Source organism: Oceanobacillus sp. FSL K6-3682 (assembly GCF_037976165.1).
In the GTDB taxonomy this organism is placed as follows: Bacteria; Bacillota; Bacilli; order Bacillales; family Amphibacillaceae; genus Oceanobacillus; species Oceanobacillus sojae.
In genome coordinates, this window is sequence record NZ_CP150263.1 from 4,149,882 (window position 1) to 4,265,224 (window position 115,343).

Sequence of the window (115,343 nt, forward strand, 5' to 3'; positions counted from 1 at the left end):
TTATTTCAATGCCCTGTCTCCTTAAAACTTCTGTTGTCTGTCTGCTTGCAGGGGCTCCGGGCATGGCTGTAATCCCACAGGATTTCACATGCATTTCTGCCGGTGCACGCTGCTTTAATAATGCTTCTGCCATAGGACTGCGACATGTATTCCCTGTACATACGAAGAGTACATTCATAGGTAAATCCTCCTATCTATTATCATAATTGTTATATAAATAGTAGTTTTCTTTATCATACCATGATTAATTGAAAAAAGCAGAGCACCCTTTTTTACATCCATTGGGCAGAACAGCGTGTTTAAAATAAATTCATTAAGATAACCAACTAAACAAGATTACAAATTTTTTGTAACATTTCTCCTTTCATATCGTCTAATATAAAAATAAGACAAACGATGTCAGAATCCCCGGGGAGGTTTTAGTATGGATAAGGAATTGATTTCGGACTGGTTTGATTATTATGCGGATGACGTTTACCGTTTTTTAATTTATTATATGTCCACGCCAGATGTAGAAGACCTCGTCCAGGAAGTGTTTATGCGGGCGATTGACCGGTATCCATCCTTTAAGGGTGAGTCCAGTCCGAAAACCTGGCTTATCTCTATCGCACGTCATCTGGCAATAGATGAAACGCGCAGGCAAAATCGAAAAGACTGGCGTAAGCTGATTAAGACGCATTCATTTCATACAGAAATATCTCCAGAAGATCAACAAATATCAGAAGAAAGAAAAATTGTTCTGCATCAGGCAATCGAAAAATTAAAAGATGATTACCGATCTGTTGTTATTTTAAGAGGAATTGAGGAATTATCCGTCACAGAAACGGCTCAGGTATTAAAATGGACGGAGTCAAAAGTACGAGTAACGTTTCACAGAGCTTTAAAGGTGCTGAAGTCGGAAGTCAAGGAGGTTCGTTATGAATCATCATGATAAAGATTTTACAAAGGAGTTAACTAAATTGAAAATAAACCGTTCTTTAGATACGGAGAAAAAGGAGAGCATGAAAATGGCTTTAAACAAACACGCTGAGAAAAAGCGGGCACAGCAGCAGCGCAAGTCCAAGGTAAAGCACGCATTCATCTGGTTATCCACAGCAGCCGTTATCGTCCTTTGCGGCGTATTTATTTTCCAGATTATTAATAATGATTCTGTTACCGCTCCTGATAAAGAACAGGAGGATATGTATTCAGATCCCGATATACAACATGATATCGCCCCCGTAGAGCCGAAAGATACGGGAATCGTGGAATCAGAAAAAAGATCGGATAAGGAAGATAGTACTTCCGTTTTTTCTATTAAAGAGAACGGAACGGAAACAGATACTATTCTGCTTGAAGGTATGGAGGAAGAGGTAACTGTTTATAACTTCACTATTGAACCATATAATATCCAGTTTCAAATGGAGGAATTTCTTTCTAACTATGAAACAACAGAAGAGGAAGTTCGCTTTTACAGCGGCGCAGAAAATGCAGAAGTTCGTATCCAAGTAGCAGAATCCACTACGATAGAGGATACAATTGCCGATGTACAGGAATCTTACGATCATAAATTTAACAATGCGGAGGACCCCCAGGCATTACCAGCAGACGATAATGCTTATGAAGGAGTTACCCAGCATGTTTCTGATCCGCCTGAAGGATATTACTTGTATCAAATAGATGATAATGTACTTATCATTCAATACGAGTATGATATAGAAGCAGCAGATGGCGTACCGCCGCGCTTGGAATTGCTGCGGAAGTCCATACAATAATAAAGAGCAGCTGACTAAGCCTGTTTCCATTAAAAGGGAACAGGCTCTTTATATTAGAACTCCAAAATACATATAAATACGGAGTATAAGCCTACTTGTACTATTTACCAGTTATCGCTCCGTCCCTCTTTTTATTTATTTCAAAAATAATAGGTTTGGTTTTCATAAATAAAGTGAATCTACATCTTAGTGGCAAAAATAAATCCGAGAAGAATTACATCCGCTATAAATAGACACTTTTCAATATGCACACTATTCGATGAGGCAGAACCAGGATTTACTTCTCATCAAAGGAAGCAATACATTAAAAATATTGCAGAATGCGATTAAATACGGCATCTGCTCATTAAACAAGGAGACATAATATGAAACGAAATCATACGATGATTCAATTTTTTGAGTGGCATGTAGAGGCTGATGGACTCCACTGGAATCGCCTGAAGGAAGCAGCTCCTGAATTAAAAAACAGAGGGATTGATGCGGTTTGGATCCCGCCTGCTACAAAAGGGATGTCTGCTGAAGATACAGGATACGCCCCTTATGATTTATACGACTTGGGAGAATTTGAACAAAAAGGCAGTGCCGCTACAAAATATGGCACTAAAAAGGAATTACTGGATGCAATAAAGGTATGTCATGATCACGACATTCACGTTTATGCCGATGTCGTTATGAATCATAAAGCTGGAGCAGATGATACGGAAATTTTTCAAGTAATTGAAGTCGATCCAAATGACAGAACAAAAGAAGTTTCCGAGTCTTTTGATATTGAGGGGTGGACAAAATTTACATTCCCGAATCGGAATGATAAGTATTCTTCTTTTAAATGGGGATTCGAATATTTTAACGGGACGGATTTTGATGCAATGGAGGATAGAACCGGTGTCTTTCGAATTATCGGTGATAATAAAACCTGGAGTGATGAGGTAGACGATGAATTTAGTAATTATGATTATTTAATGTTTGCTAATATCGATTACAACCATCCGAAAGTGCGGGAAGAAATGATTCACTGGGGCAAATGGCTTGCAGATACGTTACATTGCAATGGTTTCCGTTTGGATGCAATCAAACACATTAATCATGATTTTATTAAAATATTCACAGAACAGATTGCCCAGCATTGTGGAGATGATTTTTATTTCGTTGGTGAGTTCTGGAAGCACGACTTAGAAGCATGTCAGCAATTTTTGGAACAGATTGATTACAAGATCGATTTATTTGATGTAGCTCTGCATGATAAGCTGCATGCAGCTTCTAAATCTGGTAATGATTTTGATCTTACTACGATTTTGATGATACATTGGTTCAATCATATCCGCTTCAAGCTGTAACCTTTGTCGATAATCATGATACACAGCCTGGTGAGGCGCTTGAATCCTGGGTGGAGGATTGGTTTAAACAAAGTGCGTATGCCCTTATTTTACTGCGTAAAGACGGCTATCCCTGCCTTTTTTACGGCGATTATTTTGGCATCGGCGGAGAAAATCCAATTGATCCGAAACAAGAAGCCATCAATCCTATTCTCTATGCCCGTTACCATAAAGCATATGGTGAACAAGAGGACTATTTTGATCATCCTAATACGATTGGCTGGGTCCGTCTCGGCATACTGGAAATAGAGCGCTCGGGCTGCGCCATCGTCATTTCCAATGGAGATGATGGTGAAAAAAGAATGCGTGTAGGAGATAATCGCACAGGGGAAATTTGGGTTGACTTGACCGGCACAAGAGACGAGCATATTTATATTGAGGAAGATGGATTTGCTACTTTTCCTGTCAATGGAGGCAGTGTCTCAGTATGGGCACTTCCACAGGAGGACGTTGAATCATAAGTAACGCAGACCAATATGTAAGTCAGGTAAAAGCTTACACCTGAATAAATGCTGTTTCTCAGCTGAACAGCATATAAATCCCAAAGCTGCAAAGTATGATACCTCCAAAAATTTCGCTATATGTTCCCAGAAAGCCTTGCAGCCGTCTGCCTAGGAACAGACCAAGCCATGTTAGAATACAGCTTACTATTCCAAAAATCACAAGGGTGATAATGATAGTTACCCCGGAGATACCCAAGCTGAATCCTACTGTAAAGCTGTCGAGGCTGACACTGAATGCGAGCATCCATAATCCCAGGCCAACTGGCTGCCATCTATATTCATCTGATGTATGGAAAGCGGAGAAAAACATATGTGCACCGATAAAGAATAATAGTATTCCCGATGCCACTGCTGTCCATTGTCCAACCTGTTCTGATAAAGCATGTCCAAGCAGCATCCCTACCATCGGAAAAATCATATGAAAGCTGCCAATTACCAGTCCAATAACAGCAATCCGCTTTAACCGCATTTTATTCATCCCTAAGCCTAAGCTGATGGAGAATGCATCCATGCTTAAACCAATTGCAAGTAAAGCCAGTGAAAGTAATTCGGTAGAAAAAAACATCCATACATCCCCCTTTGAAGCATGCTTGTACAATTTATGCTTCACTTGTAGAGAATATGAATGTTTTAGATATATAAGTTGAATTGCAGCTTAGATAATTCACTTTTTATATTACACTGGCTTTTTATTCCTTTATTACACTATCTGCTGCTTTTCGCAAGCGGTTCATTACTGCCTCACCAATTCCTTTTTCCGTAAAAGTTTCACAAATAATTTTATCCACATTCGCCTGCTTAAAGAATCTTAATCCATCATATAAAGAAGAAGCAATTTCCTCTATTGTTCCTCCAAGTCTGTGAATATGCGTATCCTTTGTGAATATTTCAGCTGTTTGATCAGATAAGAGAACGCCGACTCTGCTGCCTGCCTGCTTTTCTTTATCTACGAAATCTTTGAGTTCCTGACCTGAGCCTGGAAATAGATAGAGCGGGACCTCTGGTGCATAATGCTTGTATTTCATTCCTGGAGCTTTCGGGCGGTCCACAGATGATGATGCAAGACCTGGATCTATCATGACAGCACCGGCCTCCAGCTCTAATTGTTCTTTAGTAACTCCTCCGGGGCGTAAAATAATCGGTATTTCCCCTGTACAGTCAATAACAGTCGATTCTAGGCCGACACCAGTTTGTCCGCCATCAATCAGACCGCCAATCCGTCCATTTAAATCATCATACACATGACTTGCATCTGTTGGGCTCGGTTTTCCAGATACATTTGCACTTGGGGCCGCAACCGGTTTTCCTGCTGCCTGGAGTAATGCAAGTGCAACAGGGTGACTGGGAATCCGGACACCAATTGTTGATAAACCCGCTTTTACATTTTGTGCACAGTACTCGTTCGCCGGTAAAATATATGTTAAAGGACCAGGTGAAAAAGCATCAATTAATTTATACACGTAGTCCGGAATAAATGTGACAAGCTCTTTTAATTGCTCTACAGAGGCAACATGAGCGATCAGTGGATTATCCTGCGGCCGCCCTTTCGCTTCAAATATTTTACGGACAGCTGATTCATTGGTAGCATCTGCTCCAAGTCCATATACCGTCTCTGTAGGAAAGGCAACAACATCTCCTGCTCTCAGCATCTCAGCCGCCTCATGGATATCCTTGTCTAATATATTTGTTGAATTTATTTTCCATACTTTCGTGTGCATAACGCTCCCTCTTTTCTACGTATCTATTTTAGTCGATTCATGACTGAAACGCAAAGGAGGGAATATTTCATCATACTTATACACATTATTCACAGTTTTTATCCACAGAATAATCTTTGTTCACATATTGCTACTATTTATACACAACCACCTGTGAATAGTGTGTATAATTTTCTCTTGACAAATAGAAAAGTAGTTCATTGTAGTTATATCAAGCATTTTTTATTTTTACTATACTAGGAAACTTGATATGCCCACCAATTCCCTGTTTTTTCTGAATTTATATTCTTAATTCTGACATCGCTTTCTCTTTTGAACTGTAAAGACTCTAAAAGGATATCCACAACTGGGCTTTGATTATGCACATATACACATTTTATGCCGTTTTTTCGGGAAATTACGAGAACGGACTCGAAAACAATGAATAATTTCTGCACATGCTCCTTATTTAAATATAATTGCTTAAGCCAATAAGTTGATTCATCTACCATCTCCAGATTAAAACAGCCTTCAATACTCCCATCTACTTCTACAACATAGCTTTCTTCCGTTAATTTTTTGCCAAAAAGCCTTTCATTCTTATGAATAAATTCCTCAATCAACTCTATTTTTGCTTCTTTGACTTGGTAGATTTGCATTTTTCCCATCCTCCATTCTTTTAATGTTGAAGAATTAATAGCGATTTACTTACTATATGAATATGCCTCTATCAAATAAACTATGACAACCCCAGCCATTTAAATAAAAAGAATTCTACTTTTACTTCTTCGTCCTCTTCTACCTCTGCTGCATCTTCACTTGCTACAGATGTGCCGTTAAAGAAATCCAGAAAGCATAACGGGGGGAATAATACACACCACCAGTTAGCACCGGAGCCTTCCCCAAGAGTTACTAAAATTGCTTCATATTCGCCTGCCGGATAAAGATAGTTTCCATATAATTTCGCCGGAAAAGATACATTCTCCCCATATTCCAATTCAAAATCCTGATCACTATTTTCTTGTTCCAGTGTATCTCTGACTACTTCTTCCAGTTCCGGAAGCCGATTGTTGATTAATTCTCTGGCTTCTTCAATATCTTCAATATTCTCCACCCATTCCGTAATAACTTTATTCACCTCATCACGGACTTTATGTTTTATATCCTGATCTTTCTCGCTGTCACTATTTGCAAGAATACGTAATCTGATTGCTTCATCCGGGATGACCTGATAGTCGAGCTCTTTACTCTGCAGCTCTTTTGCTGCACTAATTACAGGAATAATCGATAATAATATAAATAAAAGTCCTACTGCCGCCCATAATTTCTTCATTTAAAAAATCTCCCTTCCGCCTATCTATGAGATAGTGTGGACAAGGAGATTTATGCTTATACAAGTTTTATAGAAATATATATTTAAAATCAGGGTATATTTTTATGTCATTTTGGATATGAAAACATCAGTTTAAATGGGTTGCCAATACAATCCTGTCTTTTCCGTTAATGTCCTGTCTGATTTTCACATGACTGTCAGGGAATACCTGCTGAATGTATTCTTTAACAAGCTCGCCTTGTGTATAACCAATTTCAAATGCCAGTAATGTATCTTCTTTTAAAGGCATCTGCTTCACTTGTTCAATTATTCTGTAGTATGCTTCCATTCCATCCTCTTCAGCAAAAAGAGCTAGTTCCGGGTCAAAATTCCGGACTGTATCACTAAGCTCAGAGGCTTCTGATTTTGCAATATAAGGAGGGTTGGAAACAATCACATCAAATGATGTTGTTTCCTTCATAAGCGGAGATAAGAAATTCCCCTGCCAGAAAGAAATTTTAGCATGCAATTGAGCAGCATTCTGCTCAGCAACCTTTAATGCTCTCTCTGAAATATCCGTGGCAAACACCTCTGCATTATCTAATTCCAATGCCAGTGTAACAGCAATAATTCCGCTGCCGGTTCCTATATCAACAATCCGCACAGGCTCTCCCCGCTTAGAAGCAAGATATTCCTTTACTGCCAGGACCAGTTCCTCTGTTTCCGGTCTTGGAATTAATACATCCCTGTTCACTTGAAAGGAGCGGCCGTAAAATTCTTCATATCCAGTCAGATGCTGTACAGGAATTCCTGTTTCCGCATGTTTTTTTATATCTGTTTTAATCTGTATAAGTTTATCTTCCGGAATCGGCTCACGTAAAGAAAGCAGCCATTCCTGTCTGGATAATCCTAAATGGTGCCTGATTAAAATCTCGGCAACCTTTGATTCTCTATTCGCTTCTTCTAAAAAAAGAGAAGCCCAGTTAAGGACTTCATAAATTTTCATTTGGGTCATAGGTTATTCACCAATCTGTTCCAGTTTTTTCGCCTGCTCTTCCATAACAAGCGCATCGATAAATTCATCCAGCTTGCCCTGCATAATCTGGTCCAGCTTTTGAATAGTTAAGCCGATACGATGATCAGTAACACGGTTTTGCGGGTAGTTGTACGTACGGATACGCTCCGAACGGTCTCCTGTCCCAACCGCTGATTTACGGTTTTCATCATATTCTGCCTGCGCCTCCTGCTGGAATTTATCATAAATACGGGCGCGTAAGACCTTCATCGCTTTTTCTTTATTTTTAATCTGTGATTTTTCATCTTGAATCGATACGACAATCCCGGTAGGTTCATGCGTTAAACGCACCGCTGACATGGTTGTATTTACACTTTGACCACCTGGTCCGCTGGAAGCAAATGTATCCACACGGATATCCTTATCATGAACGTCTATCTCCACTTCTTCCGCTTCAGGCAGCACAGCAACCGTTGCAGTGGAGGTATGAATACGTCCGCCAGATTCTGTTTCGGGAACACGCTGGACACGATGTGCACCATTCTCATATTTAAGCTTAGAGAAAACATCTGAACCATTAATCATAAAGATAACCTCTTTATAACCGCCCACACCGGTTGAGCTTGCTTCCATCACGTCAATTTTCCAGCCTTGATTCTCTGCATAACGGGAATACATCCGGTATAAATCACCGGCAAATAAAGCAGCTTCATCTCCACCTGCAGCGCCGCGAATCTCCATAATAACGTTCTTATCATCGTTTGGATCCTTGGGAAGGAGAAGAATCTTCATTTTATCTTCTAATTCTTCTTTTCTGGATGATAATTCAGATACTTCCATTTTTGCCATTTCCAGCATTTCATCATCTGAATCGTCTTCCAGCATTTCTTTCGCGTCTATCAGCTGTGATGTTACTTCTTTATACTCACGGTAAGCCTGGACAACGTCTTCCAGTCCAGACTGCTCTTTCGAATATTCACGTAATTTTTTTGTATCACTGATTACTTCCGGGTCACTTAACATTTCATTTAATTTATTATACCGATCTTCCAGTGTCTGTAAACGATCTAACACAAGAATACACCTCTTTCTCTATAACAGTCTTATTATATTATAAGGGAGCACCCGGGTCAATTGCACGTCTGATTGAATGAGATTATATTACTGCCGGTGAAAGCAAAAATACCTATAGACTCAGGGACCCGTATTATAGGTGGCATGTCTATAGGTATTCTATCTTCGTTTCTTCTCTATTTGATATGTCATACAGCATAAACATAAATTCCTTTCCAGTTCAATATCTTTCTAAAAACGAGGAGCCGCTTTTTACCGTCATTTGAGACTATCCATTATTTCTCAATAATGTTAGGCTCTTTCCGACTGGTATGGAGAACATATAGCTCCCTGCTGAGGTCGTATCGATGAATTTCTTGATATACCTTCATCGCCTCTGGAGAATTAGTAAATTTTTTCAAAGGGGTAATATCAACTAAAATACGTTCACGATGATCATTTGTATGTGCATCAATTGCTTCAATCAAAACCCACTGTTCCGGAAACGCCTGGCACACATCTTCCCACTTCAATTGAGTCACCTCCAGGGTATTTATATTATACCATGAGAAAGCAATGTTATAATATACATCGATTTTAAGTAAATTTGCCGTAAATTTAGTTTTACGGTATTTTTTTGATATTCAATAAAAAAACTGCCGAAACATATAAATTCGGCAGTTTTTGTCTTAAATATTTGTTTGTGTTACTGTCTTGTTTTTTAAATTTACTTCCGGTCGGTTAGGTACTTCATGATGATGACGGCAGCGAGGTTCATAAGATTCGGATGCCCCCACCAAAATAACAGGGTCATCATAGGACGCCGGTTTGCCATCAATCAGCCGCTGCGTTCTGCTTGCGGGTGAACCGCAGATCGGACAGATTGCGTTTAATTTTGTAACGGATTCAGATAAAGCCATTAGCTGTGGTACAGGCTCAAAAGGTACTCCCCTGAAATCCATATCCAGTCCTGCTACAATAACGCGAATATCTCTGTGGACGAGCTCCTCAATCACATCAATGACATTACTATCAAAAAATTGCACCTCATCAATAGCTACAATATCTGCATCGGGCTCTATTTCCTCTAAAATTTCTGCTGCATCCTGGATAGATTTGGCAATTGTCGTTCTCCCATCATGAGAAACAACTGCTGTTTCATCATAACGATTATCTATCGCCGGTTTAAATACACATACATTTAAATGCGCATACGTTGCTCTTCTGACACGTCGTATTAATTCTTCTGATTTTCCGGAAAACATACTTCCGCAAATTAGCTCTACCCAGCCGTTTCTCTTCATCACATGCATTTGGAGAAGCTCCTCTCGCGAATAAATAGGATATATAAGTATATTCAGATTGAAACGCTTTTTAATAAACAGCATCAAAGCAGCTCATTAAAAAGGATATAAATATGTTTTACTCTGTTACTTTATCAAAAATGAAAAATCTTATTTTTCATACTATACCTCAATAAAAAGTAAAAAAACAGGCAAAATTAGACATTTTGCCTGTCCTTTAACATTCAATTCCTTACAAAATCTGCGTTACCCGGCGTATTTCCGGCCAATCAGATAATTAGTTAAGGTTATATTTTTTCTTAAAGCGATCCACACGGCCGCCGACTTTGTCAGCTTTTTGCTTACCAGTGTAGAATGGATGCGAATCAGAGCTGATTTCAACTTTTAGTAGAGGGTATGTGTTACCATCTTCCCACTCAATTGTTTCATCTGATCCTTTAGTTGATCCGCTTAAGAACTTGTAATTCGTGCTAGTATCTAGAAAAACTACTTTTCTGTACTCTGGATGAATATCCTTTTTCATGTTCTTCCACTCCTTTTTGCCCTGAATCCCTTGGAAACAGAGTTATTCTAAGAGCCGTCAGAGATGCAGGTGCATCTTATCTAAACTCACATAGAAAGATTATAACAGTCTGTAGGATGAAATGCAATAGCAGTTAGTAACAAAAGATAAATAAGTCGAGCTAAATAACTTTCTTATCAAATTGACTTTTATTGACGATTCATACCTTTTCGCTTCATTTCCTCGTCCATCAGCTGTAAGAATTCCTCGTTATTCTTAGAATGCTTCAGACGTTTTAAGAAGCGGTCTAAGAAATCATTGGAATCCTGCATTGTTTTACGCAGGAGCCACATCTTATCGAGATGTGCTTTGTCTACCAGAAGCTCTTCCTTCCGGGTTCCTGAACGCAGGATATCGATCGCAGGGAAAATCCGGCGGTCTGCAAGATGACGATTTAAATGCAGCTCCATATTTCCCGTCCCTTTAAATTCTTCATAAATCACATCATCCATACGTGAGCCTGTATCTACTAAGGCCGTAGCTAAGATGGTAAAGCTGCCACCCTCTTCAATATTTCTCGCCGCTCCAAAAAAGCGCTTCGGACGGTGGAAGGCTGCCGGATCAATACCCCCGGATAATGTACGGCCGCTTGGAGGAATAACCAAGTTATACGCACGGGCTAAACGTGTAATACTATCCATTAAAACGATGACATCACGTTTATGTTCTACCAGACGCATCGCGCGCTCCAAAACAAGCTCAGACACTTTAATATGACTTTCAGGAACTTCATCAAATGTAGAAGAAACGACATCTACATCCGGGCCTACAGAACGTTCAATATCCGTTACTTCCTCCGGCCGTTCATCCACCAGTAAAATAATCAGCTTAGCATGCGGATGGTTTTGAGAAATGCTGTTTGCGATTTCTTTAATTAACATCGTCTTACCGGCTTTTGGCGGCGCAACAATTAAACCACGCTGACCGAAGCCGACTGGTGTCATTAAATCCATAATACGTGTCGATAATTGATTTGTTTCTGTTTCTAATTTAATCGGTCTGTTTGGATAAAGTGCAGTCAACGCAGGAAAATGCACGCGTTCTTTGGATGAATCCGGATCTGCATCATTCACCGCATCTACATGTAACAGACCATAATAGCGTTCATTTTCTTTCGGTGGACGCACTTTTCCGGAAACCTTATCTCCATTTCTTAAATCAAAACGCCGGATTTGCGAAGCAGAGATATAGATATCCTCTGCACTTGGAGAATAATTAATCGGGCGCAGGAATCCAAATCCCTCAGAAGGAATAATCTCTAAAATTCCATCCATAAATAAAAATCCATCTTTTTCTGCTTGTGCTTTCAATATTGCAAATATTAACTCTTTCTTTGTCAATTTTGCGTAATAAGAAATCTTATAATCTTTTGCAAGTGTGTAAATCTCTTTTAACGTCATTGTCTCTAAACTAGAGATTGTCAGTGTTGCCATTAAATCACCACGCCTGTTCTAGGTTCTTTTAAATATTTCTAATGGGACAAACAGCCCCTTGTCCGACTGCTCTTGTATTTCTGTAAAACTTTTTGATTTTTTTCTGAAGTCATGTCTTATTCGGCAGAATGCGGACGGATACTATTAAACTCAGTCCTGTTTCACGGGATATAATAATCCTCTCACGAAACAGTCTTCTATTTTAAAAAAATAAATAGTTTGTTTACATATCACTATCATACCCTAACTGCAGTAATCATTATATTTTGTATACGCTTCATTAAATTCAACCTCTAAAGGATTTAGTTAAAGAAAATAATTCACATTATCTATCTCTATTTGGGAAATGATATGTACCTGGTTTCAAAATCTTGCTGACTTCTTTAATTACATCTACCAAATCCTTAAATTTAGAAGCACTATTTTTTATAACTGTATTCAGAACTGATTGCCTTGTATACGGAAGGAAATACTAAGAAGAGTCACCTTGTTCAACAGAAGCAATTTAGAAGCTGTTAACTTTATTTATACAACTGACAACGTATTTTATATCATGAAGACTTGAAGCTCCTTTTTATAACTTGCTGTCAGCCGTCTGATCAAATCGCTTATCTTTATTAAACATCTATTATCATACTCTTTTACGAAAAAAGATTCAATAGACTTTTTTGTCAAAAACAGAGGAATTTTATCTCATGTTGTAAAAATCTTTTAAACATCGTCTGAGGCTTTAAAAATTTTATTAAAATATAAAATTTCCCGGGAATTATTTGAAGTTACTTGAGGATATGTTTTATTTTAGTAAGAGGTTTTAAAAAGATGCAGGAAAATGATACACCTATATCAAAGAATCTGCCAAGCCATCCATATACCCTCAAGAATGCTATATAATAAAAGAGAAGGAGTAATCTTCTCTTTTATTATATACATGTACTCTTAAGAGGATGCTTAAAAAGTACAACAAAAGTATATTCTGATCTTTTGCCTGTCTTTTTAAACATGCTCTTTAAGTATGCTGGTCCTGATAAATTTCTGATTCAGACATTTCTTCTCTCCAGATAGTAGCTCCCAGAGAGGAAAGCTTATCCGTTAAATTTTCATAACCGCGGTCAATATGATCCAAACCAGTAATTTCGGTTACTCCATTTGCAAGTAAACCGGCTATTACAAGTGCTGCACCGGCACGGAGATCACTTGCTTTCACTTTTGCGCCTTCTAAATGTACCGGTCCAGAAACTATCACAGAGCCGCCCTCAACTTTAATTTCAGCATTCATCCGGCGGAGTTCATCGATATGCTTTAGACGTGCAGAATAAATGGTATCGATAATAACACCAGAATGGTTTGCCTGTGTTAATAATGTCGTTAGCGGCTGCTGTAAATCTGTCGGAAAGCCGGGATAAACCAGTGTCTTAATATCCACACTATTTAAAGATTTTGTTTTGGCAACATACAATTGATCATTGTGAGATTCAATATTAACATTCATTTCCCGTAATTTTGCAATTAAAGACTCCATATGCTGCGGAATAACATTGTCAATGACAATTTCTTTCCCCACTGCAGCTGCTGCAATAGCATAGGTGCCTGCTTCAATACGGTCAGGAATAATGGTATGCGTACAGCCGTGTAAAGAAGGAACACCATCAATGCGGATGACATCAGTTCCGACACCTTTAATCTTTGCACCCATATTTGTTAATAATGTTGCAACATCAATAATCTCAGGTTCTTTTGCAGCATTTTCAATAATTGTTTGTCCTTTTGCTTTTACCGCTGCAAGCATAATATTGATGGTAGCACCAACACTGACAACATCCAGATAAATACGTGCACCGCGAAGCTCCTTCGCACGCAAATAGATAGCTCCCTGCTCATTTGTTACTTCTGCACCAAGCGCTTCAAAGCCTTTAATATGCTGGTCGATTGGACGCGGGCCTAAATAACATCCTCCAGGTAAACCAATGACTGCTTTATTAAATTTTCCAAGCATGGCACCCATGAAATAATAGGATGCACGTAACTTTTTGACTCTTCCGTTTGGTAACGGCATGGCAATCATCTTTTCTGGATGAATCGTCATATTCTGACCATCCCGGTATACTGTTCCACCAATTTCTTCTAATAGAGCACCTAATGTGTCTACATCAGAAATATCCGGCAATCCTTCAATTGTCACCGTGGAATCTGCAAGAATAGCTGCAGGCAATAAAGCCACTGCGCTATTTTTCGCACCGCTGATGTGAACTTCTCCAGACAGTTCATGCCCACCCTCAATTAATAACTTTTGCATGTAAAAACCTCGTTCCTATGGAAGTATACTCCACAAACTGTTTTGTTCAGCTGCATGTTCTTTCTCTAAACCTTGTCTTATTGTCTGCCGTTTTTCCTGCTCTATACAATTATTTTTGTTTATTCCAATCTGCCAAGAATTTTTCAATTCCCTGATCAGTTAATGGATGTTTTACCAGTGATGATAGAACGTTAAATGGAATTGTTGCAATATGCGCACCATTCAATGCAGCGTCCGTTACATGAACTGGATGGCGGATAGAAGCAGCAATAATCTCCGTCTGGATAGAATGACGGTCAAAGATTGCAGCTACATTTGCGATTAGTTCCATGCCATCTTGTCCAATGTCATCTAGTCTTCCTAAGAATGGAGATACGTATGTCGCTCCAGCTCTTGCTGCCAGTAGAGCCTGATTAGCATTAAAAATTAATGTTACGTTTGTTTTAATGTTTAAATCACTAAATGCCTTAACCGCTTTCAAACCCTCAAGGGTCATAGGAACCTTTACAGTAATATTCGGTGCAATTGCTGCAAGCTCTTTCCCTTCTTCAATCATACCTTCTGCGTCTTCAGAAATAACCTCTGCACTAACAGACCCGGAAACTTCTTCTGTGATTTCACGGAGGCGGTCATGGAAAGAAACGCCTTCTTTAGCCACCAGACTTGGATTGGTTGTAACACCTGCCAAAATTCCCAGCTTATTAGCTTCTTTAATATCTTCAATATTAGCTGTATCGATAAAAAATTTCATTAAGATTACCTCCCCGAGATTTTGTAGCAAAAGCTGTACCAATGGTACAGCTTTTGCTGAATATATCTTTTTTAGATGAAGTTAAAAAGTTCTTCTCTTCAGCCCTTTTTAACATACATTTTTAATAAAATCAATTACGCATTGTTGGAAGAACCAAATTCACGCATTTTACCAATTACTGTTTCTTTAATAGCTGCAGTTCCTGGTCCTAAATATTTACGTGGATCATATAAATCAGGTTTTGCTGCCAATGTTTCACGAATCGCTTTTGTTTGTGAAATTTGATTTTCTGTATTTACGTTGATTTTAGCAGTTCCTAAAGAGATTGCTTTTTGAATATCTTTTGTAGGAATACCAGTTCCGCCGTGAAGCACTAATGGTACATTTACTAAATCTAAGATTTCTTTCATTTCAGTGAACCCTAAGTTCGGCTCTCCCTGATATGGACCGTGAACAGAACCTAAAGCCGGAGCTAAACAATCAACTTCTGCTTCTTTAACAAGACGTGCACATTCTTCTTTGTCTGCATAGTTGATGCCGCCGATAACACCATCTTCTTCTCCACCTACAGTACCAACTTCTGCTTCAACAGATACACCATGAATATGAGCAAGTTCAACCACTTTCTGTGTTACAGCGATATTCTCTTCAATCGGTGAATGAGATCCGTCAATCATAACAGAAGTAAATCCTGCATGGATTGCTTCTGCACAGCTTTTAAAGCTTGACCCGTGATCCAAGTGGATTGCGACAGGAACAGTTGTCCCATAAGAATCCATTAAAGATTTAACCATAGCAACTACAACATTATAGCCGCCCATATATTTTCCAGCACCTTCAGAAACACCAAGAATTACTGGTGATTTTTCTTCTTGAGCTGCTTGGAGAATAGCTTGGATATATTCAAGGTTGTTAATATTAAACTGACCTACTGCATATCCATTCTCTTTTCCTTTTTCAAGCATTTCCTTCATTGATACTAAAGGCATACCAAGTTCCTCCTTCAAATTCATCCGCATGATGAATCACTGACAATATTCATTACACTATAAGAATACCAATTTCATGACTTTATCGCAACAAAGTAGCAGCGATTCATTCTTTTTTCTTCAAAATTTCTTCTACAATGTGACGTAATTTTGCAACATTAAAAGGTTTAGAAATAATTTTTTCAGGTAACTCTTCTCCTATTTCCTGTTTTGCAACTTCCGGCAAACCGCTAATGACGACAATTTTTGTTTTTATCTTCATCTGTTTGATTTTTTGTATAACAATATTTCCGTTATAAACAGGAATATGATAATCCAGAATTACTAAATCGCAAGGAGATTTTGATAAATATTCTATCGCTTCTTTTCCGTTCTCTGCAAGAGAAGTACAATATCCGGCTGACTGAAAAACTTCCTGAAGCAACATACGAATTCCTATTTGGTCATCCACAATAAGGATTGATTGGCTCATACTTACCCTCCTCCGATATATTTAATTTTTTGTTTAATTTTAAATTTCGATAGTATTAATTTAAATTCCTGCTTATTCATTTGGAATCGTTATTTTTGCCTTCATTTCAGCTTGAAGCTCTTACGACTAAAGTCGCAAGATTCTAAGGTTTTATTCTTACTTCACTCCTGAAAATTTTGAAGGCTGACCACTCTCAGATTTCCCAGACTTTTGCAGGCAGGGCAGCTGAATTCACTATTATTCTCCCGTCTTTTCACTGCTTCCCTCTTTCTTTTTCAACAGATTCAACAGAGCAGGCCCAGTTCCGCAAGTATTTGTTAAAAGTTTTGATTTTAATCTGTGCCGATGAAACTGCTGTTTTCCTGATACACCTCAACCATAACTTTAGCATATGTGGCATGCATTGTTCATCTATTTTTGGGTTTGGTAATTTTTCAAGAACCCTTTATTCATTTCCAAAAACAATAGATACCGCTCTCCTATCAAACATTGCTTCTTTTGCATGTTTCTAATCAGCTGACGACATAAAGCATCCATGCTGTAAATTGTTGAATGTCCACCAATATATTCAAATTATTACCCTAATATGGGCATTCATAGTTCCAACCCTGTGACGGCTTCTTCTTCATACACTCCTCACTCATTCAAAATTCTATTGTGTCTGCCCTTTAAAATCACAAAAAGAGACAGCTTGTTTTCCACTGCCTCTTCAAGTATTTCCTTATATTAAATTTATCTGGAATATTCCCGAAGTCCTTCTATTCCCCTCCTCCACGCATATATTTTATCCCATACTATTTTGATAAGAAGCATACGTCTTATTCAGCAGCTCTGTGCTGATTTGTTTCATCTCGGTTCCAGAAAGCTGGTTGTCGCTGATCCAGATTTTATGATTTTGAATTAGCTTCTCACTAAAATTACGTGCCCATCTGGCATTAGCTTTTTCTGCTTCCGGAAGATGGCGATAAATGTCACTTACCACCGAACGAAGATAAGCTGAATCTACCTGCCAATGCTTCGTAATATTTTTTTCAACGACAGTAGCAATATCATCCGGATGGTAATCTGGGAAAATAATTTTCTCTGGTATCCGTGAGCGCAGTCCCGGGTTCATATCCAGGAATTTTTCCATTTCCTTTGTATAACCTGCTAAAATTACTACAAATTTATCTCTGTAATTTTCTAAATAAGTAAGTAAGGTTTCCACAGCCTGCTTTCCAAAGTCATTTTCGCTGTTATTAGTCAGTTGATAAGCTTCATCAATAAACAGAACACCGCCCATTGCCTGATTAATAATTCTTTTTGTATTTTTTTCTGTATGGCCGATATAGGAGCCGACTAAATCAGCACGGTCAACAACCTTTACATTTTTACTCGGAAGGATATCTAAGTAGTAGAATAAAGAAGCAAGTATATTTGCTACCGTTGTTTTTCCGGTACCGGGATTGCCTTCAAAAATCATATGATATGTCGGGTTAAAGGACAGTTGCCCTTGTTCCGCAAGCATTTTATCAATTTTTACCTGCTTCACTAAGCGCTGTACATAGTCTTTTATTTCTTCCAGCCCAATTAGGTCATTTAATTGGGACAATAATTCGGTTATTTTCTCTTCTTTATTTTCACCGCTATTTCCTATTAAAGCATCTATATCCTCACTTAATATAGTCTGTGTATCCTCGGAACCCATTTCAATAACGCGGTTCGCCATGGTAATGATTAATTTCTGATTGAAATTACGGACCCATCTTGCATTACTTTCATCAACACTGCGGCCATATTGATTCATCACCACTTCTTTATACTTTTCTTCATTCACTATATAGTCCTGATCCAGTATATCCAAATAACCAATTTCAGCAATTTCAAAGCTGGAATAGTCATCAAAAACAAATTCATTCGGAATCCGTGAAGCTAAACCGCTGTTCATCGTCAGGAAATTTTGCATATCGTCAAAATATCCGGCAAAGATAATCATAATTTCATCACGATTATCCTCCATGAATTTTAAAATGGTCTCTACAGCCTCTGCTCCAAAATCATTATCTGAAGCGCTGTGCAATGCGTATGCTTCATCAATAAATAAAATGCCGCCACGGGCACGGTCTAACACAGCCTGCGTTTTTGGAGCTGTCTCACCAATATGGAGACCGACCAGGTCCTTTCGCGTAACCTCTACAAAATTATCTGCTGGAATTACTCCTTCTTGATACAATACTTTACCCAGCAGTCTGGCGACGGTTGTTTTCCCTGTTCCTGGATTTCCAAGAAATATGGAATGTAAATTTAACGGCGCTGCTTTGAGTCCCTTCTGTTTTCTAGATTGATTAAACTTAATTGTATTAATAAATTGCTTAATCTGCTTCTTTAATTCTGTTAAACCATACATTTCGTTTAATTGCTCTAGAGCAGATTTTTCTTCTTCCTGTAAAGGCTCCTTCTTCTCCAAGGTCTGTTCATCTATTTCTTCGTCCAACTGATCTGCTTCTCCGTTACCAGATTCTGTTTCTTCGGCAAACTGTTCCTCTGAATTTGTTTCTTGAAGAACAGCATTTTGACTGGCGCTCCCCTCAGCAGTCTGTTCATCTATATTCTGAACAAATACACGTTCACCACTTGCTTCCACGGTTGACTGGTCATTATGATAAATATCAAAAATATTGCTTTCTCCGAGTTCTATTGTATTAATAATTAATAAACCGTTATCTACATTTGCTTCAATATGGTCTTCATCTCCATTGACAAGTGCTAAATTAGCACGGGAGCCTGAATAAACTGTAAGCACATATTTATTTGGATTTTGCCGTGGAAAGTCCAGAACTCCGGCAGACTCAGCATTCGATTCATTTTCTAAGTATAGGATTACCTGCATTTGTACATTATTCAAGTATACCTTGGATTGGCTTGCATAAATGGAATCAGCCACCGTAGAGGTGATTTCAAGCTTCGAGCTCTCTTGTATATAGATTCCATACGGCGAATCCTGATTAAAATAGATTTCTGATGCAGAGATATTCAGATATGAATTCACACACCAGATGGTGGGATATCGCCCGGTTTCTTCACCGTTTACAATAACATTTTTTAAAAACAAGCTTGAGTTGCCGCTGATATGAAGTGCATTCATCTCCCGTGGTGCAGACAGCATCAGATTGGACAAATTCAGCTTCGCATTATTCTGCAATGAAAAGAAACCGTTGAGTACTACATCATTTGGCTGATTTCCTGCTCCTTTAATCTCCAATTCATTTATATTATAACCTTTCGGAAAATGATATGTACCCGGTTCAATAAGAAGCGTATCTCCTTTAGAAGAACTTTTGATAGCATCCTCAAAGCTTTTCTTCCCAAACCCTTTGCCAACCTTCCATATATGTCTCATTCCTTACACCTACTTTTCTATTTTTCTAGCATTTAGTGCTGCTAATAATATTCCGAGAACTCCCCATAAAAATGAAGTAGTCCAAATAAAATAATAGAACATCACTTTCACCACGTACCAAATCAGCAAAAATAACATGGAATTTATATTAGGGCTCTTCCTGTATGTCGGGTAGAGCCAATAATATACTCCAGGCATAAAATTTCTAAAACGTATTGCTATGCTCCCCATAACAATTACCGAAAAGGGAAAGAGAATGGCATTGATTAAATGAAATATAGATGGAAAATTAAAATTGGATAAGCTCCCATTACTTAAAATTAAAAAGATAATCGCCAAAAGATAAGAGTTAACCCAAAATAATTTATTTTGAAGCGAAAATACCATTTTTATATTTGCCAATTTCCCCTGCTTATTTTCATCAGCTGCTGTGTGCTGCGCACCAAAAGCAGCCTTTTTTTCTCTTACAGCTTCTTCCTGTACATGACTGCCAAACGCATTTTCTTTCTTGTTGGCCGGCTTGAACGGCTGCTGATTCAATTCTGTATTACTTTCCTCCAGTTCGCTGCCTACCCCAAAAAGCTTCTTTTTATCACTCACTGTCCGTCACCTGCTTTACTTAAAATTCCTATCAAAAATTTTTAAAGAGTTCGACAATAAAATCATAGTTATTCTGTTATTTTATTTTTCCAAATACCTGCTTATGTACTTTCCAAAATACGTCGCTAAAGTATAACAAGCTTATACTCTTTTCGACTTTTAAAAACATTCTTTTTATTTCCATATTTGTATGTTATATTAGCATAATTATTTATATAAGTGAACGGAGAGACTTATAAAAGTGGATGTTTAATCGAGTGAACAGATGAAAAATCTTCTAATATGGTTCCCTTGTTTCCCTAGTATGTCCCTTGCATATATGAAAAACCAAGAAAATCACTTGGTCTTTAAAATACTGGTGTTCTTGCCAAGGAGATGTCCACTGCGACGGTTTTCGATGGGACGAGTAATCGCAAGTCCCAGGAAGTCGCTTTTCGCGGGCTGCGTTCAGCATTTTTTGCTCTCTTATTCTAAAAAAATGGAGATACGCATCAATTACAGATGAATATCTCCATTTTACTTTCATTTATTATTTTTGATTTTCCACGGCTGCACCGATAAATCCTTTAAATAATCCTTGCGATCTTGTTGGACGAGATGTGAACTCAGGATGGAATTGACATGCAATAAACCAAGGATGATCTTCCAGCTCAATGGTTTCGACAAGACGTCCATCCGGGCTTGTACCTGAGAAGATAAGCCCTTTTTCTGCCATTTGCTCACGATACACATTATTGAATTCATAACGATGGCGATGTCTTTCTTCTACTACATCTGCTCCATCATAAGCTTCTTTTGTTTTCGTTCCTTCTGTTAAATGACATGGATACAGTCCAAGACGCAATGTACCGCCCAGGTCTTCAATATCCTTTTGTTCTGGCAGTAAATCAATAATTGGATATGGTGTTCCTGGATTAATTTCTGCAGAGTGTGCACCCTCTAAGCCTACTACATTCCTTGCAAATTCAACAGTAGCTAATTGCATCCCTAAGCAAATACCAAAGAATGGAATCTTGTTCTCACGTGCGTAACGGATAGCACTTATTTTCCCGTCAATGCCCCGATTCCCAAATCCGCCGGGAACAATAATTCCGTCTACTTTGGATAATTCAGCCTCAATTTCTTCTTCTGATAGCAGTTCAGAATTAATCCAATGAATGTTTACATTGGCATCATAATCATAGCCGGCATGTTTTAAAGATTCTACAACTGAAAGGTAAGCATCCGGAAGTTCTACGTATTTACCAACTAATCCGATTTCTACTTTTTTAGATAAGTTACGAACTTTATTGATCAGCTTTGTCCAGTCCTCCATATCAGCATCTTGGCAATCTAATCCAAAATGATCACAAACAATTTGGTCCATATTTTGCTCCTGTAGAGCAATTGGAACCTGGTAAAGTGTGTCTGCATCCATCATTTCAATAACTGATTTTTCGTTAATGTCACAGAATAAAGCAATCTTTTCTTTCATTTCTTTTGTAATTGCCATTTCAGTACGTAAAACAATCACATCCGGTTGGATTCCCAAAGAACGTAATTCTTTTACACTGTGTTGTGTCGGCTTTGTTTTCACTTCTCCTGCAGCTTTAATGTAAGGAACAAGTGTACAATGTACGTACATTACGCTATCGCGGCCAACATCACTTTTAATTTGACGAATAGCTTCCAGGAATGGTAATGATTCAATATCACCGACAGTTCCGCCAATTTCTGTAATTACAACATCTGCGCCAGTAGCTTCTCCTGCGCGGAAGACCTGATCTTTAATTTCGTTTGTGATGTGCGGGATGACCTGTACAGTTCCGCCAAGATAATCTCCGTGACGTTCTTTGCGGATAACGCTGGAATATACTTTCCCTGTCGTAATATTGCTGTATTTATTCAAGTTAATATCGATAAAGCGTTCGTAGTGTCCCAGGTCTAAATCCGTTTCTGCACCGTCTTCTGTCACAAATACTTCACCGTGCTGATAAGGACTCATTGTTCCTGGGTCTACGTTGATATATGGATCAAATTTTTGAATGGTTACTTTTAATCCGCGATTTTTTAATAAACGTCCTAATGATGCTGCTGTAATCCCTTTTCCGAGCGATGATACTACGCCACCAGTTACAAAAATATACTTTGTCACTTGTCCTCATCCTTCTTTCTTTATTTTTATGCTGTGTGCTGAACAATATATTTGGTCGTTCTTTGGAATGATTGTCCTGTCACTATCTTTTACATAGTCAGTAAAAGTTATCATGTCAGAACGGTTTTGCTTTTATTTCTCTATCTAACAAGAAAAGCGTTTCCCCCTCTCATCTCTCAGGGGAAACGCTTTGTAATTATATTCAAAGAGCCCAATAAAGATTCTACTGTTAGTCCATGTAAATGTCAAGCACTGAATTTAATCTGTTGTATTTCAACAATTGGACACCTTTAGCGGGTGGAAAAGCCTTCCCGCAAGCTGTTCAGCTTCTGTCTTACTTCCCTGTTCAAAAGCAATAAGAAAGCATGTTGAAGGACCTGCAGATGCTTGTAAATCAAGTACTGATTCAAGCTCCGTCCTCAGGCCTGTCCATTGTTGAAAGGTCGCTGCAATTCCTTTGGAGCCTACTGGCATGATTGATTTAATTCCTGCTGTATCAGCAATTTTTTTTAATAGAGCAGCACTTGGAATTTTCCCGCCGTTCTCAAGAACAGCCTGACCCGTAAAAGGAGCTCCGATAACCGCAAAGCTCTCCCTGCCTGTCCATTGATACCTGTTTCTTTTTCCCCTTTTCCCAATCAGGGTTAAGCCAAGTCCGGACTGGAGAGTTTGAAAATTACTTTCCGTGCTTCCAGTAATGGGCAGCCCGGCAAACCCAGCTCCATTAAGTTCTTCGTACACCCCTGCTTTATAAGCCTGCCAGGCTTCTTCATTCGTAAAGTTTTGCATAATAACAGCAGCAGGCTCTGCATATTCTGCCAGACACTCCATTAACACTACACGGCAGGCAAATTTCCCGACTATCTGATTAGAGGTTTTCACCAGATCGGCTTCCTTTTCACCGATAGCCCCGCTGTTATCTGTCGCAATCACCAATTCCTTATCTGTTTCCAACGGTAAAATAATAGCATTTGTCATCCGTCTTATTTATTTTTCTTGTGGCTGCCGCGAAATACTCTGGCGCTCCGCTCATATTCTACATCAGCAACTTCAAGTCGTGCATTTACAACACGGGCAGCAGCAAAAAAGTAATCGGAAAGACGATTGATATATTTTAATGGAATTGGATTGAGTTCTTCGGCTTCGTGATAAAGTGTTACCATTTGTCTCTCTGCTCTTCTTGTTACTGTTCTCGCAACATGAAGTGCAGAAGCTGCCTGAGAGCCGCCCGGCAAAATAAATTTCTCAAGCTCCGGTGCTTCCTCAATTAAACTGTCCATGCGTTCTTCTAAATAGGTAACTATATCCTCCGTCAGCTCATAAGGTCTTTCCTTCTTAGAAACGTTCGAAAGCTCCGTACCACAATCGAATAATTCATGCTGGATTTTCACCAGGTCCTGAATAATATCCTCAAATATATTCTGATTCAGATACGCAATTGCCAATCCGGTAAAAGAATTTATTTCATCGATCGAACCATATGCCTCCACACGCACATCATCCTTGCTTGCTTTTCCGCCAATTAACGCTGTCTGTCCTTTATCCCCTGTTCTTGTGTAAAGTCTCATTTAAATCTCTCCCTTCCTTTTTAATGTTTGTGAAATTCCGTACCAAACCAGATCAACTCGTTCTGCACGTGCAGCTAATCTTTGGTAGAGCCAGCCGGTAATATCACGATGCAGCCGATTTTCTTTTTCCATTGGTACAATTCCCTTTGAAATATCCGTTCCAATCAATACAAGCCTTTGGTTTTCCTCATTTTGTTCCCATCCCATCCATTTTTCAATCTTTTTGATATTCTTATCTAAGATTAAATCAGGAGATAATTCCACATTTATTTCTTTTTTCACCCATAATTCCAAACCTTCTAAAATCACAACGGAACGCAAATTTCCATTTGGAATGGGCCAGTCAGGATATGTTGATGCTGAAAACCATGTTGTATCTTCAGGGTAATGCTGCTTCACCCATTTCCCTTTGCCGTTAAAAGCACCTCCTGTAACGAAATGCATTTTCGCGCCTCCTTCCAATCATCTATTTTCCAAGTTAAGCGGACTCCTGCGTCATGTGATACTTTCCAATTAAAAAAAGATTTCTCTTCTTCCGATAATTTCATTAATAAGTAACGAATGACTCCTCCATGTGCAACAAGTAATATATTTTTACTTTGCCGCCTGCATACCTCCTGTCTTAATTGCTGAAAGCCTGCATTAATACGCTGTTGCATCTCCTGAAAACTCTCCCCGCCTGGCGGTACAGTGCTCTCTGGGGCATCAATCCAGGAGCGGTAGCCTACATTTCTTTTTAAATCCTCGTAGGTTTTCATTTCCCATGCACCAAAATGCATTTCCCTAAATTCTTTTATTTCTATTCGTTCCAGCTTCGGGCAAAGCAGACCAGCCGTTTGACAGGATCGTAATAAATCGCTTGTTATACAAAGATCAAACTGTTCTCCAAAGCCTTGAGCAGCACTTAATCTTTCCACTTCTTCCGGCACAAGCGGCACATCTGTCCAGCCAAGGTATCTTTTATCCTGATTCGCCTTTGTTATACCATGGCGAAGTAATGTAAGAGTAATAAGGTCAGCCATAGTAATAATTCCATCCCTTCTGAGCTTGCACCTAATGTATCCCCCGTAATTCCATTGAAATTCTTCATGATACTTCTGGCGATGAATAAACCTGCAATAATAGTCACTGTAATAAAAAGCAAATAAGCAAATAACAGGTCCATCTGAAGCCAGGCAATAAAGCTACCGATAATCACGAGGTAAATAGCATACATTCCGAAGAGGCTGCTGCTTTTTCCGCGCTGAAAAAAGCTTGCCATTCCATCTTTTCTGGCCGAAGGCAGTATTTGCAGAAATACACCAAGCAGCATTTTACCAAGGAACGGAATAAGTATAATAAAAAGAAGGGCAGCAGTATGTTCAGCCTGGATTAATTCATAAAGGACAATAAATCTTGTAAATAAAAGAACAATTACCGACAACACACCAAATGCGCCTGTTCTCGGGTCCTTCATAACCTCTAATCTCTTTTCAGGCTCTTTATAAGAGAAATAAGCATCGCTGGCATCTATCCAGCCGTCCAGATGAATACCGCCCGAGAGAATAATTAGCAAAAGCCAAAGAAATAGCGTCATCAGTAAATTTGTAAACGGCGTAAAGCTTTGCAGGATATAGATAAAAGCTGCGTAGATGCTGCCTTGAAGCAGCCCCAATACCGGAAACGTCCGGAGCATATATTTTAACTGATGTTGATCAAGGGAAAATCGGGATTTTATCGGGATACTTGTAAAAAACTGCAGGTTTATAAGTATCCCTGTAAAAAATAAGCGGGTCTTGTATAGCATCAGGATGCTCCTTCCATCATTTCCATCAATTTCTCTAAATTTATGTTTGCCTCCAAATGGTCTGCAAGCCTTTCATAATCCGCTTCTTTACTTGTGAAATTGGGCTGGAAAGAGGATACTGTTCCATGCAGGCTATCCTCTTCGTCAAGCTGATGCTGAATATAAGGAATGATACCGAGTACAGGAAGATTTGTATAGTTTTCCAGCCACTCTACACCATCTGTAAAAAGAGATGGATTACCGGAAAATTTATTAATAATGATTCCTTTTACACGTGAGCGTTCTTTTTCCGTAAGTAAGGCAAGTGTACCGGCAATACTTGCAAAAACACCGCCTCTTTCAATATCAGCTACTAAAAGAACAGGAACCTCTGCAAGCTCGGCAATTGCCATATTTGCCAAATCACGTTCCTTTAAATTCATTTCTACAGGACTTCCAGCTCCTTCAATAATTACAAAATCACTGCTGTTGTCAGCTTGTGCCAGACCTTCTTTAATTGCTAGAAGCGCTCTTTGGTAATAAAGGTCCTTAAAGCTTGCACCTGTAATCACACCCTGTGATTCCCCTGTTAAAAATACTTCCGTATGCATTCTTTTCAAAGGCTTCAGCAGAATCGGATTCATCCAGGGCTCCGCTCTGCGCCCTGCAGCTTCTGCCTGCTCATATTGTGAAATGGCAATCTCTCTTCCAGTTTCAAGTGCAACACTATGACTCGACATATTCTGTGCTTTGAAAGGGGAAATTTGAAATCCGTGTCTTGTCAGCATCCGGCAAATTGCTGTCGTAAGAATACTTTTTCCAACATGAGAAGCAGTTCCCTGCAGCATAACTCCCTTCATTTCCATTCCCCTTTCTTCACAAGCGGTATTCCGCTCTCTACTAAAATTGCCAAGTCCGCATTCTCTACTATCTGCTGGTGCACATTTCCTAATAATGCCTGATAATTCCTTGTGAGCTCATTCTTATAAGGGATATCCTGCAGCACTTCATTGGAAACAATAATGACCTTGCCCGCATGATTACAAAGCTCTGTAATATCCTCTCTTACATACTCTAAAACTGTATTTGTATCATCTACTCCTTCATGAAACAGATAGTTATTTAAAAGCGTAGTCATACAGTCTAATAAAATCACATCTTGCCCTGTAAACTGGTTGGCGATATGTGATAAATGAATCGGCTGTTCCCAGGTTCTCCACGTAAAATCAGATTGCCTCCGGTCTTGTTGATGGCGTTTAATGCGCTCCTGCATTTCCACATCGGTGGGAATACCGCATGCAATATAATGAAGATTGTTTTCTGTTTTCAGAGCATGCTTTATAGCTAAGCGTTCAGCAAAAGCACTTTTACCGCTGCGTACTCCTCCAGTAATAAATATCAATTTCTCTGTTTCCATGCAGCTAACGCCTCCAGCAGTATTTTATTAGCACCAGGCTGTTTCACGGCAACACGAAGCCATTTCCCCTCTATTCCCGGAAAGTTTTCTGTATGCCGCAGTACAAGCCCTTGTTTCAGCAGGTAATGAAACAGCTGCTCCTGTGTTGATAAGGAAGGATCCCTTAATAAATAGAAATTCAGCTGTGATGAGCTATGTTCAAATCCAAGCATCTTCAGCTCCTGAAAAATTGCTGTTCGTTCAGCTGCAATAAATCTTCTTGTTTCCACAGTATGAGATTCATCCTGTAAACAGGCAACACCTGCCTTCATTGCCAAGACGTTCACACTCCAATGCGGCTTTGTCCTGCCAATCTTTTGAAGCAATTCAGGATCACCGGCAAGGAAGCCGAGCCGCAGGCCGGCGATACTATACATTTTTGTCAGCGAACGGATAATGAGCACATGCTGCTGGTGCAGAACTTTTTCTATATAAGTAACTGGCTCTGCTAAAAAATCATAAAAAGCTTCATCGATAATACAAAGTGTATCTGTGCTTTTACATACTTCTATCAGTGCTTCTACCGTCTCTCTGCTGTAATGAATACCTGTAGGATTATTGGGATTACACAGAAATACTGCCTTTACTCCGTGAAGTTTATCTGCTAGTGCAGACACTTCTAAATTCCATCCCGGTGCAGCAAGTACAATTTCCACAACCTCACAACCTTCATTCCTGCAGGCAGCTGCATATTCCGAAAAAGCTGGATGAACTACAGCCACCTTACTTCCAGCTAAATATCTGGCAACCAAAGTGATTATCTCGGCAGCCCCATTTCCTGCAAGTAAATGTTCAGCAGAAATATTCTCCTGCTCTGCAAGCTCCTCCATAAGCGTTTTGGCATAGGGATCTGGATAATCATTAATCGCCGTGAACCACTCTCCCCATTTTTCCTGTAATACTTTCGGTGCGCCTAATGGATTAATATTCACACTGAAATCAATCACCTTTTCAGGCTGTTTCATCTTTAGTGAGTCATAGACATATTTTGTGTTAGAACCATGCTCCGGCAGCTGCAATGACGCCACCTCCAATCCATAAGATAATAACAAAAGCAAAAACGGCGCGCTGCATTATTTTAATGGTATGTAAAATATCTCTTTTTTCTAATTCCCGTCTGTTGATACCCATATGAGCCCGCTCTGATTTGATACCCTTATAATAATTCACTCCGCCAAGCTGAACACCGAGGAATAACGCAACAGCTGCTTCAAAAAAACCACTGTTCGGGCTCGGATGCTTTTTGGCATCTGTATACCACCTTTTAAAGGCTTCTTTTCTGTTAAGATACGGAGTACGATTTGTTAACATCATCAAAAAGGTCGTTATTCTGCCGGGAATCCAGTTTAAAACATCGTCAAGCTTAGCTGCTGCCCAGCCGAAATCCCGGTAACGTTCATTTTTATGACCAATCATGGAATCGCATGTATTTACTGCACGATACACAATTGCCAGCGGGGCACCACCAATAAACGCCCAAAAAAGTGGAGAAGTAATTCCATCACCAATACTTTCAGCAACTGTTTCGACAGCAGCACGTGTTACTTCTTTTTCATCCAGATTTTCCGTATCTCTGCCGACGATCATTGATACCTGATAACGGGCGCTCTCTATATCACCGGCAGCCAGCGGCTCATAAACACGCAAGGCAGCAGCTCCTAAATCCTTTTGTGCAATCGTTACTGCAATCAGGCCTGCCTCTACAATAATTCCTGCAACAGGATGAAGCTGATATGCACCCCAGCTTATCAGTAAGCTAATGAATAAAACTGTTATTGTTACCAGTAAAAGGAGGACGATGCCTTTCCTTTTTTTATGTTTCCCATGATTCAAACGCCTGTCAAGCAGGGAAATAAAATTCCCCATCCAGCGTACCGGATGCGGCCAATGCGGCGGATCACCGATGGCACGATCGATGATTAATGCGAGCGTGATACTAATTAAACGATAGATGATCATGCATTTTTTTCCTCTTAAAATAATGTTGGATGGACTGCTTCATTTCCTGATAAACACCACGTCCAATTATAGCTCCGAGTTCAGTAGCTGTCCCCGCATAATCTATTTCTTTGCCCTGCTGTGTTGCAGCAACTAGTATACTGTCTGTCGAGGTACCGGTAGCCTGCTTTTTTGTATGGGCGTCAAGAATATGACAATCACGGAGTATCTGTGCCTTCGCTTCTGTTGCAGTAATAATTGACTGAATATAGGCTTCATCCGTTAATTTCCCATTTACAAAAACCCACGTGTTAATGGTACCTGGTTTCACAGGACCAGCTACAGGGGAATTCTCACGGGTACTGTCTACAGCATTTCCTACACCGGCAGTCACAACAATCATGACAGAGAATCCATCTCCTTCATATACACGATAACTGTTATCCTCTAAGGCAACAGCCGTCATCATCCCGACTGTTTGAGAAACTGGAAAACCATGATTGGTTAAATATTCACGCATTTCTTCCCGATGGTTCGTACAATTATAAGTCGCATCTACATGTCTGTTCACGAAATTACTGTACCAGCCGGCTCCGGCTCCGACAACACCAGAAGACACTGTTTTCAAGGGCTGCTTTGACTGTAATACAATCCGCTCCGGACTAATTGACAGCATATTTTCATCAATTTTCACCTGTTCTCCCTCTCTCTCGCTCTTTTTACCCGGCAATAAATGCAGCTGCGGTTTTGCAATTTTGGAATGCGGTTGTTTGACGACTTCTGTTTGATAGACATGATTAATCAGCTCTTCTGAAAACACATCATCGGGATCCGCAACCGCCCTCGTCTCTCCGTTATCCATTAATAAAATTTTGTCACAATAAAGGCTTGCCAGGTTTAAATCATGTAAAATAGCAATGACCGTCAGACCTTCTTCCCTGGCACGCGTTCTCAAAAGATCAAGTAGCTCCTTTTGATAGGCCAAATCTAAATGGTTTGTTGGTTCGTCCAGTAATAAAATATCCGGCTGCTGGACCAGTGCCTGTGCCAGGAATATCCTTTGCTGCTCTCCGCCAGAATGCTCCATCACCGAATTATCTTGAAAGTGGCTGATATTTGTCTGTTTCATTACCTTTTGCACAATGTTCTCATCTTCATCCGTCCACGTCTGGAAAAAGCCGCGATGATGTGCATACCTGCCAAGAGAAACGGTTTCCTTCACTGTATACGGAAAAACCTGCGGTGATAGTTGGGGCAAGACAGCCATCTTTTTCGCGAGCTGTTTTTTAGTTAAATTAGAGATGCTTCTATCGTCGATTTTGACCTCTCCCTGCTCAAGCTCTAATAAACCGCTCATCATCTTGAGCAATGTGGTTTTTCCGCTGCCATTCGGACCCAGAATACCGAAGAACTCCCCTTTGCCAACAGAAAAATGAATATCCTTTACGATTGTTTCACCATCATAACCGCCCGATACGTTTTCTACTTTGAGCATCTTTTTTTACCTTCCTTTTGCTTTTTTCTGTTTCATTAGAATCATCGCGAATACTGGTGCACCTACTAACGCTGTGATGACTCCCACAGGCAGAACCTGGGGCGATATAATCGTCCTTGACAATAAGTCCGTTAAGATAAGAAATCCTGCCCCAGTAATAATAGATAATGGCAGAAGATGAATATGATCCGGTCCCCACAGCTTTCTCGTTAAATGAGGGATAACCAGGCCGACAAAGCCGATTGTACCTGAAACAGCTACTGCTGCACCTGTTAAAATAGAGCCCGCAGCCAGAATAAGCATTTTGCGTTTTTCTACATCTACTCCTAAATGCTGTGCCCGATCTTCTCCAAATGACATAGCATTTAATTCCCTTGTGTTCATCAGCAATAATAAACCGCCGATAATTAAAAACGGTAAAATAATTCCGACGTATTTCCAGCCGCGCATTGATACACTTCCCAAGAGCCAGCCGATTATTTGCTGCAGCTCTTGTCCTGTTAATGCAATAATCAAAGAAATAATGGATCCTAAAAAGGAGCTGAAAATAATCCCCGTCAGAATAATTGATTCGACACGCATTGTTTTATCAATTTTTTTCGCAAAAAAGAGCACAGTCATAATGGTCGCCAGTGCAGAAAGGATACTTAAGAATGGCAACGTATACATTCCCAAAAACGGGATGGAGATATTAAAAAATAAGGTTGATACCGCCCCGACAGATGCACCCGATGAAACACCGAGAATGTAGGGGTCAGCTAAAGGATTCCGCAATAAACCTTGAAAAGCCGCTCCTGCAATCGCAAGAGAGGCCCCCACAAGTCCCGCCAGGATAACCCGTGGCAAGCGTATATCATATACAATGCTGATGGACTTTGGATCGACATCATTACCTATAGGAAGATGAAATACCTCTGAACCGATAATTTTAACAATTTCAGGTATCGGGACAGAGACACTGCCAACCGAAATTGCTATCAGCATGGTACTGATTAAAAACGCTAATGAAAGCGTATATTTCAATAAATTACTCTTCATCAAAAAGCTCCGGATACACTGACTCAGCGATTTCTCTTGCTCCATCAACGAGACGAGGCCCCGGTCGGGACACTGTATCCGAATCAACATCATAAATTCTTTCATTTACCACGGCATCTACAGCATCAAAACCATCTCTTGAAGTCACTTCACCGATTGGATCTTCTACATAAGAACCATATGTTGAAATAATCACCTCTGGATTCAGCTCTATAATTGCTTCCGGGTCCATCTCAACCCAGCCTTCCTGATCACCGGCGGCATTATCTGCATGGATAATCTGCAGCAGCTCATCAAGGAATGTGTTCTGTCCGGCTGTATAGATATCTGGTGATGGAGAAATCTCAAAGAACACAGATTGACGATCTTCCTCTGCTACTTCTGAGGTTATTTCCTCTAATTCTGCAAAGTCAGCCTGCATATCTGTAACTAATTGTTCTGCCTCTTCTTCAGCACCGACAACCTGTCCAATATTGTCAATTGTCTCATAGGTGGTATCAACATCTGTTGCGTCTGCAACGGTGAACACTTCAATATCAGCGCCTTCCAGTTGATCTAATGCTTCCTGTGATGAAGCCACTAAAGATTCATGTGCTAAAACAACATCCGGGTCCAGGCTGATAATCACTTCAACATTAAATTCCATGCCGCCAACCTTATCAATATCAAAAACCTCTTCCGGGTATGTATCGTTATCAGAAACACCGACCACCTTATCTCCTTGTCCTAAAGCAAATGTAATTTCTGTGTTACTCGGCATCAATGAGACAATTCGCTCTGGTTCTTCCTCCAGTGTCACTTCATTATCTATTGCATCTGTTATCGTTAACGGATAAGCAGAATCATCTCCATCTGTTTCCTCTGCAGCTGATTCTTCATTTGTCGTATTTTCATCCGGTGCAGCTTCATTTCCGCTGTCATTATTACTGCATCCGATTAAGAAACCCGCTAATAAAGCCAGCAGCAGAACCTGTAAAAACTTTTTCATTTTAACTTCCCCCTTGATTTTAATGTATTTTTACATGTTCAGCCGTTTTTTATCATTGAGGAAGCACAGATGTGAAATGGCTTTCAAAAATTATTCTTTCTGCTAAGTATCCTGAATCAAATAGCTTGTATAGTTAGCAGATATCCAATTTTCACACTGGATTAAAATGAGCTATGCTACGCTAAAAAACATCTCCACGGCAAATGAAGATGTTAGAAAGATTCAGAAAAACGCTTCACCTTACTATCCTCGTAGAATTGGCTGGAACTAAAAATAGGCAGGTATCCTGGCTCTTGGTCATCACTCCCAGACTCCTTCCCATACATGTTTGTACAGTGGCTCGTTCTGTTCGCTCGCAATTACAGTGGCGGGACCGCGTTGGAATTGCACCAACTTCCCTTTATGATTTTAAAAATCACCTATTTTTATTTTATGTAATTGTTTTCTAAGTCTATTTTACAATGTTTTACTATGAAAGACTATAGAAAGAAGTGAGAGTTTATAAAAAGTTCACTTATAAGATATTATTCCTGCTAAAATAGAGTTTCATCAAAGCTTCCTTCCGCTATAAAAAAAGCTGGAACAAACTGAGTTCTAACTCAACTTGTTCCAGCTTTTTTATTCATTCCTTTTATATGAAACAGATTAGCGGTCGTCCTCATCATCATAATCTAATTCATCCAAATCGTCTTTACCGATGACATCATCTACTTCATCTTCAATTTCCTCCAGGTCTTCATCTTCCTCTACATCATCGAAATCATCCAGCATATCATCGATGTCTTCATCTGTTACATCTAAATCATCATCAATTTCTTCTGTTTCTACTACTGCTGCTGCTTTTTTCTTCTTTTTCTTACGTTTTTTCGTCGGCTCATCTGTAATTTCTTCTTCTGCCTGCTCTACTGGATACCAGCTTTTTAATCCCCACATACCAGATCCTAATGTTAAGTAGCGTCCGTCAACATTCATATCTGTGTAGAATTGTGCAATCATATTTTCCTTATCTTCTTCTGAAAAGTTTTTTAAATCTGCTATTTTAGAGAATAAATTTTGAAATGAGACTGCTTTATTTTCTTCCTTTAAAATAATGGAACCTAATTCAATCATGGACAAATTGCTGATTTCTTCTTGTGTCAATTCTTTCACGCTCACGTTCATGCACTCCTTTAAATATATAATTAAGGCTAAAGATAGCTATCTATGCTGCAAATAATTATTATATATGCGATTTTGTCACAATAAATCTATTTTACATTATAAACATATTTGAATGCAATTATCCAGTGAAAGTTTACGGTTCTGTATTCTTAAATAAGCTGAATAGTGATCACTCCGGAAAAACACTGCGCTTTCCCGCAGGAGTCTCCGTGTTTTTCCTACGTTAGATAGTTTCATGTCCATCTATCTTAAATTTTTACTAACCCGACAATATTGCTGCAGTTACTCGTTTCTATCGAAAACCATCGCTAGTCACTACTCTACATAATCATCTTTATTATGATAAACTCAAATTTCGCACTTTAAAAAGTAACTTCCTATCCATAGGAACAGGGGGTTGATCATTTCCTCCATATATCTGTTGACAAATATAGAAGGTAAAGTGTATAGCAACCGCTACGGCGGACCGTTTTGCTTTCCTAGGGGCACGCTCTTCAGCTAACTTTTGCCAAGAAGATCACTTGGCAAAAGTGGATCTTCAGATGGTGCTTAATCCCTCAGGAGTCAAAACGGTCCGCCTCCGCTAACAGGGTATTCTATACTAAAATAACTGAACAAATAAAAGGCGGATCTGACGGAACAAATTTTTCATGTTTTATGGTAAAGATGCTCAGTAATCCTTATTTTTGGTGCATGAAAGCTATTCTCGATATGATTTATTCATGTTGTCATGATTTGAACTGCTAAAAACCGTTTAAAACATCAGCATGATTGTTTATTTAGGCTAAAAAACGATGATTTCAGCTAACTTCATCAGGATATTATTTCTTCCATGCGCTGTAGAATCCTATTAGAGCGCAGGCCAACCACGTAGACTCCTGTGGGAACAGGGCGAGCTGAAGATCCACTTGAAAAGCGGGTTTCTTTTCAAGTTAGCTGAAGCCGTCCCCATGGAAAGCGGAGTGGTTGGCCGGAGCGGAAGTTATACACAATAACCTGTTCAAAAAATAAAAAGATGAGTTAACTAAAAGCAAGCATGATAATTGAGACCATGTACATCCTGGAACAACAAGGTTTATATGTTTATTCTTAGGTGCGAAAGTTGAGTGATAAACAAGAGCATGCAAGTTCCTATTTCAACTTATACAGTAAGGGAAATTAATCATAAACTATTCATTTTTATTATAAAAAGAACGTGAGCGTGGGTTTCATAGTTCATTATACTTTCAACGAGTTTACATATTACGCCGGTATTGTCCGCCGACCTCGTAGAGTGCTTTTGTGATTTGGCCCAGACTTGCGTAGCGGACTGTGTACAGTAATTCTGCAAAGATATTTCCATCTGTTACTGCTGTCTGTTTTAATCGTTTTAAAGCTTCTTCTACATTATCTTGATGCTCTGTCTGAAAACGGCGCAGTTCTTTGATTTGATGCATTTTTTCCTCTTCTGTTGCCCGGGCAAGCTCCATTGAGTCAATATCTTCTTCAGATGGAGGATTGGGATTTAAATACGTATTTACGCCTACAATCGGCAGTTCTCCAGAGTGCTTCTTCCCTTCATAATAAAGTGATTCCTCCTGAATTTTCCCGCGCTGATACTGACGTTCCATTGCTCCCAGTACACCGCCGCGGTCATTCATCTGCTCAAATTCCTTTAAAACCGCTTCCTGTACAAGGTCAGTTAACTCTTCAACAATAAAAGCTCCCTGTAAGGAATTTTCATTTTTTGCTAATCCAAATTCTTTATTAATAATCATTTGAATTGCCATTGCCCGGCGGACAGATTCTTCTGTCGGTGTCGTAATCGCTTCATCATAAGCGTTCGTGTGCAGTGAATTTGTATTGTCCTGGATAGCCAGTAATGCCTGCAATGTTGTACGGATATCATTAAAATCTATTTCCTGGGCATGCAGGGACCGCCCTGAAGTCTGTACATGGTACTTCAGCTTTTGACTGCGCTCATTTGCATTGTACTTTTCCTTCATGGTAATTGCCCAAATCCTTCTTGCCACTCTTCCAATCACTGTATACTCGGGATCTAAACCATTAGAGAAGAAGAAAGAAAGATTTGGTGCAAATTTATCAATATCCATTCCCCGGCTCAAATAATATTCTACATAGGTAAATCCATTTGCTAATGTGAATGCAAGCTGGGTAATCGGATTTGCACCTGCTTCCGCAATATGATAGCCGGATATAGAAACTGAATAATAATTCCGTACCTTATTATCTATGAAATATGCTTGAATATCTCCCATCATCCGGAGAGCGAATTCTGTCGAAAAGATACAAGTATTCTGGCCCTGATCCTCTTTTAGAATATCAGCCTGCACTGTACCCCGGATTACAGAAACAGTATCTGCCTGAATTCGACCAAATTCTTCCGCCGTCGGCGGGCGTCCGTTTTTTTCTGTAAACTTATCTACCTGCTGATCAATAGCAGTATTAAAATACATTGCCAAAATAATTGGCGCCGGTCCATTAATCGTCATGGAAACAGATGTTAACGGATCTGTTAAATCAAAGCCGCTATAGAGCTTTTTCATATCATCTAATGTACAAATATTTACACCGCTGTTGCCGACCTTCCCGTAAATATCCGGTCGTTCTGCAGGATCTTCTCCATATAAAGTTACTGAATCAAATGCAGTAGAAAGACGTTTCGCTTCTTCTCCCTTAGAAAGATAATGGAAGCGGCGATTAGTCCGCTCAGGAGTTCCTTCGCCGGCAAATTGTCTCGTCGGGTCTTCTCCTTTTCGTTTAAACGGAAACACACCGGCTGTATAAGGAAAAGAGCCTGGAACATTCTCCCTCATTAACCAATACAGACGATCTCCCCAATCCCGGTATTTGGGCAGCACAACTTTTGGAATCTTTAAGCCTGATAAAGACTCTGTTGTTAAGTCCATCGTGATTTCTTTCTCTCTTACTTTAAAGGTAAATGTGTCACCCAGATAACTTTCTTTTAATGTTTCCCAATTATCCAGCAGCTGTTTCGCATCCCCGTCCAATTGCTGTTCATATATTGTAATTGCCCGGTCTAATGAAGCTCCTGCTTCCTCGCCCAAGTCCCCTCTTACTCCTTTTAACTGATAGAGTTTCGTGGCAATCCCCCGCTGTTTCCCAGCACGCTTATCATAATTCCGGACATAGGAAGCGATCTCCCTCAAATAATGCCTGCGCTCATTGGTAATGATTTGATTTTGCTTTTCTGAAATAACATGACGTTGAAATGGAATTTCTGCTTCCCACTGATAATCTTCATTCATCCGATCAATCAATGAAGCAAATAAAGCGTTTGTTCCTTCATCATTAAATTGACTCGCTATTGTACCAAAGACAGGGAATTTGGTTTTATCCTGATGAAATAGCATATGGCTGCGCTCATATTGCTTTCGCACTTGATTAAGCGCATCCTCTGATCCTTTTTGTTCAAATTTATTAATGACGATAAAATCAGCATAATCAATCATATCGATTTTCTCCAGCTGTGTAGGTGCACCAAACTCTGCAGTCATAACATACATAGATAAATCCGTAATATCTGTAATTGCTGCATCGCCCTGCCCTATTCCACTTGTCTCCACAATGATGAGATCATAGTCTGAGGCACGTACCACTTCTATCGCATCCTGAATTGAATCAGAAAGCTCTGTGCCTGAATTTCTGGTAGCAAGAGAGCGCATATAAATCCGGTCGGAAAAAATAGCATTCATTCGGATACGGTCTCCAAGTAAAGCACCGCCTGTTTTTCGCTTGGAAGGATCGATAGATAAAATCGCTACCTTCCGCTCCTGAATTTCATTCAAAAATCGGCGGATAAGTTCATCGGTCAGAGAGCTCTTTCCTGCTCCACCTGTTCCCGTGATTCCAAGTACAGGAATTTTCTTTTTGGAATGAGCAGAGAACTTTTCTAAAACCTGTTTCTTAGTTTCTTGTTCCCCATTCTCCATTAAGGTGATGAATTTACCGATTGCCAGCCGGTCCCCTTCTTTTAATCGCAAGAAGTCTTTCTCTATATCTATCGGCGGGATAAAATCACATTTTTCCAGCATACGGTCAATCATCCCTTGCAGGCCATATTTTCTTCCATCATCAGGAGAAAACAGCCAGGCAACTCCATATTCATGAAGCTCTTTGATCTCTCGCGGAAGAATGGTTCCTCCGCCACCACCTAAAACTTGAATATGCGCCGCATCCAGCTCTTTCAACAAATCAATCATATATTTAAAATATTCGACATGTCCGCCTTGATAAGATGAGATTGCAATCCCCTGTGCATCCTCTTGAATGGCTGCATAGACTACTTCTTCTACCGAACGGTTATGCCCAAGGTGAATAACCTCAGCACCGCTGGCCTGCAGAATACGCCGCATAATATTTATGGAAGCATCATGCCCATCGAACAAGCTGGATGCCGTCACAAAACGAATGGGATGCTTTGGCGAATAACGCTCTTCTGTCATGCTTCATCCTCCCCTTTAACTAGATTCCAAGATTTCTGGACTTTCATATGTTTACAGCCAACAATTCACTTGTTTCATCTGTAATTCTACGTATTCATCGATAGTAAATTCTTTTTGAATCATCCAGCGGCGGAAGCACCACATATGTCCACTGACGACAATATTATTTGCCAAAAAATAAATTTCTTTAGAGCTCAGCTTTTCTTTTAAGGAAACAGTCAAGAGCTCCTCCATCATTCCAACAACCTTACGCTCCTGCTCCAGCACAAACTTGCGCTTTTCTTTATTTAATGATTTCGTTTCCTGATACAGCATTAAAATTTCAGGCTGTATGGTATCCATAAAATAAAGATATTGCCGGATGGCCTGACGCAGACTTTCGTCTGATGGATTATCTACAGAAATCGTTGCTGTAAGCTGATCACGCACTTGATCATGTACAAATTCGCAAACAAGAAAAAGCACATCCTCTTTTGTTCTAATGTATTCATATAATGTGCCAATGCTGAATCCAGATTCTTTGGCAATTTCTCTTGTCGTAGTCCGGTGAAAGCCTTTTTCCTTAAACAGCCGCATGGCCCCTTCAATAATTTGTTTTCTGCGCCGCATTACGAGCTCCTGGTCTTTGACAGAGGAGCGGATCTGATCTTCACTCATCACTCAACCTCCTTTTTGTAAATGAGATTTCATTAAATGGGCGGTTCTCTATGATAAAATCAGTGTTTATTCCTCCATAGCATTCACAAATATTATGTTCAGCTTCAATTACTGAAAGAGAATATATTTATTTTGTCAGCATCCGTCCGATAACAAGCCGCTGGATTTCATTTGTACCCTCGTAAATTTGCGTAATCTTAGCATCACGCATATAGCGCTCCACTGGATAGTCTTTTGTGTATCCATAGCCGCCAAAAATTTGCACTGCTTCTACGGTAATACGCATCGCCGCATCACCTGCGAATAATTTCGACATGGCAGATGCTTTTCCATAGGCTTTTCCAGCTGATTCTAGCCATGCAGCCTGGTAGGTTAACAGACGGGCTGCTTCGATATCTGTTGCCATATCTGCCAGTTTGAAGGATATGCCTTGGTTGGCTGCAATCGGCTTGCCGAATTGCTCTCTTCCCTTCGCATAAGCTGCAGCTGCATCCAGTGCTCCTTGCGCAATTCCCAGAGCCTGTGCAGCAATGCCGTTTCTGCCTCCATCTAATGTGGTCATTGCAATTTTAAAACCGTCTCCTTCTTCCCCCAATACATTTTCTGCAGGTATTCTGCAATTCTCGAAGATTAACTCTGTAGTAGGAGATGAACGAATGCCAAGCTTCTTTTCTTTTTTGCCGAATGTGAAGCCATCTGTTCCTTTTTCAACAATAAATGCAGTAATGCCTTTATGTTTTTTATCCGCATCTGTTTTTGCAAAAACAATATAGAGATCTGCCACGCCGCCATTTGTGATCCACACTTTGCTGCCATTCAATATATAATCCGTACCGTCTCTTTTAGCTGTTGTTTTCATCGACACTACATCGCTGCCGGCCCCAGGCTCTGATAAGGCATAAGCCCCCAGCGCTTCTCCAGTTGCAAGCCGTTGTAAAAAGTTCTGCTTCTGTTCTTCATTGCCATATTTATAAATTGGCCAGCTCGCCAAAGATAAATGAGCCGAAAGCGTTACTCCCGTGGAAGCACAGACACGCGATAGTTCCTCTACTGCAATCACATAGCTCACATAATCGGAACCTATCCCTCCATATTCCTCCGGCCAGGGGATACCTGTTAATCCAAGCTCTGCCATCTGATTGAAAATCTCCCTGTCAAATCGCTCTTCTTCATCCCTCTCCGCCGCTGTCGGCTCCACTTCATTTTCAGCAAAATCTCTGACCATTTTCCGCAGCATTTCTTGTTCTTCGGTTAATTGAAAATTCATTTCTATCTCCCCTTCAATAGCTCTTTAGATATCACGATATGCTGTATTTCATTCGTTCCTTCATAAATCTCCGTTACCTTCGCATCACGAAACAGCCTTTCAACAGGATATTCTTTGGTATAGCCATAGCCGCCATAAATCTGAACAGCCTCAATTGCATTTTGCATTGCTGCTTTTGTTGCTGTCAGCTTCGCCATAGACGTTTCCTTTATACAGGCTTGATTCATTTCAATCCGTTTTGCTGCTTGATAGGTTAATAGCTTTGCCGCTTCCACCTTCGTCGCCATCTCTGCCAGCTTAAAGGAAATCCCCTGATTTGCTGCAATCGGTTTGCCAAACTGCTCCCTTTCCTTTGCATAAGCAACGGAATAATCCAGCGCTGCCTCCGCAATACCGAGACCCTGGGCCGCAATGCCAATTCTCCCGATATTTAAGTTAGCCATCGCTATTTTAAAGCCCTGCCCTTCCTTACCAAGTAGATTCTCCTTAGGAATCCGGCATTGCTCAAAGGTTAGTTCAACCGTACTTGAACCCTTCAATCCCATTTTCTTTTCATTCTTTCCAATCACCAGACCCGGACTATCTCTTTCAACAATAAAAGCACTGATCCCGTCCTTATCACCACTTGTTCTGGCAAATGTAATAAATGTATCGGCATATTCCCCGTTAGTAATAAATACTTTTGAACCGTTCAATACGTACATATCATCGACCAGCTTAGCCGTTGTTTTTAAACCGCTTGCATCTGAGCCGGAATTTGCCTCTGTTAAAGCAAAAGCACCTAAGTATTCTCCGGAAGCAAGCTTGGGAATATATTTCTTTTTCTGTTCCTCCGTTCCAAAATAAAGAATCGGATTTGTGCCGACAGAGGTGTGTACCGACAAAATAACACCAATTGTTGCACTTGCCTTTGACAGCTCGTGAATCACACGGATATAGGAACTGAAATCCATACCGGCACCCCCATACTTCTCCGGTATAGGAATACCCATTAATCCAAGCTCTCCCATCTTCGCAATAATTTCTTTCGGAAAACGGTCTTCCTCCTCCATCCGCCCGACTTCCTTGGCAATCTCATCGCGGGCAAAGTCTTGAACCATTTTGATTAACATTTTTTGTTCCTCTGTTTGTGTAATAATCAATATGCATACCCCTTCCACGTTCAATACGTGTTCTCTTTTTTAATCACTATATGTGTAAAAGCCTCTGCCTGCCTTCTTGCCGAGTCTTCCTGCCTGCACGTACTGTCTCAGGAGCGGGCATGGACGATATTTACTGTCTCCGAAGCCTTCGTGAAGAATCTCCATAATGGATAAGCATGTATCCAGACCAATGAAATCTGCCAACTGCAGCGGCCCCATTGGATGATTCATCCCCAGTTTCATTACCTGGTCCACATCTTCTATACTCGCAATCCCTTCAAAAATGGTATAAACTGCTTCATTAATCATCGGCATCAGAATGCGATTGGAAACAAAGCCCGGAAAATCTTTCACCTCTACATCCTGTTTATCTAAGGCCTCCGACAATTCTTTAACTGTCTGGTAAGTTGCTTCACTCGTTTCCAGTCCCCGAATAATTTCAACCAGCTTCATCACGGGAACAGGGTTCATAAAATGCATGCCGATAAATTGCTCAGCTCTATTGGTGACAGAAGCAATTTCAGTAATCGGCAAGGAGGATGTATTGGTCGCAAAAATGGTATGCTTCGGTGCAAGCTCATCAAGCCGTTGGAATACTTCTTTTTTCACTTCCACTTTTTCAACAACCGCTTCAATAATAAAATCAGCTGTAATCGGATCTGCATCCAGATCAACAACAAGCTGCAGACAATTTAACGCCTCTTTCTTTGTATCCGCTTCCATTTTTCCTTTAGCAATATCCTTATCAAATATCTTCTCAATATACTGCTTTCCCCTTTTCAGCGCCTCTATGTTTGTATCATACATTTTCACCTGATAGCCGGAACGGGCAAAAACGAGCGCAATTCCTGCACCCATTTGCCCTGCTCCAATAACCATTACTTCTTTTACAGTCATGATAACACGCTCCTTTTAGAAGTTTTTTTAACGCACACAATTAATCTGCCGGTACTTCAATTAAAACAGCATCTCCCTGGCCGCCTCCGCTGCAGATCGCCGCAATGCCTTTTCCACCGCCGCGGCGTTTTAACTCGTGGATTAATGTTAGGATAATCCGATTACCGCTTGCGCCAATCGGATGTCCCAGCGCGACTGCTCCACCATTGACATTTATTTTTTCCTCATCAATATCTGCAATTTGTCCGCTTGCCAGTGCAACAACTGCAAATGCTTCATTAATTTCGTAGAGATCGATTTCTTCCTGGGATACACCTGTTTTTTCTAACAGACGATTAATTACTAAGCCTGGAGTCTGCGGAAAGTTTTTTGCTTCCACTGCTACTTCCGCATGGCCTAAAATTGTTGCCAGCGGCTTTTTATTTAATTCCTTTGCTTTTTCATCTGACATGACAACTACAGCACTCGCTCCATCGTTCACACCAGGTGCGTTGCCTGCTGTAATGGTGCCGTCTTTATCGAATGCAGGCCGTAGCGCAGCTAATTTCTCAACAGTTGTTCCTTTTCTCGGTGTTTCGTCTTCACTGACAACAATCGGCTCACCTTTACGGACAGGGATTTCTACAGGAACAATTTCATCTGCAAACTTCCCTGATTCGATCGCATTTACTGCCAGCTGCTGACTCCTCGCTGCCCATTCATCCTGGCGTTCACGTGACACTTTAAAGGATGCAGCTGTGTCGTTGCCATAGCTTCCCATATGGTTTCCTGTAAAAGTGCAGGTAAGACCATCATGAATCATTAAATCCTTTACCGATTTATCACCCATGCGGTTTCCCCATCTGGCATCAGGTAAAAAATATGGTGCATTGCTCATGCTTTCCATTCCGCCGGCAACAATTATATTTTCTTCGCCTAACCGGATTAATTGATCTGCCAATGTAACACTGCGCAGCCCGGAAGCACAGACCTTATTAATTGTTTCTGTTTTTACCTCCCATGGAATGCCTGCCTCCACTGCAGCCTGCCTTGACGGAATTTGTCCCTGTCCACCTTGCAGAACGGTTCCCATAATCACTTCATCTACATCTGCACCATCAAGTTCAGCTCTTTCTAATGCTGCTTTAATTGCTGCTGCTCCCAGATTTACTGCTGTTAACGGTGTTAATGCTCCCCCAAATTTCCCAAAAGGGGTGCGCGCCCCCGCAACAATAACCGATTTTCTCATAATATATAGCCTCCCTTTATACTTCGAACGAACGCTCGTTCAATGAACAGTAGAAAGTATAGAGAGGACACCCGCCCTCTCTATACCTTTATGCTGTTTTTTCTTCATTTTGTTCAAAAACAGATAGTGCCAAAATCTCAGCAACATCCATTGTACCAATATCCTCTTCTACTTCTTTTGCTTTTGTGCCATCACTCAGCATTGTTAAACAATATGGACATGCACTTGAAATCATTGACGGCTGTACTTGTAATGCCTGCTCTGTACGCGCAACGTTAATCCGGTTTCCAGTCGTTTCTTCTGTCCACATTAAGCCGCCGCCCGCGCCACAGCACATTCCATTTTCACGGCTACGGTTCATTTCCACCAGCTCCAGGCCTGGAATAGCCTTCAGTATTTCCCGAGGTGGATCGTATACGCCATTATATCTTCCTAAATAACAGGAATCATGATAAGTTAATCTTTCATTTATTGCTTTTTGCGGCTTCAATTTTCCTGACATAATCAGGTCATAGAGCAGCTGTGTATGATGATATACCTCTGCCTCAAATCCAAAGTCAGGGTATTCATTCTTAAATATATTGTACGCGTGCGGGTCTATCGTGACAATTTTCGTGACGTCATTCTTTGTAAATTGCTTGATATTTTTCTCCGCAATTTCCTGGAATAAAAACTCATTACCAATCCGTCTTGCTGTATCACCAGAGTTTGCCTCTGTATTTCCCAGGATAGCAAAGCTGACATCGGCCTGGTTCATTAATTTTGCAAAGCTGAGTGCAATTTTTTGGCTGCGGCTGTCAAAGGAGCCCATCGAGCTGACCCAGAATAAATACTCGAATGTTTTATCTTCCTTCTTCAATTCCTTCACTGTCGGAATATAAACGGATTCATCTTCATCACGCCATTTAATCCGATCCTTCTTGGATAATCCCCAGGGATTGCCCTGACGTTCAATATTCATGACAGCACGCTGAATATCAGAATCCATTTTTCCTTCTGTCATGACTAAATAACGACGCATATCAATAATCGTACCAACATGCTCATTATTTACAGGGCAGGCATCCTCACAGTTCCGGCAGGTCGTACATCCAGACAGCTCCTCCTCTGTGATTACATCACCAATCAAGCTCATACTTTGAACGGATGCAGCAGCTTCCTTGCTTGCAGAAGCCTGGTTGCCTGCAGCTCCTGAAAAGGCGTAGGAAGGAACCCAGGCTGATTTGCCGGTAACTGCCGCTCCTTTTTCCGTTAAATGGTCCCGGACCTTAATCATAATATCCATCGGCGAAAGCATTTTTCCTGTGCCAGAAGCCGGACACACATCCGTACAACGGCCGCATTCCACACAGGCATAGAAATCTATCATCTGATGCTGCTTGAAGTCTTCTACCTTCCCGACTCCAAAAGCAATCTCCTCTTCACTTTCTTCATCCATATCCTCTAAATCAAAATCAAGCTTTTCTAATTTCCCGGGTACCTGCTTGCTCAGGAATACATTGATTGGTGCAGCAATTAAGTGTGCATGCTTGGACTGCGGCACATACACCAAGAATGTAAGCAATGTTACCGTATGTACCCACCAGGCAATATAAAATAGCACCATCGCTGTACCTGCTGAAACACCGCCAAATAAGCTGGCAAAGATACTGGCAACCGGCTCTGCCCATGTTACTTCATGTCCGTGCCAAATCATAGCCATTCCATTTCCAAACAGTACGGAAACCATTAATGTACCGATAAAAATAAGAACAAGCCCTGCTTTAAATCCCCTTTTCAAACGGACCAGTTTCTCCATATAACGGCGGTAAAATGCCCATACAACTGCAACTAAAATCATCAGCGTCACGAGCTCCTGGAAAAAGATAAATCCCGGGTAGAGCACGCCGAACGGCAAATGGTTTCCAGGGGAGAGCCCTTTGATAAACATATCAATAGCTCCGAACTGAACCAGGATAAAGCCATAAAACATCATGACATGAATCGTACCGGATTTTTTATCCTTTAATAGCTTCGACTGCCCAAATACATTTTTTATAATGCGCTGGATTCTCAACTTTATCTCGCCATCAAACTCTGATTTTTGTCCAAGTCTGATATAAGTAACCCGTGTTGCAATGACTTTGGCAAATAAGAATAGTGCATAGCCCGTCACAGCTAAAAATGCTATCCAATTAATCATCAGAAATGTATCCAATATCATTTCCCCCTCTATATATTATAATATAAATTGTTAGCGTTTTCATATTTTAATAAAAAATAATTCTATCTCTACTTTAAAACATGAATGAACATTCAGTCAACCTATTTCAAGGGAAATAACGATATTTTTTAGATTGATATATCAAATTGAACGTAAATAAATATCCTTTAACAGGAATTAAGTTTATGAATAACCTGCATAAGGAATTCCTTTCAATTACGTGTCTTTAATGTAATCAAAAAATCCCACAAAGAAATCAACCATTTCTCTGCGGGATTTTTTTGATCATCTTCAAATTACATTTTCTCCGGAGCAGTTACTCCCAAAATACCTAATCCATTTGCCAATGTTTGACGCACAGCTTTCATTAAAGCAATACGTGCGCCCGTACGCTCGGGATTATCTGCATCTAATACTTTCTCTGCATTATAGAAGCTATGCAGCGTCGATGCCAAATCAAATACATATTGGGTTACTTTATGCGGTGTTTGTTTATCTGCTGCATCTGCAATCACTTGCGGTAGCTCCCCTACTTTTTTAAGCAGATCCAGTTCCTTTTCCGCTGTTAATAGGGACGCATCGAACGCTTCCTCTGTTGCAAAGCCTTTATTTTTTGCCTGTTCAAGCATTGTACAGATACGTGCATGTGCATATTGAACATAGTAAACCGGGTTATCATTGGATTGTGATTTTGCCAAATCCATATCGAAATCCAATTGCGAGTCATTTGAGCGCGCAACAAAATAATAACGTACCGCATCAATTCCTACTTCATCCATAAGCTCTCTTAACGATACAGCTTTACCTGTACGCTTACTCATTTTAACTTTTTCTCCGCCTTCAAACAGGTTTACCATTTGAATAATTTTCACGGAGAATTTATCGACTGGATAACCCATAGCCTCAAGAGCTGCACGCATTCTTGGTATATAACCATGGTGATCTGCGCCCCATACGTTAATAATCTGATCAAAGCCGCGGTCTAATTTATTTTTATGATAAGCAATATCCGGAGTTAAATAGGTGTAAGCTCCATCCTGCTTGATAAGTACACGGTCTTTATCGTCCCCGAATGCTGTCGTCTTAAACCATAATGCCCCATCTTTTTCATAGGTATAGCCGCCATCTTCCAGCACTTTTAAAGCATCATCAATCTGATTATCCTTAAAGAGTGAACGCTCGGAGAACCAGCTGTCAAATTCAACACGGAAATCTTTTAAATCATTTTCAATATTACGCAAGGAGGCTTTAAGTCCATATTCTTTAAAATAATCCAGACGCTCTTCATGTGATCTCTCCGCCCAGATATCTCCTTCTTCTTTCACAAGCGTTTTCGCAATATCAATGATTGCCTGCCCATGATAGCCATCTTCCGGCATATCAACAGACTGTCCTAATTCCTGCAAATAACGAGCTTCTACCGATAAACCTAAATTATTAATTTGGTTTCCTGCATCATTAATATAATATTCTCTCTCTACTTCATAGCCGGCAGCTGCAAAAAGATTACACAAAACATCTCCAAACGCCGCATTTCTTGCATGACCTAAATGGAGATCTCCGGTCGGATTAACGGATACAAATTCGACTTGCACCTTCTCGCCATTGCCGTCCTTCGAAGTTCCATAAGCATCTCCAGCCTCAAGCACCGTTTCAATCACTTCACCTAAGAAATCCTGCTTCATATAGAAATTAATAAATCCTGGTCCGGCAATATCTACCTTTTCAATGGATGCTTTCTGCTTATCTAATTTCGCTACAATATCATCTGCGATTTGACGTGGTGCTTTTTTTGCAATCCGTGCCAGCTGCATCGCAATATTGGTAGCAAAATCGCCATGCGCTTTATCTTTTGGTTTTTCCAGAATAATATTGGGAATGGTGTCCTCTGTTGCAAGCTCTGCAGCAATGACGGCTGTATGAATTTGTTCCTTTAATGTTTCTTCTGCTTGTGCTAATACGTTCATTTCCTGTTTCCTCCTTGTTTCATCCCCCGCAGGCAGTTTAAGGAACACGCCCGTACCGGTGGATTGCTCTTACGCCAGAAAGGGATTCCACTAACGTTCCGCCCCTCCTGTCATGGCTTTACTTTTGGCAATTCCTCCCCCGCTTACTCTCTTTGCATTTCTTGAAGGCAAGGGGAATTCTTACTTATTTTGTTGAAAATTGCAGCTCGAGCTGATGCTTACGTTCTATTTGGCCATTCAGCTTCATTGTATAATTCATATCAAGCACCCGCGGCATTGTATCCTCTCTAAATGTGATGGATTCCACAAAAGTTTCCATATGAATATTGCCATGCATATGCTGATAAATATTTTCTGTTTTTTGACCTAACTGAAATTGCTGATTCATTTGGATGGCACCTGTGCGCTTTATAGAAACACGCTCTGGACGAATCATAATCATATTCTGGATGGTTCCGGCTTCTTCAACCTCTTCCTTGTATCTCAGCACATCGATGTCGCCTTTTTTTGTCCATTCCCCAGTAAAAGTCTGCTCCTGGGTTTCCTGATCGCCTGAATCCAAATCAAAAATCAGTGTCTTCAACGTAATATTGACATGTTCGGAATTTTGTTGCATAGGTACTCCTTCTATCATTTTTCTTAATTTAATGTATTTGTTTATTATATCTATAAAACACTATGATAAGCAATACTCTTGCTGATGAAAAACTTTACCACGGCATAAGAGCCCATAATCCCCCTTACTTTTATAGAAATATCTATTTTAATCTGGATGTCGAAAATCTCCCGCTAAATCAAGTTTCACTTTACAGGTTTATAAAATCATTTCTTTTTCCATAATGAAGAGAGAGGATATACAAACTCCAGTATCACCATTTTAGTGAAGACACATTATTTTTGGAGACGATGAAGGATGAAATCATTAAAAGAACTGCGCCTAATCTACAAGCTGATTGGCGGTATCATTTTACTGATGATTGCTGGAATATTAGCGATCTACTTATTAGCTTATTTAATGGGACCGCCAAATCTCAGTAATCAATCTCCCGCTATTTTTTATGATCAGGAAGGAGAAATCATTGAAGATAGCTTTGGAGATTCTTATGAATGGGTTTCTTTAGACAATATAGATCCTTCTGCTATTCAGGCAACCCTGGTTATAGAAGATAATCGCTTCTTTGATCATAACGGTCTTGATTTCTTTCGTATTGCGAAATCATTGTGGAATAATTTTGTTTCCGGCTCGTTGAAGGAAGGAGCCAGCACCATCACACAGCAATATGCAAGAAATCTCTATCTATCTCCAAAGAAAACCTGGTCCCGGAAGCTGCAGGAAGCTTTCTATGCCATTCGCTTAGAAATGTTTTATTCTAAGGAAGAAATCTTAGAAGGCTATATGAATACTATCTATTATGGACACGGCGCTCATGGGATTGAAGCTGCAAGTAATTATTTTTTTGGAAAGCCTGCTGATCAGCTGTCCCTGGCAGAAGCAAGTATGCTGGCTGGAGTTCCAAAGGGACCTACCTATTATTCTCCATTAAATAATTTAGAAAATGCCACTAACAGGCAGCAGCTTATTCTTAAAAGGATGCTTGATAATGAGCTTATTTCTGAGGCGGACTATACTGCAGCAATAAATGAAAAATTAAATTATCAAAAACAGGCTCCTGTTGAAGAAGCGGCATCTTTTTTTAAGGATCAGGCATTAAAAGAAGCTGCGCAGATTTTAAATAAGGACGTAGAAGAGGTAAAGCTTGGTGGTTACCGGCTCCACACAACTTTAAACAGTGATTATCAGCAGGAAATGGAAGCAGCAGCTGCCCAAACCATCGATGAAAAGAGCGACTTGGAAGCTGCCGGCATTTCTATTGTCCCGCAAACGGGTGAAGTAGTAGCAATGGTGGGTGGAATCGATTATCATACAAGCAGCTACAACCGGGCAGTCGATGCCAAAAGGATGCCAGGCTCTACCTTTAAGCCAATTTTATATTATGCTGCATTGGAAAACGGTTATACAGCCAGTACGACTTTAACCAGTGAAGCTACTTCCTTCCAGCTTTCTGATGGTTCTACGTATCAGCCGAGTAATTTTAACGGGTATTATGCAGATGCGCCAATCACGCTTGCTCAGGCAATTGCTTTATCAGATAACATTTATGCTGTGAAAACAGCACTTTATATAGGCGGAGACCGATTTATAGAAGCAGCGAAAAAATTTGGGATTAAAAGCGATTTAAATTCAGTCCCTTCCTTAGCCCTCGGCACTTCTTCTGTTTCTGTGATTGAGTTGACAAATGCTTATGCCCGTCTTGCAAATGGAGGGAAGGCAGTCACTCCTTATCTGATTGAAGAAATTACAGATGCTGATGGAAAATCCCTTTACTCACATAAACCAGAGGAGGGAAAGGCGGTACTGGATGAGAAAAAAGCTTTTATTCTGACACAGCTTCTTACAGGAATGTTTGACGAGACGTTAAACGGCTATACGAGTGTCACCGGGGCAAATGTCAATAATCAGCTGACTGATATTTATGCCGGCAAATCCGGTACGACAGACTTTGACAGCTGGATGGTCGGATACAGCCCCGTTATTTCTACCGGTATTTGGGTCGGGTATGATGACCATAGAGAAATGACTAATGTAGCAGAAACAGCTTTTTCAAAAGAGATATGGGCAAATTACATGGAGAAAATTGATCAGGATGGAAAAAATGTCTTTTCCATGCCCTCTGGTGTTGTTGGCCTCCCAGTTGATCCTGTCAGCGGATTACGGGCAGATGTAAGCTGTGAAAAAAGCAGAATTATGTTTTATGAAAAGGGTACTGAACCGCTTGGATACTGTCATAATGATGAAGCAGAGCAGCAGGATGAAGAAATAGATAAGCCGGACAGAGGGGTTTTGGAAAAGTGGTTTGAAATGTTATTCTAATATCATGTAAACTCTACTCATATCAGAATAGAAAAACCCTCTAAACGAGGGCAAATTATCAAGTATTCATTTTTAATATATTTAAAGCTGATCTTACCGCAGCATCCTGAAGGTCAAATCCCGGATGCTGTGATTTTTTTATGTCAAACCAGCTCCTGACTTTTTAATTGCTCTAAAAAATAGTCTAATTGCTTTTGCGTCCTATTCAGCATGGCATCATCTAAAATTGGGTTTTCTCTCGTTTTATCAATTTCGCTATCTTGAAAATATAAACCTTTTAAGTTTTGGCTTTTCAGTGTAGCAAGTAATGGTTTTAGAGCATAATCCAGCGCCAATAAATGAGAGAGGCTTCCCCCTGTCATAACCGGCAGTGAAACAGTTCCCCGTAAAACATCCTGAGGCATAAGATCAAATAATGCTTTCAGCACTCCTGCGTAAGAAGCTTTATATACAGGGGATCCGACAATAATTCCCTCTGCTTTTTCCAAATCAGCTGCTATCTCTTTTATTTTTGAACTTTGAAAGTTGGCAAATAATAAATCTTCAGCATCCACATCTCTGACAGATATATATTTCACAGAAAAGCCTTTCTGCTCCGCCCGGTTACCCAAATAATAAAGAATGCGTTCTGATCTGGACAGTGGCGAAGGGCTTCCTGATATAATAACAATTGCACTCACATTCATTCTCCTTTCCTTCTTTAAAGAGGATATTCAAACAGCCCAATAAAATAATCCTGTGAATTTCTCTGTTCTCTTTGAACACGTACTTTTAAAACTAAACTCTATCCGGCAGGTGTTCCTAGTTTTTAAAACGATTTTCAGGAACCGATAATCCGAGATTCCCCCGTAAAGTATCGCTTTTACCATCACTTTGAAAGGAACCTTTCCTCTCCAGCAGCGGAAGTACATGCTTCAGAAAATCATCATATTGCTTCCCTAATACATACATACTAATTACAAACCCATCTGCAGCTTCATTCTCTACCCATTCAATCATTTTGTCAGCAACCTGCTCATAGGTGCCGAAAAATTCATTTCTTGGTGTAGCAACACTTAAAGCAACCTCTCTTAATGTTAAATTCTCTTCTTTTGCCCGCTTTTTGATATCATCCGTCGTGGATTGAAAGCTGTTTTTCCCGACATCGCCAATATCCGGGAATGGCTCATCTAATGGAAACTGACTAAAATCAAAATGGTCAAAGAAACGTCCTAAATAGTTGAGTGCTTCCTCGATACTGATTAAATTTTTAATTTCATTATATTTTTCTTCTGCTTCTTCCTCTGTCGCGCCAATAATCGGAGATAGAGCAGGTAAAATTGCAATATCCTCCGGTTTTCTTCCATTTTCTGCAGCCAGCTTTTTCAATGCACGATAATATTCCTGAGAGCTTTCTAAAGTGGATTTATTCGTAAAAATTGCTTCCCCGTGTTTTGCCGCAAATCGTATTCCGGTTTTAGACGATCCAGCTTGAAAAATAACCGGCTGTCCCTGCCTGGAACGGTTAATATTTAATGGACCTTCTGCTTTAAAAAATTCTCCTGAATGATTTAAACGGTGCATCTTCTCCGCATTAAAAAACTGACCTGTTTCCCTATTTCTGACAAAGGCATCGTCTTCCCAGGAATCCCATAATCCTTTGACAACGTCTAAATATTCATCTGCCATTTGATAACGCACCTTATGCTCTGGATGATTTCCTTTATTAAAATTGGATGCTGTTCCTTCCAATGGGGAGGTAACGACATTCCATCCAGCTCTACCTCCTGATAATTTGTCTAAAGAGGCAAATTGACGTGCAATATTAAATGGTTCACTATACGTTGTTGAAACAGTTCCCGCTAAGCCGATTTTTTCTGTGACTGCTGCCAAAGCCGATAATAATGTTAACGGTTCAAAACGGTTGAGAAAATGCGGAATGGATTTTTCATTAATGTGCAGCCCATCTGCAATAAATACAAAATCCATTCCGGCTGCTTCTGCTTTTTTGGTGACAGATATATAATGGTTCAAATTAACGCTGGCATCATCAGGTACTTCCTCTGACTTCCAGGAGTTCATATGTCCACCCGGTCCTTGTATCATTACTCCAAGTTTCATTTATTTTCTTCCTCTCTATTGTTCTTCTGCTAAAAAGTCGACATCAAACCATTTTAAAGATATTTCAGAAAATGTTCCGTCTTCCTTCAATTTTTCAATGGATTGATTAATTTCCGCGATTAATTCCTGATTTTCTTCTGTCTTTTGGAATGGCAGTGCTACCGGCTGATCCCCAAACGGTTCATCAACAATCTCAAGTGGAATATCCCGCTGACTAATCTGTGCCATCAGCTGCTCTCTGCCATAAATAAATCCGTCTACTTTTCCTGTATTAATATCGGTATAAGCTACATCCGTAGATTCATAAATAACTAATTCATAATCTTCTTCCGGGAAATTTTCTTTTAAGACATTTTCAAAATTGGTTCCTAAAATACTGACTAATTCTTTTCCAGCAAGATCATCTAATGATTCTATCTTCGGGTCTTTATTGGAGGTAGCAACAACTGCTTTTGAACTATAGTACGGATCCGTGAAATCATACGCTTCTCCCCGCTCAGGAGTTGCTGCAAAATTAATTGCTGTATCTACCTTTCCAGACTGCAAATTTGCCAGAACACCATCCCATTCTGTTAAAACCCACTCCACTTCATAGCCTATATCATCGAAAATGGCATTAAATATATCTACATTAAATCCAACAAGCTCTCCATCTTCCTGAAAGGTATGCGGAAATCCATCTGGTACTGCCCCGACCTTAATCACCTTCTCTTCCGATGAATCGCTTCCTTCTCCCTGACCGCAAGCCGCGGCAAGAAGTAAGAATGCAGCAGATACAAATAAAAGTAATTTTTTCATTTATTTCCCCCTTCGATTCATTTAAGAACCATTCGTATTTGACACAGGTTCAAGCCTTTGTCATTGTATATTCACCAATCAATTCCAGTCCAGCACTGGGGCTGTTAACTGTCCTAACAGCTCAAATGACTTGAAACGTTTCTTTCTGCTTTGAATCGGTGTATGCAGAATAAACTCATTAATTTGAAAGATATCTGCCAAACGGTCCAGCTCTTCCTTGATACTATCCGTACTTCCTGCAAGCAGCTCCACTTCCTGTTCCTTCACTTCAAAAGATTCATCTGTCTGGCTCCGGAACAATTCTATTTGCTCAGGAGACTGAACAGAAATAGAACGGCCGCTTTCTAATTGCAGCTTATAAATTTTATAATTACTTGTTTCTTTTTCTGCTTCTGCTTGTGTTTCTGCCGCAAAAGAAGCAATGGCAAGTGCAAATACACCTTTTGGATATATGCTTCGATATTCGCTTACTGCCTCTTGCAGAACTTCATCATTACCATTTAAAAATCGTGCAAATACAAAATTAGCTCTCTGCTCTGCCGCAAGTCTGGCACTATCTTTACTGGCCCCCAAAAGATAAATCGACGGGTTCTTCTTCGTTTCCGGTAAAGCTTTTGCGCCGTATAAAGAATGATCTTCCGGCAATTGATCAGAAATAAATTGCTGCAGCGTCTTGAATCTTTCATCAAACAAAATTTCCGGTCCTGCCCCGCCATATTGCAGTGCATTCGTTGATAATGAAAAACCGCCGGGAGCTTTCCCTACACCAAGCTCCACCCGCTCTGGTGCCAATGCAGACAGCACTTTAAAGTTCTCTGCTACCTTATAAGGACTGTAATGCTGAAGCATTACACCTCCTGAACCGATTTTAATAGAGGATGTTTTTGCTAATAAATAAGGAATAAGCACTTCTGGCGAACTCCCGGCTAAATCAAGTGATTGATGATGCTCTGACACCCAAAAACGGTTATATCCCCATTCCTCTGCTTTTTGTGCTAATTGCACTGTTGCTTCTAATGCCTCTTCTGTTGTCTCTTCTGAAAAGATAGGACTTTGATCAAGTATTCCCAGCTTATACCCCATTCCTTTCTCCTCCCATGTTCCAAAATTCTATTACCAGTCAACTAAAATTGCTTGATTGATTTCCATTTTCAATATCAAAAATTATTTTGAGTATACCAAGCGTTTTACAATGATTTATAAATTTAATATAGTATAGCATCCTATCAAATTCCCCACAATAGGCGCTGTTATAAATTATTATTAACCTGCTTATAGACAAAACCTATATGGCTTCGTCCAGGTATTCTCTGTTCACATTTTCTTATGTCATCTTCATATCTGATTACTATACTATGATTTGAGCAGCACCATGTTAACAATATACACAGTAACAGAGAAGCTTTTTTTAATTTTGTATGGCGGGATAATTTCATTTATTATAAATTCCCTCTCTTGTTTTGCTGGATGGCTCAAAACCGCAGAAGTGATATAACTCTCCTGATCATTTGAATATGAATCATAGTGACATTTTCCAACCCAATGTATATAATATTGATAAAATTACTTCGAATTAGGAGGGTTTTCGTTTATGAATATTGAAAACATCGAGGCCTTTGTACTGGTAAATCATTTTGGAAGTATCAATAAAGCTTCCCGTGCACTTTTCTTATCGCAGCCATCTGTCACCGCAAGAATCCAGTCTTTAGAACGGGAATTAGATACTCAGCTCTTTGAACGTGCAGGCAGACAACTCATCATTACAGAAAAAGCAAAAGAATTCCTTCCTTATGCAGAACAGATTATTGAGTTTTATAAAACTGGGAAAAAACAGTTGAAAACACATGAACTATCCGAACAAATAACTATTGGATGCACGCAGCTCATTTCCAATTATCTGCTTACCAGAATCATTCCGGCATTCTCCAGGAGATATCCGCAGGTTCAGGTAAAAGTAATTACTGGCTCAAGCGAAGCAATTCAGCATAAAGTATTAAATCAAGAAATAGACCTTGGTTTTGTCAAAAAAGGAGCCCATCCTCTCCTCACTTCTGAAATCGTGCTTGAAAGTCCTATTAATCTATTCGTTGAGCCGAATCATCCTTTTGCGGATGCCAGTTTGATTGATATAAATGATTTGGAAAAAGAGACCATCATCTTTTTTGAGTGCGGCTCCCTGGACTGGTCCATGGTGCGCAACCTCTTTCAGAATCTCAGCTTACAGCCAACCATCCAATATGAAGTAGATAATATGGAGCTGGCGAAGGGATTGATTATGAGCGGGAATGGGATTGGTTTCTTACCGGAAATCAGTGTACGAAAAGAACTTCAGTGTCAAAAATTAGTCCATATTCATTTAGATGTCCTATCCAATCTGTCTTTAAAAACAAACATGATTTCCTATACAAATGAAAAACCTGCTTATTATAATGCTTTGCTGGAAATTGCTCAAGAAGAGGGAAAAACATATAATCTTTTAGAACCTGAAGCAAGTGTTCAACAAAGAAGAGTTCCGGATTTTGAAGATTGAGAAGACATGTTTTAGTAAATAAAAGGAACTCTTCTCACATTATACCCCCGCTGCAAGACACAGCCGATTTATGCAGAAGCAATTATGCCCCCATTCAATACATTTGGTGACTTTTGAACATCCTCTTATAGAAAACCTCTATAAGAACTTCTTTAAATTCCTATAAGAAGAGTTATTGTTAGACGCAAATGCGCGTGATATACTAACCGATAATCTTAAAACCGATTAAATAACTAGGAATAGTTCACTTAATAAAAGAAAGGATGAATTACTCATGATAAAGGTTTCAAACTTACAGAAAAGCTATAAAAGCAATCAAGTTTTAAAAGGTATCAGCTTTCATGTGGATGAAGGCGAGGTTGTAGCAATTATCGGTCCCTCTGGTTCTGGGAAATCAACATTACTGCGATGCCTTAATTTTCTAGAAAAACCCAATGAAGGACATATTGAAATTGGCGGAATTTTCGTCGATACCGCCAAAGCTACTAAAAAAGAGATTCATCAATTACGGTTACAAACATCAATGGTTTTTCAACACTATAACCTTTTTAAAAACATTACTGCTTTAAAAAATGTCGCCCATCCTTTGAGGGTAACTAAAAAATTAGATAAGAAAAAAGCAGAAGAAATCGGCCGCCATTTATTGGAACAAGTAGGATTATCAAATAAAGCAGACCACTACCCCATTTCTCTGTCGGGCGGGCAGCAGCAGCGTGTAGGTATTGCCCGTGCGCTGGCGGTTAATCCAAATGCTATTTTATTCGATGAACCTACATCTTCTCTTGATCCGGAATGGGTAGGAGAAGTGCTCCGCGTCATATCAAGAATCGCAGACAAGGAAAAAACAATGATTATTGTCACACATGAAATGAATTTCGCACGGGAGGTTGCCGACAGGGTCATTTTTATGGATGATGGCTTCATTGTTGAACAGGGTACACCAGAAGAAGTTTTTGATTATCCTGCAAATGACAGAACGAAAAAATTCTTACGGGATTATCAAAGACAAATCACAGGGAAGACAGACAATAAAATGGAGAAATTCGCTATTGTCTAACACTTAAATTAGAAAAGATGGCGGTGTCCAAATATGAATTTCGATTTTAAATATATGTTTGAAATTATTCCTGAGCTTTTAACCTATGTGCCAGTTACGCTGTATATAGCGATTGCTTCCATGATTATAGCTGTCATTATTGCTATTTTTCTTTCTTTAATCCTGGTCAACCGAACTCCGGTTTTACATCAATTGGCGCTGATTTATATTTCTTTTTTCCGGGGGACTCCGCCGCTGGTACAGCTCTTAATGATTTATTTCGGGCTGCCTCAGCTGCTGCCTTCATTCAATTCTATTACTGCAATGACCGCTGCTATTCTTGCGTTTAGCTTAAATGTTTCCGCATACCTTGCAGAAATTTTCCGTGCAGGATTGGAATCGGTAGACAAAGGGCAGGCTGAAGCAGCACTGACAACCGGGATGACCTATCCGCAGGCATTAAAATCAATTATTCTGCCACAGGCTGCGCGAAATGCTATTCCAGCTACTGGAAACACCTTTCTTGGATTGCTGAAGAACACCTCCTTAGCATTTACAGTCGGAGTTACTGAATTACTTGCCCAAGGAAAATTATTGGCTACAGCCACGCTTCATTTCTTTGAAGCCTATATGGCAGTTGCACTGATTTATTGGGGATTAACTGCTTTATACAGCTGGCTGCAATCCTGGTATGAAAAGAAAATCAGCAAAGCATATGTCAGAGAAGTTTAAACATCGTTGTCTGGTCAAAGCTGGGGTGCAGTTATCGTGGAGAAGATAAAATTAAAATTCCAGGGCAAAAAAAGCAGTCCGTATCGACAAATTCGATACGGACTGCTTTTTGTCCTAGTAAACATGAGTTAGCCCATGTACTCATAGTTTACAAAGTATTTAAGAAAAGTACAAGAATTTCTAAATTTGTTCATAATTCATTCACAATTTTGTCAAAGATCAGCTTTCCATTCCTAATTGATCTTTCAGTTCTGAAGACGAATTTTCCCACATTTCAGGCTTGAATTCTTTCAGGAAGTTTCCTAATAATTTTTTTGAAGGCTCGTCCATATGTTCAACAATAATATGGCCTTTCAATGATTTCTCCATATGCTTCACATGCTCTGCCATGGATTTATAAGCTCGTTTGATTTCCCGATTAACGCGGATTTCACTGCCGGCAACTCCAGCATAATACGGACCATTTTCTCCTTTTTCCACTGTGACCCAGACAATCCAATAAAGCTTCCCGCCTTGTACTTCTTCACGGTCTCTAATCCATTTCACACGGCGCTCTACAGAACTTCTTGCATGCATCGCATCCATATCAACATATGCTTTACCTTCATTCGGATCTACAATAATCGATGACATATTTTCAAGGCTGACTGTTCCAGCTCCATAACCGCCATGACCATCTGTAGAATCGTCTTTTATAATTGTAAATGTATTTTTTTTCTTCTTTCCGTCTGTCAATGTTATTCCCTCCTGCTTCATTCTGACCTTTTTCCCATTCTACCACGTTCTAACAGGCTTTTTTAGTGAGAAGACTTATCCTGTAATTCATCAATAAATTGGAAGGCTTCATTCATTTCTTCATCTGTATATTTCAGCTTTGGCTTTACCTTATGTACTTTATCAATTATTTCCTCCCGCGGTAAATAAGAAAAATACAGCACCGTAGAGACAAGCTCCAAAAAGCGGGCACTGCAATCCTGCAGCACACTGATTCTGTCTTCTATTTCAGGAATATTCACTTTAAATTGATTTAAAAAAGTAGCTCCATCCTCTGTTATTGAATAGTGATATTGATGGTAATTACTTTTTTCTTCCTTTTCTTCATTTAAAAAGTTTAAATTACAGAGTTCCTCCACCCGCAATGTCAGTTCTTCTGAATAAGGTCCATAAAAATGGAATTGATATTTTTCTTCAAAGGGGACCCGGCATTGCTGCAAGATATAAATCATTTTCTGTAATTTCTTTCTTCCAGTTACTTGCTTGGCTTTAGAGAAAAAATAGAGCAGTTTCGCATGATTGTCTAACACAAATGGTCATTCCTTCCCGTACAATATATCTAGAATTCTTTTCTTCAAATCAGTATCTTCTATCGCTTGAATCCTATCCTTAGGAAAATACAGCTTATGGTCTGTCCTTTTTTTACCTGAAATCGCCTCGACAATATCAGAATGACGGGATAATTCCTTCAAACCGCCATCCGGCATCAAAAGGTGTATCGGCAGACGTTCCTCTTCTTCACCTGGACGATAAAAATCATACGGTAAATCAGAAGATGAATCCACCACTAAATAATATTTTGGATTAATACCCGCTTTTTTAAACAGCTGATAAAGCTCCATTCCTGCATTAATCTGAGGATCTGGGTTGTATTCCACATACTTAAATAAATGACGGTTAATAAACCGGTAGCATAAATCAGCTAAAATATCATCTTTTTCTTCCTGCCACTGCTGGAAATAGTAATATACAATCATATCATCCAGCTTTAAATAGTCTGACAGCTTCACTTTTTCTTCAAAAAATGAAATAAAGTGTGTCGGCTCCAGCTGAAATTGATAGGAATCATCTTCATAAAGCACCTTTGCACGTTGAAAGATTTTTGACAGGATAACCTCTGCACTTCTGGTTACAGGATGGAAATAAACCTGCCAGTACATTTGATAACGGCTCATAATATAATCTTCCACCGCATGCATCCCTGTTGATTTAATCACTACCTGATCATCCATCGGCCGCATAACACGCAAAATACGCTCCATATCAAAATGGCCGTAGCTCACTCCGGTAAAATAAGCATCGCGCTGCAGATAATCCATTCGATCCGCATCAATTTGACTGGATATCAGACTCACCACAAGCTTGTCTGAATACGTCTTGGCAATAACATCGGCTACCTTCTCAGGAAAATCAGCAGAAACTTTCTTCAATATCTGATTTACCTTCGTATCTCCCAGGATAATTTTTTGTGTAAACTGCTCATGATCCAGCTTGAATACTTTCTCAAATGAATGCGAGAATGGTCCGTGCCCTAAATCATGCAATAACGCTGCACAAAGGCATAGCAGCCGCTGTTCTCTATTCCATCTTTCACGATCTGCAAAATTATTGGTAATCCTTCTTACAATTTCATAGACTCCCAGGGAATGGTTAAAACGGCTATGCTCTGCACCATGAAAAGTCAGATTGGTGGTTCCCAGCTGTTTTATCCGGCGCAGCCTTTGAAATTCTGGTGTGGCAATCAAATCCCAGACAGCCCGGTCCCGGACATGAATATACCGGTGGACTGGATCTTTAAATACCTTCTCTTCTATTAATTGTTCATCTTTATATGCCATATATTTGTCCCCATCCGTATTTTCCGAAAAATTTTTCGCATACCTTTTTCAGAAAAGGTCCAGCGTATTTGTTTTCATATTTTTGATGAAGTGCTTTTTACTTCTTTTCCACATATGCTTTTATTATATTATAATATAGTTAATTAGCTGACGAAAGGTTTAGGATAAACTTATGAAAAATTGGAAAGAAATTATTCGACATAAAATATTTCGATACGTAGACCACACCACAGAGAATATGGTTGCAGGAAAGCCTAACACAGCCCTGACATCATTCGCCATTGATGACGCACTGGCAATTTCAGTCAGTGAGGAAGCTTCTCCTCCTGTGCTTCGTTTATGGATACACCCGGATACGATTGTTTTAGGTATTCCAGATTCACGCCTCCCTTATATCAATGATGGGATGGCGTTTCTAAAAGAAAAGCATTACCAGGGGATTGTCCGTAATTCAGGAGGGCTGGCTGTTGCTCTGGATGGAGGCGTACTTAATATTTCTCTCATTATTCCCGGGGCAGATAACTTATCCATATACGATTGTTATGAAGCGATGGTCCGTTTTGTTCAAGCAATGTTTGCAGATATAACAGAAGCTATTGAAGCATACGAAATTGTCGGTTCCTACTGCCCTGGGGATTATGATTTAAGTATTAACGGAAAAAAGTTTGCAGGGATTTCGCAGCGCCGGGTGAAAAGCGGCATTTCCGTTCAGATTTATTTAGATATTGAAGGAAACAGCAAAAAACGTGCTTCGTTAATACGGAAATTTTATCATATTGCGAAACGCGGTGAAGATACAGCCTTTACCTATCCTGAGGTAAACCCTGAAGTCATGGCTTCCCTCTCTGATTTATTGGGGGTTTCATTGACTGTTGAAGAGGTCAAGCGGCGTGTAAAGGACACATTAAAAGAATTCTCCGACGAAATAGTTATAATTCCGATACAGGATAAGGAACAGGAAAATTTTGATAAACGTTATCAGCAAATGATAAAACGGAATGAAAATATATAAGTGAATTTAACGAAGTATGAAAAAACAGCCCAACCGAATTCAGTTGGGCTGTTTTTTATTTATAAATTATTCAGCTGCTGCCTGCGCTGCAGTAATAAGTGCAAGGTTGTACACATCTTCTGTGCTACAGCCTCTGGATAAATCATTTACCGGTTTATTAAGACCTTGAAGAATCGGACCGACCGCTTCAAAACCGCCTAAACGCTGAGCAATCTTATAGCCGATATTACCAGCTTCCAGACTTGGGAATACAAATACATTTGCGTCCCCTTTAATCACAGAGTCAGGCGCTTTTTTCTCTGCAACACTTGGAACAAATGCAGCATCAAATTGGAATTCACCGTCAATTACGAGAGAAGGATCTTTTTCTTTTGCAATTGTCAATGCATCTGTAACCTTTTCTGTCTCTGGTGATTTCGCAGAACCGGCAGTGGAAAAGCTAAGCATCGCAACACGTGGATCCACATCAAATAATGCACCTGTTTTTGCGCTTTCTACAGCAATTTCTGCCAAGTCATTGCTGTCTGGAGCAATATTAATTGCGCAATCAGCAAATACATATTTTTCTTCATCTCTTACCATAATGAATACGCCGGAAGTTTTCTTCACGCCTTCTTTTGTTTTAATAATTTGTAATGCCGGACGCACTGTGTCTGCAGTGGAATGCGCCGCACCACTTACAAGACCATCTGCTTTATGCAAATAAATCAGCATTGTACCGAAATAGTTTTCGTCTAAAAGAATTTTCTTCGCATCTTCTTCCGTTGCTTTCCCTTTTCTTCTTTCAACAAAGGCATCAACCATTTCCTGAAAGCCTTCATAGTTTGCAGGATCAATAATCTCAAGTCCAGATACTTTTACATTAAGATCTGCTGCCTTTTGTTCCACCTCTTGCTTATTGCCAATGACAACGGGTGTAAGCACACCCTCTTCAGCCAGACGGCCTGCTGCCGTTAATACACGTTCATCTAATCCTTCAGGGAATACGATACGTTTGCCTTTTCCTTTTACTTTCTCTGTTAATTGTTCAAATAAACCCATGTTGAAACCTCCTATGATTGTTAACATATTAAAATGATAGTTACGGACTTTTTGCTTGGAAAAACCGATTCATTTTACCTTCAAATTCTCTTTAATGATATACCATTTAACCGCACAAATAAAGCCTTGAACCCTGAAAAATCAATGAAAAGGATTACAACTTCCTTTTATCTCCAACTGGTGATTTCTCCTCTATTTTGCAGATCAGGAAAGTACAAATTTTTCAGCAAAGCGGTCTTCAATACTTCTTAATTTTGACAAAGCCTTGACAATACAAAAAATAACATGATTTTGTACTTTTTTTATATGATTCGCACCCTATGGTTATGCTATAGTTAATATTGAATCAGTATTTAACTAAGAGTGCGTGTTCAAAAAGTAGCCAAATTAGAAGCAAGAAGATCAAGGCAACGTGACTTTTACGAACGCAGCGTATGTTTTTAAATACGTGAGTGTCGGAAAAGTCACGTTAACGCAGAGATTCGCCGCTTATCATTTGGAGACTTTTTGAATATCCTCTAATGTGAAGGAGTGTATATACAATGGCAGAAGCAGTAGTAACTGTAGACGGCTGGTCCGCATTACATGATACTCGTCATTTTGATTGGACATCTTGGAAATCAATCTCTGAGGACGAACGAAATAAAGCAATAAAAGAGTTTGAGGAGCTTATCAAACAGTGGGAAACAGTAGAAGAAAATAAAGAAGGTAGTCATAGTATATTCAAAGTTGTCGGAAATAAAGCAGATCTTATGTTTATTTTCTTACGCGAAACAATGGATGAGCTGGAAGAAATTAAAACAGCAATCAATAAATCTGTATTAGGTGATTTCTTAATTCCTGCCTATTCTTATGTATCCATAATTGAAATGACGATGCACGATCCAATGAAGGCTGGTAACGACCGGGAACTTTCTCCATACGTAAAAGAACGCTTAAGACCAATCATGCCAAAATGGGAGCATGCCTGCTTCTATCCAATGGCCAGACGTCGTGAGCCTGAAGCAAACTGGTTTGCAATTGATAAAGAAGAACGTACAAAATTACTTTACGAACATGGTATGACAGGACGTAAATATGCTGGTAAAGTCAAAGAAATCATTACTGGATCGATTGGACTTGACGAATGGGAATGGGGCGTAACGTTATTTGCTCATGACCCATTACAATTCAAGAAAATTGTTTATGAAATGCGCTTCGATGAAGTTACAACAAAATATGCAGAGTTCGGTGATTTCATCATGGGTAATTACTTAGCAACAGATGAACTAGCCGGTTACCTTGCATTATCTTAATGTTTATTTAAGAAGAGACTCAAAAGGGTCTCTTTTTTTGTGCAGAAAATAATCATGAAAAAACACTTACTTACATACATATCATTAATGAGCTTGCACCGAAGTTTTTCAGAAATGAGGTTGGTTTATGGCAGTTGTTGCTCATAACGAAGCGGAGGTTGATTTACTCGCCCGCTTAATGCGTGCAGAAGCAGAGGGAGATGGTGACCTCGGCATGCTGATGGTCGGTAATACAGGTATCAATCGTGTACTTGCCGATTGTTTAGACTTTACGGATATTCGAACGATAACGAATATGGTTTTTCAAAGTCCAGGCGGGTTTGAGGCAACGCAAAAGGGCTATTTTTATCAAAGGGCCAGAGAATCAGAGAAACGCCTTGCAAGAAGAGTCATCCAAGGTGAGATGCAGCATCCAGCTTCCAATTCACTTTGGTTCTTTATGCCTGAAGGGGCATGTCCTGCTCAATGGTATGGCCAATGGAATACCGGCCGATTCCTATCGCACTGCTTTTATGCTCCAGCTGAAAGTGAATGTCCTGCTGTGTACCGGTAGAAAATTTCATTTAAAGTATAGCTCAATTTTTTATAACGGGGGAGAGTGAAATCATGAGTGATCAAGCAAATCCAAATCAGCCAGTGAATAATAATCAGGCATACTATCCCAATCCATACTATTATTATCCACAAGCAACCGGGAACTTTTATCCATCCTATTCATTCAGGCAATATGCACAGCCGCCAAGCGGAAGTGGAAGTGGAGGCGGACAATTAACAAATCAACAATCCTTTATTGAGAATATCTTACGCTTAAACCGTGGGAAATTAGGCACTTTTTATCTGACATTTGAAGGTCAGCAGCCGACCTCATTCCGCGGCTATATTGAAGAGGCTGGACGGGATCATATTTTGATTCGTGAGGAAGACTCTGAACGGCGTTTCTTACTATTAATGGTGTATTTAGATTATGTACTATTTGACGAACAAATCAATTATTCCTATCCATATGGGAATCCTGGTAATCAGGATCAGTTATCCAACTACAACCCCAGGTAAAGTATTTGAAACAATAAATAAAGCGTAGACACAAACGACGTCTACGCTTTATTTTCTTAAACTGATAACTGTATTGTGAGGAGATAAAAATGCGACATCCTCTGGAAAAGTTCATACGAATTGAAGCTATTGCTATCATGGGCGGTCTATTCATTGGCATACTAGCCTGGATAACAGGTTGGATGCTCTTTTTATTCTTTGCCTGTTATCTTTTTGTGCTTAGCATGCTTGCGGATGCTTTGATTTTGATGCATACGCACAGGAGCTCTGATGCTGTCAAACAGATTATTCGGGCAGTGCTGCTGTTTTTATTTATCACTTCTTTATATTTTTATTAAGTGTTTTCAGTTGCTTATTTTTTTCAGAGGTCTCAGAAATACATTAACTTCTTATTCTTATACTAATCATTATAGGAATTCCAAAGATTCCTCTATCTTGTTTACCAGCAATATAAGTCATATCCATACTTATTTTTCTTCAACGCAGGAAGAATAAAAAAGCTCTATTCTCATCTATTAACAAAGATAAAAACAGAACTTCCTCATGTTATATATTTATTTTTTCTGCTACAACCATTTCACAGCACCAATCCCTAATAACACCCATCCTACTAAAAAGGATAAGCCTCCAATTGGTGTAATCATCGCAAGTGTTTTGACACCTGTTAAAGAATAAAGATATAAGCTCCCTGAAAATAAGACAATACCAGCTAAGAAAAGCCAGCCACTTGATGCAAAAAGATTATTTCCTTCAAATTTCCCTAAGAGAATTGCCACAGCAACAATAGCCATTGTGTGGAACATTTGATAATCTACTGCTTTGCCCCAATTTGTTAAAGCTTTTTCAGATAATCTTCCTTCCAGCCCGTGTGCACCAAATGCTCCCAGTGCAACCGCTAAAAAGCCAAGGACAGTTCCAATTATTAAAAATAGTTTCATCTTTTCCAACTCCAATCCTTACCATTAATAAAAATACATTCTCAATAGAATTAAAATCTCTCTAATTCTATATGTCCTTAAAAATCAAAAATTGAGTCTCCATTCGCATCTTCGTCATTTAGTTTTTTCTGCTCAGAATTGACTACTTTGACACTGGATTGTTTACCAAGCATTGCTTTCATTTCTGCTTCCGAAATATGCTCCTCTGTATCTTCTATATTTACCTGTACCTTATTCGCAGTATTTTGATCTTGCTTTCCTGAGAGAAACAGCTCACTTAATAAATGGATATTCTCCATATGTTTTTTTACTTGGTCCTGTTGATGGGCTTTTCTGTTGGCTTCTTCTAATTCATGCATCATTTTATTAATTATTATTTCATTGCTCACAGCCATATAACCCCTCCTTTTACCGTCACTGCCTTCCATTATGAATTATAGCACAGAAATCGTTCAGAAAAAGCTTTCATGTCTGCAAATAAAAAAGAGCTTGAGACGTTTCCCGTCTTTCTGCTCTTTATCGTAATATACGTTTTTCACTTAGCTTCTGCCTTGTTATTTCCTCCACCGTATAGCGCTCATACATCCATTTCAAAAATGTAACCTCTGTGTCTTTAAGTTCTCTTCCTAATTGTGTTGAAGTTTGCCGATATAGATGAAAAAAGTTTTTCATACTTGAAAACTCCCCCTATACTGATGCAGTAAAATATAAAAATATTATAGCATTGTCTATTTTTATCTTCAATAGGAGAATATTACAAGTAATTTCATAATAAAGAAAAATTCCACCTCAAGAACAGGAATTAAGTTTTAGTAAGTTCAAGTCATACATTATATTAGTCCTGATAGCGCAAATATTTTTGGTATATAATGTGTATTAATGCTCCTTTTCTTTTCCATAAGGAGGAGAGTATCTTTTTAATATGACTTTTTTTATTTTCCTTCTATTTTTGATTGTAATGTGTAGAGCTTCTCATTCATTATTTCCATCATCTCGTCCATTGCTTCTCTACGTGGAACATCTTTAGACAAGTAGATTGGATCACCAAAAATTATTTTTGGTTTTTTAAACTTGATAAGTTCTTTAAAATTATTCGGACCTGTATAAGCCGCCGGAATAATTGGCACGTTACTATATGCAGCAATGGTAACAGCGCCTCTTTTTAATGGAACCTGATTTGTTGTCCTTGTACCGCTCGGGAAAATACCGATGACTTTTTCTTCTTTTAAAAGCTTGCGGGGCACTTTGATCGTGCTTGGACCTGGATTTTCCCTGTCTACAGGAAATGCATTCAGTTTTTTCATAAGCCATTTCAAAGGACCGGATTGGAATAATTCCTTCTTCGCCATATAATGAATTTTTGTGGGTAAGAGGCTGACACCTAACCATAAGATATCTACCCAGCCTGAATGTGTACATGCGATAATATATCCGCCGGATTCCGGCAGTTTTTCTTTTTGAAATACTTTTACACGTCCAAATAAACTTAATATTACCTTTAAGGCATATGCGGCAAAATAATACATGCTTTTTCTCTTCCTTTTTCTTATATTTAGTACCTGGTGCTTACATAAGATACTAATAGAAATAACGATAAATTACAAGATGTTTCTATGAAATTGGTTGGGTCATGAGCAGGTTTGAATCATTTCATTTATACACCATTACCTTTTGCAGCTTACTTCATAATCAAAATATAAATGATAATGTTTTTGACAGCCTTCATTAAATGGAGATTCACAATACAGACACTGATTCGTATTTAAATACTGATTAATCGTATGTTCTTTTTTACAAACGCCGCATAGAATTGCTAATTCATCAAATTCTTCTTTTTCCCAGACAGAGGCTTTGTGATCTTCACATTCCTCGTGACACTGATAACATGGATAATACTTATGACAGCATTTAAATTTAATTGCAATAATATCCTTTTGACTATAATAATGCTTACATCTTGTCTGGTTATCAATAGTTCGTCCATAGACTGTCACCATTTTATCCCCCTTGCTTTACAAATAAATGCTTTCTGCAAAAAAAGAGGGCAATATACTTTCATCAGACCTGAAAGCATCTTGCCCTTAAACATTAATCCTGCTTTTCTTCTACTGCTTCCTCTTTAGCTTCTTCCGCCAAGGAAACACCTAATTTTTCTTCTAATACATTAACTCTGGCACGCAGTTCATCAATTTCATCAGTTGTTGCAAGCCCGGACTCTCTTGCCAGGGTTTTCTTCTTCTCTTTGCTTTTTTCGTCCCACTCATCTTTTTTGCTGCTGCCTTTTTCAATAAAATTATCTAAAACAGTTTTTGCCTGCTCCTGTGTTAACTCATTTTTTTCCACTAATTCTTTTACTTTTTGTTCAAATTTCTCTTTTCCGCTTACTGCAGCACCCAGCCCCAGTAAAAATCCTTTACGTAAATATTCACTCATCATTTATACCTCCTATAGTATGTCTGTATGATGGTTCGTTTAAAATTGGATGAACCGCGTCCTTTGAACCCGTCATCCTTACAATACGTGAAACAGGATTATTCTATACATTTTTTGGGTACAAAGAATAAAATAAAGTTTCTTACAATATTATTATATAAAAAATTCTGCTGTCACGTAAATAATTTTGGCGCTAATTTTAGCTGCTATATTTTATGTTCCCGTTTCATACTATAAATAATCATTATCTGATCATCTACCATTGAATAAATTTACGTTTAATTGTATAATCATACAGTCGCATTTTTTAGTATTATTTAGGAGGAAAATAAATGACGTCCTATTCCTTTAGCAATATTATCAAATTTATTATCCCGTCTTTATTAGGGTTGTTCCTTTTCTTATATCCCTTACCAACAGAAGAAGGCTTCACAATTCCCATTGCCTATTTAGCAGGCATGCTGGAGGGAGCTATCGAAAATTATTTATCACTTATTATGATGATTGTTATTATATTGACTGCCATCTTCACCATCTCGGCAAGACTTGGCGGTAAATCATCTTTTAAAAGGTTCCCTTTTCTACAACAGTTATTCTATACAACCTGGTTTTGGACAATTACGCGTTTTCTGGCTGCTGTATTTGCAGTGATGGTTTATTTCCAAATTGGACCGGAATTTGTTTATAACGAAGATACAGGCGGTATGCTTTTAGACAGTTTATTGCATACATTATTTGTCACCTTTCTGTTTGCAGGTCTCTTTTTACCTTTTTTAACCAACTTTGGCTTGCTGGAGTTTTTCGGGGGAATCATGAGAAATGTCATGCGGCCTCTATTTCGATTGCCGGGCAGAGCTTCTGTTGACAGCTTAGCTTCCTGGGTTGGAGATGCTACAATTGGTGTATTGCTGACAAATAAGCAATATGAAGAAGGCTATTATACAAAACGGGAAGCTGCTATCATTAGTACAACCTTCTCTGTTGTTTCTATTACATTCACATTAGTCATTCTACAGCAGGTTGGTCTGGAGCACATGTTTTTACCTTTTTACCTGACTATCCTTATCGCAGGGGGAATTGCTGCTTTCATTATGCCGCGAATTCCACCACTTTCTAGAATGGCAAATACCTATATCGATGGAAAAGAAAGAACCGATGATGAAGAAATCCCTGAATCTGAGACTGCAGTTACTTTTGGCTTCAAAAATGCTTTAAAACGAGCAGAGAAAGAAACGAGCCTCCGTACTTTTTTTGTAGATGGCGGAAAAAATATTTTAGATATGTGGTTCGGTGTTACACCTGTTGTAATGGCTTTTGGAACAATCGCAGTAATGATTGCAGAATACACCCCTTTATTCCAATGGCTCGGAATGCCGTTTGTTCCTATTTTAGAGCTGATGCAGATTCCATTTGCCCACGAAGCATCTGAAACACTGCTAATCGGTTTTGCAGATATGTTCCTGCCGGCAATTTTAATTACTGGTGTAGAAGCGGAAATTACACGGTTTATTATTGCTGCTTTATCTGTTACACAGCTGATTTTCATGTCAGAAGTCGGAGGACTTATCCTGGGAACTAAAATCCCGGTATCCTTCCGTCACCTTGCTATTATCTTTTTGATTCGTACAGCGATTACGCTGCCGATTATCACTGTCATTGCTCATATATTATTTTAAATAAAATAAAAACAGCGGAGCTCCTCTCAGGGGAACTCCGCTGTTTTTATTACCATATATATATTTTACGAAGATGTCTCTTTATGCTGGCGTTTAAATAACGATTGGACTTTTGCTAAACGTCCTTCAATTAACGGCTGTGATACCGTTAGAATAGGTTTACTGGACAGTACAATCACAATCAATGCAGATAAACCTGCAATCCCGACAACATCAAACCAGTGATTTACAGTTAATAAATCAAATTGACGTAAGAACTGGACAATGAAACCATGAAGTAAATAGACATATAACGTTCTTGTACCGAGTTTTGTTACCCAGCCCAGGTTTCTTTTAGGAACCCAAGCCAATATACTGATTGTCATCACTGCTGCAATCGCATAAACAAATAATCGGAGTATACCGCCATAACTGTCTGCACCTAAATTACTGTAAGATTGTGATGCAAGCAGCCAGCCGGTGTCTATTGCCGGAAGTGTATAGACTATTACAAACAGGACTGCCATTACGGCAACAGATGCTACCTTCACTTGCCGTTTTTTCACCATCATCATCTGATCTACTGTCAGCCAGTAGCCAATTAAAAAGAATGGGAAAAACACAAATGTTCTTGATAAGCTGAATGAATGGCCAATTTCTCCAAAATAGCCGACAATAACTCCTATGAATATAGATAGAGCAATACTCCACCCTGCCGGAATTTTTTTGAACAGCACAAGCAGGATATGCCAGCTGAACAAACTGAACAGAAACCACAGCGACCATTGAGGGTAGAAAACCCCTGTCTGCCAATCTGCTTTTCCTATTAAGAAATAATAAATTGTATATAACGTCTGAAAGATTAAATATGGAATAATTAACTTCTTCATTAAATTCCATATATATTTTTTGTTTCCTGACCCTTTCGCAAAGAACCCGGCCAATAAAATAAATGCCGGCATATGGAAAGTGTATATCCATATATAAATTGCTTCCGTCGACTTCGAATCCCCAACAAAGGGTTGAATCATATGACCAAAAACAACAAGGAAAATTAAAATCACTTTCGCATTATCAAAAAATGCATTTCGCTCCATAACTCATCCCTCTATTTCGTACACATTTAAAGTTGCATATTCTACTTTACCCACTTGTACTAAAAAAATCTCCTAAAAAACAGAAATTTTATCGTTTTGTAATGGTTTTGTTAGGGACTCGAAAAAATGTAATACAATTTAATCGACTTGTTAAATATCTATATCGAGGCAATACTTTTGGCATCAATAAAGCCATGTGAAACCAATTCGATCTTTGGATTTCCTTGTTCTTATGACTGTCGTTCAACATTATTCTCCTATTCGAACAACTGGTTCCAACCCTAATTCAACATTCCCTCTAATAGCTTTCGAAATCATACATGTCTTTTCCGCTTTCTCAACAAGTTTTTCAGTTAAGCGGATTTGTTTATCTGGTGTCCCCTGTTTCAATGTCACATGAGGCCGGTGGATGATTTTTTCGTATGTGAAAATACCATCTGTTACATCTACAATTCCTTCTGAAGTCATACTCATCCCGGCAATTGGAAGCTCTGCCCGTTCAAACATGGCTCCCAGAGAAATGATATAGCATGTTGCAGCCGCTCCAAGCAGCATTTCATCTGGATTTGTACCAATTCCAGGTCCGTCCATTTCTGGAGGGATGGATATTTTGGTTTGAAGATTCCCTGCGCTTATATAACCCTCACTGTTGCGTCCACCGGGCCATTCTGCTTTCAAATGAAAATGGTGCAATGTCATTATAATCTCTCCTCACTTTATTCCTCTTTCTCATTATTATGGCGTATAGCAATTTTTTTTACAAAAAATACAAGTTTCAAGTTTCAAATGAAAAACCGCACTGACCATTTTACAGGTCAGCACGGCTCTTTAAACAAACAACATAAGCATTTGTAATTCCCAAAACTGTTTACAGAAGGAATGCCCTAATTTGTTTCGGAAAGCAATCATTACATTCCTGATTAATACGTCAGGAGTTAATCTTAACTTGATTGTTCTTTATTTCTCTTCAATTTCGGACTAGATGCAAACCACCCGGCAACTGCAATTCCTACAAGAACGATATAGAAGGAAGCCTTCCATATTGTTGAATGCGGGAAGTGCTCTGGAAGGACTGCTAAATCCGGATTTGCTAATACGATAACAGATAATTTCACTCCGACCCAGCCTACAATAAGAAATGCGGCTATTTCTAATGTCGGGCGTTTATGCAGGAGTCCTACAAATATATTGGCAGCGAACCGCATAATAATTAAACCAATCATACCACCGGCAAATACCACAGCAAACTGACCTGTATCTAAACTCCCGATATGGCCAAAACCTGTTGGCGGCAAAGCTACTGCTAAGGCAACAGCTGCTAAAATGGAATCTACAGCAAAGGCTAAATCTGCGAATTCCACTTTCAAAACAGTCATCCAGAATTCCTTTTTAGATACCTGCCCGGTCTCTGGATCTACAGCATCAGCTTTATCCTTCTCCGGCGTCTCCGATTTGTCCGGTTCCTTCTTCTTAAACCTGTCATATAAGTTCTTTCCTGATATAAATAAAAGATACGCGGCTCCTAATGCCTGTACGAGCCAGAAATCGACCAGGAATGAAATAACAAATAAGGATGCAAAACGCATTATAAATGCTCCTGCTAGTCCATAAAATAATGCTTTCTTCCTCTGTTCTTCCGGCAGATGTCTTACCATGATTGCTAATACAAGTGCATTATCTGCTGCTAATAAGCCTTCTAACGCAACTAGCACCAGCAATACCCATAAATACTCGAGCAGTAATTCTGTTCCCATGATGTATTCTCCTTTTCTACATGTATTTTGCAGAAAAGGTCATAAAAATAGACCTTTACCTGCAATCGGTAAAGGTCTCGCTAACAACTTTTCTGGTTGCCACATAAAGCCGGGGATAATTATCCCGTAATGACGACTTTACGTGTACAGCTACTCCCCTTTAGGAATAAATGTTCACTAATAATTTTATGATGACGTTTGATGACTTCTGCAAATTTTTGCATGTCCTTTTCGCCATTTATTAAGTATACCTTATTAAAACCTTTTTTATGACCTTTGTCAATATCTTTTACAATCACTTCATATTTATTACTTGAAAATATATGTAAAAGCTACATCAACCGGCTTTTAGAGGTCTTCTGAAATCTCCTGCAGATGTTTATGGCTTTCTTAATTCGGTTAATGTAAAATAAAGTATAGCATAACATAGAAAGAAAGTAGTGTGATTCAATGACGCAGAAACGCTGGTTTCAATTTTTTATCTTTTTCATCTGTTTATTTACATTAATTTTTCTAATCTCCATAACTCATTTTATCTTTACACCTGTTTTGCAGTTAGTTGGCGCTGTAGCTCTTCCAATTATCGGTGCAGGTATTCTTTATTATTTAACCAGACCGCTGATGAATCTGCTCGTCAAATATAAAGTACCGCGAATATTATCCATTATTATTGTATTCCTGGTTATCATCGGGGCAATTACGCTGTTTATCGTATTTATCTGGCCGATCGCCCGTGATCAGTTTGACCGTTTAATGGACAGTATTCCCGGAATGGTTCAGATGGTGGAAGGATGGATTAATTATTGGCAGGATAATATTGCTTTAGTTCCTGATCAGGTAATTGATGCCATTAATAATTTCGCCAATGATATTCCTGGACATATTGAGAGTGTATTGAATAATGTTTTTGGATTTCTGGGAAGCTTTATCGGTCAGCTGGTTAGCATAATTGCCGGAATTGTCCTTGTTCCATTCTTCCTCTTCTTTATGTTAAAGGATGGAGAAAAGCTTGTTCCTTTCATTCTGCAATTTTTCAGCAAGAAAAAAGCAGAGAACCTGCATGATTTATTAAAAAAAATTGATAATGTGTTGTCTGCCTTTATCCAGGGACAGCTTTTAGTCAGTTTTGCAGTAGGTGTCTTATTGCTGATTGGTTACTTGATTATCGGTTTAGAGTATGCTGTTGTACTCGCATTATTCGGTATGATGATGAACGTAATCCCGTTCCTGGGACCTTATATTGCAGTTGCTCCTGCCTTATTGGTCGGAGGCTTTCAAGACCCGATTAACTTATTCTGGATAGCTATTATTATGTTTGTTGCCCAGCAAATTGAAAGTACATTTATTTCGCCAAATGTAATGGGACAGGTGCTTAATCTGCATCCGTTGACCGTTATTACAGTCATTCTTGCAGCCGGAAGTATTGCCGGATTCCTGGGAATTTTATTCGCTATTCCTGTATATGCAGTAATCCGTACCATTGTCATTCACTTTTATCAAACCTTTGTGAATTCCAGAAAGAATAAAGACGATGCATTAATTTAGGATAGGAGGGGTTTTCTTGACAACAAAAGCCAAGCTGGAACAACAACTAGATGAATTAAAATCGGATTATGTCCGTATTCAAGGGGATTTAGATAAGCTCGAGTTTGTTAAAGGACGTGTCTCCTCTGCCGAAGAGCAATTAATACGTATAGAGGGAGAAATTGCGGCGGTGAGAAAAGAACTGGAGCGATTTAACTGATAATAAAAGAAGCTGACTCATTCATGACGAGTCAGCTTCTTTTATTATCTTCATCTTAGCTTTGAGCGGGTTGTCTCTCTGATTCTTTTCCTTTGGTTAAGCTGACAATCTTATCTCCGGTTGCAGGTAAGGTACGCATTTCTTCAGAGAAAAATTTCAACTGTCCGGAAGGCTTAATTAAGAACAGATAGACTGTCTCCGGATCCTTCGTCTGTTTATAATTTTCAAACGTGAATTTATCAGTAAGTGTTGTTTGCCGGACAGTGAATCCATTCTCCACCTTGTCAATTAAATCGTCCAGGGAGAATTTCTTATCAAATAAAATACGGCCGCCAACCTGTGATACAACACCTGTAGAATATCCATTATCCTTAAAAGCTGTGTATGGACTGACTTTAAACACATTTGTTCTTCCATATTCAGGAAGAAATGTTGTGCAGAGAAGCGAATTATATGATTTATCATGGGTTAACGTTAATAAATATTCATATGGAATCGTATCCAGGTGATGCTCCGTCTGCTCAGACAGCATACTTCCATGATAGCTTTCCAAGCCTTCTTTTCTTGCCAAGGAAAGGTTTTCCCATGATGAATCGACAAGAATAGAAGGATAATTTGCCTCTTTTAATGATTTAGCTAATTGAACAGTAAATGGATTACTGCCGACAATTAACGCTCCTGGATTGCCCTTATTAGACAGATTCAGCTTTTTAGAAAGCCAGCCGATAGAAAAACCATGCGCTATTACAGTGAAAATAACAAGAGCAAAGGTCAATGCTGTCAGGATAGAAGCATCTTCATAACCAGCATCTGTTAATACACCAGCAAAGTAACCAGAAACTGTTAATGCCACAATTCCACGCGGTGCAATCCAGCCAATCAACACTTTTTCATTTAAGCTGAGACCTGTTCCAATCGTCGACAGGAAAATAGACAGCGGACGGACTGCAAACATCATCAATAATACATAGCCGATAATGTGCGGATTAAAAATCTGTATAATTGTTGCCACATCAAGAGATGCTGTCAGCATAACAAAAATAGTTGAAATCAAAAGTACAGAAATATTCTCCTTGAAATGACGCATATCTGATACAGAACGAATTCCCATGTTTGCTAAGGTAATCCCCATCGCTGTCACAGATAAGAGCCCTGTTTCATGCATAATAACATCTGCTATTGTAAAACAGAACAGGACAACAACGACAACAGTCGGCGATTTTAGGAATTCAGGTACATGTCCCATCTCGAACATCCAGCCGAGTCCCCGTCCCAATATCCAGCCAAGGAAGATAGCAAAAAGAGAGCCTGCAAAGAAAAAAATAATCTGGCTTGCTTCCGGGTTAGATGCTGTCATAAAAGTAATAATTTCAAAAGCAAAAACAGCAAGTAAGGCTCCGATCGGATCAACAATAATTCCTTCCCATTTCAAAATCTTCGCAGGACGCGCTTTTAGCTTTGCCTGGCGTAAAAGCGGCATAATTACTGTTGGCCCTGTCACTACAAATAAACCGCCAATAACAAAGGCAACTGCCCAGGATAGACCGGCAATATAATGAGCTGTTAATGACCCTAAAATCCAGGCAATGAATGCACCTACTGTAGATATCCGAAAAATAGGCCTTCCTACTCCACGCAGCTCTTGAAAGCTTAAATTTAAGCTTCCTTCAAATAATATAATTGCTACAGCTACAGAGATCAGCGGACTATACAGGTCTCCAAAATCCTGTTCCGGGTTAATAAATCCAAAAACAGGTCCAATCATCAGTCCTGTAGCCGCCATTACAACAATAGCCGGCATACGAAAACGCCATGCAACCCATTGGGAAGCAACGCCTAATATACAAATTAACATTAGTTCAAATAGCAAAGAAGGAACCATACATTCCCCTCCTTTTCAAAAAAGTATAGCGTATTTCTCACGCTCTAACAGGCTTCATGAATTTTTGGGTTTAGTCACTGCCCCAAGTCCTTCAATGAAAGAATAAGAAAAACCAAGAAAATCACTTAGTCTTTAAAATACTGGTGTTCTTGCCAAGGAAATGTCCGCTGCGACGGTTTTCGATGGGACGAGTAACCGCAGTCCCAGTCCCAGAAGAAATACACGAAGACTCCTGTGGGAATGTGCAGAACAGAATAGGAAGTTCGGTTAAGTTCGCGACGTCGTGGGGACTAAGATTACTCACCCCATGAAAACTGTTGGAGCGGCTATCCTCAACATTTTATACTTTCTTACTCTTGAACAAAGAAATCTCACGTAAGGAAGTTTTATTTTATAGATGAAATAAGAAAAAGTAAATTCATATGAAGTTATATGCAGAAAAATTTACATTCCCCTTAGCAATCGTTGTGTTTTGACAGTGTTTTCAACTGTTATTTACGATTTTTCAATACTTTACTTTCCAATTAAAACGTTCTAGGATAGAAGATAGAAAATTATTAAATGAAATATTTATTCCTCTCTTATTTTTTTATATGCAACTAATAAGAAAGGTTAAATAACAATGTCTAAATCATAAATGATGTATTCTTATTTTATAAAATGAAAAATGTATTTAATCATTCAAATTATATGGGACAGTTAATCATTCATATTACATAACCCTGAAATGAAATTTCCGCTATTCTTCTGCGCATTACATTTTTTAATGGGGAGAGTAATCTCAATCCCAATTCAACCTCTAAAAGGGAGATTTATCTATGGAAAAGCATCTAAATATTTTACAGAATTACTTCGGCTATACCAGTTTCCGTCCTGGACAGGCTGAGGTTATTAACAATATCGATCAAGGTAAAAATACCCTTGCAGTAATGCCAACCGGCGGCGGAAAATCACTCTGTTACCAAGTACCTGGACTCGCTATGAATGGTACAGCAATTATTATTTCACCGCTTATTTCATTGATGAAGGACCAAGTAGATGGTTTGCATGCACTTGGCGTCGCAGCTACTTATATTAACAGCTCTATTTCTTCAGCTGAACAGCGCCAGCGCTTAATTGCGATGCAGCAAAATCGTTATCAATTTGTTTATGTTGCTCCCGAACGGTTTGAATCTGGTTCTTTTATTCATGCACTGCAGCAAACCAATCTTTCATTAATTGCTTTTGATGAGGCACATTGTATTTCCCAATGGGGGCATGATTTTCGTCCAAGCTACCGCTCTATCGTCCCTATTCTTCAGCAGATTGGCGGCAATCCAATTATTATGGGGCTCACTGCAACAGCAACACCTGAAGTTATTGAAGATATTCAGTCTCTTTTACATATATCCCCTGCAAATACAGTGCACACTGGTTTTGAGAGAAAGAACCTCTCCTTTTTTATCGAAAAAGGAGTAAACAAAATAGACTACATTCTTTCCTACTTAAAAAAGCATCAGGAAGAAGTAGGAATTATCTATGCAGCTACGAGAAAGCAGGTTGAATATGTCTATGATGTCCTAAACGAGAAAGGCTATGCCGTTTCCAAATATCATGGCGGGTTATCCGAACAGGAAAGACAGGATGCACAAACAGCTTTTATTTTTGATCAGACAGAATTAATGGTTGCCACCACTGCATTCGGAATGGGAATCGATAAGTCAAATGTTCGTTTTATTATCCATTATGCTATCCCGATGAACATGGAATCCTACTATCAGGAAGCAGGAAGAGCCGGACGGGACGGCGAGCCAAGTAATTGTGTTTTATTATTCTCCCCTCAGGATATTCATACGCAAAAGTTCTTAATTGAAAAATCAGAGATGGAAGAAGAAGGCATGCAGCGTGAATATCAAAAATTGAATAAAATGGTTAATTATTGCCGTACACAGAGCTGCTTAAACAGCTATATCCTCAACTATTTCCAGTTGGGCTCTGCCACTGCATCCTGCGGGCGCTGCAGCAATTGTTTACAGCAAGGGGAATTAGAGGACATTACGGAGGAGGCACAAATGATTTTATCCTGTGTCAAACGTATGCGCGAACGTTTTGGTGTTGGTTTGACAGCCAAAGTCTTAAAAGGCTCGAAGGATAAGAAATTGATTCAATTTGGTTTAACAAAATTAACTACTTATGGCATCCTATCGAAATATACGGAGAAGGAAATTACAGAAAGAATTCACTTCTTACTTGCTGAAGAATGTTTAGCAGCAGAGGAAGGACAGTTTCCTATCTTAAAATTAAATCAAAAATCAATGGATATCCTTACCGGTAAAGAAAATGTCACGATGTTCATTCAAGATGTTCCAACTGTTGAAAAAGCAGATTATAATACAGATCTATTTGAAGCACTGCGTCAGCTTAGAAGGTCAATGTCGCAAGAGCTGGAGCTGCCTCCTTATGTTTTATTTTCAGATATGACGTTAAAGGAAATGGCCCGGTATCTTCCCGAAGATAAGGATGAATTCTTACGATTAAAAGGTGTCGGTCAAAAGAAATATGAATTATACGGAGAAGCTTTTCTGGAAGCTATTGCAGATTGGAAAGAAGAAAATCCCGATTACAAGGCTCCGACAGCCATTCATTATCAAAAAGCAGGGAAAGCAAAAGAGTTGGATGACCGGCCTTCTTATCAAATATCCTATGAACTGTTGCAGAAAGGAAAAACAATTCGGGAAATTGCAGCTATCCGTGATTTGAAGGAACAAACAATAGAAGCCCATATTTTTCAAGCTTCTCAAAAAGGCTTTAACCTCAATTGGAGCCTATTCTTTAACAATAAGGAAGAGGAAGAGGTTTTATCCACGCATGAGGATATAGATGCTGCTGGATTAAAAGACTTAAAAGAAGCTTTGCCAGAGGAATACACCTACAGAAAAATTAAAGCTGTGCTTGTAAAAAATGATAAATTCGTGGTAAGAGAAGGATCTTAACGGGCCTTAACTTTCAGGAGATACGCTTAGCTTATATAACAAAACGGCAATAAGACGAATCATCTTATTGCCGTTTTGTTTACTTTTTTACTTAATATCCAATGCCCATGTTCCATTACGGAATACCGGCTCTGATTTGCCATCTGCTGTAATACCGTCAATGTCCATTTTATCAGATCCAATCATAAAATCGACATGAACAAGACTGTCATTTACTCCATGCTTGTCCAGCTCTTCTAAATCCATAGCAGCTCCGCCCTTCAGATTCGTCGGATAAGCTTTACCCAATGCAATATGACAGGATGCATTTTCATCAAATAGTGTGTTGTAGAAAATAAGCCCGGACTGTGATACCGGCGATTCGTCTGGTACCAAGGCAATTTCGCCAAGACGGCGGGCACCTTCATCAGATTCCAGTAAATGCTTCAAGACTTCTTCCCCCTGCTCTGCCTGGAAATCAACTACTTTTCCATCCTTAAAGGTTAAAGAGAAGTTATCAATTAAGCTTCCACCATAGTTTAACGGCTTGGTACTTGATACTGTCCCATTGATACCATATTTATGCGGTACAGAGAAAACCTCTTCTGTCGGCATATTCGGGTTAAAGGTAACGCCTGTTTCTGCCTCAGCAGATCCGCCCTTCCATATATGCCCCTCCGGCAATTCCATTTCTAAGTCTGTACCAGGTGCTTTAAAAATTAATTTCTTATAGTTTTTCTTATTTAACACTTCTCTGGCTGTTCTCAATGTTTCATTATGTTTATCCCATGCTGCAACAGGATCATCCTGATCAACACGGACAATCTTCAAAATAGCTTCCCATAGACTGGAAACAGCTTCATCTTCTGATTTATCAGGGAAGATTTTTTTCGCCCAATCCTTTGAAGGGATAGAAATAATGGTCCAGGGAATGCGGTCATTCATCGTATATTTGCGGAAATTGACCATCGCTTCTGCAGCTGCTTTATTTGCTTTTGCTACGCGGGACGGGTCAATATCTTTTAATAAATCCGGATTTGTAGAACGAATGTTTACAACTGCTGCTCCGTCCTCTGCAAATGTATCATGCAGTTTCACTTTCCATTCCGGATAATCTGCGATTACTTCATCTGGTGCATTCTCGTATTTTAACAGAGTAAGCTCATCGTCAACCCAATTAATATGGACATCCTTCGCACCCATTTCATATGCTTTACGTGCTACAATCCGTGTAAATGCTGCCCCTTCAATCGGCGCATTAATCATGACTGCCTGCCCTTTTTGCAGGTTAACACCCTTTTTCAATGTTAATTCTGCGTACTTTTCCTGTACCTGTACTTGAACCATAAATATATACCTCCATATGCCCAATTTTAATTTCCCTTTTATTATTCCATATTCCCTTAAATTTTTCCAAAAATATTTCCTTTTAAAGGCCTCTTTTATCCCCATCATTGCAGCTTTCATTTACTAGTACTCCCATTTATGATACCCTATATTAAGATTACTTTTCGTAACTAATGTATATACACATTTTAGGTACGAAAGGTTCTATGGAGGTGGAAAAATGAACCAATTATGTCCACGTTTTGAAAAAGCAATGGTCTTATTGAGCACCCGTTGGGTCGGGCTCATTTTATTTGAATTATTAAAAGGGGCAAAACGTTTCTCAGAGATGGAAGCAGATCTCCCTATCAGCGGCCGCTTACTTTCAGATCGTTTAAAATTACTGGAAAAAGAAGGTATTGTAGAGCGGAATATATATTCGGAATTTCCAGTTCGTATTGAATATACATTATCAGAAAAAGGAAAAGCGCTAGAGCCTGTGATTAAGGATATTCAGCGCTGGGCGGAAGAATATATTTCCGCTGAAGAGATAGCGAGTAAAGAGGAAGAGTAATCCTTTTGTCATACAAAGACAGATGTCTCTTATATTATTAAAATCCAAATATACTGTAGATCCTTCACATATCTTTTAAATGAAAATAAGACACAGATAGAATTTGGTATCACTGATATATTTGGATTTTCTTAAATCTTTTCGAAGCTTCCTCCATTTGTAGTATGATGGAAGCAACCTGAAAACAAGGAGTGCAAATGCATGCGGGAACAGCCTAATATAAAAATTGCCACAGATGCTATTAAAGCATGGCAGCTCACAGCACACATCTATACCCTTATCTTTTTATTAATCACAATCGGAGCTATCGCCGTTTATATTATTTTCGATTTTCTGCCAATCTGGATTATTTTTATCATAGCTGGGCTTACTATTGTGGAATGGATTATTACAGCATGGATTATCCCCAAGCTGAGATGGCGCAGATGGCGTTATCAGGTTTATGATCAGGAAATATACATACAGCATGGGATACTCATTGTAACCCGAACTATTGTACCCATGATTCGTGTCCAGCATGTTGATACACAGCAAGGTCCTATCCTAAAGAAATATAAACTGGCAACTTTGGAAATATCCACTGCAGCAACTACCCATCAGATACCTGCTCTATCAGAAGAGGAAGCATCCGATTTACGTGATCAAATCTCTGAATTAGCAAGGGTGGAACAAGATGATGTCTAATCCGAAACGGCTGCATCCTGCTGCAATCCTATTTGATATTATCCGGGCCTTGAAACAATCAATTCTTGGTATTTTGCCAATTGCTATTATTGTCATCAGCAATGGCGCTTCATTTTACCTGATGATTGGTGCAGCGGTTATTATTGTATTAATTATTTTATCCAGTGTTTTATCATGGCTTCGTTTCACCTATCAATTAGAGGAAGACCAATTACGTATCGAGCGGGGCATTATCGTCCGTAAAAAGCGTACTATATCCAAGCATCGTATTCAGTCTATCGATTTATCACAGAATGTTATTCATCGAATCTTCGGTTTAACAAAGGTCGCTATTGAAACAGCTGGTAATGATTCGTCTACAGATGCTGCATTATCCGCTGTCAGTATGGAAGAGGGACGCAGGCTTCATGATGAGTTAAAATATAAAAAACAAGTTTCAGAGGCAGGATCTCCAGAAGTACCAGAAGAAGCTGATATAGAACGGACAGAACTCGATGAGTCCAGCCTTCTTAAGAGAACCATTGCGCTTAAAGCGCTTATTATTACCGGTTCCACTTCAGCAAGCTTTGGAATTTTAATTGGATTATTCGGTGCCGCCTTCTCTCAGGTGGAAGCATTAATCCCTGATCAGTTTTATAATGATGCCGTGCGCCTGGCTCTGTCACTTGGCATGCAAATTATGATTATTTTTGCAATCATCGTTATTTTATTTTTATGGATATTGAGCATTCTCTATACGGTGATTAAGGATTGGAATTTCACCATTACACGTTATGAAAAAGAATTGTTTATTACACGGGGCTTATTAGAAAAGAAACAAACAACTATTCCGCTGAAACGAATACAAGCTGTCGGAATAAAAGAATCCCCTATTCACCAATTATTTGGTTTTGCAAGAATTTATGTTGAGATTGCCAGTGCAAACACAGATAATAGTCAGGAAGTGAATACGGTTATTTTTCCGTTACTGCGTAAAAAAGAATTTACATCTTTTTTATCTGAATTTTTACCGGAGTACAATTACAGCTCGGAGAATTTGATTCATCCTCCGAAAAAAGCATTACCTTACTATTTGTGGCGCTCTATCAATATTCCATTATTAGCCGTTATTATCACAGGAATCTTCTTTTCATCCTATATTTGGATACCTGTTATTATCATGCTGGTCTTTGGAGTTATGGGCTTTGCCGTGTTTCAATCCATCGGCTATGCTATTGATGCACAACAGATAACCGTTCAGACACGTATAATTAGCAAGGATACTGCTATTATTCCGCATCGCAGAATCCAAGCTTTACAGCAAAAACAGCATCTGCTTCACCGAAAGCAGTCTCTGGCTACACTTGATATGGCTATTTTAAATAAAGGCAGTGGCCGGCATTTTGTGATCAAGGAGCTTCGTACAACGGACAGTGATTACATTGCCGACTGGTATTCCTATCAGGAGAAAACTTCCTCTGACATAAACCATTAGAAAGCAGAATGGGAGAGATATGACCCATTAATGGTACTTGGTGAGAGGTGATATAGAAAAAAGAATCTTTCATCTAATTATGGCATCATAAAAACTCTGATTAAATATAGCGTAAAAGCCATTTAATCAGAGTTTTTATATGTTTACTTTATATTGGAACTCTTTCAGTAGATGTAAGCTTTTTAGTTACCACTTCATTTGAAAGTAATCGCCCCCTAGGGTTATAAGTTTTTACTCGGATTTTATAATTTTTAGTTACTTTGTATTCCTTAAACTTTTTACTAGAGGAGCTAACCGTCTTACCACCAAATGAAATGTTAATACCTTTATACTTAAATTCAAGTTTCATAGATAGAGTTGTGCTTCTTGAAAGTGTGACTGTGCCTGTATATTTTCTTGAAATTAATGTTTGAGAAACTATGCTACTCTTATATTGATTACATGAAGCACATGCTATGCTAGGGCCTTCATTAATTTCATTTTATTGGACGCTTTCATCAATCACCTCAATTTCATAAGTATTCTGATTGCTTTCTTCAGCGGAAACGTTTGTTGAAAAGCTAATTAATAAAATAATTGAAAGTAACAAGATTGAAAGATTAAGTATTGTAATTTTATTATATATTGTATTCACCTCCTTTTGAGTAATATGTAAAATATACAAAATCCGTAATCAAATAATACCATATATAATTATATATATTAATTTTATGAACAAAAAGAACTATATACTAGTAGAATAACTTACTAAATGGAGGTATAATAGCTTCATGTTTATTTTTAATATATTGAAAGCGATGAAGCTGCTTATGGAAAAAACACAAAAGCGGAATCTTATTTTTTGTACTTCGCTATTCACTATCATTGTTTTCCTATTTATTATTTTTCAAGCTTTATTTAATTCTATTATCCTCGATTATATTGGGGATTCAGTCGTCATCGGTTTTTTCTTTATCATTATATTCTTATCATTAAAACAAAGCCGTGCTTTCTTTTCTGAGAAACTGACATTTGATTTTTTTCGAAGTATAAAAAATTATATTTATGTCTTTGTGGGTTATTTACTCGTAGTTGTTTCGTCGGGGGGCAGTTTCATATCTTCCTGTCAACAGTCAGGATTATGAGGTAGAAATCGTACAGATCACTTCTATACCGATTATCATCTTGTTTATAATAGCAACTGGTATATTTGTTCCCGTTTGGGAAGAGTTATTCATGAAAAGAGTCATTTTGGATTTTTCACGCATTTATCTTCCGTTTTGGCTGGGAATGATGATTACTTCACTAATTTTTGCTTTAATGCATAATGTTCCTCTGCCGCAGAGACTTTTTATATTTATGGTAAGTATTATCACATGCTTCGTTTATAAAAAAACAGACGCATTATATGGTCCAATTCTAATTCATATTTTATGGAATTTTACAAGTTTGGTATAAAGGATAAAATAGAAATCTAATACAAATGATAAGATAAATCCTACTATCTAGATGCAAATATATTTATCATGGAGAACTGTCCGTGAAACTTTCGCCTCATAATAAAGCGTAAAAATAAATTTATCGAAGTGTAACTGGCCAGGAATGTAACTGCGATTACTCGCTCCACTGGAAACATTTGTGCGTCAAAAACTCCCTCTGAATGAAGTTTCGTTTTATACTTCCTTATCTGCCTAAAAAACCAGTTAAAATCGACTGTTTCGATTTTAACTGGTTTTTTAATATAATATAGCCTTATTTCTCTGTCCGATAGACTGTTCCAAAAGTTTCTGCCAGCTGTTTAGACTGCTTTCTTCGCTCTGCACGGCGATTGGCACGAAGCGGAGCACTTTCATGAAGCATTTTTTCATCTTCTGTTTTTGGATAAACAGGAGGTACTTCTATTGGTTTCCCATTTTCATCGATGGCAACAAATGTCATAAAGGCCGTTGTACAAACCGTTCTCTCTCCCGTCCGGATGTCTTCTGTAATTGCCCGTATAAACACCTCCATCGAAGTATGATGTGTCCAGGTTACAAAAGCTTCAATCGAAATATATTGTCCAACTCTTACAGGTGCTAGAAAATCCACAGAATCCGTAGATGCTGTTACAACGGGATTATTTGCATGCTTTACTGCTGCAATTGCAGCAATGTCATCAAGATGCGCCATTAATTTCCCGCCAAATAAGGTTCCATATTGATTTGTATCGGGTGGTAATACATGTGTTGTTTTTAAAGCCAAAGATGCTGAACAAGGTTTTGCATTCATCTTTTATTTCCTCCTGCTGTGTTTATTTATTAATGTTTTTATTGCACTTTCGCAACTTTACGTTTATAAAACTGGTGAAATTAAACGTGAGACGGATTCCTTAAAACGGATCCCGATAGAACGTTTATCATATAACTTTTTCGTCATTTGTGTAGAATGCCTTAAATCTTTATCGAACTCGACAATCAACCGTTTGACAACTTCAATATCGTATAAGAAGGCATTAACTTCAAAGTTGAGACGGAAGCTTCTTACATCAATATTTGCCGTACCGACCGTAGCTATTTTCCCATCGACAATTACTGTTTTGGCATGTAAAAATCCATTCTGGTAAATAAAAATCTCTGCGCCGGCACCAAGTAAATCTCCACAATAGTACATGGTCGCCCAGTAGACAAAGGGATGATCGGGCTTATTCGGAATCATAATCTTCACATCCACTCCGGACAACACAGCGATACGAATTGCATCACGCAGACTTTCATCCGGGATAAAATACGGCGTCTGGATATAGATATACTTTTCTGCTTCCATAATCATTTTAATATATCCATTTTTAATTTGCTCATACTCCGAATCTGGACCGCTTGAAACAATCTGCATACCTGTGTTGCCTCCACAGATCGTTTGAAAATGTTCCTCTTCATAGGAAATCCTCTGCTTGGAAGCTTGGTTCCAGTCTAATACAAAGCGGGTCTGCATACTTTGAACGGCATCTCCAACCACCCTCAGATGCGTATCACGCCAATATCCGAATTTCTTCTTTAACCCCAAATATTCATCTCCGACATTAAAACCGCCAATATAGCCAATCTCTCCATCAATAATGGTTAATTTTCGGTGGTTCCGGTAATTAATTTTAAAATTAATTACAAATTTGGATGGGAAGAACGCTTCAACTAAAACGCCCGCCTCCCTCAATTTCTTTATGTAGCTTTTCTTGAGTGATCTGGAGCCCATATCGTCATATAAAAGTCTGACACATACTCCTTCTTTTGCTTTTCTAATTAATGCATTAGCAAGTCTGCTTCCCAATCCATCGCTCCGCATAATATAGTATTGTACATGAACATGGTGTCTTGCCCGGCTGATGTCTTCCAAAAGCGCTTCAAATTTTTCATGACCGTCTGTAAGAATATCTACTCCATTGTTTTCTGTATAAACAGCATTATCATTACGAAGATGAAGATAGACCAAATCCTGATGGCTTTTTAAGTCTTCATGATTTAATTGGAAGGTGTCATCCTCAATGGCATTAATTTGTTTTTGTACAGCCTTTTTCACATCCATCCGGCTCCGCTGATCCCATTTGAATATACGGCGATTGCTGATAGGTCGTCCAAAAATTAAATAAAGAATAAATCCTAAAACAGGAATAAACAATAGTACCATTACCCAAGCCCAGGAAGAAGTTGGATCTTTCCGCTCCAAAAAAATAATGGATATAGCTAATGCAATATTTATAATAAAAATTAATCCAATAACTATTGAGTAAACACCCATATATCCTGCTCCTATCACTTCATCTCCAACAAAAAGGGAGTTCTGCTCTTATAATAGCACAAAATAAAATTTCGTTCAGTGAAAGCCCCTTTTCTCCCATTTAATTGGAATTGTAAGTACGCTTTCTCAAAAAAAAGTTGTCAGCTTGAATCAGGAGAATACCCTCTTCTGTACCCTCCTGCCTTAATGGAATTATTTTCCTGATTATCCAAAAGCGTCAGAGGATAGCTTCTGGTAATTCCTCAGTTGTCACTATTCCCCAAAAACTAACAGATTATTTTAGCGATTCAAAGCTTGATCCAAGTCTTCCCAAATATCCTGCCACGCTTCTATTCCTACTGATAATCGTATCAAAGAGTCTGTGATTCCCATTTTCCGGCGTCGTTCATCAGGAATCACCGCATGTGTCATTGTAGCCGGGTGCTGAATCAATGTTTCTGTATCGCCAAGACTTACTGCAATGCTGATAAACTGCAGTTTATTAAGAAAGCCCTGTGCTTCTTCCTTCCCTCCATCAATCTCAAAAGAAAGAGTTCCTCCTCCCGATTTCATTTGCTTCCTCATAACAGAATATCCCAATGCATCCGGGTCACCCGGATAAAATACCCGCTTAACCTTTGGGTGCTGTTTCAGCTTTTCTGCAATTTCTAAGGCATTATCAGAATGCCTATCCATTCGAAGCGGTAATGTCTTTAACCCGCGAATAACCAGCCAGGCGTCGAATGGTGACAGCACACCGCCAATATCCTTTTGCGTGGTTGCTGCAATTTGCTCCATTAATTCTTTTTTCCCAGCTGCTAACCCTGCAATTACATCACCATGCCCGCTTAAATATTTCGTAGCACTATGCACAACAACATCTGCTCCTAATTCTATCGGACGCTGTAAATACGGTGTGGAGAATGTATTATCTACCACGACGAGAACATTATGCTTCCTGGCAAGATTTATTACAAGCTCCAAATCAATTACTTCCATTGTCGGATTAATCGGTGTTTCAATATAAAAAACCTTTGTCTCCGGCTTGATTTTAACTTCTATATTTTTTACGTCAGACATGTCTACATAGTCTGTTTGGATATTATACTTTTCATCCATCATAGACAGTAAACCAAAAGTGCATCCATATAATCCAGACGAGCAGATAATATGGTCATTTGCTTTAGTGAGAGCGATTAAAACTGCTGAAATTGCAGCCATCCCCGAAGAAAATGCCAGCCCTTTCTCCGCCTTTTCAAGTGCTGCCAGTTTTTGTTCCAGCACCTGCACAGTCGGATTGCCGATACGCGAATAAACATGTCCCTCTTCTTCTCCGGCAAATCGTGCCGCTCCCTGTTCCGCTGTATCAAAAGTAAATGTAGAGGTTTGAAAAATTGGCGGTGTTAAGCTGCCGAGCAGTTCTTTTGAATCATACCCCTCATGAATTATTGCTGTTTCCATATGTTTAAACTTTTTACTCATTTATTCTCTCTCCCATCCTTTATATAGATGATAAATTCTGATGAGTCTATACACTTATAATAAAGTATTCCTGTTCTGTTGGAAATGTTTCAGGTTCATAAATTTACCTGACTTTATTGAACAGAGGTGTTCTTGTTATGAAAATAAGTATTAACTTATTTAAAAAAGCCATTGATTCCTTCCTGATAAAGTTTTACTATTAGATTTAGTTTGATTTTTTCAGAAGGTAGGAATAAAAGATGGAAAATAAACCTTTACAGCAAGGGGCGATTATTACCTTTGTTGCTTATTTATTATGGGGGATATTCCCAATATATTGGAAGTTTCTCGATAATGTCCCTGCCGGTGAAGTACTTGCTCACCGGATTGTGTGGAGCCTGGTATTTATGATTTTCTTAGTACTTGCTACTGGCAACTGGCGGCATTTAATGGAAACAGTACAGCTGTTGAAAAAGGATAGAAAGAAAGCACTTGCTATTATTACAGCTTCTATTGTAATATCCATCAACTGGTTCTTGTTTATTTTTTCTGTACAGCACGGGCATGTGCTGCAGGCCAGCTTAGGATATTATATCAATCCTCTGATCAGTATTTTATTGGCGGTCTTTGTATTGAAGGAAAAGACAACCAAAGGACAAGTTCTGTCCTTTATTCTCGCTGGTATCGGTGTACTTTATTTAACTTTAAGCTATGGCGTGTTTCCCTGGATTTCTCTATTATTAGCGATGAGTTTTGGTTTTTACGGACTCATTAAAAAGACAATAAACCTCCATGCTATGTATGGACTTACTATTGAAACACTGGTCGTTGCACCGATTGCATTATTATACTTGATATTTATTCCATCAGAAGGGTCATTTACTTTTTCTCCCCTGTTTGCATCAGATAATCTATTATTAATTGGGGGCGGTATCGTAACTGCAGTTCCTTTACTGCTATTTGCAGCGGGGGCCAAACGGATTCCATTAGCAATGGTCGGATTTTTGCAATATGTTGCACCGACGATTATGTTCTTCTTGGGTGTGTTCTTATATAATGAAACATTTACGGTACATCATATGATTACATTTGCCCTTATTTGGATAGCTCTTATTATCTATATGGCAAGTATTTATCGGGATGCACCGCGTGCAAGAAACAAAGCTAAAAATGAAAAAGCTTAATGAAAGGGTATTTTAAACCGGACGAAGAAAAGATCCTTTTATAGGTATAAAGATTTAATTATCCGAAATAAGCTTAACTAATGTGTTCATAGCTATCCAAAGCAACAGGGAATGAAAACTCCACTATTAGTTGCATACCAAATTTATAAAGCTGCTCCGATTAATTATATTGGGGCAGTTTTGTTATTTATTGCTGTTTTTCTTTTCATTTAATACAGGAAAATACTATTTTAGCCTACCCTTAATCCAGAATGCACCTTTCCGAAAGAATCCAGCTATTAAATCCAAATGAAGAATATATCTTATAGTAACGATAACCATTCTCCTTGATATAATTATTTAAAATAATCAGTACTTTTATAACATATAGACCATCAATAATATTTTTCCTTCTCTAACAATTCTTTATTCTCTATAGTAAATAAATCGGTTCTCTCTTCGACTATATCTAAAAGGATGCTATCAGGCAGTTGCGTTTCAAAATGAAAGGCTAAAAAATTTTCAAATAAAATATTCAACTGCTTCTCTTGCACAGTTATTACCTGCATTTCCATTTATGAATTCTCAAAATCTATTTGATAGTTCAAAATTTTACTCATCAGTAATCCCCTTCCATCCTTTTTTTAAATGAAACTTTATTAATTCATAGTAAACTACTTGACATTTAATCTCTATAATTATATACTCTCTAGTAATTTCTAAATATTTAGCATAATCTCTTATCAAGAGCGGCGGAGGGAATAGGCCCTGTGAAGCCCGGCAACCTGAACAAAAACTGGTGCCAAATCCTACAGATTAATCTGAAAGATAAGAGAGAGTTCCAAGTCGATGACAAGAGCTCTCTTCTTTTAAGAAGAGGGTTCTTTTTAGTAACAGAGGATATATCTAAAAGGGAGGAAATAAAATGTCAAAACATTCAATCCAGCAGGACGAGACAATTTTATTACATGGAGGCCAGGTTCCTGATCCAACAACCGGGTCCCGGGCAGTGCCTATCTATCAAACTACTTCTTACGTATTCCGGGACACGGAGCATGCACAGAATTTATTCGGGCTGGCAGAGCCGGGAAATATATACACACGAATTATGAATCCAACTGTAGATACATTTGAACAGCGGATTGCCCAATTAGAAGATGGTGTTGGAGCTTTAGGAGTAGCATCGGGGATGGCAGCCATTACCATGGCAATTCTCAATATTACACGTGCCGGTGATGAAATTATTGCAGACAGCAATCTATATGGCGGGACGTATAATTTATTTGCCAACACACTCCCCCGCTATGGCATCAATGTAAAATTTGTAGATGGAACAGATCCTGAAGCAATTGAAGCTGCGATTACAGATAAAACAAAAGCAATCTTTGGTGAAATCATTACTAACCCGAGCCTATATGTTTTTGATATAGAAACCGTTGCGGACATTGCCCATAATCATGGTATTCCTTTAATTATTGATAATACTTTCGCTACACCTTATGTTGCAAAACCATTAACATGGGGTGCGGATATTGTTGTGCATTCTGCAACGAAATGGATTGGCGGACATGGTACAACTATTGGCGGTATTGTGGTTGACAGTGGCAGATTTGATTGGAACAACGAGAAATTCCCAGATTTTATCGAGCCGGATGCAAGCTATAATGGCTTAAAATATGCTGACTTAGGACCGGCTGCTTTTATAACAAAGCTGCGTGTCCAATTATTACGTGACATCGGACCTGCTCTAAGCCCGCAAAATGCCTTTTTATTACTTCAAGGATTGGAAACCTTACATTTACGTATCAAAAGGCATAGTGAAAATGCAGAAAAGCTGGCAGCCTATCTGGAAAAACATCCTGCTGTAGAATGGGTCAACTACCCCGGGCTGGCATCACACCCATCTCATCAGCTTGCCGGGAAGTATTTAAATGGCGGTTTTGGTTCTGTTATTACCTTTGGCATTGAAGGAGGCCGGGATGCAGGCCGTATCTTGATTGATAATGTGGAACTCTGGTCTCACGTTGCCAACGTCGGCGATGCAAAATCACTTATTATTCACCCTGCTTCTACGACCCATCAGCAATTAACAGATGAGGACTTGGCAAAAAGTGGTACTACAGAAGAATTGATTCGTCTATCCGTCGGTCTGGAAGCATTTGATGATATTGTAGCTGATCTGGAACAGGCAATAGATAAAGCGACCGGAAAATCGCATGGCAGTCAGAAATCTGCGGAAGAAATAGCAGTGAAAAACTTACTGCAATCTCCATTTGACCGCAGTGAAGGTGTCCGTAAAAAACGCATTGTAGCTGTCGGCATCGCGGATGACGATATTGCGCCTCTTTATAAATTAGGCTATGAGGTTATTCCCACAACAGATATAGATGAGGTAACAACAGATATACTATCCGGGGCTGATGCAATTTGGCTGCAGGAAGGTAAGCCGGCACCAGAAGAAAATGCAGCTTATCAGGGAACTATTTTGTTCACAGACACAAGCTCTGAAGTAACATCTGAAGTATTTATTCTTTCAAATATTCAGCCGGCACAGTTTGCTCTGGAATTACGCAGCTTCAGAAATTAGTTAAAATAATTATACAGTATCCGCCTTTCTTCTATTAGAACATTTGATGTTTTATCGTGAAGAAAGACGGGTACTTTTATGTTATAATGAGGTTTAGTCACGTCTTCTACATAAAATTAGAAGGCGTTTTTCATTTAAACCTGTTTATTATTTATAATCCTTGATTAAAATAGGAATATAAATAAAAACATCTACTCTACCAAATTATTTTACAAATACGTACACATCAAATAAACTTTTTACATGTATGTTCAAAAATCAGCTGATAAGGGCTGCTCGATTACGTACTGGGGATGAAACCGGACTAGGCTTCGGTTACTTGTCCTGTGGGGATAGCAAGCTGACAGACTTCTCCGTCTTGTGGTAACCCTGTGTTGCCTGTAACAATACAGGCTATCTAAGCAAAAGCTCCTTCCCCTGCCATTTTTTATTGGACTTTTTGAACATTTTCTTTACGTATTATTAAGTAATTTTATTTGTTCCAACATAAACTAGAAGAAAAGAACACGTAGGTGTAATCATGAAAATGACCAAAAAAAGATGGCTTATTCTCATTAGCTCCATTCTTATTATCATTATAGCTGTTTTTTCGATTTTACAGCTGCCATATTTTCAATTAAGCTCTGAACAACGGGAAAGAGAAGAAGCTCTTAGAGAACAAATCACGTCTGAACCAGCAGAAAATGGCGAAGAAGATACAGAAGACGACAGCGAGGAAGTTATGGGAAACGCGGACGAACAAGAAAATGAGGAAATAGCTGTCGATGAGCCTTTTGAAAATACATTCGAATTTGCTTCTGAGGAAAATGTGGATATCGTTGCTCTTGGTGATTCACTGACCCAGGGTGTAGGAGACGATACAAATCAGGGGGGCTATGTCGGGATATTAGACAGAACACTTCAGGCACTTGATACAAATGTCCATTTTGATAACTTTGGAAAACGTGGAAACCGCTCCGATCAGCTGCTCACCCGTCTGGAGGAAGAGCCTGAATTAACGGATGCTTTAGAAGAAGCAGATATTATTATCATTACCATCGGTGCTAATGATATTATGCAAGTGTTAAAGGAAAATATTATGGACTTGGAGATCAGCTACTTTAACGAGGAACAGGCTTTCTACGAAGATCGTCTCAGCGAAATATTTGATAAGCTTCGTTCCATTAATGCGGATGCCTCTATTTATCTATTAGGTATTTTTAATCCTTTTACAAATTATTTTGAGGACATTCCAGAATTGGACCAGATTGTCGCTGATTGGAATACTATAGGAAGAGAGACAGTCAATCAATACGAAGGCAGCACCTTTGTACCAATTGATGATTTATTTGAAGACGAGACTGCAAATTTATTTTCAGACGATAATTTCCACCCTAATTATGATGGATATTATCTAATGGCTGAACGTATTCTGGAATATTTTAATTAAGTTGGGATGAAAACATAATGAGAGTAAAGAATAGACAAATAAAAATAAATAATAAATGGAAAGCCGGTTTTCTCGGTCTTCTTATCTTTAATGCAGCTATCTTACTCCTTTTGCTGGCGCTTATTTTTTGGCCGGTTTCTAAAAATGAGTTCCCGCAAAATTCTGTAATAGACGAGCAGGAAAGCTCTGAGTTTTACATTCAGACAACAAAGCAAAACTTAAATAATTTAATCAATGCTTATATTGAGAAATTACTTGAGGGGACGGATCACCATTACCGTATTTTTCTTGAGGATGATGTGCATCTGATGGGTGAATTGCCTGTCTTCTCTTCCACAGTTCCTCTTTCTGTCCGTTTTGAACCGATTGAGCAGACAAACGGTGATCTGGTTTTACAACTGAAGTCTATCTCTGTTGGACTTTTAGAACTGCCAAACAAAAAAATTATGGAATACATGGATAAATTTTTACCAATGCCTGAATGGGTAACGATAGACCCGGACAGCCAGGAAATTTATGTAGCTGTTACAGATATGAATTTACAGGGCAATTTCGATGTAGCTGTACAGCATATGGATCTAGAAGCAAATAATATTACCATGAAGCTGGTCGTCCCTTATGAAACACTAGGCATTCAGGATTTCTCGAGAGAAGCAATGCAAAATCTATTTGAATAGAGTAAAGAACAAAGCACGGAGCCTCAACTTAAGAAGCTCCGTGCTTTGTAAAATAATATTTTAGCAGATTCAGTACTTCCTTATTACGGGAAAAGTAAAGGAAGTACAAATGCCCGGGTTCTTTAAGATTTTTTATCTCAACACCTATAAATTAGAAATATAAGATAATGATGGCTGCTCTGTTGAAGATAAAGAATCCTTATCTTGATAATGTAACAATGTTCCTTCATAAACAAGCTTCAAATCTGGAGCAGTTCGAATATCCTCCGGAGTTGTAAAGTAAGGGTCTTTTGTTAATGAAAGACTCGTTACACCCTGTAAAATAGTTGCCACAAACTGTGAACAGAAAAAGGCTGTCTGACGTGTAATTTTTATTTTCATCATGACTCCAAATAACCCAATAAAATTATAACGATATTTATCTTTGTCAATCTCTATATTTTGAATAAAGGATTTAATATATTCATATTCATTTTCGGTCACTTTAAGCTCATAAATTTCACACATAGAGCTATTTAAGTATGGTGAAAAAATATCCTCTTTCACAAAGCCACCGATAAATGGATTATCAGGCTGTTTTCTCCCAAAGCTATAAACTTCTGTTAATTCTCTATCTAAAGCAATAGAAACATGGTTTAAAGGCTCCTGGGTATACAGATGAATCAATCGTGATAGATAGCTTCCTGTATCGGTAAACAGCAAATAAACCGTCTTGCTTTTCATCTACTTGTTCCCCCTCTTCGGACATACCCCTTTTTATTAATATATACAAAAGTATTTTAATATACAATAGCTGGTGCAAAAATTGATAAAAGTATACCTTATATGGTACACATTTCCTCTTAATAGATTTATTTCTATTTAAAAAAGGATATGAATAATGGTGATTCTTCTTATTCTGCTATACATTTATTTACGTATTAAATGACAAAAAGTTTCAATGGATTATCTAATTTGTCAATATTTTCATAGTTCATCTGCTTCATCAGATTTCTTTTCATTATTTTGAGCTGGCTGTCCATTTCATGATATATCTTTTTCATTGATTCCAGCTGATTAGATGCTTCCTCTGCTGTGATTTGCATTTTCTTCATGCGCTTTTTACAAGTCTTGTACGCTATTTGTGCAAAATGATATACCTCTTTTTCTGAATCCTGTTCAGCAGCCTTCATTTGCATAAATTGAACCTCTGCATTTTTCTGTGCATTTATATACTCCTGCCGGCATATTTTTTCCAGCTTATATTGCATATGCATTAACTTTCTCGTTTCTTCTTTTTCCTGTTCACTTTTTCTGATGTAATAAACTGCCGCAGCAAAACGCTTCCTTAGCTCGTTCTTATTTATCAGTATATGAAAATTATCTGAAATAGCACCCGTGTGTTGCAAAATTTTTGCACCCATTTGTACTCCTCCTCTTCTTAAGCTGTGGTGAAGAATATAAATAATGAAGCCCAACTTTCTTCCTCTTTAATTTTTAAGTTATTTTTATTTTAGCGGTTATCTTATCCATCCGTAATAACCCAGCGTCATATTTTCAACTAAGCCTTCAGGTCTATATCTTTATAGAGCTGGAAAATGAGATACTTTCATAGATATAGCGGTCTTATCTTGCATTGTTTCCGTAAATAACGTAAGCTTATTTTGATAATGATTTAATGGAGGCAATTAATAAAATGTTAACAGTAACTAATGTTAGTTTACGATATGGCGACAAGAAGCTTTTTGAAGATGTAAATTTAAAATTCACGCCTGGAAATTGCTACGGTGTTATTGGGGCAAATGGAGCCGGAAAATCAACTTTCCTGAAAATTCTTTCTGGTGAAATTGAACCGCAATCTGGGAATGTATCTCTGACACCGGGACAGCGTCTGACTGTTTTAAAGCAAGATCACTATGCTTATGAAGAGCATCCCGTGCTGGAAACTGTATTAATGGGTCATGAGCGTTTATACAAAGTCAAACAGGAAAAAGATGCTATTTATATGAAAGCAGATTTCAGCGAAGAGGACGGCATCCGTGCCGCTGAGCTGGAAGGTGAATTTGCAGAAATGAACGGATGGGAAGCAGAATCTGATGCGGCCGTGCTTCTTAAAGGTCTTGGTGTAGAAGAATCTGTTCATGATTTAAAAATGGCTGAAATCCCTGAGGAACAAAAGGTAAAAGTACTACTTGCACAAGCCTTATTCGGGAATCCCGATATTCTTCTTCTCGACGAGCCTACAAATGGATTGGATATTCAAGCAATCCAATGGCTGGAAGAATTTCTTATTCAATTCGAAAATACTGTTATCGTAGTATCCCACGACCGTCACTTTTTAAATAAAGTATGTACGCAAATTGCGGATGTCGATTTCGGAAAAATTCAGCTCTATGTCGGGAACTATGATTTCTGGTATGAATCAAGCCAGCTTGCTTCCCGTATGGCACAAGAGTCTAATAAGAAAAAAGAAGAAAAAATCAACGAGCTGAAAGAATTTATCGCACGTTTCAGCGCGAATGCTTCGAAGTCCAAGCAGGCTACCTCCCGTAAAAAAATGCTGGATAATATTACATTGGACGATATTAAACCATCCTCCAGAAAATATCCATACATTGCCTTTACACCAGAGCGTGAAATTGGAAATGATTTATTACAGGTGAAGGACCTGTCTAAAACAATTAACGGGGTAAAAGTATTAGATAAAGTGAATTTTATTTTAAATCCAAATGATAAAGTGGCATTGGTCGGAAGAGATGACATTGCCAACACAACTTTGCTGCAAATTATTTCTGGTGAATTGGAGCCGGATGAAGGTTCCTATAAATGGGGTATTACAACATCCCAGTCTTATTTTCCAAAAGATAATTCTGAGTTCTTTGATGGATCTGATCTAACGCTGGTAGATTGGCTCCGCCAGTATTCTCCTGAGGATGAAACAGAAACATTCCTGCGTGGTTTCTTAGGAAGAATGCTATTTTCCGGAGAAGAAGCGAAGAAAAAAGCAAATGTACTCTCCGGGGGAGAAAAGGTCCGCTGTATGCTGTCTAAAATGATGCTTTCCAAATCAAATGTACTTATTTTAGATGAGCCTACGAACCATCTTGATCTTGAATCTATTCAAGCCTTAAATAATGGTCTTGTTAAATTCAAAGGATCCATTGTCTTTACATCACATGATCATGAATTTATCAACAGTATCGCTAACCGTATTATGGAAATTACTCCGAATGGTATTATCGATAAGGAAATGTCTTATGATGAATACGTTCAGGATAAAAAGCTGCAAAAGCAAGTGAAGGAAATGTATACAACTGCATAATGTTATGAAGGAAACAGAGACTTTGATAAATGAGATTGATTTATCGGGGTCTTTTTTTCTTAAAATTGGAGCAATCATTTCTAAGCATAAACACAAGAAATATAAAATAATAAAAATAAAAACCTCTTATACTTTAATCCAGGAGGGAGATAAATGAATGAAGATATCCAGCTTATGGTTGATTGGCTAGAATACCGTCTGCAGTCAGCTTTTTCATTAGATGAACTGGCTGACTATATAGGTTATTCCCCTTATTATTGTTCTTTTAAGTTCCATCAGACCACTGGAATCAGCATTAGACGCTATACACTTCTTAGAAGGTTATATTTATCTACGGAAGATTTGAAAAATAACAGAAGGATTATTGATATTGCTTTTGACTATTACTACTCTTCCCAAGAGGCATAAAGCCGGGCGTTTAAAGCTGTTTTCGGTATTACCCCGAGACAATATCAGCTCCATAAGCATCCTGTTCAATCATTTATTAAACTCACTACTGATAAAGATGGGGGATGGTACAGAATGAATATTTCCAGAAAATTAGAGATTGAAAAGTTACAAAATGAGAATCGTGAACTCTTTGATCATAATGTGCTTCATATCTTAAACTTCCAAATACTGTACGAGGAATTTAAAGAAAATAAATTAATGGGAGAAGCTGATTATGCTTTATTCAATGAGGCGATGTGTGTACATCCTGTTACAGAGAAGGTTTTTGATAAACACTTTATTCATACACGTGCTGCCAGACATGGAGAATCTACTGAAAACTATATACAAAAAGTGATTCATCCATTGGATTATCTTTTTAATAAAGAACATAAATATATCGTTTTATGGTTTGGTGAAGATATGTTTTGTCAAATGAATCTCCTTACCCTGCTTGCTTTTCTTAAACAGACCGAATACCAGGGAAATGTATTTTTAAATAGCTTCAGAGAGGATGAATTCAAAGTTCAGCAAACAAAGCTTGAATTAAGTGAATATACCTCTGCCTACAAAAGATGTATTTATTCATCACAGAAAGACCTCTGTAAAGCAGTTTCCAGTCATGTACCAGGCAATTAATCTTTATCTGGATATGTCAGATGAAGATAATGAAGTAGTAAAATATATTTCTAAACACACTGACCTGCCGACATCTGAATTACTCCAAAGGCTATTTATCCGCTTCCCAACAATCGGATATGGAGATACGCAATATCTGGAGCTGATTAACAAAATATAACGATATTATTCTAAAGACTCAGCAATATTAATTAACGACTCTTTGTCGTATTTACCGTTAGCTCTTAAATATAATATATATTCTAATTTCTCCTGCTTATAAACAAGTTCAATTATAGGGGAAGAAATCTCTGATTTTATTTTTTCTATATAAACATCTTCTCCGCTTTTTAATTTGTAGTTGCTTTCTACATCCCGCGGTGATTCCGGATTAACGATAAATTGAAAATTATCTTTTTTATATTTTCCTTTATAATGGATATCTAAATTATTTTGTTCATCAATTTTGGCAAATTTATTTTTCACTTCAAAGGGCATTTCTTTAGGCAGCATTATCTTTGTATCAAATTTTTCTTCAAATATGTTTATAATTTTATTTATATCTTTTGAATATCCCATTGTCTTATAAACTTCTTCTTCAGTCATTGGTTTTTTAGATGTAAAATCATCTTCTTCAGCCAAAGTATTAATCGCAAAACAACTGAAAGAAATAATTGTAACGGCAATGATTAATACTATCTTTTTCATTGTGCACCTCCCTTTTTTATATTGGACTAACTATTATATTTTATACAGGATGAATACTGTACCGATTTATTAGAATTTGACCTCTATTTTAAGATTATCTAAAAAGACCATAAGAACCCCATCTTAATAAATGGATTTCTTATGGTCCTGAAATCTTCTGAATCAATTAATCTCCCGGATTTGACGGTGTCTTATATTTTAAGAGGACCTGCTACCTTTACTTTAACAAGCAATGCTTGTCCCGGTAAATAAGCTAACGGGAAGTCTTCTAATTGAATAATTTGAATCTGATCCGGATCTGCACCTGCTGCAACAGCATTTTTCACTGCTTCCGCTTTCGCATTCTCCATAATGGTTTCATAGCTTTCATTCTCCAGTAAATAAATTCGTTCCACTGTACCGCTGATATCACCAAGAGCTGCTCCAATTGCGTTCGCTACACCGGCATGAGCAGGACGGATTACTTTACTGGCTCCTTTGAGAGCTTCCGGCATAAGTGCTGCTCCTCCGCCGACTAAAACTACAGTTGCATCTTCACTATTGGTTTTCATCCGGTCAATCGCTTCTTCTACAACATGTGTCATTATTTCATAAATATCTTCAATAGGGAGGTCTTTGAATGAATCAATATTTGCCTCTCCAAAACGGACCTGGCCCTTGGCAATTGCAATATCGGTTGCAGTTAATGTCTCTCCGCCAAACGATTTTGCTTCTTCCATGAGACGATAGCCTACACTATCCGGACCAACTTTCCAGCCTTCATCTTTTTGATGTATTCTCGTTCCTCCGCCAAACCCAACAGAATAAATATCAGGCATCCGATAATTAGTGCGTACTCCTCCTACTTCAACGGCCAGGGAAGTTTGACGTGGAAAACTGTTAGCCAGAACACCGATATCCGTTGTCGTCCCGCCAATATCAACAACAATCGCATTTGGTTCATTGGTTAAATGAGCTGCGCCCCGAATAGAATTGGTAGGGCCACAGGCAATGGTATAAATCGGGTATTTCTGTGCATATTCATTCGTCATCAGTGTTCCGTCATTTTGTCCAAGAAAGATTTTTGCCTGAATTCCCTCTTGCCCCAGGGCTTGCTGGAAGCCTTCTGATACGTGGCGAATAGTACTCATTAACGCTGCGTTCAAAATCGTTGCGTTTTCCCGTTCAATTAAACCGACAGAGCCAATTTCACTTGAAATGGAAATTGGAATTTCAGGCATTGCTTTGCTTAAATATTCAGCAACATATTTTTCTTGTTTATTTTGAACTGGAGAAAATACACTTGTAATAGCGATGGAATCTACTTCTCCTTTTAGTTTCTCCACCACATTCTGTAATTCATTTTCTTCTAAAGCAGCAATTGGTTCCCCATTATATTCATAGCCACCATGAATTAAAAACATCACCGGGTCCAGCTGATCAACTAGATCCTGCGGCCAATCTAATAATGGTGTAACTGCTGACCCTGACGGCAGGCAAATGCGGATAATACCGACACGATTCAATCCTTTTCTTTCAACAATAGCATTGGTACAATGTGTTGTCCCGAGTGTTGCCACATCTATTTTTTCAGCGTCTAATTTTGATTCTTCCATCAGTTTATTTAAGGTTTGTTTAATACCGGAGAATATATCTTTTGTAGTAGTCGATTTAGTGCTTGCTAAAATTTCATTATCTGCACTAAGAATTACACCATCTGTATTTGTTCCACCTACATCGATTCCTAATCTGATCATTGGTCAGCCTCCTTTACCAGCGTTTCAAGCGGGACGTAATCATAGTCATACTTGAAGTATTTTGGTCCTGCTGTTTCAATGCCAATAGCTGTTCTCCATTTCTCATGAGCAGGAAAAGCAACAACTACAACGCGCGCGCCATATTTTAAACCTTCTGTGGTAATCGGCATTCCTGTTTCCTCATCCAGTACTGCGATTAAATCTGGTGTAATAGCTACAGGTTTCCCGTTTACCTCTGCCAGCAGATGTTCATTTTGGAAAAATAATTGGCAGGTACTTTCCTTATCCTCATCCGATCCTTCAAAAGTTGCCCTTCCACGTGTAAATCCACCTTGAATCTTCCGTTCAATTTGGATTGCTTTCCCTTTAAATAATTTATGTCCGTTCAGTTTCTCCAGCATTTGTACGATTGGATGAACTTTTGCTGTCCGTTCATTTGTCAATAGTGCACCAATCTGTTGTGCTAAGGTTAAGGTATCTGGAATAACACTCTCTTTGGCCTGTTTGCCACTGATTCCATAGTCACATACAATGGATGATCCTCCCATTACAATGGTAATCTGCCTTGATATTTTTTCACTCCAGATACCATCTGCCGGTTTAATAGAAACAACATTTGATTTTTCATCTCCCAGTGTAACCAGCTCCGGCTTTAACCCGTCTAAATGGAAGGTTACCATTTGTGCTTCTGGGAAAGCTCTTCCCATTGCATCCCCATCTAAAATAGGAATTCCTTTCATCGCCGCGACGGCAACGGGAATCAAGGAATTAACCCCGCCTATCTCAATAGGCATCACGACGTCGACTTTTTTGCCCACCGCCTCTTCATATGCTTCCAGTGGAGCTTTCAGCTGATCGAAGGAAGGAATTTTCTCGACTAACACACTTGGAGAACCCATTCCAGAAACAGGAAGAACAAAATGATCCTCCTCCAGCTCTTCTACTGTAATCATTTTTACTGGCCCATATTGTTTTATGGAAGATAAAGCCAGCATTTTTCCGATATAAGGATCTCCCCCGCCGCCAGTTCCTAACACAGCAGCTCCTGTTGCAATATGCTGAATATCTTCTTCATTTAACCATTTCATGCAATTTATCTTCCTTTCTGTTCGTTAGCTTTCATAATTACAATAAATATAAGTTGGGCAATAAAGGCAACAATAAAGCTGTCCAGTGCCGGTATTGTCGTAAAATTGAACAGTTCCAGTCCTGTTGGTCCAGGAGAGGTCATCCAATTCACCGCAGCTCCTAAAAACCATGCAAGCAATGGCAGCAGCTTGAAATTTCTATCCTGTCCTACAGCTACTGTGAAGTATTTTTGCTTCCCGAAATAATAGGATGCTGTATAAACCCCTGCGATTGGCGTGATAAACATCGACATAATCGTTAAGAAGTTAATAAAATTATCATAAATTCCAAGTACTGCCAACAATGTTCCTAAAATTCCTGCGATTAATGTCAGCAGCCCTTTATTCACTTTGGTGAAAATGACCGCAAAGCTTAACCCTGATGAATAAGCATTGCTAGTATTGGTTGTCCATTGCGCCAAAATTAATACAAGGATTCCCGGAACTCCTAAGCCGACCATAATCATAATTGTTGTCAGGCTGTCTTCATCCATAATTCTTGATAGAATCATGGAAACAATAATCATAAAACTGTTCCCTACAAAGAAACCGATAAAAGAAGCTAAAATAGCATCCTTCTTTGTCTTTGCCCACCGTGAAATGTCCGGGGAAATAACCGCTCCAGTAATAAATACACTGATAGCTAACGAAATCGCCATCCCCATTGTAAAAATGTTCTCAACCGGGGCGCTTAATGCTTCTGTTCCATACTTATTAACTGCCAGTCCAATCGTTAGGAAAATGAGAATTAACAATAATGGCACTGCCCATGCACTCAGCTTTTCAATTGCTTTATATCCGTAAATAGCTGTCGAAGTCATTAATATTCCTCCAAGTGCAGCCAATAACGGTAAGGGCACATTTATATGAAATGAATGTTGAAATATCGCTGACGCATTCTCAGCAAAAAATCCTGTTTGTACGCCAAACCAGCCTAATAAAGCAACTGCCATAAAAAAGGATACAAACTTTGCACCGGAAACTCCGAAGGTAAATCTGGAAATCATCGAGGTAGAGAACCCGGTTGCAGTTCCTACATAAGCACAAAAAGCTGCCAGAACTCCGAGTATCCCCGAACCAATTAAAACAGAAATCAGCGCATCCCCAAATGCCATTCCGCTTCCTAATTCAACACCGAAAATAACGGCGGATAAATCAATTCCTACTGCTATCCACACTAACGAAATCGTAAACCAATGTTTTCTCTCTTCTTGTGGTACGGGCTCTCTCGCGAAATCGTTGTTCATTTATTTAACTTCCTCTCTCAATAAACATTCAATGATATTTATTGCATATTCAATTTGTCTTTCCAGTTCTTCTTTTTCATAAAGATTTATTTCCCAGAATATCCCATCCATTATAATGAGAAATTGTTTGGTTATCTTTATTATTTTTTCCTCGGATATATTTGGGTATTCTTTTTGCATTTGTTCTGTCAATATCTGCTCCATCCAGCTGTCAAAACGCTGCATATGATGGTGCAAGAATGGTTTAATCTCTGCAGGAGGTGAGTTAACTAATGAAATATAAGCATTTGTTTCGTTCTGTCTCTCACTATGATAAGCAACAGTTTTCCGAATAATAGTCTTATAAATATTTAGTATTGGCTGCTCAATAACTTCTCCCGCAATATTCCGAATATAATTAAAATGCGATTCCAGTATCCATTTGAATGCAGCTAAGAAAAGCTCTTCTTTATTTTTATAAAAAAAATAAATGGACGCCGGCTTGATATTTACTTCATCTGCAATCTTCTTCATAGTCGCGCCATGATAATTGTAGAGCGAATATTGATTAATAGCAGCTTTTAAAATCTTTTCTTTAGTCAAAAAACTCACCACCTAATGATTGTTAGGTTAGATTATAAATGATTAAATATACATTTTCAAGTATATTTTTTTGGGAGTTACATGTAGTTTTTCAGAATACAGCGCTTACTAAACTTGTTTATAACTCTTTTTAGTATATATTCTTTTATTACAGAATGTATAATTATACTCACACCCTTATATTTTTGCATTGTGAATCACTAGATAAAAATGGAAAAATCAGTTCGGAATTCTGTTCATTATAAAAACACCTCCCAAATGTTGAGAGGTGCTGTAAAATATTTATATATAAGTCCGGTTTTCCTTAAAAAGCTCGAATGATTTTATCCTTTCAAGCACTATCTTTCTTTAATTTTTCACGAATCTTCTCCAGCATATCTACCGTCATATTATCAATATCATATGCCGCTTCAAATCCCCATTCTTCTTTAGCAGCATCTGCATTAATAGAATCCGGCCAGCTCTCTGCAATTCCCTGCCTGACTGGATCGACCTGATAACCCATTTCAAAATTCGGAATCTGCTTGCGGATTGACGATGCAAAGTGTTCCGGTGCTGCAGATACCGCTGTAATGTTGAATGCATTGCGATGCTTTAACCGATCAGGATTTGCTTCCATCAGCTGAATAATTGCATTTAAAGCATCCGGCATATACATCATATCCATATGCGTGCCTTGTGCAATATAGGAAGTATAAGCACCTTTCCGAATTGCTTCATAATAAACTTCTACTGCATAATCTGTGGTACCGCCTCCAGGAGCGGTTACATAAGAAATCAAACCGGGAAAACGGACTCCTCTGGTATCTACTCCGAATCTGGAAAAATAATAATCACATAGAAGCTCTCCTGCTACCTTATTCACCCCATACATCGTTGTTGGCCGCTGTAAGGTATCCTGAGGTGTATTATCCTTGGGCGTACTTGGCCCAAATGCTCCAATAGAGCTTGGTGTAAAGAATTTTAAATCTAATTGCTTAGCCGCTTCTAAAGCATTTACCAATCCGCCCATATTAATTTCCCAGGCTACTTTTGGAAAAGCCTCTGCCTTCGCTGATAGGAGTGCCGCTAAATGGATGATCGTATCTACATTATATTTTTTAGAAATCTCATATATTTCTTTTTCCTTGGTTACATCAATTTCTTCAAATATTCCTGACGGATTTTCAGGTCTCCGGATATCAGAAGCAATGATATTGTCTTCACCGTATGTACTGCGAAGCTTCTCCGTTAATTCTGACCCGATTTGTCCTAATGCACCGGTCACTAAAATTTTTTTCATCTCGGAAAACTCCTCTTACTTTTTTTAGTACATGTTCAAAAAGTATTCAAATTAAAAGCAGCAGATTAATATCCTGCCAAATCATTGATGACTTTTTGAACATCTTCTTTAAATAAGTTTCATTTCTTTACCGATTTTTTCATAGATACCAATTGCATGATCCAGCATCTCTTTCGTATGTGCTGCTGTCGGCATATTACGGACACGCCCAGTACCTCTTGGAACTGTCGGGAATACAATTGCTTTCGCGTATACTCCTTCTTCATACAACCTCTTACTAAATGTCTGCGCCTGCTTCTCATCACCAATAATACAAGGTGTAATTGGAGTCTCACTCTCTCCAATATCAAAGCCCAGTTCTTTTAATCCTTTTTTCAAGTAATTCCCGTTCTCCCAAAGCTTCTCGTTCAATTCTGTGCTTTCCATTAGAATTTCAATCGCTCTCGTGCTCGCTGTCGCATCTGCCGGAGATACGGCTGTAGAGAACAGGAATGGACGGGAGCGGACTTTCAGCCAATCAATCAGCGCCTGTTTTCCTGCAACATAACCGCCGATAACACCGATCGCCTTAGACAAAGTCCCCATTTGAAAATCAACTTTATCCTGTAGTCCAAAATGTTTTACGGTACCAGCACCGGATCCTGTTACTCCAGAGCCATGTGCATCATCCACATAGGTAATCAAGTCAAATTCTTCGGCAATCTCTACAATCTCAGGCAGCTTAGCAATATCCCCGTCCATTGAGAAAACACCATCTGTGATTACCATCACTTTATTGTATGTTCCTGACTCTGTCGCTTCTCTCGCTTTAGCACGCAGGTCATCCATATCGGAATGCTCAAATCGGATAATTTTTGCTTTAGATAAACGGCAGCCATCAATAATAGAAGCATGGTTTAAAGAATCTGAAAGAATAGCATCGTTTTTATCCATGACTGCTGAAATTGCCGCCATATTACAGTTAAAACCGGATTGATAAGCGATGGCTGCTTCTGTACCTTTAAATGCAGCAATTCTTTTTTCCAATTCAATATGCAAATCCAGTGTTCCATTAATCGTACGGACTGCTCCAGCTCCAACACCGTGTGAATCAATTGCCCGTTTTGCCACATTCTTCAATTCCGGATGCGTTGCCAGACCTAAATAGTTATTGGAAGAAAGATTGATTAACTTTTTCCCTTTAATCAGAATTTCAGGACCATTTGCACCTTCCACTGTATCAATTTCGTTATACAGACCGTTTTCCTTTAAATCAGCAATATTTGTGTCCAAAAACTGGTCTAAATTCCGGCTTGTCATACACATCACCCTCCTCTAAATCATCTTAAATGTAATCCCTTACAAGTATAACATAATAGTATTCCAATCCAACCATTTACAGAATTAACGAACATGTATAAAAATTAATGTTTTTCCTGCTAGCCAAGATGTGTACTTTAGCCTATACTAAGATAGTTGATTATTATTCAAGCTTATGATGGAGGGTTGAAAAGAAACATGCGAAAGGTTCTACTTACTTTGTTCATTTTTGTCATTGCCGCAGTCGGCGCTTTTGGTTATTCAAATGCTCACAGCGATAATAATGAAGAAATCGAACAAAATCCGGCTTCCACTTCTACAGAAATCCACAACTAAGGAACAATCAGGCAATTATTGAATATAGATAAAAGCGTATGTGTTTAAGAGGATGTTTAAAAAGCAATCTGCATAACAAATAGCTGAAATAACTGATATCACAAGGTGTCCTGCTTCTTAATATAAAAAGTATGATACCTTTTTTTATTAGTTATTAAAAAAATAGCTTAAGAGTCTATGAGACTCTTAAGCTATTTTTTATGCTATCTATTTTAAGGGGATTTTATTCAACGATTGTTACGTTAACTTGCTGTCTTCCAAAGCTCAATGCTTCTTCTTTTGTTGGTACGTGAAGATCAATTTTGTTTCCTTGGATTGCACCGCCGGTATCAGCAGCTGTTGCATAACCATAACCTTCTACGTATACTTTACTTCCCAGTGGAATAACGCTTGGATCTACAGCAATAACTTTTGCATTCGGATCTGCATTTAAATCTACTCCTGTTGCAGTAACTCCAGAACATCCATTACATCCTGCAGTGTATGCAGTTGCTTCTACAGAAATAGTTTGTCCCTGTGGAGACTCATTTGAAGATTGTTCTTCTGATTCAGAAGCTGATTCTTCATTTGAAGTTTGCTCAACAGCAGATTCTTCTTGTGCAGGTTCGCTTTCTTCTTCAGCTGACGCACTCTCTTCTGCAACTTCTTCTGTAGCTGGTTCTGCAGCTTCAGCAGTTGCTCCATTAATTGATAACTCAGCACCAATAACAATGATGTCTGACGAAAGTTTATTCCATTCTTTTATATCTTTCACGGATACACCGAATTTTTTAGAGATGTCTGAAAGTGTATCACCTTTTTCAACTGTGTATAATGAAGATTCTTCACCATCTTCATCTGGTTGACTTATATAGATAACATCTTCTGGATGAATAACCGTTGTTGTAAGACTATTTATATCAAGTAAGTTTTGTACGCTAGTATCATATTGATCGGCAATCTTCCATAAGCTTTCTCCTGATTCGACCTTATGTTCATTTTCTTCAGCGGAAACTGTTGTTGCAGCTGCACTAGTAATAATAATTCCAGCAGATAACGCTGCTACGAGTTTTCTCATCTGATAACCTCCTTTGTTTTTTCACAATCACTATCCTACCACAGGATTCAAGAGAATACAGTTACAGGACGGTTAAGTGTGAATTACAATGATTACATAATGCTCGTTTACTATTACATTTGTAACAATTCTGTTATAGAAGCGGACAGTACTACTTGTTTTGTGACAAAACCACGTCAAACGGAGGCTTCTGTAATAATAAAAAAGAGCTCTCTTTTTATAGAGAACTCTCCTTCAAACGCTTGCCAGTATTTAATTAGCTGCTAAAGAAGTTTGAAATAGCACGGAAAATATCACTAAAGAACTTCGCTACCTTCTCCCAAAATCCTTGGTCTAAACCTAAATCTTCTGCTCTTTCGACAAGGTTGTTTGTAATATCCTCTAATTGTTCCTTCATTGATCCAAAGTCAATGTCTAAATCTCTCATTCTATTTACTAAATCAATAAGCATCTGCCGATCAGCGTCATTAAGCTTAATATCCAAATTGTTCAACTGCTCATTAACGATTTGCTCTACTTCTTCTTTTGTAACTGGATCCTGTTCAGCAATCATTTTCTTAATTTCTGTTAAAAGTGTACTTACATCTTCATCACTTACACCATCATTGTCAGCTAAATCCGTTGCCACTTCTAACTCATCATTCGCCAGCTCCATCCGATCTTTATCTAATTCTACTCCTTCTACATCATAAGCTTTATAAATTCCTGTCAATGCAGAGTGGCCAGATACCCTTACAGGCGATACAACATCCACCGTTACATTTTCTGCTCCGGCTGTCAGCAAAGCATTCATATACATTTCTTTTGTTACCTCTGTTATATTATCTGGTGTTAAGATATTTACTTCCAGTCCACTGCCATCTGACTCCAAAGTAATTCTTGCAGAAGAGTACATATTTGAATCTGGGTTTCCATTTATAAAATCAGCATAATCCTGGCCTGTAACGTCATGTTCTTCATAAGTGTCATTGTCTGAGATATCCAATATTTCTCTTACCTGTGCACGCTGGCTGTCGTTAAGCTTTTCTCCATAGATAATTGTAGTATTAGAAGTTGCTGAAACTGGCAATAAAATGCTAAAAAATAAGATAAAGCTTAGCGCACCATATTTCAACACCGATACTAACCTTTTATTCATTTTGTTTACTCCTTTTCTTCGTAAGGGCTTCCCGCTCTTACTTTTGATATTTGTTGCAGAGCAACTATCATCATTTATTATACCCTGTAGAAAAAATGATTACATGTTTTTAAACAATTAATTTACTCCATAGGTTAAATGTAAATGTGGAAAATAAAATTACTGCTTTCTCATTTCTCTTTTTATCATTAACAGTACCCTTTCTGTTTTCTCATAAAACAGTTCTTTTTTTATTTTTAAACTCAACTTTCGCACCTAAAAAAATAACTTGCTTATCATTGAGACATGTGTTGATCGTTCCTTCCACCTATCTCTTGACAAAGCATAAACTCTAGCTAGAAATAGGGTAACGTGTAAGGCCACCGCTGGAAGGGGGTTCTATACTGTTTAATACAACTGAGCAAATAGAATTTAAATCAGTAAAGAATATCTTTTTTGTGGTACATATAAAAATGTCCCGTCATGATTACTTTCTGTTCATAAAAGCTATTCCTGATATTTACTATCCCATGCTGTTTTATCATTTAAATTGCCTAGTCAAGTCAACCATTTGAAACACTGAAATGATCTTTTCATCAAGCAAAAATCGATTATTTCATCCAACTCCATCAGAATATGAATTCTTTCATTCGCTGTAGAAGCATGACTGAGTGCAGACCAACCACGTAGACTCCTATGGGAACAGGGCGAGCTGAAGATCCACTTGAAAAGCGGGTTTCTTTTCAAGTTAGCTGAAGCCGTCCCCATGGAAAGCGTAGTGGTTGGTCGGAGCGGTGCTATACACAATCTTCATTCAATCAAAAAGTAACAAAATGCATGCAGGATAATGAAAAACATGATTATCCTGGCATGGTAAGGTATAGATGTTTATTATCAGGTACGAAAGTTGAGTTATAATTAAATTAATGTTTTTGAGCAGATAACTTTTCATTTAGTTCGTGTTTGTGTATATTTGGAGTAGCGAAATAAATAAAGATACGATTACGGGATTTTCGTATCCCCTGTTTTATAAAGACGGGAATTCTACAAATGGTAATAACGCAACGAATTCACAAAACTTAAACGGACGACTGCAGATTGTTTCAGGGAAGGTATGGGTCATTGGCACTTATGCCTTTTTCATATGTACTCGTGCGCTTATACCATTCTGAATAAATATATATGAATCTGCAGTTAATGCAAAAAGCTAGAAAGAAGGTTTGAACGTTATTAATACACATCCAGGAGTAAAACGGAACTTGGTGATTATGTGGCTTGCTAATTTCTTTATTAGCGGAAGCATGACAATGGTTGTACCTTTTATTTCCTTGTACATTCAGTCAATGGGTAACTTTTCAGCTTCCTATGTACAAACATGGTCAGGGTTAACCTTTGCCGTTACTTTCATCAGTGCATTTATCTTTGCACCGATTTGGGGAAGAGTCGGCGACCGCTTTGGAAGAAAACGCCTGATGGTTATGTCGGCGTTGGGAATTGGAATTTCGGTATTTTTAATGGGATTTGCAACAACAGTATGGCAATTATTTATTTTACGTTTTTTAATGGGAATTGTAACTGGGTTTATTCCTATGTCTCAGGCATTTATTGCAACCCAAACGCCAAAAGAAGTCGCAGGAAGAGTGTTAGGAACCCTGCAGACAGGAACGATTACAGGCTCTTTGATGGGGCCGTTGCTTGGCGGAGCACTTGCTGATGCGTTTGGGTATTCCAGCACCTTTAAATGGGTGGCGGTAACTATCTTTATATCCGGATTGCTCGTCATATTCGGAGTTAAAGAAATGCAGGTTAAATTTTCAAAAGAAGAAGACACAAAGAATTACTCAAGAAAAGAAGTCCTGCAGTATATTCTTAATAAACCAATCTTATTGATTGTTTTATTGATGTCTGCTCTTGTGCAGATAGCGCACTTTAGCGTCCAGCCAATCCTGTCACTATTTGTTGAAGAAATTCATGGTCCAGTCAATCTGGCATTCTTTGCAGGTATTGCTTTCTCAGCAACAGGAGTTGGAAATCTAATGATGACCAGACGCTGGGGAATGATTGGAGATAACCATGGTTATACAAAAGTATTGATTATAATGCTATTTGCATCCGGGTTGGTTTATCTGCCAGGCATGTTTATAACAGATATTTGGCAATTGGTCGTTTTACGGTTCTTACTTGGTCTATTCCTTGGCGGTATTATTCCAATCCGCGTAGCCTATATTCGCAAGGAAGCACCTCTGTCTACGCAAGGAGAAGTGCTTGGCTACGATACAAGTTTACGCTTTTTTGGTAATATTATCGGGCCGATGCTTGGCGGCACAATTGCAGCTACATGGGGATTTTCTTCTGTCTTTTTAACAACAGGACTGCTGCTTATTCTGTGTGGTTTTATTATGCTTATAGCCTGGTTACGTTATGAGCATGAGCCCAATACAAAACGATCCCATTCACATTCTTTCTCCTCCAGGTAAAAATATTGATTTGTTTCTATAATTATGCTAAAACTAACAAAGCAAGGTTAATTATTATAGAAAGAAAGTGATAGCAATGGGTATCGTTGTCATCGAAATATGTGACGGAAATGCCATCACTACTATAGATATTGAATCCATCTTAGAGAAAGAATTCCCTGAGGTCGCGGTTCTAATGAACGAATGCTTGTCATTCTGTGGCCTATGTGCTGTACGTCCATATGCCTTAGTAAATAATAAACGTGTATTTGGAAAGACACCGGAAGAATGTCTTGATAAAATACGTTTGCAAATTAAAGAAGAGCTTGCAGTTTATGAATAACTGCAAGCTCTTTTTGTATATTTCGACAATATTTCCCGGGAAATCACAGACTTGCTTCGAAAATTTCCAGTGAGTCTTTTTTTGTTAAAGACCGATAGTTACCAAATGTCGAATTCGCTGTAACGGTTTTCTCTGCCATTTCTTCCACCGTTGATTTATCTATATTATAGTCTGCCAATCTGGACGGCGCACCAAGCTCATTCCAGAATTCGCGCAAGCAGTCAATCCCTTCCAAGGCAACTACTTTATCTGATTTCCCTCTTGTATCCACGTCAAAGACACGGACTGCCAATTGTTTAAATCTATCAACATTACTCTCGTCTAACACATGCTTCATCCAATTAGGAAACAGAATAGCCAGACCACCGCCATGCGGAATATCATGAACAGCCGATACAGCATGTTCTAAATTATGCGTAGCCCAATCACCGCGATAGCCTAAATTCAACATATTATTTAAAGCGAGCGTTCCGCCAAGCATCGCTGTAGACCTGTAAGCATAATTTTCAGGGTCTGCTAACAGCTTTGGCCCCACGTCAATTAATGTTAACAAAATACCTTCGCACCATCTGTCTTGAATTGGTGTATTTTCTTCATGATGAAAATAATGCTCTAAAACATGTGACATCATGTCCACTAAGCCATAAATTGTTTGGTCATGCGGCACAGAGAAGGTATGCACAGGATCTAAAATAGAAAACTTAGGGTAAGTATAGGGAGAGCCCCACCCATGCTTTTCATTGGTTTCCCAATTTGTAATAACTGAACCTGAATTCATCTCGGAGCCCGTAGCTGCTAAAGTTAGTATTGTTCCAAACGGAAGTGCGCCAGCAGGCTTTTCTTTTTTCGTCACAACATCCCACATATCTGCATCTGTGACAGCACCGACAGCAATTGCTTTCGTACAGTCAATCGTACTGCCTCCGCCTACAGCTAAAATAAACTCAATCTTCTGCTCACGACAGATACGGACGCCCTCACGTACAGTAGAAACTCTAGGATTGGGTTCTACCCCGGACAGTTCAAAAACCTCCGCATTGATTTTTTCCAATTCTTCCAATACACGGTCATAGATGCCGTTCTTTTTAATACTTCCGCCGCCATATACAATCAGGATACGGCTTCCATAAGGCTGAATTTCACCAGACAGCTTCTCTATCTGACCTTTTCCAAAGATGAGTTTTGTTGGATTGTGATAGATAAAATTCTCCATATAATCTCTCCTTATGCTTTACGGTATGCAACAATATCCATTTCTACGAGAACATCCTTCGGCAAACGGCTTACTTCTACACAAGCACGGGCCGGGTATGGCTCCTCCAGTGCAGCACCATAGATTTCATTTACGGTTGCGAAATCTTCCATTGAATTTAAGAAAATAGTAAATTTCACAGCATTGGCAAAGCTTAAATCTGCCTCTTTTAAAATAGCCTGTAAATTTGCTAATACCTGTTTTGTCTGAGCTTCAATTCCTTCTACTACTTCACCTGTTGCCGGATCAATCGGAATTTGTCCTGAAATATAAAGAAAATCTCCTGCCTCAATTGCTTGAGAATACGGTCCAATTGCTGCTGGTGCGTTGTTTGTCTGAATAGCTTTCATAAAAAATCATCCTCCACTCTCTTTTTTAATACATATTGTTGTCATAATCATCAGTTAATTACTCAAAAACTCGAATCGGCAAAATAACCTTTTTCATACATAAAAAAGATATGACAACATCTTTGTATGTAGAAATACCTCTTTGATAAAGAGAATTTCATATACTGTCATCATATCAGTTTTCCGATTCCATTTCTATTGCTTCCTTATATGACATTACAGAAGAAACATAATAAATATCACCATAGCACGCATCTAATTCTTCCGCTTCTTCTCTCCGGCAAGAATAAATGGAACTCTCTCTTCCTGCCTCTTCATACATGTTTTGCGAATAGGCAATTGCCGCTTCCTCCGAATAGTTCTCCTCCATTTCTCGAACATACCTAATAAAACCAGGGCCAAAATTATAAGCTTGTACGGCCAGCTCTTCATCCCCCTCCGCCTGCTCATATATCCAGGCAAAAAAGGATACTCCCTGTTCAATAGAATGCTCCGGGTCATCAATACACCCTATTTCTCCACATAGACTTTCAGAGGATTGCATCGGATCCGTACCGCGTCCACCAGATTCCTGCATCATCATTGCCAGAATGGTATTGGTCTGCTCTTCAATTCCATGTTGTTTCGCATATTTCTCAACCAGTGGTTTATATTCCCAAATCTGCTGATTTAAAGCTGGTACAGGATCTGCCTTTTCAAACTCCCGCTCTGGCTTATCAGTGATTTGATAAACTATCAAGGAAAGTATTAATAAGGACAGACCAAATACAAGTCCAATTATCATCAGGTATTTTATTAAATCTACCAATTTACGCCATTTCTTTCGTTTCATTATCTTTTCTCCTTTAAAGCTTTCCCTAGCTTAAGCATCCCCCACACCGAGAATCCATATACCATGTGACCTGACAGCCAGATAATCCATGCCCATATATTATCTATTTCTGGTGTCCGGTCAGATAATATCGTCGTTGGAAAAATAATAAGCCCAATTACGCCGTTGCAAAGTAAATAAAGAGCCAGTCTCTGCTCCAATTTTTTCATTTTTAACAGGAGGTACAGTACCCATACTACAGATGTTGAAACAAGCAGATGCAAAGAAAATTCGATCCAATCAGGCAAATACATGCTCCCTAGAACAGGAAAATAATCGACATTCATCAGCAATGTGTAAACAGGGATAGCTGTCCATTGCTGGAATACATATAAAAATCCTCCCAGCACAAAGCCTGATAATATACCAGTCAGCCAAACCATTTAGTATCCCTCCCTGTTTAAGCATCTGCAAATAACTTCTTCTCTCTCCATTTCCCAAAACGATAGTACATAATAGCAGCGATACTGCTTAAGATAAAGCTTGCTCCTACACCGAATGCAATACCAATCTCACCAAACAGACTGGAGAACCAAGCCGTAAGCGGATAGCGCAAAATCCAGAAGGAAATAATATTTAATACCAAAACTGCGTACATTGCTCCCGCTGCTCGGACCACCCCATTTAATATGAAATTAATCCCTAAAAACGGATAGCATAATGCAACGATCTG

General features: G+C 38.8%; 106 protein-coding genes, 2 pseudogenes and 2 riboswitches (2 of these 110 cut by a window edge). Of the genes and pseudogenes, 29 read left to right on the forward strand and 79 right to left on the reverse strand.

What is annotated here, in order from left to right; translation table 11 throughout:
- Positions 1 to 178: the beginning of a low molecular weight protein arginine phosphatase gene (locus tag MHH51_RS20195; protein WP_339283272.1), read on the reverse strand. 428 nt of this gene lie to the left of the window's left edge; only the first 178 of its 606 coding nucleotides appear in the window; the start codon lies at positions 176 to 178; the stop codon falls past the left edge of the window.
- Between the two features lie 246 nt (positions 179 to 424).
- Here MHH51_RS20195 and MHH51_RS20200 point away from each other — a divergent pair, with 246 nt between their 5' ends.
- The 3 genes and pseudogenes from MHH51_RS20200 to MHH51_RS20210 all read left to right on the forward strand — a co-directional run bounded on the left by MHH51_RS20200 (position 425) and on the right by MHH51_RS20210 (position 3,588).
- Positions 425 to 931, forward strand: coding sequence for an RNA polymerase sigma factor (locus MHH51_RS20200; protein WP_147212431.1), 507 nt, complete (start codon positions 425 to 427; stop codon positions 929 to 931).
- The gene (locus tag MHH51_RS20205; RefSeq protein ID WP_156985153.1) at positions 918 to 1,754 is read left to right on the forward strand and encodes a hypothetical protein; all 837 of its coding nucleotides are present in this window, start codon (positions 918 to 920) and stop codon (positions 1,752 to 1,754) included. Before MHH51_RS20200 ends, MHH51_RS20205 begins: the two co-directional genes overlap by 14 nt.
- Positions 1,755 to 2,119: 365 nt before the next feature.
- Positions 2,120 to 3,588, forward strand: a pseudogene (locus tag MHH51_RS20210) (alpha-amylase).
- Positions 3,589 to 3,646: 58 nt separating this feature from the next.
- Here MHH51_RS20210 and MHH51_RS20215 read toward each other — a convergent pair.
- From MHH51_RS20215 to MHH51_RS20405, 39 genes are all read right to left on the reverse strand, one after another.
- Entirely contained in the window at positions 3,647 to 4,195 is a 549-nt protein-coding gene (locus MHH51_RS20215; RefSeq protein ID WP_147212428.1) for a manganese efflux pump MntP family protein, read from the reverse strand.
- A gap of 124 nt (positions 4,196 to 4,319) precedes the next feature.
- Positions 4,320 to 5,348 (reverse strand): L-threonylcarbamoyladenylate synthase, encoded by a 1,029-nt coding sequence (locus tag MHH51_RS20220; protein ID WP_339283279.1) that lies wholly within the window; start codon positions 5,346 to 5,348, stop codon positions 4,320 to 4,322.
- A gap of 236 nt (positions 5,349 to 5,584) precedes the next feature.
- Positions 5,585 to 5,986 (reverse strand): hypothetical protein, encoded by a 402-nt coding sequence (locus MHH51_RS20225; RefSeq protein WP_147212426.1) that lies wholly within the window; start codon positions 5,984 to 5,986, stop codon positions 5,585 to 5,587.
- An 80-nt stretch (positions 5,987 to 6,066) separates the two neighbouring features.
- Entirely contained in the window at positions 6,067 to 6,660 is a 594-nt protein-coding gene (spoIIR, locus tag MHH51_RS20230) for a stage II sporulation protein R (RefSeq protein WP_147212425.1), read from the reverse strand.
- A gap of 127 nt (positions 6,661 to 6,787) precedes the next feature.
- Positions 6,788 to 7,654, reverse strand: coding sequence for a peptide chain release factor N(5)-glutamine methyltransferase (gene prmC, locus MHH51_RS20235; protein ID WP_339283282.1), 867 nt, complete (start codon positions 7,652 to 7,654; stop codon positions 6,788 to 6,790).
- A 3-nt stretch (positions 7,655 to 7,657) separates the two neighbouring features.
- Positions 7,658 to 8,728 (reverse strand): peptide chain release factor 1, encoded by a 1,071-nt coding sequence (gene prfA / locus MHH51_RS20240; RefSeq protein WP_147212423.1) that lies wholly within the window; start codon positions 8,726 to 8,728, stop codon positions 7,658 to 7,660.
- A 275-nt stretch (positions 8,729 to 9,003) separates the two neighbouring features.
- The gene (locus MHH51_RS20245) at positions 9,004 to 9,249 is read right to left on the reverse strand and encodes a hypothetical protein (protein WP_339283284.1); all 246 of its coding nucleotides are present in this window, start codon (positions 9,247 to 9,249) and stop codon (positions 9,004 to 9,006) included.
- A gap of 147 nt (positions 9,250 to 9,396) precedes the next feature.
- On the reverse strand, positions 9,397 to 10,020 hold the full coding sequence (locus MHH51_RS20250) for a thymidine kinase (RefSeq protein ID WP_156985159.1): 624 nt from the start codon (positions 10,018 to 10,020) through the stop codon (positions 9,397 to 9,399).
- Positions 10,021 to 10,288: 268 nt separating this feature from the next.
- Positions 10,289 to 10,534: a type B 50S ribosomal protein L31 gene (locus MHH51_RS20255; RefSeq protein ID WP_077602262.1), complete on the reverse strand. Its 246-nt coding sequence runs from the start codon at positions 10,532 to 10,534 to the stop codon at positions 10,289 to 10,291.
- Positions 10,535 to 10,722: 188 nt separating this feature from the next.
- Entirely contained in the window at positions 10,723 to 12,006 is a 1,284-nt protein-coding gene (rho, locus tag MHH51_RS20260) for a transcription termination factor Rho (protein WP_147212416.1), read from the reverse strand.
- Between the two features lie 1,006 nt (positions 12,007 to 13,012).
- Positions 13,013 to 14,299 (reverse strand): UDP-N-acetylglucosamine 1-carboxyvinyltransferase, encoded by a 1,287-nt coding sequence (locus tag MHH51_RS20265; RefSeq protein WP_147212415.1) that lies wholly within the window; start codon positions 14,297 to 14,299, stop codon positions 13,013 to 13,015.
- 109 nt (positions 14,300 to 14,408) lie between these two features.
- On the reverse strand, positions 14,409 to 15,050 hold the full coding sequence (gene fsa, locus MHH51_RS20270) for a fructose-6-phosphate aldolase (RefSeq protein WP_156985160.1): 642 nt from the start codon (positions 15,048 to 15,050) through the stop codon (positions 14,409 to 14,411).
- Between the two features lie 134 nt (positions 15,051 to 15,184).
- On the reverse strand, positions 15,185 to 16,039 hold the full coding sequence (gene fba / locus MHH51_RS20275; protein ID WP_147212413.1) for a class II fructose-1,6-bisphosphate aldolase: 855 nt from the start codon (positions 16,037 to 16,039) through the stop codon (positions 15,185 to 15,187).
- Positions 16,040 to 16,145: 106 nt separating this feature from the next.
- A complete protein-coding gene (locus MHH51_RS20280) occupies positions 16,146 to 16,511 on the reverse strand; it encodes a response regulator (protein WP_147212412.1) in 366 nt (121 codons plus the stop codon).
- Between the two features lie 784 nt (positions 16,512 to 17,295).
- Positions 17,296 to 19,890 carry an AAA family ATPase gene (locus tag MHH51_RS20285; protein WP_339283290.1) on the reverse strand — a complete coding sequence of 865 codons (2,595 nt, stop codon included), beginning with the start codon at positions 19,888 to 19,890 and terminating at the stop codon, positions 17,296 to 17,298.
- Positions 19,891 to 19,899: 9 nt separating this feature from the next.
- Complete coding sequence (locus MHH51_RS20290) at positions 19,900 to 20,490, reverse strand: hypothetical protein (RefSeq protein WP_147212410.1); 591 nt, start codon at positions 20,488 to 20,490, stop codon at positions 19,900 to 19,902.
- Positions 20,491 to 21,019: 529 nt separating this feature from the next.
- Positions 21,020 to 22,624, reverse strand: a complete 1,605-nt coding sequence (locus tag MHH51_RS20295; RefSeq protein WP_339283292.1) for a CTP synthase — start codon at positions 22,622 to 22,624, stop codon at positions 21,020 to 21,022.
- Positions 22,625 to 22,897: 273 nt separating this feature from the next.
- Positions 22,898 to 23,602 carry a hypothetical protein gene (locus MHH51_RS20300; RefSeq protein WP_147212408.1) on the reverse strand — a complete coding sequence of 235 codons (705 nt, stop codon included), beginning with the start codon at positions 23,600 to 23,602 and terminating at the stop codon, positions 22,898 to 22,900.
- 5 nt (positions 23,603 to 23,607) lie between these two features.
- On the reverse strand, positions 23,608 to 24,192 hold the full coding sequence (locus tag MHH51_RS20305; protein ID WP_147212407.1) for a cob(I)yrinic acid a,c-diamide adenosyltransferase: 585 nt from the start codon (positions 24,190 to 24,192) through the stop codon (positions 23,608 to 23,610).
- The gene (locus tag MHH51_RS20310; protein WP_339283294.1) at positions 24,193 to 24,636 is read right to left on the reverse strand and encodes a bifunctional adenosylcobinamide kinase/adenosylcobinamide-phosphate guanylyltransferase; all 444 of its coding nucleotides are present in this window, start codon (positions 24,634 to 24,636) and stop codon (positions 24,193 to 24,195) included. It lies immediately after the preceding gene.
- Positions 24,588 to 25,214, reverse strand: coding sequence for a histidine phosphatase family protein (locus tag MHH51_RS20315; protein WP_147212405.1), 627 nt, complete (start codon positions 25,212 to 25,214; stop codon positions 24,588 to 24,590). The genes MHH51_RS20310 and MHH51_RS20315 overlap by 49 nt, the downstream gene beginning before the upstream one ends.
- Complete coding sequence (cobS, locus tag MHH51_RS20320; protein ID WP_147212404.1) at positions 25,172 to 25,978, reverse strand: adenosylcobinamide-GDP ribazoletransferase; 807 nt, start codon at positions 25,976 to 25,978, stop codon at positions 25,172 to 25,174. The genes MHH51_RS20315 and cobS overlap by 43 nt, the downstream gene beginning before the upstream one ends.
- Positions 25,978 to 26,817: a cobyric acid synthase gene (locus MHH51_RS20325; protein WP_339283296.1), complete on the reverse strand. Its 840-nt coding sequence runs from the start codon at positions 26,815 to 26,817 to the stop codon at positions 25,978 to 25,980. The genes cobS and MHH51_RS20325 overlap by 1 nt, the downstream gene beginning before the upstream one ends.
- The gene (locus MHH51_RS20330) at positions 26,814 to 27,374 is read right to left on the reverse strand and encodes a bifunctional adenosylcobinamide kinase/adenosylcobinamide-phosphate guanylyltransferase (protein WP_156985166.1); all 561 of its coding nucleotides are present in this window, start codon (positions 27,372 to 27,374) and stop codon (positions 26,814 to 26,816) included. The genes MHH51_RS20325 and MHH51_RS20330 overlap by 4 nt, the downstream gene beginning before the upstream one ends.
- Positions 27,356 to 28,432, reverse strand: a complete 1,077-nt coding sequence (gene cobD / locus MHH51_RS20335) for a threonine-phosphate decarboxylase CobD (protein WP_339283297.1) — start codon at positions 28,430 to 28,432, stop codon at positions 27,356 to 27,358. The genes MHH51_RS20330 and cobD overlap by 19 nt, the downstream gene beginning before the upstream one ends.
- The gene (gene cbiB / locus MHH51_RS20340; protein ID WP_147212401.1) at positions 28,407 to 29,372 is read right to left on the reverse strand and encodes an adenosylcobinamide-phosphate synthase CbiB; all 966 of its coding nucleotides are present in this window, start codon (positions 29,370 to 29,372) and stop codon (positions 28,407 to 28,409) included. Before cbiB ends, cobD begins: the two co-directional genes overlap by 26 nt.
- Positions 29,350 to 30,846 carry an adenosylcobinamide amidohydrolase gene (locus MHH51_RS20345; RefSeq protein WP_339283299.1) on the reverse strand — a complete coding sequence of 499 codons (1,497 nt, stop codon included), beginning with the start codon at positions 30,844 to 30,846 and terminating at the stop codon, positions 29,350 to 29,352. The genes cbiB and MHH51_RS20345 overlap by 23 nt, the downstream gene beginning before the upstream one ends.
- A 6-nt stretch (positions 30,847 to 30,852) precedes the next feature.
- Positions 30,853 to 31,884 carry an iron ABC transporter permease gene (locus tag MHH51_RS20350; RefSeq protein WP_339283301.1) on the reverse strand — a complete coding sequence of 344 codons (1,032 nt, stop codon included), beginning with the start codon at positions 31,882 to 31,884 and terminating at the stop codon, positions 30,853 to 30,855.
- A complete protein-coding gene (locus MHH51_RS20355) occupies positions 31,874 to 32,872 on the reverse strand; it encodes an ABC transporter substrate-binding protein (protein ID WP_339283303.1) in 999 nt (332 codons plus the stop codon). The genes MHH51_RS20350 and MHH51_RS20355 overlap by 11 nt, the downstream gene beginning before the upstream one ends.
- Positions 32,873 to 33,130: 258 nt before the next feature.
- A riboswitch (cobalamin riboswitch) is annotated at positions 33,131 to 33,310 on the reverse strand.
- A 207-nt stretch (positions 33,311 to 33,517) separates the two neighbouring features.
- Positions 33,518 to 34,027 carry a DNA-directed RNA polymerase subunit delta gene (gene rpoE / locus MHH51_RS20360; protein ID WP_147212398.1) on the reverse strand — a complete coding sequence of 170 codons (510 nt, stop codon included), beginning with the start codon at positions 34,025 to 34,027 and terminating at the stop codon, positions 33,518 to 33,520.
- A 1,241-nt stretch (positions 34,028 to 35,268) separates the two neighbouring features.
- Entirely contained in the window at positions 35,269 to 38,499 is a 3,231-nt protein-coding gene (icmF, locus tag MHH51_RS20365) for a fused isobutyryl-CoA mutase/GTPase IcmF (RefSeq protein ID WP_339283304.1), read from the reverse strand.
- 51 nt (positions 38,500 to 38,550) lie between these two features.
- Positions 38,551 to 39,156 carry a TetR/AcrR family transcriptional regulator gene (locus MHH51_RS20370; RefSeq protein ID WP_147212280.1) on the reverse strand — a complete coding sequence of 202 codons (606 nt, stop codon included), beginning with the start codon at positions 39,154 to 39,156 and terminating at the stop codon, positions 38,551 to 38,553.
- A 127-nt stretch (positions 39,157 to 39,283) separates the two neighbouring features.
- Positions 39,284 to 40,423: an acyl-CoA dehydrogenase gene (locus MHH51_RS20375; RefSeq protein ID WP_339283306.1), complete on the reverse strand. Its 1,140-nt coding sequence runs from the start codon at positions 40,421 to 40,423 to the stop codon at positions 39,284 to 39,286.
- A 2-nt stretch (positions 40,424 to 40,425) separates the two neighbouring features.
- A complete protein-coding gene (locus MHH51_RS20380) occupies positions 40,426 to 41,565 on the reverse strand; it encodes an acyl-CoA dehydrogenase (protein WP_339283308.1) in 1,140 nt (379 codons plus the stop codon).
- A 39-nt stretch (positions 41,566 to 41,604) separates the two neighbouring features.
- Entirely contained in the window at positions 41,605 to 42,462 is an 858-nt protein-coding gene (locus MHH51_RS20385; protein ID WP_339283310.1) for a 3-hydroxybutyryl-CoA dehydrogenase, read from the reverse strand.
- Positions 42,463 to 42,502: 40 nt separating this feature from the next.
- Positions 42,503 to 43,690, reverse strand: a complete 1,188-nt coding sequence (locus MHH51_RS20390) for an acetyl-CoA C-acetyltransferase (protein ID WP_147212283.1) — start codon at positions 43,688 to 43,690, stop codon at positions 42,503 to 42,505.
- Between the two features lie 88 nt (positions 43,691 to 43,778).
- Complete coding sequence (locus MHH51_RS20395; protein ID WP_156985173.1) at positions 43,779 to 45,887, reverse strand: heterodisulfide reductase-related iron-sulfur binding cluster; 2,109 nt, start codon at positions 45,885 to 45,887, stop codon at positions 43,779 to 43,781.
- Positions 45,888 to 46,189: 302 nt separating this feature from the next.
- Positions 46,190 to 47,860: an arginine--tRNA ligase gene (gene argS, locus MHH51_RS20400; RefSeq protein ID WP_339283312.1), complete on the reverse strand. Its 1,671-nt coding sequence runs from the start codon at positions 47,858 to 47,860 to the stop codon at positions 46,190 to 46,192.
- A gap of 184 nt (positions 47,861 to 48,044) precedes the next feature.
- Entirely contained in the window at positions 48,045 to 48,476 is a 432-nt protein-coding gene (locus tag MHH51_RS20405; RefSeq protein ID WP_339283313.1) for a DUF1934 domain-containing protein, read from the reverse strand.
- 297 nt (positions 48,477 to 48,773) lie between these two features.
- On the opposite strand from MHH51_RS20405, the gene MHH51_RS20410 reads away from it, so the two are divergent.
- A complete protein-coding gene (locus MHH51_RS20410) occupies positions 48,774 to 50,792 on the forward strand; it encodes a PBP1A family penicillin-binding protein (protein WP_339283314.1) in 2,019 nt (672 codons plus the stop codon).
- A gap of 143 nt (positions 50,793 to 50,935) precedes the next feature.
- Here the strand turns inward: MHH51_RS20410 and ssuE are convergent, their stop codons facing one another.
- From ssuE to MHH51_RS20430, 4 genes are all read right to left on the reverse strand, one after another.
- Positions 50,936 to 51,472, reverse strand: a complete 537-nt coding sequence (gene ssuE, locus MHH51_RS20415; protein WP_339283315.1) for an NADPH-dependent FMN reductase — start codon at positions 51,470 to 51,472, stop codon at positions 50,936 to 50,938.
- Positions 51,473 to 51,593: 121 nt separating this feature from the next.
- A complete protein-coding gene (locus MHH51_RS20420; RefSeq protein WP_339283316.1) occupies positions 51,594 to 52,892 on the reverse strand; it encodes an LLM class flavin-dependent oxidoreductase in 1,299 nt (432 codons plus the stop codon).
- A gap of 15 nt (positions 52,893 to 52,907) precedes the next feature.
- Entirely contained in the window at positions 52,908 to 53,690 is a 783-nt protein-coding gene (locus MHH51_RS20425; RefSeq protein ID WP_339283317.1) for a transporter substrate-binding domain-containing protein, read from the reverse strand.
- Between the two features lie 78 nt (positions 53,691 to 53,768).
- Entirely contained in the window at positions 53,769 to 54,773 is a 1,005-nt protein-coding gene (locus MHH51_RS20430) for an MsnO8 family LLM class oxidoreductase (RefSeq protein WP_339283318.1), read from the reverse strand.
- 508 nt (positions 54,774 to 55,281) lie between these two features.
- Here MHH51_RS20430 and MHH51_RS20435 point away from each other — a divergent pair.
- The 3 genes from MHH51_RS20435 (at position 55,282) to MHH51_RS20445 (ending at position 57,988) form a co-directional block, all read left to right on the forward strand.
- A complete protein-coding gene (locus MHH51_RS20435; protein ID WP_339283320.1) occupies positions 55,282 to 56,220 on the forward strand; it encodes a LysR family transcriptional regulator in 939 nt (312 codons plus the stop codon).
- Positions 56,221 to 56,494: 274 nt separating this feature from the next.
- Entirely contained in the window at positions 56,495 to 57,277 is a 783-nt protein-coding gene (locus MHH51_RS20440) for an amino acid ABC transporter ATP-binding protein (RefSeq protein WP_147212293.1), read from the forward strand.
- 33 nt (positions 57,278 to 57,310) lie between these two features.
- Positions 57,311 to 57,988, forward strand: coding sequence for an amino acid ABC transporter permease (locus MHH51_RS20445; protein ID WP_147212294.1), 678 nt, complete (start codon positions 57,311 to 57,313; stop codon positions 57,986 to 57,988).
- Positions 57,989 to 58,207: 219 nt separating this feature from the next.
- On the opposite strand, the gene MHH51_RS20450 is transcribed toward MHH51_RS20445, so the two are convergent.
- The 3 genes from MHH51_RS20450 to MHH51_RS20460 form a co-directional block, all read right to left on the reverse strand.
- Entirely contained in the window at positions 58,208 to 58,723 is a 516-nt protein-coding gene (locus MHH51_RS20450) for a YwhD family protein (protein ID WP_246145257.1), read from the reverse strand.
- Between the two features lie 62 nt (positions 58,724 to 58,785).
- Positions 58,786 to 59,292: a YwgA family protein gene (locus MHH51_RS20455; protein ID WP_339283322.1), complete on the reverse strand. Its 507-nt coding sequence runs from the start codon at positions 59,290 to 59,292 to the stop codon at positions 58,786 to 58,788.
- Positions 59,293 to 59,298: 6 nt separating this feature from the next.
- Complete coding sequence (locus MHH51_RS20460) at positions 59,299 to 60,600, reverse strand: HD domain-containing protein (protein WP_339283323.1); 1,302 nt, start codon at positions 60,598 to 60,600, stop codon at positions 59,299 to 59,301.
- Positions 60,601 to 60,772: 172 nt separating this feature from the next.
- On the opposite strand from MHH51_RS20460, the gene MHH51_RS20465 reads away from it, so the two are divergent.
- Positions 60,773 to 61,612: a lipoate--protein ligase family protein gene (locus MHH51_RS20465; RefSeq protein WP_147212298.1), complete on the forward strand. Its 840-nt coding sequence runs from the start codon at positions 60,773 to 60,775 to the stop codon at positions 61,610 to 61,612.
- A gap of 66 nt (positions 61,613 to 61,678) precedes the next feature.
- Here MHH51_RS20465 and pta read toward each other — a convergent pair whose 3' ends face one another.
- Positions 61,679 to 62,653: a phosphate acetyltransferase gene (pta, locus tag MHH51_RS20470; RefSeq protein ID WP_339283325.1), complete on the reverse strand. Its 975-nt coding sequence runs from the start codon at positions 62,651 to 62,653 to the stop codon at positions 61,679 to 61,681.
- A 542-nt stretch (positions 62,654 to 63,195) separates the two neighbouring features.
- On the opposite strand from pta, the gene hemQ reads away from it, so the two are divergent.
- The 4 genes from hemQ to MHH51_RS20490 all read left to right on the forward strand — a co-directional run bounded on the left by hemQ (position 63,196) and on the right by MHH51_RS20490 (position 65,339).
- Positions 63,196 to 63,948, forward strand: coding sequence for a hydrogen peroxide-dependent heme synthase (hemQ, locus tag MHH51_RS20475; protein WP_147212300.1), 753 nt, complete (start codon positions 63,196 to 63,198; stop codon positions 63,946 to 63,948).
- A gap of 127 nt (positions 63,949 to 64,075) precedes the next feature.
- Positions 64,076 to 64,501, forward strand: coding sequence for a cell wall hydrolase (locus MHH51_RS20480; RefSeq protein WP_147212301.1), 426 nt, complete (start codon positions 64,076 to 64,078; stop codon positions 64,499 to 64,501).
- Positions 64,502 to 64,554: 53 nt separating this feature from the next.
- Positions 64,555 to 65,001: a spore coat protein GerQ gene (gene gerQ / locus MHH51_RS20485; RefSeq protein WP_147212302.1), complete on the forward strand. Its 447-nt coding sequence runs from the start codon at positions 64,555 to 64,557 to the stop codon at positions 64,999 to 65,001.
- Between the two features lie 89 nt (positions 65,002 to 65,090).
- Positions 65,091 to 65,339 carry a hypothetical protein gene (locus tag MHH51_RS20490; protein ID WP_339283329.1) on the forward strand — a complete coding sequence of 83 codons (249 nt, stop codon included), beginning with the start codon at positions 65,091 to 65,093 and terminating at the stop codon, positions 65,337 to 65,339.
- A 228-nt stretch (positions 65,340 to 65,567) separates the two neighbouring features.
- On the opposite strand, the gene MHH51_RS20495 is transcribed toward MHH51_RS20490, so the two are convergent.
- The 6 genes from MHH51_RS20495 to MHH51_RS20520 all read right to left on the reverse strand — a co-directional run bounded on the left by MHH51_RS20495 (position 65,568) and on the right by MHH51_RS20520 (position 68,372).
- Complete coding sequence (locus tag MHH51_RS20495) at positions 65,568 to 65,939, reverse strand: DUF423 domain-containing protein (protein WP_339283331.1); 372 nt, start codon at positions 65,937 to 65,939, stop codon at positions 65,568 to 65,570.
- Positions 65,940 to 66,016: 77 nt separating this feature from the next.
- Positions 66,017 to 66,334, reverse strand: a complete 318-nt coding sequence (locus MHH51_RS20500) for a YwdI family protein (protein ID WP_339283333.1) — start codon at positions 66,332 to 66,334, stop codon at positions 66,017 to 66,019.
- Between the two features lie 121 nt (positions 66,335 to 66,455).
- On the reverse strand, positions 66,456 to 66,611 hold the full coding sequence (locus tag MHH51_RS20505) for a hypothetical protein (protein ID WP_339283334.1): 156 nt from the start codon (positions 66,609 to 66,611) through the stop codon (positions 66,456 to 66,458).
- A gap of 260 nt (positions 66,612 to 66,871) precedes the next feature.
- Positions 66,872 to 67,465 carry a lysophospholipid acyltransferase family protein gene (locus MHH51_RS20510; RefSeq protein WP_147212306.1) on the reverse strand — a complete coding sequence of 198 codons (594 nt, stop codon included), beginning with the start codon at positions 67,463 to 67,465 and terminating at the stop codon, positions 66,872 to 66,874.
- A gap of 138 nt (positions 67,466 to 67,603) precedes the next feature.
- Positions 67,604 to 67,936, reverse strand: a complete 333-nt coding sequence (locus tag MHH51_RS20515; RefSeq protein WP_147212307.1) for a CHY zinc finger protein — start codon at positions 67,934 to 67,936, stop codon at positions 67,604 to 67,606.
- 91 nt (positions 67,937 to 68,027) lie between these two features.
- The gene (locus MHH51_RS20520) at positions 68,028 to 68,372 is read right to left on the reverse strand and encodes a hypothetical protein (protein WP_147212308.1); all 345 of its coding nucleotides are present in this window, start codon (positions 68,370 to 68,372) and stop codon (positions 68,028 to 68,030) included.
- Between the two features lie 332 nt (positions 68,373 to 68,704).
- Between MHH51_RS20520 and MHH51_RS20525 the strand changes: the two genes are divergently transcribed.
- On the forward strand, positions 68,705 to 70,048 hold the full coding sequence (locus MHH51_RS20525; RefSeq protein ID WP_339283338.1) for a YjiH family protein: 1,344 nt from the start codon (positions 68,705 to 68,707) through the stop codon (positions 70,046 to 70,048).
- A 65-nt stretch (positions 70,049 to 70,113) separates the two neighbouring features.
- Here the strand turns inward: MHH51_RS20525 and MHH51_RS20530 are convergent, their stop codons facing one another.
- The 3 genes from MHH51_RS20530 to MHH51_RS20540 all read right to left on the reverse strand — a co-directional run bounded on the left by MHH51_RS20530 (position 70,114) and on the right by MHH51_RS20540 (position 72,878).
- Positions 70,114 to 71,124, reverse strand: a complete 1,011-nt coding sequence (locus tag MHH51_RS20530) for an acyltransferase family protein (RefSeq protein ID WP_147212310.1) — start codon at positions 71,122 to 71,124, stop codon at positions 70,114 to 70,116.
- 249 nt (positions 71,125 to 71,373) lie between these two features.
- Complete coding sequence (locus tag MHH51_RS20535) at positions 71,374 to 71,823, reverse strand: OsmC family protein (RefSeq protein WP_147212311.1); 450 nt, start codon at positions 71,821 to 71,823, stop codon at positions 71,374 to 71,376.
- Between the two features lie 242 nt (positions 71,824 to 72,065).
- A complete protein-coding gene (locus tag MHH51_RS20540) occupies positions 72,066 to 72,878 on the reverse strand; it encodes a TerC family protein (protein ID WP_339283341.1) in 813 nt (270 codons plus the stop codon).
- A 450-nt stretch (positions 72,879 to 73,328) separates the two neighbouring features.
- Here MHH51_RS20540 and MHH51_RS20545 point away from each other — a divergent pair, with 450 nt between their 5' ends.
- Positions 73,329 to 74,423, forward strand: a complete 1,095-nt coding sequence (locus MHH51_RS20545) for an AI-2E family transporter (protein ID WP_147212313.1) — start codon at positions 73,329 to 73,331, stop codon at positions 74,421 to 74,423.
- Between the two features lie 16 nt (positions 74,424 to 74,439).
- Positions 74,440 to 74,622 (forward strand): SE1832 family protein, encoded by a 183-nt coding sequence (locus tag MHH51_RS20550; RefSeq protein WP_147212314.1) that lies wholly within the window; start codon positions 74,440 to 74,442, stop codon positions 74,620 to 74,622.
- A 55-nt stretch (positions 74,623 to 74,677) separates the two neighbouring features.
- Here MHH51_RS20550 and MHH51_RS20555 read toward each other — a convergent pair whose 3' ends face one another.
- Positions 74,678 to 76,504: a sodium:proton antiporter gene (locus MHH51_RS20555; RefSeq protein WP_147212315.1), complete on the reverse strand. Its 1,827-nt coding sequence runs from the start codon at positions 76,502 to 76,504 to the stop codon at positions 74,678 to 74,680.
- A gap of 818 nt (positions 76,505 to 77,322) precedes the next feature.
- On the opposite strand from MHH51_RS20555, the gene recQ reads away from it, so the two are divergent.
- The gene (recQ, locus tag MHH51_RS20560; protein ID WP_339283344.1) at positions 77,323 to 79,476 is read left to right on the forward strand and encodes a DNA helicase RecQ; all 2,154 of its coding nucleotides are present in this window, start codon (positions 77,323 to 77,325) and stop codon (positions 79,474 to 79,476) included.
- An 87-nt stretch (positions 79,477 to 79,563) separates the two neighbouring features.
- Here recQ and MHH51_RS20565 read toward each other — a convergent pair whose 3' ends face one another.
- Positions 79,564 to 80,802, reverse strand: coding sequence for an aminopeptidase (locus MHH51_RS20565; RefSeq protein ID WP_339283345.1), 1,239 nt, complete (start codon positions 80,800 to 80,802; stop codon positions 79,564 to 79,566).
- 220 nt (positions 80,803 to 81,022) lie between these two features.
- Between MHH51_RS20565 and MHH51_RS20570 the strand changes: the two genes are divergently transcribed.
- The 4 genes from MHH51_RS20570 to MHH51_RS20585 all read left to right on the forward strand — a co-directional run bounded on the left by MHH51_RS20570 (position 81,023) and on the right by MHH51_RS20585 (position 84,950).
- Positions 81,023 to 81,355 (forward strand): winged helix-turn-helix transcriptional regulator, encoded by a 333-nt coding sequence (locus MHH51_RS20570; RefSeq protein WP_147212318.1) that lies wholly within the window; start codon positions 81,023 to 81,025, stop codon positions 81,353 to 81,355.
- A gap of 201 nt (positions 81,356 to 81,556) precedes the next feature.
- Positions 81,557 to 82,039: a PH domain-containing protein gene (locus MHH51_RS20575; RefSeq protein WP_156985180.1), complete on the forward strand. Its 483-nt coding sequence runs from the start codon at positions 81,557 to 81,559 to the stop codon at positions 82,037 to 82,039.
- On the forward strand, positions 82,032 to 83,513 hold the full coding sequence (locus MHH51_RS20580; RefSeq protein WP_339283348.1) for a PH domain-containing protein: 1,482 nt from the start codon (positions 82,032 to 82,034) through the stop codon (positions 83,511 to 83,513). Before MHH51_RS20575 ends, MHH51_RS20580 begins: the two co-directional genes overlap by 8 nt.
- 1,164 nt (positions 83,514 to 84,677) lie before the next feature.
- Positions 84,678 to 84,950: a CPBP family intramembrane glutamic endopeptidase gene (locus MHH51_RS20585; RefSeq protein WP_339286333.1), complete on the forward strand. Its 273-nt coding sequence runs from the start codon at positions 84,678 to 84,680 to the stop codon at positions 84,948 to 84,950.
- Between the two features lie 294 nt (positions 84,951 to 85,244).
- On the opposite strand, the gene MHH51_RS20590 is transcribed toward MHH51_RS20585, so the two are convergent.
- From MHH51_RS20590 to megL, 3 genes are all read right to left on the reverse strand, one after another.
- Positions 85,245 to 85,760 carry an acyl-CoA thioesterase gene (locus tag MHH51_RS20590; RefSeq protein ID WP_147212322.1) on the reverse strand — a complete coding sequence of 172 codons (516 nt, stop codon included), beginning with the start codon at positions 85,758 to 85,760 and terminating at the stop codon, positions 85,245 to 85,247.
- 63 nt (positions 85,761 to 85,823) lie between these two features.
- The gene (gene cls, locus MHH51_RS20595) at positions 85,824 to 87,263 is read right to left on the reverse strand and encodes a cardiolipin synthase (protein ID WP_339283350.1); all 1,440 of its coding nucleotides are present in this window, start codon (positions 87,261 to 87,263) and stop codon (positions 85,824 to 85,826) included.
- 279 nt (positions 87,264 to 87,542) lie between these two features.
- Positions 87,543 to 88,724 carry a methionine gamma-lyase gene (gene megL / locus MHH51_RS20600; protein WP_147212324.1) on the reverse strand — a complete coding sequence of 394 codons (1,182 nt, stop codon included), beginning with the start codon at positions 88,722 to 88,724 and terminating at the stop codon, positions 87,543 to 87,545.
- A 239-nt stretch (positions 88,725 to 88,963) separates the two neighbouring features.
- Here megL and rarD point away from each other — a divergent pair, with 239 nt between their 5' ends.
- Positions 88,964 to 89,887, forward strand: a complete 924-nt coding sequence (rarD, locus tag MHH51_RS20605) for an EamA family transporter RarD (RefSeq protein WP_147212325.1) — start codon at positions 88,964 to 88,966, stop codon at positions 89,885 to 89,887.
- 374 nt (positions 89,888 to 90,261) lie between these two features.
- On the opposite strand, the gene MHH51_RS20610 is transcribed toward rarD, so the two are convergent.
- A complete protein-coding gene (locus MHH51_RS20610) occupies positions 90,262 to 90,441 on the reverse strand; it encodes a hypothetical protein (protein ID WP_246145259.1) in 180 nt (59 codons plus the stop codon).
- Positions 90,442 to 90,603: 162 nt separating this feature from the next.
- A riboswitch (SAM riboswitch) is annotated at positions 90,604 to 90,701 on the forward strand.
- A gap of 90 nt (positions 90,702 to 90,791) precedes the next feature.
- On the opposite strand from MHH51_RS20610, the gene MHH51_RS20615 reads away from it, so the two are divergent.
- The 3 genes from MHH51_RS20615 to MHH51_RS20625 all read left to right on the forward strand — a co-directional run bounded on the left by MHH51_RS20615 (position 90,792) and on the right by MHH51_RS20625 (position 94,559).
- Positions 90,792 to 92,453, forward strand: coding sequence for an O-acetylhomoserine aminocarboxypropyltransferase/cysteine synthase family protein (locus MHH51_RS20615; RefSeq protein WP_339283354.1), 1,662 nt, complete (start codon positions 90,792 to 90,794; stop codon positions 92,451 to 92,453).
- Positions 92,454 to 92,979: 526 nt separating this feature from the next.
- A complete protein-coding gene (locus tag MHH51_RS20620) occupies positions 92,980 to 93,882 on the forward strand; it encodes an SGNH/GDSL hydrolase family protein (RefSeq protein ID WP_339283356.1) in 903 nt (300 codons plus the stop codon).
- 17 nt (positions 93,883 to 93,899) lie between these two features.
- Positions 93,900 to 94,559 carry a YpmS family protein gene (locus MHH51_RS20625; RefSeq protein WP_147212328.1) on the forward strand — a complete coding sequence of 220 codons (660 nt, stop codon included), beginning with the start codon at positions 93,900 to 93,902 and terminating at the stop codon, positions 94,557 to 94,559.
- 144 nt (positions 94,560 to 94,703) lie between these two features.
- On the opposite strand, the gene MHH51_RS20630 is transcribed toward MHH51_RS20625, so the two are convergent.
- Both MHH51_RS20630 and MHH51_RS20635 read right to left on the reverse strand, forming a co-directional pair.
- Positions 94,704 to 95,282, reverse strand: coding sequence for a hypothetical protein (locus MHH51_RS20630; protein WP_186813722.1), 579 nt, complete (start codon positions 95,280 to 95,282; stop codon positions 94,704 to 94,706).
- A gap of 197 nt (positions 95,283 to 95,479) precedes the next feature.
- On the reverse strand, positions 95,480 to 95,962 hold the full coding sequence (locus MHH51_RS20635; RefSeq protein ID WP_339283359.1) for a hypothetical protein: 483 nt from the start codon (positions 95,960 to 95,962) through the stop codon (positions 95,480 to 95,482).
- A gap of 272 nt (positions 95,963 to 96,234) precedes the next feature.
- Between MHH51_RS20635 and MHH51_RS20640 the strand changes: the two genes are divergently transcribed.
- Together MHH51_RS20640 and MHH51_RS20645 are read left to right on the forward strand one after the other, a co-directional pair.
- On the forward strand, positions 96,235 to 97,860 hold the full coding sequence (locus MHH51_RS20640) for an ATP-binding cassette domain-containing protein (RefSeq protein ID WP_147212330.1): 1,626 nt from the start codon (positions 96,235 to 96,237) through the stop codon (positions 97,858 to 97,860).
- Between the two features lie 153 nt (positions 97,861 to 98,013).
- A pseudogene (locus MHH51_RS20645) lies at positions 98,014 to 99,088 on the forward strand (helix-turn-helix transcriptional regulator).
- 5 nt (positions 99,089 to 99,093) lie between these two features.
- Here the strand turns inward: MHH51_RS20645 and MHH51_RS20650 are convergent.
- The 7 genes from MHH51_RS20650 to MHH51_RS20680 form a co-directional block, all read right to left on the reverse strand.
- On the reverse strand, positions 99,094 to 99,615 hold the full coding sequence (locus MHH51_RS20650; RefSeq protein ID WP_339283362.1) for a hypothetical protein: 522 nt from the start codon (positions 99,613 to 99,615) through the stop codon (positions 99,094 to 99,096).
- Between the two features lie 191 nt (positions 99,616 to 99,806).
- The gene (locus MHH51_RS20655; protein WP_156985185.1) at positions 99,807 to 101,351 is read right to left on the reverse strand and encodes a hydantoinase/oxoprolinase family protein; all 1,545 of its coding nucleotides are present in this window, start codon (positions 101,349 to 101,351) and stop codon (positions 99,807 to 99,809) included.
- Positions 101,348 to 102,439 carry a DUF917 domain-containing protein gene (locus MHH51_RS20660; RefSeq protein WP_339283365.1) on the reverse strand — a complete coding sequence of 364 codons (1,092 nt, stop codon included), beginning with the start codon at positions 102,437 to 102,439 and terminating at the stop codon, positions 101,348 to 101,350. The genes MHH51_RS20655 and MHH51_RS20660 overlap by 4 nt, the downstream gene beginning before the upstream one ends.
- Positions 102,440 to 102,444: 5 nt before the next feature.
- Positions 102,445 to 103,725: a cytosine permease gene (locus MHH51_RS20665; protein ID WP_339283367.1), complete on the reverse strand. Its 1,281-nt coding sequence runs from the start codon at positions 103,723 to 103,725 to the stop codon at positions 102,445 to 102,447.
- On the reverse strand, positions 103,726 to 104,307 hold the full coding sequence (locus MHH51_RS20670; protein ID WP_339283369.1) for a TetR/AcrR family transcriptional regulator: 582 nt from the start codon (positions 104,305 to 104,307) through the stop codon (positions 103,726 to 103,728).
- 331 nt (positions 104,308 to 104,638) lie between these two features.
- Positions 104,639 to 105,589 carry an NAD-dependent epimerase/dehydratase family protein gene (locus MHH51_RS20675; RefSeq protein ID WP_147212336.1) on the reverse strand — a complete coding sequence of 317 codons (951 nt, stop codon included), beginning with the start codon at positions 105,587 to 105,589 and terminating at the stop codon, positions 104,639 to 104,641.
- A 108-nt stretch (positions 105,590 to 105,697) separates the two neighbouring features.
- Positions 105,698 to 106,888: a glycine C-acetyltransferase gene (locus tag MHH51_RS20680; protein WP_339283372.1), complete on the reverse strand. Its 1,191-nt coding sequence runs from the start codon at positions 106,886 to 106,888 to the stop codon at positions 105,698 to 105,700.
- A gap of 198 nt (positions 106,889 to 107,086) precedes the next feature.
- On the opposite strand from MHH51_RS20680, the gene MHH51_RS20685 reads away from it, so the two are divergent.
- On the forward strand, positions 107,087 to 107,224 hold the full coding sequence (locus tag MHH51_RS20685) for a hypothetical protein (protein ID WP_186813724.1): 138 nt from the start codon (positions 107,087 to 107,089) through the stop codon (positions 107,222 to 107,224).
- Between the two features lie 223 nt (positions 107,225 to 107,447).
- Here MHH51_RS20685 and MHH51_RS20690 read toward each other — a convergent pair whose 3' ends face one another.
- Together MHH51_RS20690 and MHH51_RS20695 are read right to left on the reverse strand one after the other, a co-directional pair.
- Positions 107,448 to 108,281: a LysM peptidoglycan-binding domain-containing protein gene (locus MHH51_RS20690; RefSeq protein ID WP_339283374.1), complete on the reverse strand. Its 834-nt coding sequence runs from the start codon at positions 108,279 to 108,281 to the stop codon at positions 107,448 to 107,450.
- Between the two features lie 256 nt (positions 108,282 to 108,537).
- On the reverse strand, positions 108,538 to 109,419 hold the full coding sequence (locus MHH51_RS20695) for a DUF1002 domain-containing protein (protein ID WP_147212339.1): 882 nt from the start codon (positions 109,417 to 109,419) through the stop codon (positions 108,538 to 108,540).
- 1,247 nt (positions 109,420 to 110,666) lie between these two features.
- Here MHH51_RS20695 and MHH51_RS20700 point away from each other — a divergent pair.
- Both MHH51_RS20700 and MHH51_RS20705 read left to right on the forward strand, forming a co-directional pair.
- Positions 110,667 to 111,875, forward strand: coding sequence for an MFS transporter (locus tag MHH51_RS20700; RefSeq protein WP_147212732.1), 1,209 nt, complete (start codon positions 110,667 to 110,669; stop codon positions 111,873 to 111,875).
- Between the two features lie 76 nt (positions 111,876 to 111,951).
- Entirely contained in the window at positions 111,952 to 112,197 is a 246-nt protein-coding gene (locus MHH51_RS20705; protein WP_077602350.1) for a YuzB family protein, read from the forward strand.
- A 43-nt stretch (positions 112,198 to 112,240) separates the two neighbouring features.
- Here MHH51_RS20705 and MHH51_RS20710 read toward each other — a convergent pair whose 3' ends face one another.
- The 5 genes from MHH51_RS20710 to MHH51_RS20730 form a co-directional block, all read right to left on the reverse strand.
- Positions 112,241 to 113,410, reverse strand: coding sequence for an iron-containing alcohol dehydrogenase (locus MHH51_RS20710; RefSeq protein WP_147212731.1), 1,170 nt, complete (start codon positions 113,408 to 113,410; stop codon positions 112,241 to 112,243).
- An 11-nt stretch (positions 113,411 to 113,421) separates the two neighbouring features.
- On the reverse strand, positions 113,422 to 113,799 hold the full coding sequence (locus tag MHH51_RS20715) for a RidA family protein (RefSeq protein WP_147212730.1): 378 nt from the start codon (positions 113,797 to 113,799) through the stop codon (positions 113,422 to 113,424).
- A gap of 175 nt (positions 113,800 to 113,974) precedes the next feature.
- Entirely contained in the window at positions 113,975 to 114,631 is a 657-nt protein-coding gene (locus MHH51_RS20720) for a lysozyme family protein (RefSeq protein ID WP_147212729.1), read from the reverse strand.
- The gene (locus MHH51_RS20725; protein ID WP_147212728.1) at positions 114,631 to 115,053 is read right to left on the reverse strand and encodes a hypothetical protein; all 423 of its coding nucleotides are present in this window, start codon (positions 115,051 to 115,053) and stop codon (positions 114,631 to 114,633) included. The genes MHH51_RS20720 and MHH51_RS20725 overlap by 1 nt, the downstream gene beginning before the upstream one ends.
- Positions 115,054 to 115,070: 17 nt before the next feature.
- Positions 115,071 to 115,343, reverse strand: the 3' portion of a protein-coding gene (locus MHH51_RS20730) for an MATE family efflux transporter (RefSeq protein WP_147212727.1). 1,068 nt of this gene lie beyond the right edge of the window; only the last 273 of its 1,341 coding nucleotides appear in the window; its start codon lies beyond the right edge, outside the window — the gene reads right to left on this strand; its stop codon occupies positions 115,071 to 115,073.

Excerpts from the sequence above, each read along its gene's own strand:
- MHH51_RS20410 (WP_339283314.1), top strand. The coding sequence starts at position 48,774 with ATGAAATCATTAAAAGAACTGCGCCTAATCTACAAGCTGATTGGCGGT.
- MHH51_RS20350 (WP_339283301.1), bottom strand. The coding sequence starts at position 31,884 with ATGAAGAGTAATTTATTGAAATATACGCTTTCATTAGCGTTTTTAATC.
- prmC (WP_339283282.1), bottom strand. The coding sequence starts at position 7,654 with ATGACCCAAATGAAAATTTATGAAGTCCTTAACTGGGCTTCTCTTTTT.
- MHH51_RS20505 (WP_339283334.1), bottom strand. The coding sequence starts at position 66,611 with ATGAAAAACTTTTTTCATCTATATCGGCAAACTTCAACACAATTAGGA.
- MHH51_RS20390 (WP_147212283.1), bottom strand. The coding sequence starts at position 43,690 with ATGAGAAAATCGGTTATTGTTGCGGGGGCGCGCACCCCTTTTGGGAAA.
- cls (WP_339283350.1), bottom strand. The coding sequence starts at position 87,263 with ATGGGTGTTTACTCAATAGTTATTGGATTAATTTTTATTATAAATATT.
- MHH51_RS20465 (WP_147212298.1), top strand. The coding sequence starts at position 60,773 with ATGAAAAATTGGAAAGAAATTATTCGACATAAAATATTTCGATACGTA.
- MHH51_RS20430 (WP_339283318.1), bottom strand. The coding sequence starts at position 54,773 with ATGGGGTATAAGCTGGGAATACTTGATCAAAGTCCTATCTTTTCAGAA.
- MHH51_RS20685 (WP_186813724.1), top strand. The coding sequence starts at position 107,087 with ATGCGAAAGGTTCTACTTACTTTGTTCATTTTTGTCATTGCCGCAGTC.
- MHH51_RS20700 (WP_147212732.1), top strand. The coding sequence starts at position 110,667 with ATGTGGCTTGCTAATTTCTTTATTAGCGGAAGCATGACAATGGTTGTA.
- MHH51_RS20590 (WP_147212322.1), bottom strand. The coding sequence starts at position 85,760 with ATGAATGCAAAACCTTGTTCAGCATCTTTGGCTTTAAAAACAACACAT.
- MHH51_RS20250 (WP_156985159.1), bottom strand. The coding sequence starts at position 10,020 with ATGCATGTGATGAAGAGAAACGGCTGGGTAGAGCTAATTTGCGGAAGT.
- MHH51_RS20640 (WP_147212330.1), top strand. The coding sequence starts at position 96,235 with ATGTTAACAGTAACTAATGTTAGTTTACGATATGGCGACAAGAAGCTT.
- gerQ (WP_147212302.1), top strand. The coding sequence starts at position 64,555 with ATGAGTGATCAAGCAAATCCAAATCAGCCAGTGAATAATAATCAGGCA.
- MHH51_RS20285 (WP_339283290.1), bottom strand. The coding sequence starts at position 19,890 with ATGAGACATATATGGAAGGTTGGCAAAGGGTTTGGGAAGAAAAGCTTT.
- MHH51_RS20545 (WP_147212313.1), top strand. The coding sequence starts at position 73,329 with ATGACGCAGAAACGCTGGTTTCAATTTTTTATCTTTTTCATCTGTTTA.
- cobS (WP_147212404.1), bottom strand. The coding sequence starts at position 25,978 with ATGCTATACAAGACCCGCTTATTTTTTACAGGGATACTTATAAACCTG.
- MHH51_RS20305 (WP_147212407.1), bottom strand. The coding sequence starts at position 24,192 with ATGAGACTTTACACAAGAACAGGGGATAAAGGACAGACAGCGTTAATT.
- megL (WP_147212324.1), bottom strand. The coding sequence starts at position 88,724 with ATGAGTAAAAAGTTTAAACATATGGAAACAGCAATAATTCATGAGGGG.
- MHH51_RS20375 (WP_339283306.1), bottom strand. The coding sequence starts at position 40,423 with ATGAATTTTCAATTAACCGAAGAACAAGAAATGCTGCGGAAAATGGTC.
- MHH51_RS20635 (WP_339283359.1), bottom strand. The coding sequence starts at position 95,962 with ATGGGTGCAAAAATTTTGCAACACACGGGTGCTATTTCAGATAATTTT.
- icmF (WP_339283304.1), bottom strand. The coding sequence starts at position 38,499 with ATGACAGAAGAGCGTTATTCGCCAAAGCATCCCATTCGTTTTGTGACG.
- MHH51_RS20620 (WP_339283356.1), top strand. The coding sequence starts at position 92,980 with ATGACCAAAAAAAGATGGCTTATTCTCATTAGCTCCATTCTTATTATC.
- MHH51_RS20530 (WP_147212310.1), bottom strand. The coding sequence starts at position 71,124 with ATGGAGCGAAATGCATTTTTTGATAATGCGAAAGTGATTTTAATTTTC.
- MHH51_RS20265 (WP_147212415.1), bottom strand. The coding sequence starts at position 14,299 with ATGCAAAAGTTATTAATTGAGGGTGGGCATGAACTGTCTGGAGAAGTT.
- MHH51_RS20420 (WP_339283316.1), bottom strand. The coding sequence starts at position 52,892 with ATGAAACTTGGAGTAATGATACAAGGACCGGGTGGACATATGAACTCC.
- MHH51_RS20610 (WP_246145259.1), bottom strand. The coding sequence starts at position 90,441 with ATGGAAATGCAGGTAATAACTGTGCAAGAGAAGCAGTTGAATATTTTA.
- MHH51_RS20650 (WP_339283362.1), bottom strand. The coding sequence starts at position 99,615 with ATGAAAAAGATAGTATTAATCATTGCCGTTACAATTATTTCTTTCAGT.
- MHH51_RS20675 (WP_147212336.1), bottom strand. The coding sequence starts at position 105,589 with ATGAAAAAAATTTTAGTGACCGGTGCATTAGGACAAATCGGGTCAGAA.
- MHH51_RS20280 (WP_147212412.1), bottom strand. The coding sequence starts at position 16,511 with ATGAGCCAATCAATCCTTATTGTGGATGACCAAATAGGAATTCGTATG.
- MHH51_RS20520 (WP_147212308.1), bottom strand. The coding sequence starts at position 68,372 with ATGAGTGAATATTTACGTAAAGGATTTTTACTGGGGCTGGGTGCTGCA.
- hemQ (WP_147212300.1), top strand. The coding sequence starts at position 63,196 with ATGGCAGAAGCAGTAGTAACTGTAGACGGCTGGTCCGCATTACATGAT.
- MHH51_RS20460 (WP_339283323.1), bottom strand. The coding sequence starts at position 60,600 with ATGGCATATAAAGATGAACAATTAATAGAAGAGAAGGTATTTAAAGAT.
- recQ (WP_339283344.1), top strand. The coding sequence starts at position 77,323 with ATGGAAAAGCATCTAAATATTTTACAGAATTACTTCGGCTATACCAGT.
- MHH51_RS20510 (WP_147212306.1), bottom strand. The coding sequence starts at position 67,465 with ATGTATTATTTTGCCGCATATGCCTTAAAGGTAATATTAAGTTTATTT.
- MHH51_RS20220 (WP_339283279.1), bottom strand. The coding sequence starts at position 5,348 with ATGCACACGAAAGTATGGAAAATAAATTCAACAAATATATTAGACAAG.
- MHH51_RS20405 (WP_339283313.1), bottom strand. The coding sequence starts at position 48,476 with ATGCAACAAAATTCCGAACATGTCAATATTACGTTGAAGACACTGATT.
- MHH51_RS20725 (WP_147212728.1), bottom strand. The coding sequence starts at position 115,053 with ATGGTTTGGCTGACTGGTATATTATCAGGCTTTGTGCTGGGAGGATTT.
- MHH51_RS20655 (WP_156985185.1), bottom strand. The coding sequence starts at position 101,351 with ATGATCAGATTAGGAATCGATGTAGGTGGAACAAATACAGATGGTGTA.
- MHH51_RS20425 (WP_339283317.1), bottom strand. The coding sequence starts at position 53,690 with ATGAAAAAATTACTTTTATTTGTATCTGCTGCATTCTTACTTCTTGCC.
- MHH51_RS20300 (WP_147212408.1), bottom strand. The coding sequence starts at position 23,602 with ATGACAAATGCTATTATTTTACCGTTGGAAACAGATAAGGAATTGGTG.
- MHH51_RS20695 (WP_147212339.1), bottom strand. The coding sequence starts at position 109,419 with ATGAATAAAAGGTTAGTATCGGTGTTGAAATATGGTGCGCTAAGCTTT.
- MHH51_RS20205 (WP_156985153.1), top strand. The coding sequence starts at position 918 with ATGAATCATCATGATAAAGATTTTACAAAGGAGTTAACTAAATTGAAA.
- MHH51_RS20490 (WP_339283329.1), top strand. The coding sequence starts at position 65,091 with ATGCGACATCCTCTGGAAAAGTTCATACGAATTGAAGCTATTGCTATC.
- MHH51_RS20440 (WP_147212293.1), top strand. The coding sequence starts at position 56,495 with ATGATAAAGGTTTCAAACTTACAGAAAAGCTATAAAAGCAATCAAGTT.
- MHH51_RS20310 (WP_339283294.1), bottom strand. The coding sequence starts at position 24,636 with ATGCATTTCGTTACAGGAGGTGCTTTTAACGGCAAAGGGAAATGGGTG.
- MHH51_RS20255 (WP_077602262.1), bottom strand. The coding sequence starts at position 10,534 with ATGAAAAAGGATATTCATCCAGAGTACAGAAAAGTAGTTTTTCTAGAT.
- MHH51_RS20555 (WP_147212315.1), bottom strand. The coding sequence starts at position 76,504 with ATGGTTCCTTCTTTGCTATTTGAACTAATGTTAATTTGTATATTAGGC.
- MHH51_RS20715 (WP_147212730.1), bottom strand. The coding sequence starts at position 113,799 with ATGAAAGCTATTCAGACAAACAACGCACCAGCAGCAATTGGACCGTAT.
- MHH51_RS20575 (WP_156985180.1), top strand. The coding sequence starts at position 81,557 with ATGCGGGAACAGCCTAATATAAAAATTGCCACAGATGCTATTAAAGCA.
- MHH51_RS20480 (WP_147212301.1), top strand. The coding sequence starts at position 64,076 with ATGGCAGTTGTTGCTCATAACGAAGCGGAGGTTGATTTACTCGCCCGC.
- MHH51_RS20525 (WP_339283338.1), top strand. The coding sequence starts at position 68,705 with ATGACGTCCTATTCCTTTAGCAATATTATCAAATTTATTATCCCGTCT.
- spoIIR (WP_147212425.1), bottom strand. The coding sequence starts at position 6,660 with ATGAAGAAATTATGGGCGGCAGTAGGACTTTTATTTATATTATTATCG.
- MHH51_RS20325 (WP_339283296.1), bottom strand. The coding sequence starts at position 26,817 with ATGAAGGGAGTTATGCTGCAGGGAACTGCTTCTCATGTTGGAAAAAGT.
- MHH51_RS20345 (WP_339283299.1), bottom strand. The coding sequence starts at position 30,846 with ATGCTCAAAGTAGAAAACGTATCGGGCGGTTATGATGGTGAAACAATC.
- MHH51_RS20330 (WP_156985166.1), bottom strand. The coding sequence starts at position 27,374 with ATGGAAACAGAGAAATTGATATTTATTACTGGAGGAGTACGCAGCGGT.
- MHH51_RS20615 (WP_339283354.1), top strand. The coding sequence starts at position 90,792 with ATGTCAAAACATTCAATCCAGCAGGACGAGACAATTTTATTACATGGA.
- MHH51_RS20535 (WP_147212311.1), bottom strand. The coding sequence starts at position 71,823 with ATGACATTGCACCATTTTCATTTGAAAGCAGAATGGCCCGGTGGACGC.
- MHH51_RS20580 (WP_339283348.1), top strand. The coding sequence starts at position 82,032 with ATGTCTAATCCGAAACGGCTGCATCCTGCTGCAATCCTATTTGATATT.
- MHH51_RS20625 (WP_147212328.1), top strand. The coding sequence starts at position 93,900 with ATGAGAGTAAAGAATAGACAAATAAAAATAAATAATAAATGGAAAGCC.
- MHH51_RS20225 (WP_147212426.1), bottom strand. The coding sequence starts at position 5,986 with ATGCAAATCTACCAAGTCAAAGAAGCAAAAATAGAGTTGATTGAGGAA.
- MHH51_RS20370 (WP_147212280.1), bottom strand. The coding sequence starts at position 39,156 with ATGAGTGAAGATCAGATCCGCTCCTCTGTCAAAGACCAGGAGCTCGTA.
- MHH51_RS20540 (WP_339283341.1), bottom strand. The coding sequence starts at position 72,878 with ATGGGAACAGAATTACTGCTCGAGTATTTATGGGTATTGCTGGTGCTA.
- argS (WP_339283312.1), bottom strand. The coding sequence starts at position 47,860 with ATGAACGTATTAGCACAAGCAGAAGAAACATTAAAGGAACAAATTCAT.
- MHH51_RS20660 (WP_339283365.1), bottom strand. The coding sequence starts at position 102,439 with ATGAAATGGTTAAATGAAGAAGATATTCAGCATATTGCAACAGGAGCT.
- MHH51_RS20705 (WP_077602350.1), top strand. The coding sequence starts at position 111,952 with ATGGGTATCGTTGTCATCGAAATATGTGACGGAAATGCCATCACTACT.
- MHH51_RS20570 (WP_147212318.1), top strand. The coding sequence starts at position 81,023 with ATGAACCAATTATGTCCACGTTTTGAAAAAGCAATGGTCTTATTGAGC.
- MHH51_RS20200 (WP_147212431.1), top strand. The coding sequence starts at position 425 with ATGGATAAGGAATTGATTTCGGACTGGTTTGATTATTATGCGGATGAC.
- MHH51_RS20495 (WP_339283331.1), bottom strand. The coding sequence starts at position 65,939 with ATGAAACTATTTTTAATAATTGGAACTGTCCTTGGCTTTTTAGCGGTT.
- MHH51_RS20355 (WP_339283303.1), bottom strand. The coding sequence starts at position 32,872 with ATGAAAAAGTTTTTACAGGTTCTGCTGCTGGCTTTATTAGCGGGTTTC.
- MHH51_RS20500 (WP_339283333.1), bottom strand. The coding sequence starts at position 66,334 with ATGGCTGTGAGCAATGAAATAATAATTAATAAAATGATGCATGAATTA.
- fsa (WP_156985160.1), bottom strand. The coding sequence starts at position 15,050 with ATGAAATTTTTTATCGATACAGCTAATATTGAAGATATTAAAGAAGCT.
- MHH51_RS20435 (WP_339283320.1), top strand. The coding sequence starts at position 55,282 with ATGAATATTGAAAACATCGAGGCCTTTGTACTGGTAAATCATTTTGGA.
- MHH51_RS20690 (WP_339283374.1), bottom strand. The coding sequence starts at position 108,281 with ATGAGAAAACTCGTAGCAGCGTTATCTGCTGGAATTATTATTACTAGT.
- pta (WP_339283325.1), bottom strand. The coding sequence starts at position 62,653 with ATGGGTTTATTTGAACAATTAACAGAGAAAGTAAAAGGAAAAGGCAAA.
- MHH51_RS20680 (WP_339283372.1), bottom strand. The coding sequence starts at position 106,888 with ATGACAAGCCGGAATTTAGACCAGTTTTTGGACACAAATATTGCTGAT.
- MHH51_RS20665 (WP_339283367.1), bottom strand. The coding sequence starts at position 103,725 with ATGAACAACGATTTCGCGAGAGAGCCCGTACCACAAGAAGAGAGAAAA.
- MHH51_RS20445 (WP_147212294.1), top strand. The coding sequence starts at position 57,311 with ATGAATTTCGATTTTAAATATATGTTTGAAATTATTCCTGAGCTTTTA.
- MHH51_RS20565 (WP_339283345.1), bottom strand. The coding sequence starts at position 80,802 with ATGGTTCAAGTACAGGTACAGGAAAAGTACGCAGAATTAACATTGAAA.
- rarD (WP_147212325.1), top strand. The coding sequence starts at position 88,964 with ATGGAAAATAAACCTTTACAGCAAGGGGCGATTATTACCTTTGTTGCT.
- MHH51_RS20710 (WP_147212731.1), bottom strand. The coding sequence starts at position 113,410 with ATGGAGAATTTTATCTATCACAATCCAACAAAACTCATCTTTGGAAAA.
- MHH51_RS20385 (WP_339283310.1), bottom strand. The coding sequence starts at position 42,462 with ATGACTGTAAAAGAAGTAATGGTTATTGGAGCAGGGCAAATGGGTGCA.
- MHH51_RS20720 (WP_147212729.1), bottom strand. The coding sequence starts at position 114,631 with ATGAAACGAAAGAAATGGCGTAAATTGGTAGATTTAATAAAATACCTG.
- fba (WP_147212413.1), bottom strand. The coding sequence starts at position 16,039 with ATGCCTTTAGTATCAATGAAGGAAATGCTTGAAAAAGGAAAAGAGAAT.
- cbiB (WP_147212401.1), bottom strand. The coding sequence starts at position 29,372 with ATGATCATCTATCGTTTAATTAGTATCACGCTCGCATTAATCATCGAT.
- rho (WP_147212416.1), bottom strand. The coding sequence starts at position 12,006 with ATGGCAACACTGACAATCTCTAGTTTAGAGACAATGACGTTAAAAGAG.
- MHH51_RS20630 (WP_186813722.1), bottom strand. The coding sequence starts at position 95,282 with ATGAAAAGCAAGACGGTTTATTTGCTGTTTACCGATACAGGAAGCTAT.
- MHH51_RS20515 (WP_147212307.1), bottom strand. The coding sequence starts at position 67,936 with ATGGTGACAGTCTATGGACGAACTATTGATAACCAGACAAGATGTAAG.
- MHH51_RS20215 (WP_147212428.1), bottom strand. The coding sequence starts at position 4,195 with ATGTTTTTTTCTACCGAATTACTTTCACTGGCTTTACTTGCAATTGGT.
- MHH51_RS20315 (WP_147212405.1), bottom strand. The coding sequence starts at position 25,214 with ATGGCTGACCTTATTACTCTTACATTACTTCGCCATGGTATAACAAAG.